This is a genomic window from Kerstersia gyiorum (assembly GCF_004216755.1).
Lineage (GTDB): Bacteria > Pseudomonadota > Gammaproteobacteria > Burkholderiales > Burkholderiaceae_B > Kerstersia > Kerstersia gyiorum.
The window spans coordinates 56,811-171,044 of the sequence record NZ_SGWZ01000001.1 but is presented as its reverse complement, the minus strand read 5'-3'; the positions used below and the strand labels follow the sequence as shown (position 1 = coordinate 171,044).

General features: G+C 64.0%; 100 protein-coding genes, 1 tRNA gene and 1 pseudogene (2 of these 102 running past the window's edge). 58 read left to right on the top strand and 44 right to left on the bottom strand.

Features of this window, described 5'->3' with window-relative positions:
- Positions 1–732 carry the 3' portion of a cystathionine beta-lyase gene (gene metC, locus EV679_RS00770; RefSeq protein WP_068373783.1) on the top strand. The gene continues 429 nt to the left of window position 1, outside the view, so the window shows 732 of its 1,161 coding nt (coding positions 430–1,161); the start codon falls outside the window, past its left edge; it ends in the stop codon at positions 730–732.
- Between the two features lie 86 nt (positions 733–818).
- Here the strand turns inward: metC and EV679_RS00765 are convergent, their stop codons facing one another.
- The 3 genes from EV679_RS00765 to argS all read right to left on the bottom strand — a co-directional run bounded on the left by EV679_RS00765 (position 819) and on the right by argS (position 4,132).
- Positions 819–1,451 carry a thiol:disulfide interchange protein DsbA/DsbL gene (locus EV679_RS00765; protein ID WP_130486310.1) on the bottom strand — a complete coding sequence of 211 codons (633 nt, stop codon included), beginning with the start codon at positions 1,449–1,451 and terminating at the stop codon, positions 819–821.
- 302 nt (positions 1,452–1,753) lie between these two features.
- Entirely contained in the window at positions 1,754–2,437 is a 684-nt protein-coding gene (locus EV679_RS00760; RefSeq protein ID WP_130486309.1) for an SPOR domain-containing protein, read from the bottom strand.
- Between the two features lie 9 nt (positions 2,438–2,446).
- Entirely contained in the window at positions 2,447–4,132 is a 1,686-nt protein-coding gene (gene argS / locus EV679_RS00755; protein WP_130486308.1) for an arginine--tRNA ligase, read from the bottom strand.
- A gap of 266 nt (positions 4,133–4,398) precedes the next feature.
- Between argS and EV679_RS00750 the strand changes: the two genes are divergently transcribed.
- Entirely contained in the window at positions 4,399–5,631 is a 1,233-nt protein-coding gene (locus EV679_RS00750) for an acyl-CoA dehydrogenase family protein (protein ID WP_130486307.1), read from the top strand.
- A gap of 24 nt (positions 5,632–5,655) precedes the next feature.
- On the opposite strand, the gene EV679_RS00745 is transcribed toward EV679_RS00750, so the two are convergent.
- Positions 5,656–9,513, bottom strand: a complete 3,858-nt coding sequence (locus EV679_RS00745) for a phospholipase effector Tle1 domain-containing protein (RefSeq protein ID WP_165389922.1) — start codon at positions 9,511–9,513, stop codon at positions 5,656–5,658.
- A gap of 352 nt (positions 9,514–9,865) precedes the next feature.
- Here EV679_RS00745 and EV679_RS00740 point away from each other — a divergent pair, with 352 nt between their 5' ends.
- From EV679_RS00740 to EV679_RS00715, 6 genes are all read left to right on the top strand, one after another.
- Entirely contained in the window at positions 9,866–10,204 is a 339-nt protein-coding gene (locus EV679_RS00740; protein WP_130486305.1) for a DUF1840 domain-containing protein, read from the top strand.
- Positions 10,205–10,928: 724 nt separating this feature from the next.
- Positions 10,929–12,122 (top strand): mandelate racemase/muconate lactonizing enzyme family protein, encoded by a 1,194-nt coding sequence (locus tag EV679_RS00735; protein ID WP_068372955.1) that lies wholly within the window; start codon positions 10,929–10,931, stop codon positions 12,120–12,122.
- 90 nt (positions 12,123–12,212) lie between these two features.
- On the top strand, positions 12,213–13,217 hold the full coding sequence (locus tag EV679_RS00730) for a Bug family tripartite tricarboxylate transporter substrate binding protein (RefSeq protein ID WP_068372952.1): 1,005 nt from the start codon (positions 12,213–12,215) through the stop codon (positions 13,215–13,217).
- A 42-nt stretch (positions 13,218–13,259) separates the two neighbouring features.
- On the top strand, positions 13,260–13,793 hold the full coding sequence (locus EV679_RS00725) for a tripartite tricarboxylate transporter TctB family protein (protein WP_130486304.1): 534 nt from the start codon (positions 13,260–13,262) through the stop codon (positions 13,791–13,793).
- A 9-nt stretch (positions 13,794–13,802) separates the two neighbouring features.
- Complete coding sequence (locus EV679_RS00720; RefSeq protein WP_068372949.1) at positions 13,803–15,296, top strand: tripartite tricarboxylate transporter permease; 1,494 nt, start codon at positions 13,803–13,805, stop codon at positions 15,294–15,296.
- Between the two features lie 142 nt (positions 15,297–15,438).
- On the top strand, positions 15,439–16,113 hold the full coding sequence (locus tag EV679_RS00715; protein ID WP_068372946.1) for a hypothetical protein: 675 nt from the start codon (positions 15,439–15,441) through the stop codon (positions 16,111–16,113).
- 295 nt (positions 16,114–16,408) lie between these two features.
- Here the strand turns inward: EV679_RS00715 and leuA (EV679_RS00710) are convergent, their stop codons facing one another.
- Entirely contained in the window at positions 16,409–18,112 is a 1,704-nt protein-coding gene (leuA, locus tag EV679_RS00710; RefSeq protein WP_127775500.1) for a 2-isopropylmalate synthase, read from the bottom strand.
- A 1,195-nt stretch (positions 18,113–19,307) separates the two neighbouring features.
- Here leuA (EV679_RS00710) and EV679_RS00705 point away from each other — a divergent pair.
- Complete coding sequence (locus tag EV679_RS00705) at positions 19,308–19,883, top strand: TetR/AcrR family transcriptional regulator (RefSeq protein WP_165389921.1); 576 nt, start codon at positions 19,308–19,310, stop codon at positions 19,881–19,883.
- Positions 19,884–19,930: 47 nt separating this feature from the next.
- Here EV679_RS00705 and EV679_RS00700 read toward each other — a convergent pair whose 3' ends face one another.
- Positions 19,931–20,536: a hypothetical protein gene (locus EV679_RS00700; RefSeq protein ID WP_068372940.1), complete on the bottom strand. Its 606-nt coding sequence runs from the start codon at positions 20,534–20,536 to the stop codon at positions 19,931–19,933.
- A gap of 31 nt (positions 20,537–20,567) precedes the next feature.
- Between EV679_RS00700 and rpoN the strand changes: the two genes are divergently transcribed.
- From rpoN to bfr, 4 genes are all read left to right on the top strand, one after another.
- Positions 20,568–21,953, top strand: a complete 1,386-nt coding sequence (gene rpoN / locus EV679_RS00695) for an RNA polymerase factor sigma-54 (RefSeq protein ID WP_068373029.1) — start codon at positions 20,568–20,570, stop codon at positions 21,951–21,953.
- A 23-nt stretch (positions 21,954–21,976) separates the two neighbouring features.
- Complete coding sequence (locus EV679_RS00690; RefSeq protein WP_130486303.1) at positions 21,977–23,173, top strand: MFS transporter; 1,197 nt, start codon at positions 21,977–21,979, stop codon at positions 23,171–23,173.
- A gap of 87 nt (positions 23,174–23,260) precedes the next feature.
- Positions 23,261–23,503: a (2Fe-2S)-binding protein gene (locus EV679_RS00685; RefSeq protein ID WP_068373026.1), complete on the top strand. Its 243-nt coding sequence runs from the start codon at positions 23,261–23,263 to the stop codon at positions 23,501–23,503.
- A gap of 420 nt (positions 23,504–23,923) precedes the next feature.
- Positions 23,924–24,400 (top strand): bacterioferritin, encoded by a 477-nt coding sequence (gene bfr / locus EV679_RS00680; protein WP_068372934.1) that lies wholly within the window; start codon positions 23,924–23,926, stop codon positions 24,398–24,400.
- Between the two features lie 111 nt (positions 24,401–24,511).
- Here bfr and EV679_RS00675 read toward each other — a convergent pair whose 3' ends face one another.
- The 6 genes from EV679_RS00675 to thpR form a co-directional block, all read right to left on the bottom strand.
- Complete coding sequence (locus EV679_RS00675; protein ID WP_068372931.1) at positions 24,512–25,153, bottom strand: hypothetical protein; 642 nt, start codon at positions 25,151–25,153, stop codon at positions 24,512–24,514.
- Between the two features lie 39 nt (positions 25,154–25,192).
- Positions 25,193–26,800, bottom strand: coding sequence for a peptide chain release factor 3 (locus EV679_RS00670; RefSeq protein ID WP_068372928.1), 1,608 nt, complete (start codon positions 26,798–26,800; stop codon positions 25,193–25,195).
- A gap of 72 nt (positions 26,801–26,872) precedes the next feature.
- Entirely contained in the window at positions 26,873–27,502 is a 630-nt protein-coding gene (locus EV679_RS00665) for a LysE family transporter (RefSeq protein WP_130486302.1), read from the bottom strand.
- Positions 27,503–27,557: 55 nt separating this feature from the next.
- Positions 27,558–28,931 carry a DEAD/DEAH box helicase gene (locus EV679_RS00660; protein ID WP_165389920.1) on the bottom strand — a complete coding sequence of 458 codons (1,374 nt, stop codon included), beginning with the start codon at positions 28,929–28,931 and terminating at the stop codon, positions 27,558–27,560.
- Between the two features lie 308 nt (positions 28,932–29,239).
- A complete protein-coding gene (gene hdeA, locus EV679_RS00655) occupies positions 29,240–29,548 on the bottom strand; it encodes an acid-activated periplasmic chaperone HdeA (protein ID WP_068373023.1) in 309 nt (102 codons plus the stop codon).
- 217 nt (positions 29,549–29,765) lie between these two features.
- Complete coding sequence (gene thpR, locus EV679_RS00650; RefSeq protein WP_130486301.1) at positions 29,766–30,401, bottom strand: RNA 2',3'-cyclic phosphodiesterase; 636 nt, start codon at positions 30,399–30,401, stop codon at positions 29,766–29,768.
- An 83-nt stretch (positions 30,402–30,484) separates the two neighbouring features.
- On the opposite strand from thpR, the gene EV679_RS00645 reads away from it, so the two are divergent.
- The 5 genes from EV679_RS00645 (at position 30,485) to EV679_RS00625 (ending at position 33,140) form a co-directional block, all read left to right on the top strand.
- Positions 30,485–30,560: transfer RNA gene (locus EV679_RS00645), tRNA-Phe, on the top strand.
- 61 nt (positions 30,561–30,621) lie between these two features.
- Positions 30,622–30,987: a YggL 50S ribosome-binding family protein gene (locus EV679_RS00640; protein WP_068372917.1), complete on the top strand. Its 366-nt coding sequence runs from the start codon at positions 30,622–30,624 to the stop codon at positions 30,985–30,987.
- Positions 30,988–31,112: 125 nt separating this feature from the next.
- Positions 31,113–31,709, top strand: a complete 597-nt coding sequence (locus EV679_RS00635; RefSeq protein WP_127772911.1) for a TetR/AcrR family transcriptional regulator — start codon at positions 31,113–31,115, stop codon at positions 31,707–31,709.
- Positions 31,703–32,713: a DMT family transporter gene (locus EV679_RS00630; protein WP_130486300.1), complete on the top strand. Its 1,011-nt coding sequence runs from the start codon at positions 31,703–31,705 to the stop codon at positions 32,711–32,713. Before EV679_RS00635 ends, EV679_RS00630 begins: the two co-directional genes overlap by 7 nt.
- A gap of 88 nt (positions 32,714–32,801) precedes the next feature.
- Complete coding sequence (locus tag EV679_RS00625) at positions 32,802–33,140, top strand: tRNA-binding protein (protein ID WP_130486299.1); 339 nt, start codon at positions 32,802–32,804, stop codon at positions 33,138–33,140.
- A 75-nt stretch (positions 33,141–33,215) separates the two neighbouring features.
- On the opposite strand, the gene EV679_RS00620 is transcribed toward EV679_RS00625, so the two are convergent.
- Genes EV679_RS00620 through EV679_RS00600 form a run of 5 tightly spaced genes read right to left on the bottom strand, consistent with a single transcriptional unit; the run spans position 33,216 to position 38,100 of the window.
- On the bottom strand, positions 33,216–34,355 hold the full coding sequence (locus tag EV679_RS00620; RefSeq protein WP_130486298.1) for a diaminopropionate ammonia-lyase: 1,140 nt from the start codon (positions 34,353–34,355) through the stop codon (positions 33,216–33,218).
- Positions 34,352–35,119 (bottom strand): LamB/YcsF family protein, encoded by a 768-nt coding sequence (locus EV679_RS00615; protein WP_068372904.1) that lies wholly within the window; start codon positions 35,117–35,119, stop codon positions 34,352–34,354. Before EV679_RS00615 ends, EV679_RS00620 begins: the two co-directional genes overlap by 4 nt.
- A 27-nt stretch (positions 35,120–35,146) precedes the next feature.
- Positions 35,147–36,625, bottom strand: coding sequence for a tripartite tricarboxylate transporter permease (locus EV679_RS00610; protein WP_130486297.1), 1,479 nt, complete (start codon positions 36,623–36,625; stop codon positions 35,147–35,149).
- A 15-nt stretch (positions 36,626–36,640) separates the two neighbouring features.
- Entirely contained in the window at positions 36,641–37,159 is a 519-nt protein-coding gene (locus EV679_RS00605; protein ID WP_127772916.1) for a hypothetical protein, read from the bottom strand.
- 2 nt (positions 37,160–37,161) lie between these two features.
- On the bottom strand, positions 37,162–38,100 hold the full coding sequence (locus EV679_RS00600; RefSeq protein WP_130486296.1) for a tripartite tricarboxylate transporter substrate binding protein: 939 nt from the start codon (positions 38,098–38,100) through the stop codon (positions 37,162–37,164).
- A 134-nt stretch (positions 38,101–38,234) separates the two neighbouring features.
- Here EV679_RS00600 and EV679_RS00595 point away from each other — a divergent pair, with 134 nt between their 5' ends.
- Complete coding sequence (locus EV679_RS00595; RefSeq protein WP_165389919.1) at positions 38,235–39,164, top strand: LysR family transcriptional regulator; 930 nt, start codon at positions 38,235–38,237, stop codon at positions 39,162–39,164.
- A 23-nt stretch (positions 39,165–39,187) separates the two neighbouring features.
- Here EV679_RS00595 and leuA (EV679_RS00590) read toward each other — a convergent pair whose 3' ends face one another.
- Entirely contained in the window at positions 39,188–40,867 is a 1,680-nt protein-coding gene (leuA, locus tag EV679_RS00590; RefSeq protein ID WP_130486294.1) for a 2-isopropylmalate synthase, read from the bottom strand.
- A gap of 285 nt (positions 40,868–41,152) precedes the next feature.
- On the opposite strand from leuA (EV679_RS00590), the gene EV679_RS00585 reads away from it, so the two are divergent.
- Positions 41,153–42,040: an AraC family transcriptional regulator gene (locus EV679_RS00585; protein WP_130486293.1), complete on the top strand. Its 888-nt coding sequence runs from the start codon at positions 41,153–41,155 to the stop codon at positions 42,038–42,040.
- 198 nt (positions 42,041–42,238) lie between these two features.
- Here EV679_RS00585 and tynA read toward each other — a convergent pair whose 3' ends face one another.
- The 3 genes from tynA to feaR form a co-directional block, all read right to left on the bottom strand.
- Positions 42,239–44,563 (bottom strand): primary-amine oxidase, encoded by a 2,325-nt coding sequence (tynA, locus tag EV679_RS00580; protein ID WP_068372890.1) that lies wholly within the window; start codon positions 44,561–44,563, stop codon positions 42,239–42,241.
- 196 nt (positions 44,564–44,759) lie between these two features.
- Positions 44,760–46,244, bottom strand: a complete 1,485-nt coding sequence (locus EV679_RS00575; RefSeq protein ID WP_068372882.1) for an aldehyde dehydrogenase family protein — start codon at positions 46,242–46,244, stop codon at positions 44,760–44,762.
- Positions 46,245–46,399: 155 nt separating this feature from the next.
- Positions 46,400–47,344: a transcriptional regulator FeaR gene (gene feaR, locus EV679_RS00570; protein ID WP_130486292.1), complete on the bottom strand. Its 945-nt coding sequence runs from the start codon at positions 47,342–47,344 to the stop codon at positions 46,400–46,402.
- Positions 47,345–47,671: 327 nt separating this feature from the next.
- On the opposite strand from feaR, the gene EV679_RS00565 reads away from it, so the two are divergent.
- The 10 genes from EV679_RS00565 (at position 47,672) to EV679_RS00520 (ending at position 56,757) form a co-directional block, all read left to right on the top strand.
- On the top strand, positions 47,672–48,571 hold the full coding sequence (locus EV679_RS00565) for a transporter (RefSeq protein WP_165389918.1): 900 nt from the start codon (positions 47,672–47,674) through the stop codon (positions 48,569–48,571).
- Positions 48,572–48,787: 216 nt separating this feature from the next.
- The gene (locus EV679_RS00560) at positions 48,788–49,687 is read left to right on the top strand and encodes an amino acid ABC transporter substrate-binding protein (protein WP_130486290.1); all 900 of its coding nucleotides are present in this window, start codon (positions 48,788–48,790) and stop codon (positions 49,685–49,687) included.
- A 151-nt stretch (positions 49,688–49,838) separates the two neighbouring features.
- Positions 49,839–50,597, top strand: coding sequence for an amino acid ABC transporter permease (locus EV679_RS00555; RefSeq protein ID WP_068372870.1), 759 nt, complete (start codon positions 49,839–49,841; stop codon positions 50,595–50,597).
- Between the two features lie 2 nt (positions 50,598–50,599).
- Positions 50,600–51,265, top strand: coding sequence for an amino acid ABC transporter permease (locus EV679_RS00550; protein ID WP_068372867.1), 666 nt, complete (start codon positions 50,600–50,602; stop codon positions 51,263–51,265).
- Between the two features lie 18 nt (positions 51,266–51,283).
- A complete protein-coding gene (locus tag EV679_RS00545) occupies positions 51,284–52,021 on the top strand; it encodes an amino acid ABC transporter ATP-binding protein (protein ID WP_127772925.1) in 738 nt (245 codons plus the stop codon).
- 418 nt (positions 52,022–52,439) lie between these two features.
- Positions 52,440–53,717, top strand: coding sequence for a glutamyl-tRNA reductase (gene hemA / locus EV679_RS00540; RefSeq protein ID WP_130486289.1), 1,278 nt, complete (start codon positions 52,440–52,442; stop codon positions 53,715–53,717).
- A 74-nt stretch (positions 53,718–53,791) separates the two neighbouring features.
- Complete coding sequence (gene prfA, locus EV679_RS00535) at positions 53,792–54,874, top strand: peptide chain release factor 1 (RefSeq protein WP_068372861.1); 1,083 nt, start codon at positions 53,792–53,794, stop codon at positions 54,872–54,874.
- Entirely contained in the window at positions 54,874–55,728 is an 855-nt protein-coding gene (prmC, locus tag EV679_RS00530; protein ID WP_205704129.1) for a peptide chain release factor N(5)-glutamine methyltransferase, read from the top strand. The genes prfA and prmC overlap by 1 nt, the downstream gene beginning before the upstream one ends.
- Positions 55,729–55,849: 121 nt before the next feature.
- The gene (gene grxD / locus EV679_RS00525; protein ID WP_068372854.1) at positions 55,850–56,176 is read left to right on the top strand and encodes a Grx4 family monothiol glutaredoxin; all 327 of its coding nucleotides are present in this window, start codon (positions 55,850–55,852) and stop codon (positions 56,174–56,176) included.
- A complete protein-coding gene (locus EV679_RS00520) occupies positions 56,173–56,757 on the top strand; it encodes a UbiX family flavin prenyltransferase (protein ID WP_257740267.1) in 585 nt (194 codons plus the stop codon). The genes grxD and EV679_RS00520 overlap by 4 nt, the downstream gene beginning before the upstream one ends.
- Positions 56,758–56,776: 19 nt before the next feature.
- Here the strand turns inward: EV679_RS00520 and glpK are convergent, their stop codons facing one another.
- Entirely contained in the window at positions 56,777–58,282 is a 1,506-nt protein-coding gene (gene glpK, locus EV679_RS00515) for a glycerol kinase GlpK (protein ID WP_130486288.1), read from the bottom strand.
- A gap of 57 nt (positions 58,283–58,339) precedes the next feature.
- Positions 58,340–59,779, bottom strand: coding sequence for a DHA2 family efflux MFS transporter permease subunit (locus EV679_RS00510; protein ID WP_068373005.1), 1,440 nt, complete (start codon positions 59,777–59,779; stop codon positions 58,340–58,342).
- Between the two features lie 212 nt (positions 59,780–59,991).
- Between EV679_RS00510 and EV679_RS00505 the strand changes: the two genes are divergently transcribed.
- The 8 genes and pseudogenes from EV679_RS00505 (at position 59,992) to cyoE (ending at position 67,108) form a co-directional block, all read left to right on the top strand.
- Positions 59,992–60,186 carry a DUF3460 family protein gene (locus EV679_RS00505; protein ID WP_068372844.1) on the top strand — a complete coding sequence of 65 codons (195 nt, stop codon included), beginning with the start codon at positions 59,992–59,994 and terminating at the stop codon, positions 60,184–60,186.
- A gap of 13 nt (positions 60,187–60,199) precedes the next feature.
- Positions 60,200–61,090 carry a segregation and condensation protein A gene (locus EV679_RS00500; RefSeq protein ID WP_308219088.1) on the top strand — a complete coding sequence of 297 codons (891 nt, stop codon included), beginning with the start codon at positions 60,200–60,202 and terminating at the stop codon, positions 61,088–61,090.
- Between the two features lie 180 nt (positions 61,091–61,270).
- Positions 61,271–61,462 (top strand): annotated as a pseudogene (locus tag EV679_RS17985) (response regulator transcription factor); the annotation flags it as partial.
- Between the two features lie 701 nt (positions 61,463–62,163).
- On the top strand, positions 62,164–63,198 hold the full coding sequence (gene cyoA / locus EV679_RS00490; RefSeq protein WP_068372838.1) for a ubiquinol oxidase subunit II: 1,035 nt from the start codon (positions 62,164–62,166) through the stop codon (positions 63,196–63,198).
- A 63-nt stretch (positions 63,199–63,261) separates the two neighbouring features.
- Positions 63,262–65,238, top strand: coding sequence for a cytochrome o ubiquinol oxidase subunit I (cyoB, locus tag EV679_RS00485; RefSeq protein ID WP_068372999.1), 1,977 nt, complete (start codon positions 63,262–63,264; stop codon positions 65,236–65,238).
- A gap of 3 nt (positions 65,239–65,241) precedes the next feature.
- Positions 65,242–65,877 (top strand): cytochrome o ubiquinol oxidase subunit III, encoded by a 636-nt coding sequence (cyoC, locus tag EV679_RS00480; protein ID WP_068372835.1) that lies wholly within the window; start codon positions 65,242–65,244, stop codon positions 65,875–65,877.
- A complete protein-coding gene (cyoD, locus tag EV679_RS00475) occupies positions 65,877–66,227 on the top strand; it encodes a cytochrome o ubiquinol oxidase subunit IV (RefSeq protein ID WP_068372834.1) in 351 nt (116 codons plus the stop codon). The genes cyoC and cyoD overlap by 1 nt, the downstream gene beginning before the upstream one ends.
- Positions 66,228–66,250: 23 nt before the next feature.
- Entirely contained in the window at positions 66,251–67,108 is an 858-nt protein-coding gene (gene cyoE / locus EV679_RS00470) for a heme o synthase (protein ID WP_068372831.1), read from the top strand.
- Between the two features lie 211 nt (positions 67,109–67,319).
- Here the strand turns inward: cyoE and EV679_RS00465 are convergent, their stop codons facing one another.
- Both EV679_RS00465 and EV679_RS00460 read right to left on the bottom strand, forming a co-directional pair.
- Positions 67,320–68,690, bottom strand: coding sequence for an MFS transporter (locus EV679_RS00465; RefSeq protein ID WP_130486286.1), 1,371 nt, complete (start codon positions 68,688–68,690; stop codon positions 67,320–67,322).
- Positions 68,691–68,878: 188 nt separating this feature from the next.
- Positions 68,879–69,670, bottom strand: coding sequence for a copper resistance protein NlpE N-terminal domain-containing protein (locus EV679_RS00460; RefSeq protein WP_127772932.1), 792 nt, complete (start codon positions 69,668–69,670; stop codon positions 68,879–68,881).
- Positions 69,671–69,798: 128 nt separating this feature from the next.
- Between EV679_RS00460 and EV679_RS00455 the strand changes: the two genes are divergently transcribed.
- The 3 genes from EV679_RS00455 (at position 69,799) to zapD (ending at position 72,198) form a co-directional block, all read left to right on the top strand.
- The gene (locus tag EV679_RS00455) at positions 69,799–70,593 is read left to right on the top strand and encodes a prepilin peptidase (protein ID WP_130486285.1); all 795 of its coding nucleotides are present in this window, start codon (positions 69,799–69,801) and stop codon (positions 70,591–70,593) included.
- 83 nt (positions 70,594–70,676) lie between these two features.
- Positions 70,677–71,300 (top strand): dephospho-CoA kinase, encoded by a 624-nt coding sequence (gene coaE, locus EV679_RS00450; protein ID WP_130486734.1) that lies wholly within the window; start codon positions 70,677–70,679, stop codon positions 71,298–71,300.
- 142 nt (positions 71,301–71,442) lie between these two features.
- Positions 71,443–72,198, top strand: coding sequence for a cell division protein ZapD (zapD, locus tag EV679_RS00445; protein WP_165389917.1), 756 nt, complete (start codon positions 71,443–71,445; stop codon positions 72,196–72,198).
- A 16-nt stretch (positions 72,199–72,214) separates the two neighbouring features.
- On the opposite strand, the gene EV679_RS00440 is transcribed toward zapD, so the two are convergent.
- The 7 genes from EV679_RS00440 to argJ form a co-directional block, all read right to left on the bottom strand.
- Positions 72,215–73,768: an efflux transporter outer membrane subunit gene (locus EV679_RS00440; RefSeq protein ID WP_068372808.1), complete on the bottom strand. Its 1,554-nt coding sequence runs from the start codon at positions 73,766–73,768 to the stop codon at positions 72,215–72,217.
- A gap of 44 nt (positions 73,769–73,812) precedes the next feature.
- Positions 73,813–76,911, bottom strand: a complete 3,099-nt coding sequence (locus EV679_RS00435; RefSeq protein WP_165389916.1) for an efflux RND transporter permease subunit — start codon at positions 76,909–76,911, stop codon at positions 73,813–73,815.
- On the bottom strand, positions 76,908–80,024 hold the full coding sequence (locus tag EV679_RS00430; protein WP_130486284.1) for a multidrug efflux RND transporter permease subunit: 3,117 nt from the start codon (positions 80,022–80,024) through the stop codon (positions 76,908–76,910). Before EV679_RS00430 ends, EV679_RS00435 begins: the two co-directional genes overlap by 4 nt.
- A gap of 5 nt (positions 80,025–80,029) precedes the next feature.
- A complete protein-coding gene (locus tag EV679_RS00425) occupies positions 80,030–81,247 on the bottom strand; it encodes an MdtA/MuxA family multidrug efflux RND transporter periplasmic adaptor subunit (RefSeq protein WP_130486283.1) in 1,218 nt (405 codons plus the stop codon).
- Between the two features lie 27 nt (positions 81,248–81,274).
- Positions 81,275–82,246 carry a Nudix family hydrolase gene (locus EV679_RS00420; RefSeq protein ID WP_130486282.1) on the bottom strand — a complete coding sequence of 324 codons (972 nt, stop codon included), beginning with the start codon at positions 82,244–82,246 and terminating at the stop codon, positions 81,275–81,277.
- 76 nt (positions 82,247–82,322) lie between these two features.
- Positions 82,323–83,201 carry an ATP-binding protein gene (locus EV679_RS00415; protein ID WP_068372801.1) on the bottom strand — a complete coding sequence of 293 codons (879 nt, stop codon included), beginning with the start codon at positions 83,199–83,201 and terminating at the stop codon, positions 82,323–82,325.
- A gap of 6 nt (positions 83,202–83,207) precedes the next feature.
- Positions 83,208–84,440, bottom strand: a complete 1,233-nt coding sequence (gene argJ, locus EV679_RS00410) for a bifunctional glutamate N-acetyltransferase/amino-acid acetyltransferase ArgJ (RefSeq protein WP_130486281.1) — start codon at positions 84,438–84,440, stop codon at positions 83,208–83,210.
- 305 nt (positions 84,441–84,745) lie between these two features.
- Here argJ and EV679_RS00405 point away from each other — a divergent pair, with 305 nt between their 5' ends.
- The 5 genes from EV679_RS00405 (at position 84,746) to EV679_RS00385 (ending at position 89,542) form a co-directional block, all read left to right on the top strand.
- Positions 84,746–86,191, top strand: coding sequence for a COG3014 family protein (locus EV679_RS00405; protein WP_130486280.1), 1,446 nt, complete (start codon positions 84,746–84,748; stop codon positions 86,189–86,191).
- 38 nt (positions 86,192–86,229) lie between these two features.
- The gene (locus tag EV679_RS00400; RefSeq protein ID WP_130486279.1) at positions 86,230–86,682 is read left to right on the top strand and encodes a YcfL family putative periplasmic lipoprotein; all 453 of its coding nucleotides are present in this window, start codon (positions 86,230–86,232) and stop codon (positions 86,680–86,682) included.
- Between the two features lie 104 nt (positions 86,683–86,786).
- On the top strand, positions 86,787–87,398 hold the full coding sequence (gene lpoB / locus EV679_RS00395; RefSeq protein WP_130486278.1) for a penicillin-binding protein activator LpoB: 612 nt from the start codon (positions 86,787–86,789) through the stop codon (positions 87,396–87,398).
- A 33-nt stretch (positions 87,399–87,431) separates the two neighbouring features.
- Entirely contained in the window at positions 87,432–88,223 is a 792-nt protein-coding gene (locus tag EV679_RS00390) for a hypothetical protein (protein ID WP_068372791.1), read from the top strand.
- Positions 88,224–88,423: 200 nt separating this feature from the next.
- Entirely contained in the window at positions 88,424–89,542 is a 1,119-nt protein-coding gene (locus tag EV679_RS00385; protein ID WP_068372786.1) for a helix-turn-helix transcriptional regulator, read from the top strand.
- A 67-nt stretch (positions 89,543–89,609) separates the two neighbouring features.
- Here EV679_RS00385 and hemL read toward each other — a convergent pair whose 3' ends face one another.
- From hemL to thiD, 3 genes are read right to left on the bottom strand one after another with little or no spacing between them, the layout of a single operon-like run.
- Positions 89,610–90,902 (bottom strand): glutamate-1-semialdehyde 2,1-aminomutase, encoded by a 1,293-nt coding sequence (gene hemL, locus EV679_RS00380; RefSeq protein WP_068372784.1) that lies wholly within the window; start codon positions 90,900–90,902, stop codon positions 89,610–89,612.
- 29 nt (positions 90,903–90,931) lie between these two features.
- On the bottom strand, positions 90,932–91,597 hold the full coding sequence (thiE, locus tag EV679_RS00375) for a thiamine phosphate synthase (RefSeq protein WP_068372782.1): 666 nt from the start codon (positions 91,595–91,597) through the stop codon (positions 90,932–90,934).
- The gene (thiD, locus tag EV679_RS00370; protein WP_238591410.1) at positions 91,594–92,391 is read right to left on the bottom strand and encodes a bifunctional hydroxymethylpyrimidine kinase/phosphomethylpyrimidine kinase; all 798 of its coding nucleotides are present in this window, start codon (positions 92,389–92,391) and stop codon (positions 91,594–91,596) included. The genes thiE and thiD overlap by 4 nt, the downstream gene beginning before the upstream one ends.
- A 278-nt stretch (positions 92,392–92,669) precedes the next feature.
- Here thiD and EV679_RS00365 point away from each other — a divergent pair, with 278 nt between their 5' ends.
- The 7 genes from EV679_RS00365 to EV679_RS00335 all read left to right on the top strand — a co-directional run bounded on the left by EV679_RS00365 (position 92,670) and on the right by EV679_RS00335 (position 97,598).
- The gene (locus tag EV679_RS00365; protein ID WP_068372778.1) at positions 92,670–92,834 is read left to right on the top strand and encodes a rubredoxin; all 165 of its coding nucleotides are present in this window, start codon (positions 92,670–92,672) and stop codon (positions 92,832–92,834) included.
- Positions 92,835–92,903: 69 nt separating this feature from the next.
- Positions 92,904–93,488 (top strand): YqgE/AlgH family protein, encoded by a 585-nt coding sequence (locus tag EV679_RS00360; protein ID WP_068372775.1) that lies wholly within the window; start codon positions 92,904–92,906, stop codon positions 93,486–93,488.
- A gap of 91 nt (positions 93,489–93,579) precedes the next feature.
- Positions 93,580–94,035, top strand: a complete 456-nt coding sequence (gene ruvX, locus EV679_RS00355; RefSeq protein ID WP_068372984.1) for a Holliday junction resolvase RuvX — start codon at positions 93,580–93,582, stop codon at positions 94,033–94,035.
- Positions 94,036–94,053: 18 nt separating this feature from the next.
- Positions 94,054–94,608, top strand: coding sequence for a bifunctional pyr operon transcriptional regulator/uracil phosphoribosyltransferase PyrR (pyrR, locus tag EV679_RS00350; protein ID WP_068372773.1), 555 nt, complete (start codon positions 94,054–94,056; stop codon positions 94,606–94,608).
- Entirely contained in the window at positions 94,601–95,554 is a 954-nt protein-coding gene (locus tag EV679_RS00345; RefSeq protein ID WP_068372769.1) for an aspartate carbamoyltransferase catalytic subunit, read from the top strand. The genes pyrR and EV679_RS00345 overlap by 8 nt, the downstream gene beginning before the upstream one ends.
- Positions 95,551–96,849, top strand: a complete 1,299-nt coding sequence (locus EV679_RS00340; protein WP_068372759.1) for a dihydroorotase — start codon at positions 95,551–95,553, stop codon at positions 96,847–96,849. The genes EV679_RS00345 and EV679_RS00340 overlap by 4 nt, the downstream gene beginning before the upstream one ends.
- Positions 96,846–97,598 carry a lysophospholipid acyltransferase family protein gene (locus EV679_RS00335; RefSeq protein WP_130486277.1) on the top strand — a complete coding sequence of 251 codons (753 nt, stop codon included), beginning with the start codon at positions 96,846–96,848 and terminating at the stop codon, positions 97,596–97,598. The genes EV679_RS00340 and EV679_RS00335 overlap by 4 nt, the downstream gene beginning before the upstream one ends.
- Positions 97,599–97,710: 112 nt before the next feature.
- Here the strand turns inward: EV679_RS00335 and EV679_RS00330 are convergent, their stop codons facing one another.
- The 6 genes from EV679_RS00330 to mpl form a co-directional block, all read right to left on the bottom strand.
- Positions 97,711–98,547, bottom strand: coding sequence for a symmetrical bis(5'-nucleosyl)-tetraphosphatase (locus EV679_RS00330; protein WP_068372753.1), 837 nt, complete (start codon positions 98,545–98,547; stop codon positions 97,711–97,713).
- Complete coding sequence (gene lptG / locus EV679_RS00325; RefSeq protein ID WP_068372748.1) at positions 98,544–99,722, bottom strand: LPS export ABC transporter permease LptG; 1,179 nt, start codon at positions 99,720–99,722, stop codon at positions 98,544–98,546. Before lptG ends, EV679_RS00330 begins: the two co-directional genes overlap by 4 nt.
- A gap of 107 nt (positions 99,723–99,829) precedes the next feature.
- Positions 99,830–100,561 (bottom strand): monofunctional biosynthetic peptidoglycan transglycosylase, encoded by a 732-nt coding sequence (gene mtgA / locus EV679_RS00320; protein ID WP_068372747.1) that lies wholly within the window; start codon positions 100,559–100,561, stop codon positions 99,830–99,832.
- A gap of 13 nt (positions 100,562–100,574) precedes the next feature.
- Positions 100,575–101,435, bottom strand: coding sequence for a shikimate dehydrogenase (gene aroE / locus EV679_RS00315; protein ID WP_068372745.1), 861 nt, complete (start codon positions 101,433–101,435; stop codon positions 100,575–100,577).
- Positions 101,436–101,555: 120 nt separating this feature from the next.
- Complete coding sequence (locus EV679_RS00310; RefSeq protein WP_130486276.1) at positions 101,556–103,448, bottom strand: ribonuclease catalytic domain-containing protein; 1,893 nt, start codon at positions 103,446–103,448, stop codon at positions 101,556–101,558.
- A 146-nt stretch (positions 103,449–103,594) separates the two neighbouring features.
- The gene (gene mpl, locus EV679_RS00305; RefSeq protein ID WP_068372738.1) at positions 103,595–104,977 is read right to left on the bottom strand and encodes a UDP-N-acetylmuramate:L-alanyl-gamma-D-glutamyl-meso-diaminopimelate ligase; all 1,383 of its coding nucleotides are present in this window, start codon (positions 104,975–104,977) and stop codon (positions 103,595–103,597) included.
- Between the two features lie 460 nt (positions 104,978–105,437).
- Here mpl and accB point away from each other — a divergent pair, with 460 nt between their 5' ends.
- The 5 genes from accB to EV679_RS00280 all read left to right on the top strand — a co-directional run bounded on the left by accB (position 105,438) and on the right by EV679_RS00280 (position 110,108).
- Positions 105,438–105,896, top strand: coding sequence for an acetyl-CoA carboxylase biotin carboxyl carrier protein (gene accB / locus EV679_RS00300; protein WP_068372736.1), 459 nt, complete (start codon positions 105,438–105,440; stop codon positions 105,894–105,896).
- A 6-nt stretch (positions 105,897–105,902) separates the two neighbouring features.
- Positions 105,903–107,249: an acetyl-CoA carboxylase biotin carboxylase subunit gene (accC, locus tag EV679_RS00295; RefSeq protein ID WP_068372735.1), complete on the top strand. Its 1,347-nt coding sequence runs from the start codon at positions 105,903–105,905 to the stop codon at positions 107,247–107,249.
- Positions 107,250–107,375: 126 nt separating this feature from the next.
- A complete protein-coding gene (prmA, locus tag EV679_RS00290; RefSeq protein WP_068372734.1) occupies positions 107,376–108,293 on the top strand; it encodes a 50S ribosomal protein L11 methyltransferase in 918 nt (305 codons plus the stop codon).
- 86 nt (positions 108,294–108,379) lie between these two features.
- Positions 108,380–109,324, top strand: coding sequence for a carbohydrate kinase family protein (locus EV679_RS00285; RefSeq protein ID WP_068372731.1), 945 nt, complete (start codon positions 108,380–108,382; stop codon positions 109,322–109,324).
- 280 nt (positions 109,325–109,604) lie between these two features.
- Positions 109,605–110,108, top strand: a complete 504-nt coding sequence (locus EV679_RS00280) for an outer membrane lipoprotein (RefSeq protein ID WP_068372729.1) — start codon at positions 109,605–109,607, stop codon at positions 110,106–110,108.
- A gap of 214 nt (positions 110,109–110,322) precedes the next feature.
- Here the strand turns inward: EV679_RS00280 and EV679_RS00275 are convergent, their stop codons facing one another.
- From EV679_RS00275 to gltX, 3 genes are all read right to left on the bottom strand, one after another.
- Entirely contained in the window at positions 110,323–110,886 is a 564-nt protein-coding gene (locus tag EV679_RS00275; RefSeq protein ID WP_127772947.1) for a YggT family protein, read from the bottom strand.
- Between the two features lie 326 nt (positions 110,887–111,212).
- Entirely contained in the window at positions 111,213–112,814 is a 1,602-nt protein-coding gene (locus EV679_RS18020; RefSeq protein WP_420883592.1) for a hypothetical protein, read from the bottom strand.
- A 697-nt stretch (positions 112,815–113,511) separates the two neighbouring features.
- Positions 113,512–114,234, bottom strand: partial view of a glutamate--tRNA ligase gene (gene gltX, locus EV679_RS00265; RefSeq protein ID WP_130486275.1) — the 3' portion only. It continues 672 nt past the right edge of the window; 723 of the gene's 1,395 nt are visible here — the last part of the coding sequence; its start codon lies beyond the right edge, outside the window — the gene reads right to left on this strand; the stop codon is at positions 113,512–113,514.

Genomic DNA, 114,234 nt, shown 5'->3' with positions numbered 1-114,234 from the left:
CTCTACCTGGAGTCGCCGGGGTCTTTGCTGCTGCAAATGCAGGATTTGCCGGCACTGGCGGCCATCGGCCATCGTCATGGCCTGCTGGTCGCTGCAGACAACACCTGGGGCTCCGGGCACGCTTATCATCCGTTGGCCCTGGGCGCAGATATTTCCATGATCGCTGGTACCAAGTACGTGAGCGGCCATTCTGACCTGATGCTGGGTGCGGTGGTGACGCGCGATGCCGCGCTGGGCGACCGTATCAGCCGGATGCAGTATGCCCTGGGTTATGCCCTGAGTGCCGATGACGCCTGGCTGGCCCTGCGCGGGTTGCGTACCCTGCCCCTGCGCATGGATGAACAGGCCCGCAGCGCCCTGCGTGTGTGTGAATTCCTGGCCAGCCGTCCGGAAACACGGGCTATCTACCATCCCGCCTGGCCAGGCGATGCGGGCCATGCACTGTGGCAGCGTGATGCCCAGGGCTCCAATGGTTTGCTGAGCGTGGCGCTGGATCTGTCCCATGATGCGGGCCGTCGCTTCGTCGATGCACTGACGCTGTTTGGCATCGGCTTTTCCTGGGGCGGCTTCGAGAGCCTGGTGCAATGGGTGGAACCCGCGCTGGCCGGCCTGCAGCGTTATGGCGCGGAACTGCCGGGGGAAACCTTGATCCGCCTGCAGATTGGCCTGGAAGACGCCGACGAGCTGATAGCGGACCTGCGCCAGGCCCTGGATGCTGCCGTTCAGGCCTGAAAAAAGCAGAACAGCCAGCGGGGCGGGTCCCGCTGGCTGTTCTGGATACGAGCCGGCGTGCAGGGGCTGGCGCACGCCGTGCCGGTTTACTTGGACAGCTTCGCGCGTTCCTGTTGCACCAGGCGGCCGGTTTCCTCGACACTTTCGCGGTAGCCGCCGGCGTGTGCCGGCGAGGTCACGTAGCGGCCATTGACGATGATGGTAGGCGTGCTGTTGACGTTGTAGTTCTTCGCCAGTTCGTCTGCACGGGCAACCTGGCTGCTGACACCCATTGAATCGAAGGCGGCATTGAAGGCTGCGCGGTCGACACCCTGTTCCACGGCCCAGTCGGCCATGTCCTTGCGGGTGAAGAGGCGTTTGCGTTCGTCATGCAGCGCGGTGAAGTACTTTTCGTGCAGGTCCATGCGGTTCAGCGCATTCAGCGTGTAGTACATCTGCTGCAGCGGACGGCTGCGGCTGTCGCCGCCCAGCGGCACGTGCATGAAATTCACGTCCTGGGGCTGTTCCTTGGCCCAGGCGTTGATCATCGGGTCCAGCAGCTTGCAGTGGATGCAGGTGTAGGCAAAGAACTCCAGCACTTCAACCTGTCCCGGGCTGTCGGTACGCTGGGGCGACTGTAGCTCCACCGAGCGGGAGGTCTGGGCCTGGCTCAACGGAGCGACGGCAGCGCCGAGCATGAGCGTAGCGGCGGCAAGCAGGCGGGAGAACGAAAAAGTCATGTTGGACAGTTCCTGGCTGGGCTGAGTGAATGGGAAATGATACGACAGGAATATGGCAGTGCAAGCATGGCAAGGCGCTGTTGATGGCCAGTGCCCTGTTGGCTGGGCCAGCCAGCGGTCATCTGCCGGACTTGGCGCCGGATGGCCGTTGGGGCGGTGTCCGTGAGGCTTGGCCTGGCTGAGCCAGCGGATTCATGCGCAAGGCAAACCCTGGCGGAGACGTTTTGACCATCTGTGCCGCCGGGGGTTCCCGGCGGAGATTCGTGGCGAACTGACGCCGCCGCCCGCCAGGGCAGCCAGGACTACTGCCGGACGACCGTCGAGCTGATATTTTCGGCAGTCAGCTGGGCGCGCACGCGATTCATTTCGTCCAGCCGCGTGTAGGGGCCGACGCGGACACGATTGACTTGCAGGCCGTTGACCTCGGCGCGTTGAATCTGCACCGGCAGGCCCAGCAGGATCATGCGGGCACGCAAGGCTTCCGCATCTTCCAGCACCTGGAAGGAGCCGGTCTGCAGGAAATAGGCGCTGGCTGCCGCACCATTGGCAGGCTTGGGCAGCGGGGCCGGTGGCTGGTTCGGCAGCGATGCAATCAGCGCGCCGAGGTCGTCGCCGGACGGTGCAGCCGGCGTTGCCGGTACTGGTGCAGGTGTCTGTGTGGCCGGTTGCGCGCCGCTACCAGCAACCCCGCCGATGCTGTCAGGCGAAGGCAGGCTGGGCGGCTGGATGCGTGTATCCGGTACGGTCAGGTTGCCGTTCTGCAGGCCGCGATTGGGGTCGGGCAGGCTGGCGCCAGGGGTTGCTGCTTGAATCTGCGAAACCGCAGGCGCCGGGGCACGTCCCGCACGATCGACGAAGGGCACGGGCGCCTTGGTGACGTAGAACGCCACGACGGCAGCCACGACCAGGCCCAGCAGGAGCCCGGCCAGCAGTCCGTAGATCGTGCTGCCGCCTTGGCCGGAGGAACGGGAAGAGCGTTTTGCCATAGGGACTCGTTACATGCGTTGGGGTGCAGCGACACCCAGCAAGGCCAGGCCGTTGGCCAGGACCTGGCGCGTGGCGTCCGCCAGGCGCAGGCGCGCATCGCGCAGTGCTGCATCATCGACACGGACGCGTTCGGCGTTGTACCAGGCATGGAAGTCAGCGGCACAGTCGCGCAGCCAGAACGCTACCAGGTGGGGTGAGAGTTCCTGGGCAGCCAACGCCACCAGCGCGGGGAACTCGGAGAGACGTTGCAGCAGGGCGATTTCCGTTGGTGCCACCAGCGGCGTGGCATCGGCCTGTTGCAGGGCGGCCGCATCGGCCTGGGCCTGCTCCAGCACGGAACAGATGCGCGCATGCGCGTACTGGATGTAGTACACCGGGTTTTCTTCGCTTTGCGAGCGGGCCAGGTCGATATCGAACGTGAATTCGGTATCGGCGCGGCGCTGGATCAGGAAGAAGCGCACCGCGTCGCGGCCCACCCAGTCGATCAGGTCGCGCAGCGTCACGTAGCTGCCGGCACGCTTGGATATCTTCACTTCCTGGCCGCCGCGCACCACCTTCACCATCTTGTGCAGGATATACGCGGGGAAGTCCTTGGGAATGCCGATATCCAGCCCTTGCAGGCCGGCGCGCACGCGAGCCACGGTACCGTGGTGGTCGCTGCCCTGGATATTGATGGCCTTGTGGAAGCCGCGCTCCCATTTGGCTTCATGGTAGGCGACATCGGGCACAAAATAGGTGTAGCCGCCTTCGGCCTTGCGCATCACGCGGTCTTTGTCGTCGCCGGTGCCCAGTTCGGTCGTGCGCAGCCACAGCGCGCCGTCCATTTCATAGGTGTGGCCCTTGTCGACCAGGCGCTGCACCGTGTTTTCCACCCGGCCGCTGGTATACAGCGAGCTTTCCAGGTAGTAGTTGTCGAACTTCAGGCCGAAGGCCTGGAGGTCGAGATCCTGTTCATTGCGCAGGTAGGTGACGGCGAAGCGGCGGATGGCGTCCAGGTCATTGAGGTCGCCCTTGCCGGTGACGGGGACGCCGTCTGAGGCCTGGACTGTCTTGCCAGCCAGGTAATCATTGGCGATGTCGACGATGTAGTCGCCACGGTAGCCGTCGGCCGGGTAGCTGGCATCATCCGGGGAGATGCCGCGGCCGCGGGCCTGTACGCTGATGGCGAGATTGTCGATCTGGTTGCCGGCGTCGTTGTAGTAGAACTCGCGGGTAACGTCGTAGCCATGGGCGTCGAACAGGCGGCACAGGGCGTCGCCCAGCGCAGCCTGGCGTGCATGGCCCACGTGCAGGGGGCCGGTGGGGTTGGCGGAGACGAATTCCACCAGGACTTTCTCGTCGCGGCGCGGCGCGCGGCCGTATTGCTCACGCTGCCCGGCAATGGCACCCAGCACAGCCTGATGCGCGGCGGGCGACAGGCGGAAATTGATGAAACCGGGGCCGGCGACTTCGGCGCCTGCCAGCAGGTTCGCGGCTTGCGGGTCAGCCAGCAGGTGGTCGACGATGGCTTGCGCCAGTTCGCGCGGATTGCGGCGCGCCGGCTTGGCAAGCTGCATGGCAACGTTGCAGGCGGCATCGCCGTGTGCGGCGACTTTCGGACGCTCCAGCTGGATGCTGGGCTGAGCTTCAGGCAGCAGCGCGTTGACGGCTGCCTGGATGCGGGAGATCAGTAGATTCTGTTGCTCGGGGAGCATGGGAGCGGATTCGAAAAAAGAGGAGTGCAATCCGGGAATGATAGCCTGATTCACGCAGCGGGCGTGCAACAGGGAACGACAGAGTGCCAAGGAGCGTAAGGAGCCTGGCCCGGGTGCCGCTATCCATGCGGGCCATGTGAATTATCAAATACAAAAAGCATCGTTTGAAATGCAGTGTTGTGTTTCTACCATGGAAGGTCACCCGCCCTTGGCATCGCGCCGGGCACGAAGTTTCGTGCCCGGCGTCCGACATTTCCGGATATTCCATGTCTTCTTCCCTGGCTTTTAAACCCCTAGGCAACCCCGACGGCAGCACTACCGTGGCCGCGGATCTGGCCACGTTGCGTCAGCGTGCGGACGCCTTGCTGCCGGTGCTGCGCACGGGCGCGGAGAGCCGGGAGCGCGAGCGGCTCCTGCCGCATGATCAGATCCGCAGCATTGCGGCCGCAGGCCTGTATACCTTCCGCATTCCCCAGGCCGCTGGTGGCAGCGGTGCGGCCGTACAGGACGTGATCCGGTTCGTGATGGATGTTGCGGCCGTGGATTCGAATATTGCCCAGGCGCTGCGGCCGGGCTTTCTGTTCATCGAAAACCTGCTGTCCGGGGATGACGAGGCGGGCCGCCAGCGCTGGTTTCCGCGCTATCTGCGGGGCGATGTTGTTGCCAACGCGGGCTGGGAGCGTGGCGGTGCCAGTGGTGCCATCAGCTCGGTGCTGGTGCGGGAGGGCGATCATTACCGCGTGAGCGGCACCAAGTACTACAGCACGGGTTCGCTGTATGCGGACTGGATTCAGGTGACGGCCCTGACAGAGGCCGGGCAGGAGGTCCGCTTCATTTTGCCCAGCGACCGCGAGGGCGTGGAGTTGCTGGACGATTTCGATGCCATGGGGCAGCGCCTCACGGCCAGCGGCACGACACACCTGAGGAATGTCAGGGTGGAAGAGGATGACCTTATCCGTTCCTCCCATTTCCGTGACGGGCGCGCGCAACGTACGATCGTGACGCCGTTCGCGCAATTGTTCCTGGGGGCTGTCGAGGCCGGTATTGCCCGCAATGTGCTGGCGGATGCCGTCGATTTCGCCCGTCATCATGCGCGGCCGATCAAGCATAGCAGCGCCAGCCGGTCGGTGGACGACCCGTACGTGGCACACGCGGTAGGAGAGATCTCGGCTCAGGCGTTTGCCGCCGAGGCGGCGGTGCTGAGGGCGGCGGCGTCCATAGACGCCGCCTGGCAGGCAGGCCTGGCGCACGAGGCGGTATTGCAGGCATCCATCGACGTGGCCCAGGCCCAGTACATCGCTGCCAATGCCGCGCTCAAGGCAGCCGAACTGGTGTTCGATGTCGGCGGCGCTTCCGCCACGGCCCGCAGCCACAACCTGGACCGGCACTGGCGCAATGCGCGCACGGTGGCCAACCATAATCCGCGCGACTGGAAGGCCGCAGTGGTCGGCTCCTACCAGCTGACGGGGGCGGAGCCGCCCTTGTCAGGGCTGTTCTGAGCGCGTGCCGGTATTGCCGCGGTTTTAACGCTGCATTTGCCGGGCCAGCCATTGCTCATAGGCGGCCATGTCGACGCTGCCCACGACTGAGCCGGGCGTGTGCATCCAGTCCGGCAGGCGTTCGATGAATGCCTCCACTTCGTTCCTGCCTGTTGCGCCCAGTCCGGGATGTTCGGCCTGGCTATGCAACCAAGGGCTGCCATCGGCATGGCGCACCGGCCTGTCCTGGCCGGTCTTGCGATAGAACACGTTGCGTTCATCGTGCAGCAGCGGCTGGCTGACAGTGGCTTGTGCCTCGGGCAAGGGCGCAAGCGGCACGCCGGCCGCGCGGGCCTGCCAGTGCATCCAGGCCAGGGCGACGTCGGACAAGTCGCCGCGCGTTGCATCGGGGGTGTCGCGGGATAGGTAGCCTCCGCCGATATCGGCATGGGCGCCGATGAATGGCATTTCCACCAGATTCCCCTGGCCCTGGGCCAGGCTGTTGAGCGGGAACAGGTAACGGTGCTCGTTGAGCGCCACGGCATGGGCAATCCATTGCCAGGCGGGGCTGGCGCCCAGCAGGTAGTCGGCATTGTCGCGTCCGTTCACGCCGAACTGAGCCACGGTGTCGAACAGGCCCATGAAACGCAGGTCGACGCAGGCCGAGACCGTGCCCATGAGCGGGTCATAGGCCCAGAAACGTTGATTGCGGACGTGCGCGGCGATCTGGTTGGCGAAGTGCTGGGCCAGGGCCGCGCCGCGTGAATAGCCCAGCAGGTCGATGGCTGCGGGTTCTTGCTGCCATTGCCGCCCTGCGGCGGCAAGGTCGGCCAGCAGGCGTTCCCATTGCGCGCCGATGATATGCGTGGCGCGGCTGGCGGTGGCGGCATCCCAGGCGTTCTGGCCGGGGCCGGGCTGATAGCTGCCGCCGCCAGGGTAAAGCTGGTGCAGCAACCAGACATTGGTCAGTGACGCCGGTGTATTGCGTGTGCCGTCGAAGGCATACAGCAGCATGCCGGCGGGGTCGGCGTATTGGCGCGGGCGCTGGGCCGCGTAGCCGTAGGCATCGTGGCCGGGCTGCGGCCCGAGCGGGTCGGGTTCCAGGTAACTGCCGGTGCCGGGGTCATAGGTGCGCATGCCGTTGTCGTGCCAGGGCAGGGCCGGGTCCGCGTGCTGGCCTGGGTAGCGCGGAGAGGGCCGGGGGCCGCCGTGTTCACGCAGCAACCTGCCGAAGGCATCGAATTCGGCGCGCCAGGCCAGATGGCCACGGCTGTCGCTGAGCGCGCGCGGCAGGCCTTGGGCATCGCTATGCAGAAAATAGAGGTTGGCGTCCCCGTGCGAGTCGTACCGCAGCCAGGCCACGGGGACTTGTCCCGCGTACAGGTAGCGCTCCGTGATCCGTGCAGCCTGGCCGGGCTGGGCCGGGAGGGCCAGTGCGACCCGCAGGCCTTGGCTGTCATGGAGGTAATGGGTGATGTCCTGTCCGCTGGCGCGGCGGATGCGCTGGCCATGGGCGTTGTTGCGGTAGTCGATACGCAGGCCGGTGGCCGGCTGGCTGGCACGTTGCAGGCGGCGTTGCGCATCGTAGGTCAGGCGCCAGCCCTCGTGCGCCACCGGCAGGCCGCTGGCATCCACGACTGTCGGCTCCGGTTCCGGGCCGAGCCTGGCAACGTGGTGAGCCTGCGGCCTGGTGGAGGGGGCTGGCGGGTGGGGGGGCGCAGTGTCATTGCGCGCCAGCAGGCGGCCGTCTGCATGCCAGGCCAGATAGCTGATCCTGGGGCTGGCATCGACATCAACATGCCCCTTGGCATTGGTATCTGAGTGGGTATGGGCAGCCGTATTCTCTGCCAGCGCCAGGCGACCGCTTGCCGCGTAGCCATAGCGCAGGTGCTGGCGCCAATCGCCGGTCTGGAATCGTTCTTCGATGATTCGGCCCTGGGCGTCCAGCCGGATGGCCTGGGCCAGGATGGGCGTTGCAGTGCCTGGCTGGCTGCTCAGCAGGTAGCGTAGCCCATGCTCGTCGCGCAGCCCCACGGTACGCACGCCATTGCCGTAGACATAACCGCCGGACCCAGGCAAGTGATGCAGGATGGCATGGCGCGTGCCGTGGCGGTCATGCCAGTCGAGCCGGCTCAGGCGGCCTTGCTGCCATTCGTAGCTCAATACACCGCCTTCGGGCAGATAATGACGTGCCAGCCGACCATCGGGGTGATAGGCATAGCGGTCCGTCACTGCAATTTCGGGTGTGCTGTCCGCGCCGGGCCGGTGGAGGCTGCGTGACAGCAGCCGGCCATTGCTGTCGTGGCTACGCCGCTCGGTTTCATGGGGGTGTTCCAGCATGGCCAGCTTGCCGTCGCGCCATGTGATGCGGGTATCCACGACATGCGCGCCGGCCGGTGCAGGCACGGATCTAACGGCTGTTGCATGCGCCGATTCGCCTGCTTCCGCACGGAATGTGTCGGCGGCATCGGCGAGGCCGGTGCTGGTGGCGGCGGTGCTGGTGGCGGATATGCGCCAGGGGCGGCCGGCGTGGTCCAGCCAGGCGCGCCAGCGGTCGCCGTTGGCGTAGCGGATGCTTATCTGGCGGGTGGCCGTTGCCGGCGGCTCAGGCGGCGTGCGGCCCTCCGTGTGCCGGGCGGCAAGGAAACGGCGCAGCAGGCGGGTGGTTCCTGTGCGTTCGCTATGCCACGACACCATCCGGCCCTGGCTGTCATAGTCAAGCTTCAGGCCGGTCCAGCCGCTGCCGGGCAGCACCAGCTGGCGGGGCGAGCCATCCGGGCGCCGCAGCAGGAGCAGGTCATTGAGCCTGGTCAGGCGTCCTGCGGCGTCATAGCTGGCAGACAGGCCCGGTGCCGGGCAGCCGGGGCAGGCAACGCCGGCAACCCGGGCGAGCCGATGGCGTCCGCCTGCCAGTACGTAGTGGATGTCGGTGGTGCCGCGTGCGCCATGTACCCGTGTCAGGCCGGCATGGATGCCATGCGCCGGTTCGAGGTATTCCAGCCGCCAGGCGGCACCGGGCTGGCCATCCGCGGTCAGGTGCTCCACGCGGGAGACGCGGCCGTCGCTGTCGTAATGCCAGCGTCGCTGCCATTGCACCGGCTGGCCGGCGGCAGACAGCCCGCTTGCCGTAATGGCTTGCGGGTGGCCGTGCTGCAGCGCCGGGTCATGGCCGTAATGGCGTTGCATGCCATCGGGGCGTTCGACCCCGGAGAGAAACCAGCCATCCGCCAGTGCGGCATGATGGTAGCGGAAGCGCCCAGCGGGGGTATCCACGCCAGTCAGGCGCGGCGGCAGCTTGTCCTGCTGCAGGTAATGAAAGGCCAGTTGCCGCCCGGGCGTTGCGCTGTGCACGGCCAACAGGCGTCCATCTTGCGCACGTTCTAGGCGTGCCAGGAGCAGGCCGTCGCTGCGCCGGATCGCGGCCAGCCAGCCATCTTCGCGGAAATCCAGCCGTGCACCGTCCGGCCAGCGCCATTGCCAGCCTTGCCCGTCGGCTTGTACCAGCCCTTGCCGGTCGTGCGTGCAGCTGGTGTGGCCGGGCAGGCAACTGAATCGTAGGCGGCTGCCATCTGCCTGGATGAGCTGCAGGGTGTTTGCCTGCCGGTATAGCCGCAGGTCGTAGGAAAACTGCCAGCCACGGCCGGGATTGCCCGGCAGGCGAGGGTCCGCGCTGTTGTAATGACGTACCAGTTCCAGGCCGGGCGCCAGCGGATGGGCGGGAAGATCTGTGTCGCGCAGGTATTTGCGCCCGCTGGCAAGGTGCACCGGGTTGTCCAGCCCCAGGTTGAGTTCGGGTTCCGCCGCGCCGGCGCTGGCCAGGCCGGCGCCGCTGCAGGGCTGGCCCAGCTGCGTTGCAGGGCAGGACAGCGGCGCGGCGGTCTGGGCGGCGACAGGTGCCGGCACGATATGCATCAAGGCGCAGAGCAGGGCAGGCAGGATATGATGACTGCATGGCGCGCGCTGGCCGGGCGGTACGGGATGCCGGTTGGCGCGTGGCGAGCCTGGCTGTCGCGAGTGACAGCAGGCGGGCAGGGCGGGCGTGTTGGCGTGCATGGTGCAGGAGTGATGGAAGTGTTGCGTGACCGCCAGTGATGGCACAACCGCTGCATGTGCCTGATGGCGGTGGCTGCGCGGTTGTCGTTTCAGTGCATTGGCATGACTGCATCTGTGTGACGCAGCTCGTCTCGTCATCATGCTGCCGTAGCGTTTGCCATGGCTTACGAATGAACGGATTCATCCACGGAGGAAAATACCCATGCTGGTCACATTTCAATCAAAGGCGGCATCCGATGTCCTGATGCTGGATAAGCATGCCGTGCTGGTGCTGCAGGCTGCCGGCCGTCCGGTGACCGATGCTGATCTCAAGCGCGGCATCTTCACGGTGGAACAGCTGCCGGCCGCCATTGGCGCGCTGGAAGCGGCGATTGATGCAGAGAGCCCCGAAACGGAATCCGACGATCCGGACAAAGACCCCGTGCACCCGCTGGCCCAGACCGTCAGCCTGAAGCAGCGTGCGTTTCCCTTGCTGGACATGATGCGCAAATCCCTGGCGACGGATGTTCCCGTGATGTGGGAGGCCGGTTCGGCCTGGTAAGGCAGGCCAGCTGGCCTGATGCCGTATCCCCCACCACAGCCCGGCCCGACGCCGGGCTGTTGCTTTTGGGGCATGCCTCCTGGCAACTGACCCGAATATCATTATTTTTATTGGTGAATCTAATATCGCTTATAAGCTTCATGCTATTGAGCAATGAGTGTCCGCTGCATAGACTGAACCGTCCTGTATCGAATCGTTCCTCTGGTTTGGCAGGACAGGCCGGTTGTTGTGGCCTTGCATAAAGAACATGAGCTTCCCGGTGGCGATTGGCCACCGAGAGAGGCCAGGGAGACAAGCATGCATGACACCGATCCACACTTGCATCAGCGCCGATATCTCCTATCGGGCCTGTTGTCCTGTTCCGAACCGGCTTCGCGCCGATGGCCGGGCCGTCCGCCGTTGGGTGCGGCTGCCTGAAGCCAGGACCGAATGTCAGCTATTGGCCCCGGGCCGAATCTCATGCGCGCCTGCAAGCTGCCGCCTGACCCGTGCCCGCCGCCGTATTACCGCTTTGCCTTTGTCGTGACCACTAGCCTAAGCGCAAGCCCCGAACTTTATTCCGGGGTCTAGCGAGGCAGTATTTATAAGGTGCCGCAGGCACCCCATAGGGTGGGGGAGAAGCTTCGGCCTTCCGGCCGAAGTTCTTCACAGAGGCACAGGGCCGCCAGCGCCGGTTACGCAGGGTGCGGCGTATCGAGATCAATCGTTTGAGGAGAAAGACAGCATGAAAACGGCAGTGGAAGGAAGCACAGCGAGCAGCAGGGACAGCATTGCACGGGTGCAGGCTACCCCGGTCTACGTGGATTGCAGCCTGGATATCGGCCCCATTTCCAAGCCTGCCCGGCTATCGGGCCTGGTTCTGGAAATCGAAACGGCCGATGGCTTGCTGGGGCATGGGTTTACAGCGATCACCGATGAGGAAATCGTGGCGGCTGCACTCAACGAGGTCGTGGCGCCCCATCTGCTGGGCAAGGACGCGATGGCCCGCGAGCATATTTCCGAGGCCCTGTACTGGCTGCTGTCGCCACGCGGCCAGACTGGCTATGCCAGTCATGCGATTTCCGCCGTGGATATTGCGCTCTGGGATATCGCCGGCAAGCGCCTGGGGCAGCCGGTATGGCGTCTGCTGGGCGGTGCTCGTCCGGTGGTGACGACCTACACGACCTTCGGCTTCGGTGCGCTGGATCGTGATGAACTGGCGGCAGCGGCGCGCCATCTGGCCAGCAAGGGGCATCGGCGTCTGAAAATGGTGGTCGGGCAGCATGCGTTGGCGCGTCGCGACGAGCCGCGTCCCCTGGATGCCGTGATTGCCGAGGACGAGCGCCGTATCCGCGCCGTGCGCGAGGCCATCGGGGCGGAGGTGGAGCTGTATATCGACGCCAATTGCAGCCTGGATGCGTTCCATGCCTTGCGGCTGGCGCAGCGCGTGGCGGATTGCGATATTGGCTTTTTCGAGGAACCGTTGCGCGGCAATGATACGCAGCGGCTGGCCGATTTCCGGCGCCAGGCGCCCATGCCGGTCGCTGCGGGCCAGAACGAAGGGCAGTTGTTCCGCTACCGCGACCTGCTGGCTGCCGGTGCCCTGGATATCCTGCAGCCCAATGTCTGCATCGGCGGCGGCTACAGCGCAGGCGTGAAGGCGGCGGCACTGGCCCAGGCGCATGGCATCACCATCGACAACGGCGGTGCATTTCCCTTCCATAACATGCATTTGCATGCCGGCCTGGCCAATGGCGGGTTGGTGGAGTGGCATCTGGTATCGGTGTCCATGTGCCAGCAACTGTTCAAGCAGCTGCCGCAACGCGAAGTCGATGCCTTGCCGCTGCCGACGCAGCCCGGCCTGGGCTATGAACTGGACCTGGACGCAGTGCGCGAAATCGGCAGGCGCCCGGCGTCGCGGGGCAAGGGCAAAGGCTGATCCCAGCCGGCAACAGGGCACGACAGATGCCCCGTGTCCGGGCCAGGTGGCCCGGCGCAATACAAATTCAGTACAACGAGGAGACAGACAATGAAGACCAGAAACATGGGATGGCTGGCGGTGGCGGCTTTGCTGGCAACGCAGGGCGCAGCCTACGCGGCCGATACGGCCTGGCAGCCCTCCAAACCGATCGAGTTCGTCGTATCGGCTGGGCCGGGCGGCGGCACGGACCAGTTCGCACGCGTGGTGCAGTCCATCGCCGAGAAGCACAAGCTGCTGAATGTGCCGGTGATCGTTAGCAACAAGGGCGGCGGCGCAGGCGCCGAGACCTTCATGGCCGGACGTGCATCCCGGGGCGATGCGCACAAGCTGCTGTTCGGCAATAACAATGCCTGGCTGCTGCCGATGAAGGCCAAGGTGGCCTATTCGATGAACGACCTGACGCCGCTGGCGGTCATGGCTGGCGACGATTTCATCCTGTGGGTGCCTGCTGCCTCGCCGTACCAGACGGTTGAGTCGCTGCTGGCCGCCACGCGGGAAAAACCGCGCCAGCTCAAGCTGGGCGGCACGCAATCCAAGGATGGCGACCACATCCTGACCGAACTGATCAACGAGGCCAGTGGTGGTCAGTTCACCTATGTGCCGTTCAAGAGCGGCAGCGAGGCGGGCGTGCAGCTGGCGGGCAGCCACCTGGACGCGAATACCAACAATCCCAGCGAAAACCTGGGCCAATGGAAGGCTGGCGGCGTGCGCCCGCTGTGCGTGTTCTCGGCCAGTCCGTTGGACGACCAGCGCAAGATTGCGGGCGAGATGTCGCTGTCGGACATCCCGACTTGCGCATCCCAGGGCCTGCCGATCGAGGATTACGTGCTGCCCCGCACGATCTTCGCGCCGGGCGACGTCAAGCCGGAAGTCGTGGCCTTCTATACCGATCTGCTGGCCAAGGTGAAGGACACCGATGAATGGCGCCAGTATCTGGCCAACACCGCGCAGTCGGATCTGTTTGCAACAGGCGCCGACCTTGATGCATTGATTGAGGCCGACGCCGCCATGGCGCACCGCGTCTTCGAAAAAGAGGGCTGGCTCGTCAAGTAAGCAGCTCGTCTGCTGACGCCGTACCTATTCTGGACAGAAATTATGCAAACAGAACACACACCGGCGGCCGGTGACGGGGAGGCGGGAGACCGCCCCTGGGTCACCCGCCGCCAGGCGGAATGCGTGACCGGGCTGGCTGCGGCAATCTTCGGGTTGCTTGTCATGTTCGGCGCGCTGGAAAACGAAATCGGCTGGTCGGATTTCGGCCCGGCTGCCGGTGCCTTTCCTTTTTACGTGGGCGTCGTCATTTTGCTGGCGGCGCTCTGGATGACCTGGCAGGGGTGGCGCCGGCCGGGTGGCGCGGATGAAGTCTGGCTGATGCGCTCGCAATGCCGCCGGATGCTTTCCTTTTTCCTGCCCATCGTCGTGTACGTCGTATTGTCCCTGTGGCTGGGCCTGTATGTGGGGTCGGCGCTCTATCTCGGCACGGTCATGTGGCGCCAGGGCGGATACGGGCCGTTGCGCTCCTATGCCGTGGGCGTGGGCGTGGCCCTGGCGTTTTTCGTTGTTTTCGAGATCGGTTTCCAGATGGCGCTGCTCAAGGGGCCGCTGGAGAACTGGCTGGGCGTCTATTGAGGAATCCCGATGAGTAATTTTGACTACCTGCTGCATGGGTTCGGCATTGCCTTGAGCGGCTACCATGTCCTGTTGATGCTGGCGGGCGTGCTCCTGGGCATTCTGGTCGGTGTGCTGCCCGGACTGGGGGCGCCCAATGGCGTGACGCTGCTGTTGCCGCTGACGTTCACGATGGAACCCATTTCGGCCATCATCCTGCTGACCAGCATGTATTGGGGGGCCTTGTTCGGCGGTTCCACGACATCCATTCTGTTCAACATCCCGGGTGAGCCGTCGTCGGTAGCGACGACATTCGACGGCTATCCCATGGCCAAGCAGGGCAAGGCCGCGCAGGCGCTGACTTTCGCCTTCTGCTCGGCAGGCATAGGTGCGCTGGCCGGCGTCATCCTGATCACGCTGGTATCCGGCTGGGTGGCCAGCTTTGCCATGCAGTTCTCGCCCGTCGAGTATTTCGCGGTGTATCTGCTGGCGTTCGCCAGTTTCGTCGGTCTCAGCGGGGCGGCGCCAGCCAAGACCTTGCTGTCCATCGGCATCGGCCTGGCGTGCGCCACCGTCGGCATGGATACGATTTCCGGCGCGATGCGGTTGACCTACGGCACCGATGAACTGGTGCGCGGCATCAGTTTCCTGGTGGCGGTGATCGGTATTTTTGGTATCGGCGAGTTGCTGCTGACGATGGAAGAGGGCTTGCGCTTCAACGGCGTGGCATCGCGTCTCAGCGTGCGCGCGATCCTGTCCACCGTGCTGCAGTTGCCGCGCTATGCGCTGGTCTATGTGCGTTCCATCGTGATTGGCTGCTGGATGGGCGTGACGCCCGGCGGCCCGACCGCGGCATCATTCATGAGCTATGGCATCGCCAAGCGCATGTCGCGCCGCGGGAGCAACTTCGGCAAGGGCGAACCGGAAGGCGTGATCGCGCCCGAAACCGCCGACCATGCGGCCGGCAGCAGCGCCATGCTGCCCATGCTGGCGCTGGGCATTCCGGGTTCTGCGACGGCAGCCGTGATGATGGGCGGCCTGCTGATCTGGGGCCTGACGCCAGGGCCGACGCTGTTTGCCGAACAGCCGGATTTCGTCTGGGGGCTGATCGCGTCCATGTACCTGGGCAATGTCGTCGCCGTGTTCACCGCCTTGCTGACCGTGCCTATCTTCGCTGCCATTCTGCGCATTCCGTTTGCGGTGATCGGCCCGGTGATCGTGATCGTCTGCGTGACGGGCGCCTATACCGTGGCTTCCGCGCCTTTTGACCTCTGGCTGCTGCTGATCTTCAGCGTGGTGGGCTATGTGTTCAAGAAGCTGGATTTCCCCTTGGCGCCGCTGGTGCTGGCAATGATCCTGGGCGACAAATCCGAGGATGCCTTCCGCCAGTCCATGCTGTTGTCAGATGGCTCGCTGGGCGTGTTCTGGTCCAACCCCCTGGCGGGCGGCATCATGACGCTTGCCGTCATCATGCTGTTGCTGCCCGTGATCGGGCCGCTTTGGCGGCGCTTGCGCAGCCGCTGAGCCCGGAGCGCCATCCAGGTGTTTCATCCAGGTGCGGGCGATCCGTCCGCACCTGTCAGGGCTACGCCATTGGCATATGATTTCCGGGAACTAAAACACGGCAGGCCGTTCCTGGCCGCCGGATAATCCACGGAGACAAAAAATGAATCAGCGTACCCAGGGCGTGCTCGCCATTTGGAGCGATCTCGATGCCCGGACGGAAACCGATTACCGCCATTGGCTGATGCGCGAGCACTTGGCCGAGCGCGTCGGCGTCGACGGCTTCATTGCGGGGCGCCTGTTCCGCAGTCTGGAGCCTGGCTTGCGGCGCTACTGTGTGTTGTATGAATTGCAGACACCGGCCGTGCTGGCCGGGCCGTCCTATATGGCGCGCCAGAATGCGCCAACTACCTGGTCGCAGCGCGTGATGCCTACCCTGCGCAATTTCCGGCGCGGCGGCGGCCATGTCCTGGTGCGTGGCGGGCAGGGGCGTGGCGGGGTGATCAGTCCGATGCGTTTCTCGCTGGCGGCGCTTGAGGCGGACATCCATGTGTTGGTCAACGAATTGGTGCTGATGGACAGCATAGGCGCGGCCTGGGTCATGCAGGTGGATCACGATGTGACGAATGTCCCCACACAGGAAAAAGCGATGCGTGGTGGCAACGACGGTGCTTTCGAGGCCTTGCTGGTTATCGAGGCGGCAGCACCGGATGCGCTGGCGGTGGCGACCCGTCATGCCGTGGCGCGGCTGGGCGCGGCCTGGCAGGGCGGCGAGCCAGAGCAATTCATGCTGTGCCACGCGTTGGACAGGCGTACTGCCGGTTTGCCGCAGGATTGAGGTTCGGGGGAGTTTGACTGGCGGTGCCGCCTTGCGGGGCAGCATGCTGGCCCGGGCGGGCGAGGGAGAGGGAGGGGGCGAAGCGTGGGCGGCTGGCAGATTGAGGCAGGTGTCTCCGTGCCGGGAACTGGCTTGTGGCCGGTGCCGGTCGGCTTGCCAGGATGGCCAGCAAGCCGTCGCGCGCCAGGCTGCCGCCTGGTATGCGCACAGGGAGCGGATCTGGCGCGTCTGGCGCCAGTGCTCCGGCGGGCGGCGGTAGCCGCCCTTCAGTCTTCCATGGAAATCAGGGCCTGGCTCAGGCCACGTTGGCGATGGCAGCCAGTTCGGGGTTTTCGGCCAGATGGCGGTTGACAGCGCCGAGCACGGCCAGGAACGAAGCCGTCACGATGTCGCGGTGGATGCCGACACCGAAGCGGGTTTGTGATTCTCCCAGGCGCACTTCCACATAGCAGGCGGCGCGGGTATCCGTGCCGGTGCCGATGGCGTGCTCGTGGTAGTCCATGATGCGCACCGGCATGCCCAGTGCGGCAACGAATGCGGTGATCGCGCCTTCGCCTTCGCCGGACACGGTACGTGTTTCGCCGTCATGTTCGAGCACGGCTTCCACGCGGAAGTGGCGCTTTTCTTCCTGGGTCGGATCGCCGTCGATACGGTGGCGCACCAGCTTCCAGGGCTTGGTGCGGTCCAGGTATTCCTGGCTGAATACTTCATACACATCCTCGGCCGTCACTTCCTTGCCGGTGGTGTCGGTCACCTGCTGGATGGCGCGGCTGAACTCAATCTGCAGGCGGCGCGGGAGGACCAGGCCGTGGTCGTTTTCCAGCAGGTAGGACACACCGCCCTTGCCCGACTGGCTGTTGACGCGAATGATCGCATCGTAGCTGCGGCCGACATCGGCCGGGTCGATTGGCAGGTAGGGCACCTCCCACAGCGCGTCGGGCTGCTGCACGGCAAAGCCCTTCTTGATGGCGTCCTGGTGGGAACCGGAGAAGGCAGTAAAGACGAGGTCGCCGGCATACGGGTGGCGCGGGTGTACCGGCAATTGGTTGCAGTATTCGGCACAGCGGCGCACTTCGTCGATGTCGGAGAAATCCAGGCCCGGATGCACACCTTGGGAATAGAGGTTCAGCGCCAGCGTCACGAGGTCGACGTTGCCGGTGCGTTCGCCGCTGCCGAACAGGCAGCCTTCGATACGGTCGGCGCCGGCCATGACGGCGAATTCGGCGGCGGCCACGGCCGTGCCGCGGTCGTTGTGCGGGTGCACGCTAATGATGATGCTGTCGCGGCGTTCCAGGTTGCGGTGCATCCATTCGATCTGGTCAGCGTACAGATTGGGCGTGGTGGCCTCGACGGTGGCCGGCAGGTTGAGGATCAACTTCTTCTCGGGCGTGGCATCCCAGGTGCGGGCCACGGCGTCAGCCACCATCAGCGCCACTTCGGGTTCGGTGGTGCTGAAGACTTCGGGCGAGTATTCGTAGCCCCATTGCGTCTGCGGGTATTTGGCCTGGGCTTGCATGACCCACTGGGTACCGCGCACGGCCAGGTCGCGCACTTCCTCGGGCGACATCTTGAAGACGATCTTGCGGAAGGCGGGGGCGCAGGCGTTGTAGAGGTGAATGATGGCTTGCTTGGCGCCAGCGGCGGCTTCGGCGGTGCGTTCGATCAGGTCCTGGCGCGATTGGGTCAGCACGATGATGCGGACATCATCGGGAATGCGTTTTTCGTCGATCAGCTTGCGCACGAAGTCGAAGTCGGTTTGCGACGCCGACGGGAAGCCCACTTCGATTTCCTTGAAACCAATCTTGATCAGCTGGTCGAAGAAGCGCAGTTTGCGTTCGACGCTCATGGGCTCGATCAGGGCCTGGTTGCCGTCACGCAGGTCGGTGCTCATCCAGATCGGGGCTTTCTCGATGCGGCGGCTGGGCCAGGTGCGCTCGGAGAAGTCACGAGTGAACGGGACGAATGGGCGGTACTTGGTAGAAGGATTGGCAAGCATGATGCACCTTTGGATCAAGGAGACAGCCGCAGGGGGTATTTGGATCACGGCCTGGCTCCCGCCCATGGTCAGGACCATGGGTGCCGGTTTTGCCGGCGAAATTGAACGGGGAACGGGTATAGGCGTGGCGACAGGCTGCCGAACTGCCACTGAGCGCTAGGCTCGGCAACCGATCGGTAGTAGTAGCGATTGAATGTGCAGCGAGGCAATGGAGGCGCCAATGGACAGGCGCAGGCCGGCGCGCAGAGCAGAAATGCTTGCGTTGGAGTCGAGAGAGGAGATCGACGTATAGGCCATAGTGTGCATAGTCCAACATGTTTGGCCGGGAAAGTCAAGAAAGACCCTGGTTAACCGTGATACCGTGGGCCGCCCTGATGTCCGGTGTCGGGCTGGCGCAACTGCAATGCGCTAAGGGCGTTGCAGTTGGCGGCACGAACGGCGTCTATTGCAGGCCATTTGTGCGATGGCCTGCACCCGTGCGGCAGGGTAAATGGTGTCCAAGTGTTTTTGTCCGGTCACATGATTGCCCTGTGGAGCAAGGAAAGTTGTATTCCCGGACTGGGATACTGCCGGATTGCCTGTTATTTCAGATATTAGAAAATAAAAGGCTGTGTATTAAAAAAAACTGTAATGAGATCCATGGTCCCGGACAGGAAACTGCAGGCATCTGCCCGGTGATTAGACAGCACCGATGCTGGAATGTCCGGCGCTATTGGGCGCGATAAGCTGCCAATTGTGATAGTCCTTGGCGATGCATGCCATTGGTGAATACCTGAGTCTTGGGATTGACATTGGTGCTATGACGAAAATACTGATTTTTCAGCTTCAAATAATTTCTGCTTTTTTGGGGTAAATCCGTATATTGTCGGACGAGTGGGTTAATTGTGAGGAATTGTGCGCAATTGTCCGGCAGTTGTCAGTGTATGTTCGTGATTTTGCGGAAATAGGTCAGGGAATCAGTCCGGGTCTTCGCCTTTCGTAGGGGTTGGAATTTCTTTTGCAATGCGGCATGATGCATGCCTAATGCATTAGAGTAAAAACCAGGCGAATATTTATTTTGATAGCATTGGCCCTGCGGATGGATAGGACGTCGTGCTGGTAAGGCTGCACGATTGCCGGTCGTGTTCGCATAGGAAATTTTTGCCTGGCCGGAGAGATGACCGTTGTCATTTTCTGCGTTGGTCGTAGGGGATCTGATATGGATATGCGCGCACACATTATTGAGGTCGCGGGCACTTTGTTTTATGCCGAAGGCATCAGGGCAGTGGGCGTAGATCGCATCATCGCCGAAGCGGGGATTGCCAAGGCGACGCTGTACCGGCATTTCGCCACCAAGGAAGCACTGGTGGTTGCGTATTTGAGGGACAGATACGAAAGGATTACGCAACATCTGCGCGAACAGGTGCTGGAAAACGACCAGCCGGATCCGGCAGAGAAGGCATTGTTACCTTATCGTATTCTGCAGGAGATGGGTGCACGCAGCGAATATCGCGGTTGTGCCTTTCTGCTGGCGGTGGCGGAAAACGAAGGATGTGCGCCGGTGTTGGCAGTGGCGCGCGAGTATCGGCGCTGGATCCTGCAAATGTTTACCGAATTGGCCGGTAATCTGACGGATGAGGCCGATGAATTGTCTGAGGAATTGACGCTTTGCTTTGAAGGTGCGATGGCGGCAATGGCCATTCATCGTGAACCGTTCGCAGCAGAGGTCGCCCGTCGCTGCGCATTCGCGCTCATTCGTGCACGCCAGCCGTTGTCCGTGGCGAGCGTAGCGTGAACGCGGCATTCTCCGGCTAATCTGCCGGGGAATGCCTGCGTTTCATTTCAATCAGTCTCCAGGCGCGGTTCCTGGCGTTGTTGCTTGAATAATGCCGCGGGCTGGCCTGTTGTGGCCGTTTGAGCATTCGCCGGTTTCATCGCAGCCGCCAATGCGGCGCGTTGTTCGCTGGCAATATGGAATTTCTCCACGCGCCCGCTGGCCAATTCGGTGGCAGTGCGTTTCAGGTCTCCCAGCGCCAGGGGCGTCTCCCTGTCCTGCCATACCCAATCCAGTACGGCGCGGCCATCATCGGAAAGGTCGCGGCATAGCGGCGCCAGTTCGCCCGGCGGCACGATTTTTTCCCAATGATGGTTGATTCTTTCCCGCGCCCACGCGCGCAGCAGGGACAGTACCCCCAGGCTCAACAGCACGGCCAGCGCCCACCAGACATAGGGGCCGCTGCGCAAGGCCATGTCCTGTGCGTTGGTACTGAACTTGGCCAGGAATTCATAGCGTTGGGCCAGGCCATATGACAGGCCTTGCCAGCATAGCCAGAGCCATGCCAGGGCGGCGAGCAGGATCAGGCCTCCATCGCGCAGCAGCGCAGGCTGCGCCTGGGCGCGCAGATAATTATTCAACACTTGCAGATCATATCGGCTGGGTGAAGTCATGTCGGGTCTTATGGTGCAAAATATGGTTCCCATGATACGACCCGCGCTGGAAATTCGCCAAAGTCAGCAGTTGGTGCTGACGCCACAGTTGCAACAGGCCTTGCGTCTCTTGCAACTGTCGTCGCTGGACCTGCAACAGGAAATCTCGCAGGCGCTGACGGAAAACCCGGTTCTGGAGCTGGAATCCCCCGAACCCGCCGCTGAGTCGGTGGCGGCCGAGGATCTGTTTTCCGGAGGCGGCGGCCCGCGCCAGGACGGCGACGACGATTTTTTCCCCGAGGCTGCCGCCACGCCGTCGTTGCGCGAGCACCTGCTGGGGCAGATCTCCTGTACCCGTGCCAGCCGTCGTGATCTCGCGCTGATGACCGTGCTGATCGACGAACTGGACGATAACGGCTATCTTGCGGCCAGTTTCGAGGAAATCCTGGCCTATTTGCCGGAATCGCTCGAGGTTGAACAGGGCGAACTGGAAGCGGCACTGGCTTTGCTGCAGAATATGGAGCCGGCCGGTATTGCCGCCCGCACGATGTCCGAATGCCTGCTGCTGCAATTGCGGCAGCCGGATGCCAAGGTCTGGCCCGAGGCCCGCGACGCTGCCATTGTGGCGCTGGCGCGGCGCCTGTGCGAGAGGCATCTGGACGCCCTGGCGGCGGGCCGGCTTGCTTTCCTGTGCGAGGAATTGAAGTGTTCGCCGGCCGAGGTGCGTACCGCGCACGCCCTGATCCGGCGGTTGGACCCTTACCCGGGCCGGGCCTGGACGGTGCCGGTGGCGGATTTTGCGGTTCCGGACGTGATCGCTTACCGTAGCGGCAATGGCTGGCGTGTTCGCCTGAATGGCGACCTGGTGCCGCGTCTGAGCGTGAATGATGCCTATGTGCAGGCTCTGGGGCAGGAGCCGCGCGGCAGTTACGAAGGCCTGCAGTCCCATGTGCAGCAGGCGCGCTGGCTGATCCGACAGGTAGCGCAGCGCTTCGATACGCTGCTGCGCGTTTCTACCGAGATCGTGGCGCGGCAGCAGGCTTTCTTCGAATCCGGCATGGTGGCGCTGCGGCCGATGGTGCTGCGCGAGATTGCCGAGGCCTTGGGCATGCACGAGTCCACGATATCGCGGGCGACCTCCAGCAAGTACATGGCGACGCCGCACGGCACGCTGGAGCTCAAGCGGTTTTTCAGTACCGGCGTGCCGGCAGCCGATGGCGAGTCGGCTTCTGCGGCGTCGATTCAGGCGATGATGCGTGAAATGCTGGATCAGGAAGATCCGCGCAAGCCGCTGTCCGATAGCCAGCTGATGGCCAAGCTGGCCGAGCGCGGTGTCGAGCTGGCGCGCCGCACGGTTGCCAAGTACCGGGAAGGCATGAGAGTGCCTACGGCTTCGCAGCGCAAGGCCATGGCCTTGATGCGTATGGATGATTGTTGAAGCCCGCGGGCGATTTCAGGACTATGGACGATTCTTCTTTCAGCTTGCGCAAGATTGCGTTGGCAGCCTACGGACCTTCCGTGCTGTTCGGCGTCGGTATCGGCGCCATGACGCCAGTCATTGCCCTGAGCGTACGCGGCCTGGGAGCGTCATATGCCGTGGCCGGGCTGGTTGCCGCGCTGGTGGGCCTGGGTTCGCTGGTCAGCAATATCCCGGCGGCGCTGCTGGTCAATCGCTATGGCGAACGGCGCGCGATGATAGGCGCATCGCTGCTGAGCGCGGCGGCCATGCTGATCGCGATGGCAGCCCATATGGTGTGGATGATGGCGGTGGCGACCCTGTTGGTCGGCGCGGCCGCATCAGTGTTCCAGCTGGCGCGGCAAAGCTATCTGGTGCAGGCCGTGCCGCTGGCCATGCGGGCGCGGGCGCTGTCCGTCCTGGGCGGCACGGCGCGCATAGGCGCGTTCGTCGGGCCGTTCGCGGGAGCCGGTTTGATTGCGTTGATGGATTTGCCGGGCGCCTACCTGTTGGCGATGATCGCGATGCTTGGGGCCGGGGTGCTGGCCTACAAGGTACCTGATCTGGAGGTACCGGCCGCCCTGGCGACGGTGGGCGGGGGCAAGGCGTCGCTGCTGTCGATTGCGCGTTCCCATGCCGGGGTATTCCTGAGCCTGGGCATAGGCGTCCTGATGATCAGCGTGCTGCGTGCCACTAGGCAGGTGGTGCTGCCGCTCTGGGCGGAACAGCTGGGGCTGGATTCGGTTGCGATTTCGGTGATCTATGGCCTGGTGGCGGCGTTGGACATGGCCGTGTTCTACCATGCCGGCAAAATTATGGACCGCCATGGGCGGGTCTGGGTGGCGGTGCCGTCGGTGTTGCTGATGGGCGCCAGCCTGATGCTGATGCCGTTTGCCTCGGGCGTTATATCGTTCATGGCGACGGCCTTGATGCTGGGCTTCGGCAACGGCATCAGTTCCGGCATCGTGATGACGCTGGCGGCCGATGCCGCTCCGGCACAGGGCCGGCACCACTTCCTCGGCCTATGGCGGCTGGTGTCGGACGTGGGGTCCAGTGCTGGTCCCCTGCTGTTGTCGGCCCTCACGGGAGCCATTTCGCTGGCGGTGGGAACCTTTGTTGTTGGAACGTTCGGGCTGGCGGCAGCGGCGGTATTCTGGCGTTGCCTGCCGCATGGCCCGGGGCCCTACCGGCGCAAGGCCTGAGGAGCGGAGCCTGGCCGGGAAAACCCCGGGGCCGGGGAGGCAGGAAGACGCTTGCATATGACATGGACTTTCAAGATAATTAGTCTCATGTACATTTGTATTTGTAACGCTGTCACTGAGCGCCAGGTTCGCGCATGCGTCGATTCCGGCGCCGCGACGCTCGATGATCTCCAGTATGAGCTCGGCGTGGCCAGTTGCTGTGGCCGCTGTGCCGAGAGCGCCTGTTCCTACTTGCCTGGCGGCGCTTGCCACACCGTGGCGACTGTCGCCTTGCCGGCCGGCGCGGCGTCGGAGATCCTCCCGGCCAGCGCCGCTCAGCAAGCCGCCTGATTCGCTCAGTATCCGGGTTGGCGTGCCGCCAGGCACGCCATGGCCTGTGGTGTTTCTGTATGATTTAAACAACAGCAGACACCGGCCATTCTCATTTGGTCCAACACCTCTGTTGCGGCAATTTACTCCTGATCTTCGGTTTTTTTCATGAAAATCAAACGGTTTTCATGAATTTTGCGTCTGCCAGCCCGCATCAGGCCTGATCCGGCCATGCGGCATTTTGCAGTTGCAGACGCATTCTCATTCGCCAGAGCTTTCCTGTCATGGGTTGCACGGCGGTTTACCACATGCATAGTCGGCATGGGCTTTTGCCCGCGTGGATGCTAGCCTGACTGGGTTTCAGCGGCGGCCAGGGCCTTGCCTGGGTGTGTTGTTTCCCCATGCCGCTGCCTTATCAAACCCATACAGCCGGAGCCGACGATGAAGGGTGACAGACAGGTTATCAAGTTTTTGAATGCGCAACTGACCAATGAGCTGACGGCCATTAACCAGTATTTCCTGCATGCGCGCATGCTGCGCCACTGGGGGCTGAACCGCCTGGGCAAGTATGAGTACGATGAATCCATCAGCGAAATGAAGCACGCCGACAAACTGATGGAACGGATCTTCATGCTGGACGGCCTGCCCAACCTGCAGGACCTGCACAAGCTGCGCATCGGCGAAGATGTGCCGGAGATCCTGTCCTGTGACCTGAATCTGGAACGCGATGCCCACGCGACCCTGGTTGAAGCGATTGCCTACTGTGAATCGGTGCAGGATTATGTGACGCGTGATCTGTTCCGCAGGATCCTGGACGACACCGAAGAGCATATCGACTGGCTGGAAACCCAGATCGGGCTGGTCGAGCAGGTGGGCCTGCAGAACTATCTGCAGCACCAGATGCACGAAGACGACTGAGTGTCGGGCGGGTTGGCGACGGCCTGCCGCTCACGTGAAAACGCCGCTGCTGTTCTCTGGAACAGCAGCGGCGTTTTTGTTTGCCGGGGGGAATGCGGAGGCGGGGAGGCGTCAGCGCCGCTCCGGGCATTCGCGAATCGTGCCCCAGGCGTTGTTGGGTTCGCAGTATTTGCGGCGGGCTGCCCAGGCGCAGCTGGGGCGCTCGAAGAAGCCCATCGTGTCGGCGCAGACCTGCAGTTCACGGCGCAGTGCCGCCTGCCAGTTGCCGGCGCCGGACGTGGGATGCGCCGGGTTGGGCGAGGCCACGGGCGGATAGCCGGGGTCGCCTGCAAGCGCGGCCTGGATGTCGCGGATATCCGCAGGCGGCGGCGTGTCAGTCTCCTGGCGCGTGTCCGAGGGCAGCGGAGATGCGCCGTGGGTCAGCAGACGCAGGCTTTCCGGTGTTGCTTTCTCGCGAGAGATCATGACATTGGGATCGTTGACGGTATCGAACAGCGACACCATGGGCACATCCCATTCTGCTGCCAACGTATCGGGAACCCCTAGCGTGCCGTCCAGCCGGGGCTGTGGCGGTTGTGCGACATAGGGGCGTCCGTCTGCGTCCAGGACATTTTCGGCATCGGCGCCTGTGGCATGTGGCGGCGGCGCCGTCGTGGGGGCGCGCGACACCAGCCAGTCACCCAGCTGCATGCCGGAAAAGCCAGCGGCGGCAAGCGCTAGGACGATAATGATCAGGATGGATCGCCAGGACATGAACGTTGCTCGTTTTTGTTGATTTCCATACGTGCGCCGTCAGGGCGTTTTACTGAAGACGTGGCCGCCATGTTCACGCATGGCGTGGAACTGGACGTCGGGATAAAGATCCTGGACGACCCGCAGGGCCGCGCCGGAAGTGGCCAGGAATGCCGGGGCATCGACCACATCATAGGCGATATGGGCAGCGTTGGCATCCATGAATTTCTGCAGCGCACGCGGGTTTTCAGAGGTAATCCAGCGTGCCATGGTGTAGCGCGAGGGCATCATGCGCGCCTCTGCGCCGTACTCTGTCTTGAGGCGGTGCATGACCACTTCGAACTGCAACTGGCCGACGGCACCCAACAGCATGGCGCCGCCCGCTGCAATCGGGCGAAACACCTGAATGGCGCCTTCTTCGCCCAGCTGTACCAGTCCGGTGCGCAACTGCTTCACGCGCAGCGGGTCCTTGACTTCCACTTGCTGGAACAGTTCCGGCGCGAAGAAGGGCAGGCCGGTGAAGTGCAGGGTTTCGCCTTCGGTCAGGACGTCGCCCAGTTGCAGCACGCCGTGGTTGGGGATGCCGATCACGTCGCCGGCGTAGGCCTCTTCGACCAGGTCGCGGCGTTGCGACAGGAAGGACACCACGTTATTGGGCCGGATTTCCTTGTTGGTACGGCTCACCTTCAGGCGCATGCCGCGCGTGAATTTGCCCGAACTGACGCGGATGAAGGCGATGCGGTCGCGGTGGGCCGGGTCCATATTGGCCTGGACCTTGAAGACCATGCCGCTGAATTTGGGTTCATCCGGGCGCACTTCGCGTTCGACGGCGTGGCGCGGTCCTGGTGATGGCGCCAGGTCCACCAGCGTATCCAGCACTTCCTGCACGCCGAAGTTGTTGATCGCCGAGCCAAACAGCACCGGGGTCTGGCGGCCCGACAGGAAGGCTTCGCGGTCGAAGGCGGGTGCGGCTTCGCGGATGAGTTCAATCTCGCCGTGGGCCTTGTCGTAGTTGTCGCCGAAACGGCTGGCGATGGCGGGGTTGTCCAGGCCTTCGATGATTTCATCATCGCTGGGCAGACGCTCCTGGCCCGGCTGGAACACGCGCATGCGGTCATTGCGGATGTCGAAGACCCCCTTGAATTGCTTGCCCATGCCGACCGGCCAGGAAAAGGGCACGGCATCCATGCCCAGGTGCTCTTCGATTTCGGAGAGCAGGTCCAGTGGTTCCTGGACTTCGCGGTCCAGCTTGTTGATGAAGGTGATGATGGGCGTATTGCGCGCGCGACAGACCTGCAGCAGACGGATGGTCTGCGGTTCGATACCGTTGGCGGCGTCGATCACCATCAGGGCGGCGTCGACGGCGGTCAGTACCCGGTAGGTATCTTCGGAGAAGTCCTGGTGACCCGGGGTGTCGAGCAGGTTGATGACATAGTCGCGGTATTCGGTCTGCATGACCGAGGAGGCGACGGAAATGCCGCGCTGCTTTTCGATTTCCATCCAGTCCGAGGACGCATGGCGCGATGCCTTGCGCGCCTTCACGCTGCCGGCGATCTGGATCGCACCCGTAAACAGCAGCAGCTTTTCCGTAATGGTGGTCTTGCCGGCGTCAGGGTGGGAAATGATGGCGAAAGTGCGGCGCCGGGAAACTTCGGAGGAAATCGACATGGCGGATGACTGGTTCTGCGCTGGTGGCCTCGCCGCCCGAAAGGGCGGGGAGGCCAGCGCGGTGGTAACAGGTTAATGGCGGCGGAAGCCGGCGAGCACGACGCCGGCGAGGATGAAAAGCCCGCCGAAGGTGCGATTCAGCCAGCGGATGTGCCCCGGGCTGCGCAGCAGGCTCAGGACACGGGTGGCCAGCAGGCTGTAGCAGGACATGGCGACGAGATCGGTCAGTGCCATCGTGCCGGCGATGGCGGCGTACTGCGAAAGCAGGGGCCGTCCGGCATCGAGGAACTGCGGCACGACCGCGAGCAGGAATACCGTGCCTTTAGGATTGCTGGCGTTGATGAAGAAGCCCCGCATCACCAGTTCGCGCACCGAGGCGCTGGAGCGCTGCTGGCCGCCTGACGCCTCCACCGGCGCGGCATCCGTGCGGATTTGCTTCCAGCCCAGGTAGATCAGGTAGGCCACCCCCAGCCACTTGACGATGGCGAAGCCCAGTTCAGAGGTGGCCAGCAGCGCGCCCAAACCGATGCCGACAATGGCGATTTGCAGCATGATGCCGAGAATCAGCCCCAACGTGCTCCACCAGGCGCGCGCGAAGCCATAGCGCAGTCCGGAGGACATGGCGCAAATGGCACCGGCACCGGGCGAAAAGGAAATCGCCCAGGACGCGGCAAAAAAGGCAAGCCAGGTGGAGAAAGTCATGGAGGTTCAGGCGCGCGGAAAGAAAGCGGAATTGTAAGCGGTCGGCCTGCCGGGGTTAAGCCTTGCCGCCCCGGTCGTTGCCTGAGCGCCGCACACCCGAACTGCTGCGATTGCCGCCGCCGGAACGGGCATTGCCGCCAGGGCCTGCGCTGCGCGGACGGCTGTCGCCCGAGCGCTGGCCGGGCTGGCTGCGGCGCGGAGCCGGGCCGCCACGGCCGCGCCCCAGGCTATTGCGCAGATCGCGTTCTTCACGCGGGTCAGCCGGTTCGGTCACGGCCGGAGGGGTCCAGTCGGGAATGGGGAATTGCTCGATAGGGCGGCGGATCAGCTTTTCAATGGCTTTGAGCAGCTTGATTTCTTCCCCGTCCACCAGCGAAATCGCCGAACCTGCGGCACCAGCGCGGCCGGTGCGGCCGATGCGGTGGACGTAGTCTTCGGGGACGTTGGGCAGCTCGAAGTTGATGACCTGCGGCAGCTGGTCGATATCCAGGCCGCGTGCGGCGATATCGGTGGCAACCAGGACGGCGACCTGGCCGTTCTTGAAACCGTCCAGGGCGCGGGTGCGCGCCGACTGGCTCTTATTGCCGTGGATGGCGGCAGCCGACAGGCCGTCCTTGACCAGCTTTTCGGCCAGGCGGTTGGCGCCGTGCTTGGTGCGGGTGAAGACCAGCACCTGATGCCAGCCGTTGTTGCGGATCAGGTGGCTGACGGCATCGCGCTTGTGCGCCTGGGCGACCAGGTGCACGCTTTGGTCCACGCGCTCGGCAGTGGTATTGCGCGCGGCCACCGAGATTTCCGCCGGGTTAGCCAGGACGCCGCGCGCCAGGGTGCGGATTTCGTCGGAGAAGGTCGCGGAAAACAGCAGGTTCTGGCGCTTGGCGGGCAAGAGGGCCAGCACTTTGCGGATATCGCGGATGAAACCCATGTCCAGCATGCGGTCGGCTTCGTCGAGCACGAGGATTTCCACGCCGGACAGGTCGACGGTGCGTTGCGAGGCGTGGTCCAGCAGGCGGCCGGGTGTAGCCACCAGGATATCCAGGGGCTTCTTCAGCGCAGTGATCTGCGGGTTGATATTGACGCCGCCGAACATAACCATGGATTTCAGTTGCGTGTATTTGCCATAGGTCTTGACTGATTCCTCGACCTGGGCAGTGAGTTCGCGGGTCGGGGTGAGGATCAGGACGCGGGGGCGGCCGGGACGGCGTCCGCCGGACAGCGGGCGGTCCAGCAGCAGGTGCAGGATGGGCAGGGTAAAGCCGGCGGTCTTGCCTGTACCAGTCTGGGCGGCAGCCATCAGGTCACCACCCTGCAGTACCTGCGGGATGGCTTGCGCCTGGATGGGGGTAGGCTGACTGTAACCAACATCGGCGATGGCGCGCAGCAAGGGCTCCGCGAGGCCGAGGTCGGTAAAGGAAATGGGCTGAGACAAAAGAGACTCCGGCGCCAGCCAGTTGTTCCTGAGATCAACTCCAATCGGGGCGGGCGCAATGAACGGGAGGGAGAAACATCCATGCAGATATGGCGGCCAGTCAGGCCGGGGGCACGGATGGACACGGCATGCGGATTGGAACTGCGTGCGCGCGAAAGGAATGATTGTAGCGGACGCAGCGGCTATGGTCAGACTTTAAGATGCCGGTCACTGCGCCAGTGCTGTCGTGTGACAGACGCTGGCTGGCACCAGGGCGCCGCTAGATGACGCACTGGTGCCGGGCTGGCGAGGCCAGCCTGGGAGGGAAATCAGTTTGCGGTCTTGCCTTGAGCCTGAACCAGCGCGTCGCGCAGGGCGATTTGCGGGTTTTCGTTGCAGACCTGTAGCAGCTGGGGCTGCAGCTTGGCGATGCCGGCGGTATCCAGCACGGCTTCTTCGACCTTGCCGTCGTGGTTGACGGCAGCGGCAAAGCCGACCGCGACCGGGCGATAGCTTTCGTCCAGCGAGACGTAGTCGCTACAGAGCCAGAGCGCGACGGGCTTTTCTGCGTTGGCCTGGCTGGCGAACGGCAGGACGGCGGCGCTAGCGAGAGCGATCATGCATGCGGTTTTCTTCATTTCAGACTCCGAAGTGGCTAGATTGAGATGTTCGTTTTGCTCCATCACTGCAACGCCGGCAAGCATGGAGCGCGGCTACCGGCGATAACGGTGGTGCTGGTCGCGGCGGATGTGTCGCGGCGACCGTATCTGCGTCCAGCTTATGAGTATTGTCTGAAAAATCGAGGATAAATATGCTCAAAAATTGTTTGTAAATGAAACCTTATTGGTGAAATGGTTATATCGGTTGCTGCGCCACGATCCGGTAATGCGGTGTTGCTCCGGTGTGGTCCTCTGCCTGCGCGCCTGAGGTCCTCGGGGTTCGTACGGTACCGGCATGCAGGCTGGTGTATAACGCCAGCGCAGTGAAGCGGGCGGCTGGCAGGGCGATGTTGATGGCTGAGTCATCTGTTTGGGCGACGGCTCGTCGGCGGTAGCGTCCCAGCGTGATGTGCGGCTGGAAGGGCCGGGCTTCGACGGGCAGGCCGAGCTTGCGCAACAGGGCATGCGTATCTGTCAGCAAGGCCTGCAGCACAGGCGGATATTCATAACGTGCCACTGCCACCCTGGGGGCCGCAGGCTGTGGCCAGCTGGCACGGCCCAGCCCGAGCAGGGGCGGCAGGCTGCGTGCCAGTCGTGGCAAGGCCTGTATCAGCGCCTGCCCCTGGGCCGGCGTGATTGCGCCCAGGAAAGCCAGGGTCAGGTGCAGGTCGGCGGGGGCGACGGGCTGGACGGCGTCAGGCAGGCGGAGCTGCACCAGCGCGGCACAGGTGGGGGCATCGGGCGCCAGCGCGAGGAAACAACGGCGCCAGACCAAGGCTGCATCATCTTCCGGCAGAGGGGCTGGCGCACTGGTGGCAGGGGGCAAAGGCATGGTGTCGGTTCCGGGCTTGGAAAAACTATTGGACAATCTAAAAAAAACAGTGCTAGAATGCAATTCTTGCTCAAGCAAGCGTTGGCCTGGTAGCTCAGTTGGTAGAGCAGCGGATTGAAAATCCGCGTGTCGGTGGTTCGATTCCGCCCCAGGCCACCAAAGAATTCAGGTTCTACCGCATCAAAATACTGAAAATCCCCGTATCATCGGGGATTTTTTTATGTCTGCTTCCTATTTCTCTTCCAACGCCCCGACGGGCAAGCGGCTGCGCCGCCTCAATGCCCGCCAGCGTAAAAAGCTGCACGTGGGCGAATTCCAGCAATTCATTTTCGAAGTCCGTGCTTCATTCTCCGCGAATGACGGCAGCGATGCGCTGCTGGATGCATTGATCGAAATGATCGAATCGCGCGATCTGTTCTTCGGCGGCAGTGTCGGACGAGGTGTACTGGATGGCGTGGTTTCCGCGCGTGCCGGTTCTCCCTCCGAGGACGACAGGCAAGCCGTGTTGCAGTGGCTGCAACAGCGCGGTGATGTCACGCAGGTAACGGTGGGTGAACTGGCCGATGCCTGGTACGGCTGGCATTGATGCCTTGAACCACGGGTAGGGCCAGGCTGTGGCTGCCCGGAACGCGGGACCGCAAGGATTCCGCGTTTTTTTAACGGCTAAAAGTAGGTATACTGGTCTAACTACTTTTTCATGCAGGTGATTCCATGGCTGCTACCCGCCGGGATGGCAAGGCGCGCATCAGCGCCCACGACAGGCTGCTGGGCGCTGCCGCAGTATTGTTCTACCGCGACGGTATCGCGGGTACGGGCATAGATGCCATCGTGAAGCAAGCCGGCGTCGCGAAGAAGAGCCTGTACAACAACTTCAGTTCCAAGGCCGAACTGGTGGCGGCATATCTGCAGGCCCGGCACGAGGAATGGCTGGCGCTGTATGCGGCGCGCTTGCAGCAGGCCAGGGGCCCGGCAGCGCGGACACTGGCCGTGTTCGATGCCTATGTCGACCATGCCGAGTTTGCCTATGAGCGCGGCTTCCGGGGCTGCGGCCAGTGGAATGCCGCTGCGGAGTTGCCGGTGGAAGATGCAAGCCGGCAAGCGATCCGGGCCTACAAGGAAGAAGTGGAAGCCCTGCTTGCCCGGCATCTCACCGAGCATCTGTCAGGCGACGCCGAACGCGCGGCGCCGCTGGCCAGGCACTTGGCCTTCTTGCTGGAAGGGGCTGTGGCACGGGCGGGCCTTGAAGGCAGCAGCCAGTGCCTGCACCAGGCCCGGCAGATGGCGGCCAGCTTGCTGGAGCAATGGTGAGCACGCGCCCGCACGCGCCCACGGCCTCCATTTCGCCTGCGGATCGGCCGGTCCCGCTGGCGGGCCGCGCGGCGCCGGGCAGGGAATACCTGCTGGGGGTGTCGGCCATCCTGTTTGCCTGCATCCTGTGGGCGACGACGGGCGTATCCGCCACTTTCGCGCCGGAAGTCGGCGCTGCGGCGATAGGGGCTGCGGCCATGGGCATAGGTGGCCTGTTGCAGGCGCTGATTGCCGTGCGATCCATCCTGCGTAACCTCGGCGCCTTGCGCCTGCAGTGGCCCTGGTTGCTGATGGGCGCCATTGCCGTGGCGGTTTATCCGCTGGCTTTCTACGCGTCCATGCGCCTGGCCGGCGTGACGATAGGCACGGTGGTTTCCCTGGGCTCGGCGCCCTTGCTCTCGGCGGTGATTGAAATGGTGCTGGATGGCACGCGCGTCAGCATGCGTTGGGCCTGCGGTGCCGTGCTGGGGCTTTTGGGCATGGTGCTGCTGAGCCTGGCCGAAGGCAGTGGCGTCAGTGCCGTACTGGCGCCTGACGTCACCACTGGCGTATGGCTGGGACTGCTGGCGGGTCTGAGCTATGCCCTGTATTCCTGGGCCGCCCGGCGCCTGATGCAGTGTGGCATTCCGGCACGGGCGGCGATGGGCGCGGTATTCGGCGGGGGCGGGCTGCTGCTGATGCCGGTGCTGTTCGCTACCGGCGCCCCATTCCTGGCGTCCTGGAACAACGCGGCCGTAGGCATCTACATGGCCCTGGTGCCCATGTTCCTGGGCTATGTGTGTTTTGGCTACGGCCTGGCGCGCGTGCAGGCCAGCACGGCTACTACGGTGACCTTGCTGGAGCCGGTGTTTGCCGCAGGCCTGGCCGCCGTGGTGATCGGGGAGCGCCTGCCCGCGCTGGGCTGGCTGGGGGTCGCGTTGATTCTTGCGTGCCTGGTCTGCATTACCTGGCCAGGGCGGGCCAGGGCGCGGGTGCCGGCGGCCATGTCGGTACCGGCTGGCTGAGCGCAACAGTTTTTGCTGCGGCAGGGTATGCCGGTAGTTGAGTGTTCAAAGGCTGTGTCGTTTTATCAATCTGGAGCAGAAATCAATCATGGCAACCATTTCGTGGGATGACTTCACCAAGGTCGAATTGCGCGTCGGGCGAATTGTCCAGGCCGAAGTGTTCGCGCAGGCGCGCAAGCCGGCCTTCAAGCTGCAGGTGGATTTTGGTCCGGAGATCGGCCTGCGCAAGTCCAGCGCGCAGATCACCGATCTGTATACGCCGGAATCCCTGGTGGGCAAGCTGGTGGTTGCCGTCGTCAATTTCCCGCCTAAGCAGATCGGTCCGCTGATGTCTGAATGCCTGGTGACGGGCTTCCATGATGAAAATGGTGCGGTGGCCCTGTGCGTGCCCGACCGGCCCGTGCCGTTGGGCGCGAGCCTCTGCTGAGGCCGGAGGGCAAGATGGACGGCAGCGTTGGCTGCCGTCCCGGCAAGCCGGTACGACGTCCAGGGGGCCTGGCTGTCAGCCCTCCTGCAGGATATCGCGATAGGCCTGCGGGTCGGTGTCGTTCTCTGTATTGATGAGTAGTACCCGGCTGTGCTGGTTCAGGGCCAGTGCCTGTTGCAGGATAGGCGTAGCCAGCACGGTTTGCAGCCCGGCCAGCCCGGCAGCGCCCGATGCGCCGGATACGATGGCAGGGTCGCCTTGCGACGGGCGGGCAAAGCGGCGCACCGCATGTTTGATGGCGGCATCGTCCAGTGCCAGCATCATGTCGCTGCCCTGGCAGATGATTTCCAGAACGGCCCTCGATGGCTCGCCGCAGGCCAGTCCGGCCGAGATGGTATCAAAAGGCCCGGGCGTGTTGCGGTATTCGCCGCCGGCACGGGCGCTGGCCATCAGGCAGGCCGCGCTGCGCGGTTCGACCAGGATGTAGCGCATGCCGGCGTCAGGCCAGCAGCGCTCCAGGCTCGCCATCAGTGCGGCCGCCATGCCGCCCACGCCGCCTTGCAGGAACACGTGGGTGGGTGCCTGAGGCAGTTGCGCCTGCAGTTCCTGGGCCAGCACGCTGTAGCCGGCCATCACCCATTTCGGAATGTCTTCATAGCCTTCCCAGGTCGTGTCGGAAATGATTTGCCAACCATTCTGCGCCGCAACCTGGGCGCAGGCACGGACGGCATCGTCATAGTCGCCGGGTACGCGGATGATGCGCGCGCCGTATTGGGCGATGGCTGCTTCACGCGCGGGACTGACACCTGCGTGCAGGAAGATCACGCAGTCGACGCCCGCGCGTTGCGCGCCCCAGGCCACTGAACGCCCATGGTTGCCTTCGGTGGCGCAGGTCACCGTCATCCGTCCGGGTTGCTGCGCCGTGGCCAATGCCACGGCGTAGGCGCCGCCCAGCGCCTTGAAGCTGCCCAGGCCGAAGCGCGGCCCTTCATCCTTGCAGAGGATGGCAGCGAGGCCGGCTGCCGCCGCCATGGCAGGCAGGCCCAGGAGCGGCGTGGCCCGGTACTGTTCCCACCGGGTGATGTGGGCTTGCGCTTGCGCGCAGAGACTGGCGGGTAGCGTGCGTTCGATGGCAGAGCGGAAAGCCGTGTTGTCGCGTGTCTGGCGCCAGATGGCGTCGATGTACAGGGTGTGCGGGAAGTCGGGACGGTTCATTGGATCAGCTCCGGCAGGGACACGACGCGAATGTCTGCGGCTTCCAGCGCCTGGCGGACGGCACGTGCCACCGGTACGGCAGTCGGTTCGTCGCCGTGGATGCAGAAGGTGTGGACTTCGCAGGGAATGCGCTTGCCCGAGGTCGAAAAAATGGCGCGCTCCTCCAGGATGCGCATGACATGCGCAACGGCTTCTTCCGGGTCTTTGATGACGGAATTATCCAGCTCGCGCGACAGCATCTTGCCGTTGTCGTCATAGCGCCGGTCCACATAGGATTCATGCGCGACCCGCAGGCCCAGGCGTGCAGCCGCCCGCGTCATCTGCGAGCCGGCATTGGCGACGTAGATCAGGTCCGGGTCGGCCGCCTTGATGCCCCGGCCGATGGCCATGGCATAGTCCTCGATGTCGTGCGCCATGTTGTTCAGCGCGCCATGCGGCTTCACGTGTGTGACCCTGACGTTCTGGGCCCGGGCCAGGGCTTGCAGCGCGCCGATCTGGTAGGTGATCAGATACTCGAGGTCTTGCGGGTTCATGCGTATCTGGCGGCGGCCAAAACCCCAGAGGTCATTGAAGCCTGGATGGGCGCCGACGGAGACACCGTTCTCTTGCGCCAGGCGGACCGTGCGCATCATGATGGACGGGTCGCCCGCGTGCATGCCGCAGGCGACATTGGCAGAGCCGATCAGGCGCATCAGTTCGGGGTCTGCGCCGATGGTGTATTTACCGTAGCTTTCGCCGATATCGGCGTTGAGGTTGATTTTCATGTGAGGCTCTCTTGTTGAAGGAGGGTTTCAGGAAGGCTTGCGCAGGAAGGACACCAGTGCGATCAGCGATACCACGACGATGCCCAGGGCCACCGGGTGCTGCAGCAGCGCCTGTGGGTCGCCATTGGTGATGATCAGGCTCTGGCGCAGCGACAGTTCAAACAGCGGTCCCACGACAAAGCCGATCAGGAAGGTGATGCGGGAGAAATCGAAGCGGTGCATCAGGTAGCCCAGGACGCCGCAGCCGAACATCAGCTGCACCGAGAACATGGAGCGTGTTTCCAGGTAGGAACCCAGCATGCACAGCATGATGACGATGGGAATGATGATGCGGACCGGCACACGTGTGAGCTGGGCGAAGCCGACCAGCCCCAGGCGGCCGACCAGCAGCATGAGCAGGCTGGCGACCAGCATCGAACCGTAAATGCCGTAGATGAGCTGGCCATGCTCTTCGAACATGCGCGGCCCGGGCACGACGCCGTGGATCATGAAAGCGGCGATCAACACTGCTGCCGACACGCTGCCGGGAATGCCCAGCGCAAAGAGCGGCACCAGGCTGGCGGGCGTCACCACGTTGTCGGCGGTTTCGGCAGCCGCCACGCCCTTGATTTCCCCTTTGCCGTAACAGTCGTCGGGCTTGGCCGTGCGCTTGGCCAGGCCATAGGCGAGGAAGGAAGCGACGGTCGGCCCCAGGCCGGGAATAATGCCCACGACAATGCCGACGCCACTGGATTGCATGATCGTGGGCAGGACGCGGCGGAACTCGGGCCAGCTGAGCCCGCGGTCGCGCTTGCTGGGCTGTTCGGTGAATTCGCTGCGCTCTTCGCCGTAGAGCAGCAGGCGTTCGGCCTGGATGAACATTTCCGTCATGGCCAGCATGCCTACCGTGACGGCCAGCAGGGGAACGCCGTCCATCAGTTCTACGTGATCGAAGGTCATGCGTGGCATGGCCGTTTCCGCATCCATGCCGACGCAGGCCAGCAGGATGCCGCAAAGTCCGGCGATCAGTCCGCGGATGGCCGAGGTGCCGGCCAGTGCGGCGATGAAAGTCAGCGCCAGGAACATGATGGCGGTCATTTCGACCGGGCCGACACGCAGCGCAAAGCGTGCCAGCGGCAGGGCGATGGCGATCAGCAGCAGGGTGCCGACCAGGTCGCCGATGACCGAGCCGTACAGGGCGACCTTCAGGGCTTTTTCACCCTTGCCGGCCTTGGTCAGTGGATATCCGTCCAGGCAGGTGGGGGCGGAGCTGGGTTCACCCGGCGTATTGAGCAGTATTGCCGTGGTCGCGCCGCCCGCGCCGCTGGCCTTGGCGATGCCAATGAGGAAGGCGACGGCCGCCAGCGGCGACATGTAATAGCTCAGCGGAACAGCTACCGCCAGGGCGGCGGGGCGGTTCAGCCCGGGCAGCACGCCGACGGCGTAGCCCAGCAGGATGCCGAGAAAAACAAACAGGATGACGGAGGGGGAAAGGGCGTCGGTCAGGCCGTTGAGTGCCATATCCATGATGGTCTCCTTGCCTCAGGCTGCGACAAAGTGGAACAGGGCCGCGATGAAGAGCGCAGGCAGCAGGCAATAGAGCCAGCGGCGTTCGCCCAGCAGGCGCATCAGGGTCGGGATCAGGAACAGCGCTCCGGCCGCCAGGCTGGCGTAGCTGACAATCAGCACGCCGACGACGCACAGCGCCATGACGCTGGTGACTGGCCGCCAGGGCAGGCGGGCCAGCAGCAGCGCCGGCGCATCGCGGCGCAGAGACAGCAGAAAGCCGGCAGCGCAGAGCACCGCCATGCCCAAGGCCGCCGCCTTGGGCAACAGCGCGGGCGATAGCCCCAGCGCATCGGCAGCCGGAATTTGCGCCGGAATGAAGCCGAAGGCCAGCCAGAGGGATATGGCGGCCAGGGCCGCCATATCCCAGGCGGGCGCCGCGCGGCGTGTTTCCAGGGGGGCGTCAGCCTCGGCGCCCGCCGCAGGCGTGGGCGGCGTGGCGTGCGTGGCGGCGTCAGGAAGGTCGTGTGGAAGGGGGTGTTGCGCGCTGGTCATGCTCAGTCTCCGCTGGTGGCATCTATCAGTTGCCGGTAACCGGCAATATGCGCGTCCACGGTTTGCTCCAGCGCCGCGCCGCTCAGCACGACCGGATCAACGCTGCGGCGTTTGAGCAGCGCCAGCACATTCGGGTCGCGGCCTGCCGCATCGAAGGCGGCGGTGAGTTTGGCCTGAATGTCAGCGGGCAGCCCCTTGGGCGCGACAAACATCACCAGATTGACGCTGGAAACGTCATAGCCCTGTTCCTTGAGCGTAGGGACGTCCGGCAGGCCGCTGATGCGTTCATCCGCCAGGGCGGCCAGGACGACGACATCGCCGTTTTCCGCCTGCGGGTAATAGGCGCCGGAGCTATAGCCCAGATCCAGGTGGCCGCCCATGACTTGCGTGACGACTTCCGCACCGCTGCGGGTCGGTACCGGCTTCAGGTTGACGCCGTCCTGTTTGGCGATATAGCGCGTCAGCATCTTGTCGAGTGCGGTATTGGACGCGACCGTCAATTGGCCTGCCGAGCGTGCGGCGTCAGTGGCATCCTTGATGGTTGTCCAGCCTTTGCCGGGCAGGGCGATGTACGCCTCGGGGAACTGGCCGATTGCGGCCACATAAGAGAAATCGTCGGCGCTATAGCCCAGTTTGGCAATCAGCGGATCCAGGGTGATGGTGGTGGAGGTAGTGGCGACCAGGTTGTAACCGTCGGGCTTCTGGCGCGACAGTGCCGTGGCGGCAACCGCGCCGCCGGCGCCAGGCTTGTTTTCGATGACCAGCGGCTGGCCAAGTTCGCGGCTGACGACTTCTGCCACCGCACGTGCCACGATGTCGGTCGTGCCGCCGGCGCCGAAGCCGACGGTGACAATGATGGGTTTTTCGGGCCAGTCGGCGCGCGCGGCGCCATGGGCAAGCAGGACAAGGGTGGCAAAAGATGCAAGCACGGCTTTTTTCATGTCTCTCTCCGGGTGGAAAACTGCTGTTATGTGTGCGGCATGCCTGGTCACTATAGGTAGGCGCCAACCCGGAGTCCAATGCAAATTCAACGTGTTAATTTATGCATTTCGTGCATAAGCAAGGGGCTGGCGCCATGTTGAATTTGCGTACCGTGCAGTTGTTCATCGCCGTGGCGGAACGCCTGAGCGTGTCGCGTGCGGCGACGGCCATGCATATCAGCCAGTCGGCCTTGTCACGCCAGATCCAGGGGTTGGAAGAAGACCTGGGTGTGCGGCTGTTCGAGCGCATCGGCAAGCGCCTGGCGCTGACGGCCGAAGGAGAGGACCTGCTACCGAAGATGAGCCAGCTGTTGCAGCAAGCCAATGGGCTGTCCGACCGCATTCACCGCCTGCACAATGGCGAGGCAGGTTATCTCAGCCTGGGGGCGACGCCGCAGACCATCGAGGCGCTGCTGGCGCCCGTGCTGCGCGCGCTGCGCCGTAATCACAGCGGTATAGAAATCCACCTGGTTGAAGGGCCCAATGAACGTCTGCTGGATTATGTGGAAAGTGGCACGGTGCATGCCGCCATCGCCTGGGCGCCGCACGAGCAGAAATTCGAGCGCCTGGACCTGTTCAAGGCCAGGTTGTACGCCGTCCTGCCGCCTGGGCACGCAGCAGAAGGAGCGCAAGAACTGGATCTGACGCAGCTGGGCGATGGCCCCATCCTGTCTTTGCGGCGCGGCTTCATGACGCGCAGTATGTTCGACCAGGCCTGCGAGGATGCCGGTCTGCGCCTGAACCGCATTACCGAGAGTGCAAGCACGCAGACGCTCTGGGCGCTGGCGCGTTCCGGCATGGGGGTGGCAGTGGTGTCGTCCAGCGCGGTCAGCCAGTGGCACCACAAGGATGTGGTGCCCTTGACGCTCAATGGACACTGGGTGGAAGAAGTCGTATCGGCGGTGCGCAATGTGGAGCGCTACCAGCCGCTGGCCTTGCAGGCCTTCCAGGCCGAATTGCGCAACTTCCTGCGCGATAGCCCGGAAGGCAGCCGGTTCCGGCAGTTTGCCACTACCCTGCTGTAGTGCAGAGCGGTGGGCAAGGCGCTTCAGATTGCGGCCGGCTGTTCCTGTGCCAGCCGGTTGTAGGCGCTGATGACGGCGAGAACGCAGGCCGTGGCAATGTTTTCATGGATGCCGACCCCGAAGCGGCTGCCAGTCACTGCGGGATGCGCCATTTCGATGATCGCGACCGATTGCGCCTGGGCACCTGAGCCCAGGCTGCGCTGTTCGTAGGCGTCGACGCGCAGTCCGGCGTTCAGCGCGTTGACGGCCGCAGCGATGGGGCCGTTGCCCTGGCCGATGATTTCATTGGCCTGGGTATCGTCGCCGGGCGGCACCAGGCGCAACCGGATCTGATGACCCTCGGCGACATCGACCAGGGAATGTGACTGGTAGCGGTGGCGGCCAGGCTGCCACGGCATGAGATAGGTCTGGCGGAACAGGTCCCAGATCGCTTCGCTGCTGATCTCCGTTTCGCTGCTATCGGCATGGCGTTGCACGATGGCGCTGAATTCCACCTGCATGCGGCGGGGCATGGAAATGCCATGGTCGCGTTCCAGCAGGTAGGCAATGCCGCCCTTGCCGGACTGGCTGTTGACGCGCACGATGCTGTCGTAGGTACGGCCCAGGTCCTTGGGGTCTATCGGCAGGTAGGGCACGCGCCAGATGCTGTCAGGCTGCTGGGCCGCAAAGCCTTTGGCGATGGCATCCTGGTGCGACCCCGAGAAGGCGGTGAACACGAGGTCGCCGGCATAGGGATGGCGTGGATGGATGGGCAGCGACGTGCATTCCTCCGCGACGCGGGCGACGGCGGCGATATCGGAGAAATCCAGGCCGGGGTGGACGCCCTGTGTGTAGAGGTTGAGCGCCAGCGTGACGATATCCACGTTGCCGCTGCGTTCGCCATTGCCGAACAGGCAGCCTTCCACGCGCTGGGCGCCCGCCAGCAGCGCCTGTTCTGCGCAGGCCACGCCGGTGCCGCGGTCATTGTGCGGGTGCACCGACAGCACGATGTGTTCGCGCCGGTGCAGGCGTCGGTCCATCCATTCGATCTGGTCGGCAAAGACATTGGGTGTGGAGACTTCCACGGTGGTGGGCAGGTTGATGATCATGGGCCGGTCGCGGCCCGCGTCCCAGGCAGCAATGGCGGCGTTGCAGACGGCCAGCGATACGTCCAGCTCAGCCATGCAGAAAGTTTCCGGAGAGTACTGCAACACCCATTCGGTTTCCGGATGCTGAGCAGTCAGGCTCTTCAAGAGCGCGATGTGCTTTTCCACCATGGCGATGATTTCGGGCACGCTCAAGCCGAACACCAGCTCGCGCCATGCCGGGGCGATGGCGTTGTAGAAATGCACGATCACGCGCGGCGCGCCGCGTACGCTTTCCACGGTGCGGCGGATCAGGTCTTCGCGCAGTTGCGTCATGACCATGGGGGTGACATCGGCGGGAATCTGCTGCTCGTCGATGAGGCTGCGCACGATGTCGTAGTCGGTTTGCGAGGCAGCCGGGAAGCCGACTTCGATTTCCTTGAAGCCCAGGCGCACCAGCTCCTGGAACAGGCGCAGCTTGCGCTGCCGGTTCATGGGTTCGAACAGCGCCTGGTTGCCGTCGCGCAGATCCGTGGAGAGCCAGACGGGCGCTTGCGTGATGACACGCGATGGCCACTGCCGGTTGGGCAGGTTGATCGGGGGGAAAGCCTGGTACTTGGTATGAGGGTGCTGCAGCATGAGGAGTCTCCGGAAATTCTGGCTGGACTGATTCCCCTTGCTTGGCTGGGCCAAGTTGCGGCGCGGTCGGGGTCAGGGGGAATCAGTGCAGGTCTGGGCGCACGCAGGCGTGCTCAGACCCCGACGCAGGGTCAGGGCTAGCAGCGGCAGGGGTAGCGACATAAAGCCAGACATGGTTTTTCCGTTGATGGCGATGCTGCCGGTGCGCCAGGGCATAGCAGCTCATTGCAGGACAGTGTATGCTCGGTCAGGCTGTCTTTCTTTATCCAAAAAGACAATTCATATATGAAAAAGGACAATGCATCACTGCCTGCTGAACCCCTTTCCAGGCTGACAGGCGCGCTGCGGGCAAGCGCTGCCGGCCTGACTTTCAGCGAGCCTCAGCCGGACCCCTGCCTGGAGGCGGGGCGGGCGCAGCTCGGGCCCGGTGCGGTCTTGATGACTGGCGTGGCGATGGATTACCCGGCTGGGTATGCCACCTCCTGGCACGCACACGAGTGTTGCCAGTTGTTGTATGCGGTGCAGGGCGTGATGGTGGTGCAGGCGGTCACGGGCCGCTGGATCGTGCCGCCGACAACGGCGGTATGGTTGCGGCCAGGTATTCGTCATCGGCTGTCCATGCAGGGCCAGGCCAAGGTGCGCAGCGTCTTCGTGCCGGCAGAGGCGGCGCATGGCCTGCCGGAGCAGGATGGCGTGCTGCATGTGTCGCCGTTGTTGCGTGAGTTGATCGCGCAGGCGGCCTTGCTGGGACGGGATCTCTGTGCACAGCGGCGGGGCCGCCTGCTGGCGGAGTTGCTGTTGGAAGAATTGCGCGGCCAGCGGGAGTTGCCATTCCACCTGCCATGGCCGGAAGACGCGCGCATGGCGGCGGTCTGCGAAGCCGTGCTGGCGGACCCCTCCGATGGCCGTGATGCCGGGGATTGGGCGCAGGTGCTGGCCATGAGCAGCAAGACTTTTCAGCGCCATTTTCTCAAGAGCGCCGGCCTGGGCTTTGGGCGCTGGCGTCAGCAGGCGCGCATGCTGGCGGCACTGGACGCCCTGTTGCAGGAGATGCCCATCCTGCAGGTGGCGCTCCAGGTGGGCTATGAAAGCCAGAGCGCCTTTACCCTGGCGTTCAGGCAGACCTTCGGCGTGGCACCGGCACGTTTCCGCGAGATGCTGCGTGCCGCGTGAGCGTGCCATATCGTGGTGGCGTTGTTCTGGGACTCAGTTCAGCGGGGGCGTTTTTTCTTGGGGCGGCCCGGCGGCAAAAAAATGCCCCCTGGGCCGGAGAATCCAGCTGCGGGGGCCAAGTTCACGGAGATATCCCTGGAGGGGGATGAGGGAGCCCGTTACGTGTCACGCACGCGACGGGCGATAGGGCGGTGTGCCTCAATGGCGGTGTGGCTTGTCTTCCTTTGCGGGGGCCGGTGCCAGCAGGTCCAGCGTCGGGGTTTCATCGAAGAAGTTCCAAGGCTTGAGCAGCACGTTGACCCACTCGGTCGGCATGATGGGCCATTCCTCGGCGCGTGCGACGTGCGTGGTGCCGGTTGTCAGCCATACGACGTTGTCGGTATTGACGATGTTCTCGTCATCTGCGGTGAACTGGCCCAGGCCGGTGTCCTTGTCGGAGCGGTTGGGGTACTTGCCTTCGGGGAAGAATTCCTCGGGCTTGTACTTGGTGACCCACAGTTGCTTGTCCATGAAGTGCAGGCGGTTGTAGATCCATTCGTCGGCGCCGAAGTTCGCGCCCTTGGCCACCGGGTGGGTGCCGCCGGCATAGGGGATGAGCTGGTAGGAAACCGGATTGCCCATGCGGTTGAGCTTGTTGGTGTTGCTCAGCAGGCGGATCGTGCCGGGGTCGAACTTCTGCGCAGCCTGCTGCTCGCTGGTGACGGTGCGGGTTTCGGTCTGCATCGTGCTGGTGCGCGGGCCGCCACGGGTATTGGGGGCGACGACCGGGTCGATTTCGGTCAGCGTATTGTTTTCGCCGTCCACATCCATGTCGAGGCGGAAGTTGTAGATGTGCTGGTGCGTGGTGCCGACGATGTTGTGGTCGATCAGCGTGCCATAGCGGGTATCTTCCTTGGCGGTCGGGTCCTGCATGGTGCGTGCCTGCACGCCCTTGACGGCCTCGATGCCGGTGGCGCCGGCGTTGATGCCGATGGTGCCGTTCTGCGAGAACACCCAGTCGAAGATGTAGTCGTAGTTGCCGACGGTGCTGATCCAGCGCACTACCAGTTCGCGGCGCTCGGTGCTGACGTTGGGCTGGCCCATTTCCTGGTGCTTGTATTCCGGGCCCGCATAGCGTTCGAACACGGCAATGGCGTTGGGGACGACGGTTGGTTCGCCGGTGTAGTCGGCCAGCGTGGCGTCGAGGAGCACGGCGTTCTGTGGCACGTCCTTGCCGCGTTCGATGGGCGAGGTCAGCGTGCCCATGCCGTACTCGCCGGAATCCAGGTAGGCCTTGAAGTACCAGCCCACGTCCGGGTCGCCGTAGGGCACGATCATGCCGCCCAGAGAACCTTCATACATCACTTTGCGCTTGGTGCCCTTATCGTTGTAGGTCACGGTGGAGAGCATCAGGCCGACGCGCGAATCCAGGCGGAAGTGGAATTCCCAGTTCTGCCAGCGCAGCGTATTGCCCGCGATGGAGTAGTTCTTGCCTTCGGGTTCCAGGATTTCCAGCGGTTTGACGGGCGGGCGGTTGGTACGGTCGCGGCCGTCATAGGAACGGGCCGTCATGGGGATGGGAATGACGCCTTCGTCTTCCAGCTTGATCACGGCCTTCTTTTCCAGGTCGACCACGGCTACCAGGTTCTCGATGGGGTGGGCCCAGTAGTTGCCGTCGCCGACGTCCAGGTAGCTGACGACCTTCAGCAGGCGGTCTTCCTGCTTGAGCTGGTCCTTGCCATCGAAGTAACCCACCGTCAGCGGCGTGGCAATGGCCTTGGAAACGTCGTTGATGCCGCGCTTGGCCAGCGCTGCCGCGTATTCGGGGCTGTTCTCGATGGCCTTCTGCACGGTTGCAAAATCGTCCAGCAGCACCATGCCGTGCGCACCTTCGACTTCCTTCCAGCCGTGCACTTCCTTCAGCACGTAATCCACCGTGCCTTCATACAGTGTCTTGCCATCGAGGATGGTGAAGGCCGCATGGCGGTTGTAGCTGACGGGCTTGCCTTCCAGTACGAAATCCCAGACCTGATCCTTGGGTGGCGTTTTCAGCGTGATCTCGGTAAAGCGCATGCCGGGCTTGAGGTGGCCGCTGGCCTTGAGCACTTCCACGGCCGTGTTGATTTCATCGGCGGTCAGCGGATTGAGCGGGCTGGGCGTTTCCTCGATGATGAACGTTTTGTCCAGGCCGGACTGGAAAACGTCATTGATGAATTCTTCGGAGACCATGGCCTGGCCATTCTTGATCGTCACGGGGACGCTCAGTTCCAGCGGCGTGCCGTTGACGAGGATGGTGTGTGAACCGGGCTTGGCGCGCACCATGGTGCTGTTGCGCTGGATGTCGTAGACACCGGCATAGTTGTCCCAGCGCACGGTGGCGCCGAAATCCTTGAGCGTTTGCTCCAGCGGCACCATCTTGGCCGGTGCGCCGTGGGCCAGCGCCTGGCCGGCGGGCGCCAGCAGCGCGGCGGAACTCAGTGCCAGCGCCAGCACGCTGCGCCGAAAAGTGGAGGCCTGCCGCGGCGGCTTGTTCGTTGTAGTCATGGTCGTTCCTCTCGTTTTCTCTTTTTATGAATCAACAGCGTACCGGCCCCGGGCGGGGCCAGCGGGCAAGGCTGCGGCGAACACCGGCTCTGCGGCGGGCATTTCGCCGTCCTGGCGCCCGGGAACCCCGGACGCCGCCAGGACGGTGCTGCTGCATCCCGGTCATGGCGGGAGACGGCAGCACTGTGAGACGGCTTCAGTGCGCGATGCAGACGGACTTGATTTCGGTGCAGCCTTCAACGGCATGGCGTCCGAATTCGCGGCCGATGCCGGATTGCTTGTAGCCGCCGAAGGGCATGCTCGGATCCAGCAGCACGTGGGTATTGACCCAGACCGTACCGGCCTCGATGCGCGGGATCAGGTTCATGGCGCGGCTGATGTCGCTGGTCCAGAGGCTGGCGCCCAGGCCGTAGTGGCTGTCGTTGGCCAGTTGCACGGCTTCTTCATCGGTGTCGAAGGTCAGGACGGACAGCACCGGGCCGAAGATTTCCTCGCGGGCGACCTTCATGTCCTGCGACACGCCGGACAGGATGGTGGGCTGCACGAAGAAGCCAGGCGCTTCCACCGGTTTGCCGCCAGCGGCCAGCTTGGCGCCTTCCTGACGGGCGGATTCGATATAGCCTTCGATGGCTTGCTGCTGGCGGCGCGATACCACCGGGTTGACTTGCGCGCCGGGGTCCAGGCCGGGCCCCAGGGTGAGGGTGGACACGGCGGCCGACAGTGCGTTGACGAATTCATCATGGCGCGATTTGTGCACATAGATGCGCGAGGCGGCAGCGCAGACCTGGCCCTGGTTCAGCAGGCCACCCAGCATGACGCCTTGCACGGCCTTGCCGATGTCGGCATCGCCGAACACCATCATGGGGTTCTTGCCGCCCAGTTCCAGCGTGAAGCGTGCCATGTGTTCCACGGCAGCATGGCCGACCAGCTTGCCGGTCTGGGTAGAGCCGGTGAAGGAAACCTTGGCGATGAGCGGATGCGACACCAGCGCCTGGCCGGTCGCGCCCGCGCCGGTCACGACGTTGAAGACGCCCGGCGGTACGCCCGCTTCCAGCGCCAGTTCCGCCAGGCGCAGCGCCGACAGCGGGGTTTCCGGGGACGGCTTGATGACGACGCTGCAACCTGCGGCCAGCGCGGGCATGACTTTCCAGGCGGCAATCATCAGGGGGAAGTTCCAGGGCACGATGCCGGCCACGACACCGACCGGTTCGCGGCGGGTGTAGCCGGTATAGCGTGTGCCCGGCGGCATGGCGATGGACAGGTCCAGAGATTCGCCATGCAGTTTGGTGGCCCAACCGGCCATGTAGCGCATGAATTCCGTCGTGGCGCCGGTATCCAGCGCACGCGACAGGTTGATGGATTTGCCCTGGTTGATGGTTTCGATCTGCGCCAGTTCTTCAGCATGGGCTTCGACCAGCGCGGTGAAGGCCAGCAGGATGCGTTCGCGGTCTGCCGGACGCAGGCCGCTCCAGCGGCCATCGCGCAAGGCGGTATGGGCGCTGCGCACGGCCTGGTCCACGGTGTCTGCATCGCTGTCGCCGGCTGTGGCGATGGTTTCGCCGTTTGCGGGGTTGTAGACCGGCAGGGTACGGCTGGCCGCGATGGCCTTGCCTTCGATAAAGCTGCCGTGCGGGCGGGCCAGGAATGCCTGTACGGCAGCCAGCAGTTCGACTTGCGCCATGATCTTTGTCTCCATGAAATTTATTCTGCACACGGGCTCGGGCCGGTGCTATGGGACTGATATTAGGAACAATGGCGCGTGCGGGATTTGCTGTGCCTGCCTAGTTTATGTGTCAGGCTGCCAGCGTGGGGCGGCGGGTCGGGGGGGGATGGCGATCAGTCGGCGAGGACGTTGCCGGTATGCTGGCGCCGGTATTCGCCCGGCGAGATGCCAAAGCGTGCCTTGAAGGCAGTGGAAAAATGGCTGGAATCGGAGAAACCCCAGGTATAGCCAACCGCGGCGAGCTTTTGCGGGCAGTTCATGCTGCGCAGGGTTTCAGCGCATAGGTCCAGGCGTCGGTTGCGTATGTACTGCGCCACGACCAGCCCCTGCGTGGCGAACAGGCGGTACAGGCCGCGCACGGAAATGCCTATGCATTGCGCGATGCTTTCCGGTGTGAGTTCCTCGGCGTCAATATGGTCGTCGATGAAGTCCAGGGCGCGTTGCAGCCGGTCGTTGCCACCCTGGCGCGGGCTTTCGGTATTGCCGATGGCAGGCCGCAGCAGGTGCACGACGGCATCAAGCGCCGCCTCCCCTTCGGTGCGGCTCAGACCCGAACTGGTCTGGCGCAGCGTGGCCAGAATCAGGTGGCGTGCCAGGCCTGCCGCTGAAGTCGATGCAGGGACGCGCTGGGCGCAATGCACGCGGATGGCACGCAGATTGCGCTCGATGGCCAGGCGCGGCAGGATCAGCGACACCTGGCGCGAGGCGGCGATGTACTTCACGCTGAAGGGATGCGCGGCATCGACCAGCGTAATGTCGCCCGGGGACAGCACGGTTTCCGTATCGCTTTGCGCAATGCCGCAGCGGCCGCGCAATTGCAGTACGGCGAAAAACTTGCTGCTGTCGTCTTCCTGGACTTCTTCGGGGGTGCGGTATAGATGCGTGCCATCGCTGGCTTCCACCATGCTGGCGCGCACGGCGCTGCTTTCATAGGCTTTCAGGCCGCCGGAAAAATCGCCGGATTGAACGTCCGCACGGAAGCGTCCGCACGTCTGGTTGATGGCGGAAATCCAGGCGTCGAATGCCCGGTCGGGAGCGGAGTGTCTGACAGAAGGCATGCCTGTCCAAACCTTTTCTTGCGGTGGCGGAGCGTCTGAAAGCGTGGGAAGCGTTGACGGGGCCGCGGCCCACCGCGTAGGCGAGGCGGCGTAAGGGATGCTGCAATCAAAGCACGAAGCGTCTGGCGATTCATTTAGGGTTTACCCAATAAAGGCGTCCGGGTTAACCCTGGCGTCGGCTGGCACCAGCGCTGGCTTGTCACGCCGGAACATGAATCTGGCACGTTCGTTCTATACCGAAAAAAGAAAATTAGAGGTTAATGAATAGGTGCGCGCCGCCGATTATCTGGCGCTCTTCACAACAACGAAAACATGGAGCACCGCATCATGACTGAACGCAACACTTCGCCTGTCCATCATTGCCTGTCCCGCGCCTTCAGCCAGCGTCTGGCGGGTGCCTTGCTGGCCGTGCCGGCAGTCTGCCTGCTGGCAGGCGCAGCCCAGGCTGCCGGCACGCCCGACCCCGGCGATTACGTGCCGGCACCAGCCGGTGCAACGGTATTCGCCGTCTATGCCCAGCATCTGAAGTCGGACAAGGTCTATGAAAATGGCCACAAGGTCGAAGACGGCCTGGGCCTGCGGCTGGACATCGGCGTGGCGCGCCTGATGCATTATGTGGATGTGGGCGGGAAGACCATGGATTTCGAGATCATCCTGCCCTATGCGCGCCAGCGCATCCGCTCCATGGACTATCGCGAGAGCGGGCTGGGCAACCTGCAGCTGGGCACGACCTACTGGATGCTGGAAGACAATGAGGCCGGCCGCTACGCAGCCTGGGCGGCATATCTGACCTTGCCGACGGGTTCGCACCGCAAGGACGGTTTCGCCATCAGCGAGGATCGCTACGCGCTGGACCTCGAAGCTGCCTACCTGACGCCACTGGGCGGCCGCTGGTCGCTGGACCTCATCGGCCAGGTCGAGGCCTATACCCACGATGATGCCACCGATGTGCATCGCCGCCCCATGGCACGCGCTTTCGCCCACCTGAGCTACCACTGGTCGGAACAGACCCGGCTGGCCTTCAGCGTGCGCCAGAGCTGGGGTTCGCGTGAAACGCTTTACGGTGAAAAGGTGCTGGGTTCCAAGAACGATACCAACCTGATGCTGACCTGGGCGCATCAATTTACTGACAACTTCCAGCTGCAGCTGCAGTATGCTGATGACGTGCATGTGCGCAATGGCAGCCCGGTGAGGGCGTTGCAGGCACGTACGGTGTTTGTGTTCTGAAGCCTGCGCCTGCGGGCGCCAGGAGCGGCGGTTTGCCGGTGCCTGGCGCTGGGGCAGGCACGGCGATTGATAAGAATTGTGAGAAAAGCGGCGTCTTAGTAGTTTCCTGGGTGGGCAATATTGCCGGTTTGCCTTAACAATGTTGCTAGAATGGGTATGGCTGTAAACATATGTCTATATCCGTCAGTTGATGCAGTTTTGTTTCAAGGAGATGGTATGAAGAAGCATATTCTGGCCGCAGCGATCCTCGCGCTGGCAGCAGGCAGTGCCATGGCTCAGGCGAACGACACGCTCGCCAAGATCCGCGACAGCGGCGCCGTGACACTGGGCGTGCGCGAGTCTTCCGGCCTGGGCTATACCCTGGGCAATGGCAAGTACGTCGGCTTCCACACGGAAATGGCCGAGAACATCATCGAGGATCTGCGCAAGGATCTCGGCCTCGAGAAGATCGAGATCAAGTACCAGCCCATTACCTCCCAGAACCGCATTCCGCTGATCCAGAACGGCAGCGTCGATTTCGAGTGCGGCTCCACCACCAATAACCGCGCCCGCCAGAAGGACGTGGATTTCGCCCACACCACCTACGTGGAAGAAGTCCGCATGGCGACCAAGGCCGACTCCGGCATCAACTCGGTGGCTGATCTCAACGGCAAGAACGTCGCCGTGACCACCGGTACCACGTCGGTGCAGACACTGCGCCGCAACAAGCGCGCCGAAGGCATCAACTTCAAGGAAGTGATGGGCAAGGACCACGCCGACAGTTTCCTGCTGCTGGAAACCGGCCGTGCCGACGTGTTCGTGATGGACGGCTCCATCCTGGCGGCCAACATCTCCAAGTCGCGCAACCCGGCGGATTACAAGATCGTCGGCGAAGTGCTGTCGGTCGAGCCGATCGCCTGCATGCTGCGCAAGGACGACGACAACTTCAAGGCGGCGATCAACAAGAGCATCGAGCGCCAGATCAGCGACGGTACGCTGGCCGGACTGTGGGACAAATGGTTCCTGCAGCCCACGCCGCCTGCGGGCGCTGTGGTTGGCCTGCCGCTGTCCGACGCGACCAAGAAGGCTTGGGAGAACCCGAACGACAAGCCCATGGAAGACTACGTGATCGAGTAAGCCCCGCAGTTGCGTAGTAGTGCATGTTGATCTTTTTGAAATACAGGCGCCCCTGCAGCAGGACTGAGGGGCGCCTTTTTGCTGTAATTTCCCACGCTCGTGCCTGGCAATTGCCACGGTGTCGGGCGACCAAGGTTGCAAAGGGGACGGTATGAGTTGGGATTGGCAGGTTTTCTGCCAGGACAACCTGGACCAGCGGGTGGTCGAGGGTTGTTTTGGCTCGGGGGGTGATGTCACCTACCTGGATTGGATGCTTTCTGCCTGGGGCTGGACGATTTCGGTGTCGCTGTCGGCGCTGGTATTGGCGCTGGTGCTGGGCTTTCTGGTGGGAACGATACGTACGCTGCCCAACAGCCGCGTCTGGGCCCGGCTGGGCAACGCCTGGGTCGAACTGTTCCGCAATATCCCCTTGCTGGTGCAGATTTTCCTCTGGTACCACGTGGTGCCTACGTTGTTTCCCGTCATGCGCAATGTCTCCGGCTTCGTGCTGGTGGTCTGTGCGCTGGGCGTTTTCACCTCGGCGCGTATCGCCGAGCAGGTGCGCGCCGGCATCCAGTCGCTGCCGCGCGGGCAGCGCTATGCCGGCCTGGCGCTGGGTTTCACGACCTTCCAGTCCTACCGCTACGTGCTGTTGCCGATGGCGTTTCGCATCATCATTCCGCCGCTCACCAGCGAGTCCATGAACATCGTGAAGAACTCGTCGGTGGCATTCGCAGTGTCGATTGCCGAACTGACCATGTTCGCCATGCAGGCGCAGGAAGAAACCTCGCGCGGTGTCGAGATCTATCTGGGCGTGACCCTGCTCTACATCATCACGGCTTTTGCCATCAACCGCGTCATGACCTTCATCGAGACGCGCCTGGCCATCCCGGGCTTCATCGCCAGCGGCGGCAACACGGGAGGGCACTGAGCATGAGTCTCGACTTCGGTTTCTATAACTGGACGCTGATCAGTGATTACGTCCTCAAAGGCTTCTACTTCAGCGTCTGGCTGACGGTCGTGGCAACGCTGGGCGGTATCGCGCTGGGTACGGTGCTGGCCTTGATGCGGCTCTCGGGCAAGCGCTGGCTGGTGCTGCCGGCGGCCATCTACGTCAATGGCATGCGCAGCATTCCGCTGGTCATGGTCATCCTGTGGTTCTTCCTGCTGGTGCCGCTCATCGTCGGCTTCCCGGTGGGGGCGGGCACCTCGGCCGTAGTGACTTTCGTGGCATTCGAGGCGGCCTATTTCAGCGAGATCATGCGTGCTGGCATCCAGGCCATTTCCCGGGGGCAGGTCCATGCCGGCCAGGCGCTGGGCATGACCTACGGCCAGAACATCCGCATCGTGGTGCTGCCGCAGGCCCTGCGCAACATGTTGCCGGTGCTGCTGACGCAGACCATCATCCTGTTCCAGGACACTTCGCTGGTGTATGCCATCGGCGCCTATGACATGCTCAAGGGTTTCGAAACGGCCGGTAAGAACTTCGGCCGCCCCATAGAAGCCTACATTGCAGCGGCCGTGGCCTACTTCATTATCTGCTATGCGCTGTCTTGGATCGTCAAGCAACTGCATCGCAAGATCGCCATCATTCGTTAGTCAGAAGGGAAGCACAAGATGATTGAAATGAAGAATGTCTCGAAATGGTATGGCGAAGTCCAGGTGCTGACCGATTGCTCAACGAAGATAGAAAAAGGGGAAGTCGTGGTGGTGGCAGGGCCGTCGGGCTCGGGCAAATCCACCTTGATCAAGACCATCAACGCGCTGGAACCATTCCAGCAGGGCGAAATCTGGGTCGATGGCGTTCCGGTGCACGACCGCAAGACCAACTTGCCCAAGCTGCGCAGCCGGGTGGGCATGGTGTTCCAGCATTTCGAGCTGTTTCCCCATCTGTCGGTAACGGAAAACCTGACGGTGGCGCAGATGAAGGTGCTGGGCCGCAGCAAGGACGAAGCCCACAAGCATGGCCTGAAATACCTGGACCGGGTTGGCCTGCTGGCGCACAAGGACAAATACCCCGGCCAGCTTTCCGGTGGCCAGCAACAACGCGTGGCGATCGCCCGCGCCTTGAGCATGGACCCTATCGTCATGCTGTTCGACGAGCCGACCTCCGCGCTGGACCCGGAAATGGTGGGAGAGGTGCTGGATGTCATGGTCGGCCTGGCGCATGACGGCATGACCATGATGTGCGTCACCCACGAAATGGGATTCGCGCGCAAGGTCAGCAGCCGGGTGATCTTTATGGACGTGGGCGGCAAGATACTGGAAGACTGCCCCACCGACGAATTCTTCGGCAACCCTGATGCGCGTCAGCCGCGGACCAAGGATTTCCTGCACAAGATCCTGGCGCATTGAGGCAGGTCCGGCGCTTTGCAACAGGCCCGGCAGCAACGCTGCCGGGCCTGTTGCCGTCTACGCCGTTCACCGGTTCCGTCGTCTCTTGACTCTGAGATCTGTCGCTGTCCGGCACTGTATGGTGGCCTGGAGGGCGACCCGACTGTGCCGTGTGGGCCGCCGGGTGTTGTTTCTGCGCAGGTGCGCTGTATCCATACCGGAAACCGCGCCAGCCGTGCTTGAACGCCAGAGGCAGGCAGCAGGGCCTGAATCCCGGGGGAGCATGTGCGGTGCGGCAGCGGCATGATGCGCAACCGCTTGTGGATAAGTGCGCTATAATCGCAGGGAAAGGTTATATAACTCAATGGCTTGCGAATGATATTCACTCTCCTGGCAGCACCGGGAGGCTTATCAGCAGGTCTTGCGCACTGCACTGACCATGTCCGTCGAAGTCCTCGCACTCGGTTTGAATCACAGCACGGCACCGCTGGCGGTGCGCGAGCGTGTGTCGCTGTCGGAAGAAATCATCCGGCCGGCGATCGCCTGTCTGCGCAGCGCGTTCGGCAAGGGCGTGCGCGAGGCCGCCATTCTGTCTACCTGTAATCGTACCGAGATCTACTGTGCCGCCGAGCGTGGCGCCGCGGCCGAGCTGCCCGTCTGGCTGGCCAGCTACCAGCAGCTGGATCCGAACGAACTCTATCCTTATCTGTACCGCCACGATGGCGATGCCGCCGTGCGCCATGCTTTCCGGGTCGCCAGCGGCCTGGATTCCATGGTGCTGGGCGAACCGCAGATCCTGGGCCAGATCAAGAGCGCGGTGCGTGCTGCGGGCGAAGTCGGTGGCCTGGGCGTGACGCTTAACCAGTTGTTCCAGCGTACCTTCGCTGTGGCCAAGGAAGTGCGCACGCAGACGGAAATCGGTGCGCATTCCGTGTCCATGGCGGCGGCCGCCGTGCGCCTGGCGGAACGTGTCTTCGGCGATCTGTCCAAGACGCGCATGCTGTTTATCGGCGCCGGCGAAATGATCGAATTGTGCGCCACGCATTTCGCGGCGCGCCAACCGGCCGGCATGATGGTCGCCAATCGCACGCTGGAACGCGCCGAACACCTGGCCGGGCGCTTTGCCGCATCGACCATGAAACTCTCCGAGCTGTCCAACCGCCTGGCGGAATTCGATGTGGTGGTGTCCTGTACGGCCAGCTCCCTGCCCCTGCTGGGGCTGGGCATGGTCGAGCGCGCGGTGCGCATGCGCCGCCATCGCCCGATGGTGATGGTTGACCTGGCCGTGCCGCGCGATATCGAGCAGGAAGTGGGGCGCCTGGACGACGTCTATCTGTATTCCGTCGATGACCTGGGGCGTCTGGTGCAGCATGCCAGCGATGCCCGCCGTGCCGCAGTCATGCAGGCCGAGGCCATCATCGACGCGCGGGTGCACAACTTCATGCACTGGCTCTCTTCGCGCGCGGTGGTGCCGGCCATCCGCGACCTGCACGATGCTGCCGATGTCTTGCGCCAGCAGGAGCTGGAACGCGCCCGCCGGGCCCTGGCCCGGGGTGAAGCGCCGGAAGCCGTGCTTGAGCAGCTGGCCCATGGCCTGACCCAGAAGTATCTGCACGGCCCCATGGCCGCGCTCAATCAAAGTCCGCAGGACGAACGCGAGCAGCTCATGCACTGGCTGCCGCGCCTCTTCCCTTCCGCCCGCGACCGCCGCCGTTAGCGGCGCCCTCATCGCCATTGCCGATTGCCGGATACACTGCGTATCCGGCCCGATCCCGTTTTTTCCTGGTTTTTATGAAAGCATCCATGCGTGCACGGCTGGAACAATTGTCCCGCCGCCTGACCGAAATCGACGCCTTGCTGGCGCAGCCGGATATTGCCAGTGATCGTGACCAGTTCCGCAAGCTTTCGCAGGAGCGCGCCGAGCTGGAGCCGGTAACGACAGCCTTCAATGCATACGTCGAGGCTGAGCAGGGCCGCCTGTCGGCGCAGGAGCTTTTGTCCGACCCGGAAATGAAGGCCCTGGCCCAGCAGGAAATCCAGGAATGCCGCGAGCGCATGGAAACGCTGGAAGGTGAACTGCAAGTGCTTCTGCTGCCGCGCGACCCGGACGATGGCCGCAGTGTCTACCTGGAAATCCGCGCCGGGACCGGCGGTGACGAAAGCGCCCTGTTTTCAGCCGATCTGCTGCGCATGTACCTGCGCTATGCGGAGTCGCGCGGCTGGCGTACCTCGTTGGTATCCGCCAGCGAGTCCGAACTGGGCGGTTACAAGGAAGTTATCGCCAGGATCGAAGGCGAAGGCGTTTATGGGCGCCTGAAGTTCGAGTCGGGCGCGCATCGGGTGCAGCGCGTGCCGGTGACGGAAACCCAGGGCCGCGTCCATACCTCGGCCTGCACGGTGGCTGTCATGCCGGAAGCCGACGAGGCCGGCGAAATCGTGATCCAGCCGTCTGATCTGCGCATAGATACCTTCCGCGCCAGCGGCGCGGGCGGCCAGCACATCAATAAGACGGATTCCGCCGTGCGCATTACCCACCTGCCGACCGGCCTGGTGGTGGAATGCCAGGACGACCGTTCACAGCACCGCAACCGCGACAAGGCGATGCAGGTGCTGGCCGCGCGCCTGAAAGACAAGGAACAGCGCGAACGCCAGTCCAAGGAAGCCGCGCAGCGCAAAAGCCTGGTGGGCTCGGGGGATCGTTCCGAGCGCATTCGCACCTACAACTTCCCGCAGGGTCGCATGACGGATCACCGCATCAACCTGACCCTCTACAAGCTGTCAGCCATCATGGAAGGGGACCTGGACGAACTCACTGGCGCCTTGTTGGCCGAGCACCAGGCCGAACAGCTGGCGGCGCTGGGCGAGGACCTGTGATGGCAACCAGCCCAGGCGGGCAGGCCGTGCCTGCCGGCGCATGCAGCATTCGCGAGGCCATGGCGGCTTGCGGCCTGCCGCGGCTGGAGAGCCGCATGTTGCTGTCCGAGCTGCTGGGGCGTCCGCATGCCTGGCTGGTGGCGCATGATAGCGACCCGCTGCCCGCCGGGGTGGCCAGCCGTTTCGAGACGCTGGCACGCCGCCGGCGCGAGGGCGAGCCCATGGCCTATCTGCTCGGGATGCGTGAGTTCATGGGGCACGAATTCCACGTGACGCCGGCGGTGCTGATTCCACGGCCGGATACGGAAGTGCTGGTCGAGCAGGGCTTGCGCGAACTGGCACGCCTGGGGCCGGGCGCGCGCGTGCTGGACATGGGGACGGGCAGCGGCGCCATCGCCGTGTCGCTGGCGCTGGCTGCGCCGCAGGCGCATGTGACGGCCAGCGATGCCAGCGCGGAGGCGCTGGCGGTGGCGCGGGAAAATGCCCGACGCCTGGGCGCAACGGTGGAATTTGTGGCGGGCGATTGGTTTGCTGCGTTGCAGCAAGAAGCGCGGTACGATCTGATAGTATCCAACCCGCCTTATGTGGCGGCGGCAGATCCGCATCTGGACCAGGGCGATGTCCGTTACGAGCCGCGCATGGCGCTGACAGACGGGGCCGATGGCCTGGCGGATATCCGCAGCATTGCAGCAGGCGCGCCGGCATGGTTGAATCCGGGCGGAACGCTGTGGCTGGAACATGGTTGGGACCAGGCAGTTGCGGTACGGGAAATACTGTCCGAGGCAGGATTCCGGCAGGTGAATAGCCATGCTGATCTTGCGGGAATAGACCGTATTTCTGGTGGTTACCTATAATTTCCTGTTTTTTTCACGCCGTGCGGTACGAGGCAATGCCGCCCTGGCCTACCACTATGCTGCGTCAAGGCAGATGTACTGCCGGAAGCGTGGCACAGGGGCACTTTTTAGCGAGCCTGATATGAGCGACGTCCAATCTTTTATCCGCGAAACCGTCACGGGTCATCCCGTGGTGCTGTTCATGAAGGGAACCGCGCAATTTCCGCAATGCGGCTTTTCCGGCAAAGCCATCCAGATCCTGAAGGCCTGTGGCGTCAAGAAGCTGGTCACGGTCAATGTCCTGGAAGATGCCGAAGTGCGCCAGGGCATCAAGGAATACTCCAATTGGCCGACGATTCCGCAGCTGTACGTTGCGGGCGAGTTCATCGGCGGCTCCGACATCATGGGCGAAATGCATGCCAGTGGTGAGCTCAAGACGCTGCTCGACGAGGCAGGGGCCACGCAGTGAGCCGCCCGGGGCGCCGCCGCTTGGTCATAGGCATGACGGGCGCGACCGGCGCCCTGTACACCGTGCGCCTGCTGCAAATGCTGCGCGAGGTGCCTGATGTCGAAACCCATCTCGTCATTTCCGCCAGCGGTGTGCTGAACCTCAAGCATGAGTTGGATATCGGGCGCAGCGAGCTGCAGGCCATGGCCGACGTGTCCTACAACATCCGCGACGTCGGCGCGACGCTGGCCAGCGGCGCCTTCGATACGGCCGGCATGATTGTGGCGCCGTGCTCGATGCGGTCGCTGGCAGCGATCGCGCACGGTCTTTCAGATAATCTCATCACACGCGCGGCCGACGTCACGCTCAAGGAGCGCCGCCGGTTGCTGCTGATGGTGCGTGAAACGCCCTTCAATCTGGCGCATCTGCGCAACATGACCGCCGTGACGGAAATGGGCGGCATTGTCTTCCCGCCGTTGCCGGCCTTCTACCACCGCCCGGCTTCCATCGAGGAAATGGTGGATCACACCGTGGCGCGCATGCTGGAAATGTTCGGCATCGACGTCGGCGGCCCGCAATGGCAGGGTTCGCGGGAATCCTGAGCTGACAGGCCGGGCGGCGTCAGCCTGCGTCGGCCTGCCACTGGCGGCTGATGGCAATGGCCTGGCGCCAGCGCTGGAGCTTGGCGAGCCGTTGGTCTGCGCTCCAGCGCGGCTCGAAGCACTTTTCCGCGTGCCAGCGGGCTGCTACCTCTTGTTCATCCTGCCACAGCCCGCAAGCCAGCGCGGCCAGCGCAGCCGCGCCCAGCGCCGTGGATTCCAGTTCGCGCGGCCGCACGACCGGGATGCCCAGGAAATTCGCCTGCATCTGCATCAGCAGGTCGTTGCGCGCCGCGCCGCCATCGACGCGCAATTCCGTCAGCGCGACGCCGCTGTCCAGGTGCATGGCATCGAAGACATCGGCGCTTTGCAGGGCGATGGCTTCCAGTGCCGCCCGGGCAATGTGGGCGCGGGTCGTTGCGCGCGTCAGGCCGACCATGGTGCCGCGCGCGTAGGGGTCCCAGTACGGTGCGCCCAGGCCGGTGAAGGCCGGTACCAGATAGGTGTCGCCACAATCCGCGACGCTGGCGGCTAGCGCCTCGATGTCGCCGGCCTGGCTGAACAGGCCGAGGCCGTCGCGCAGCCACTGCACGGCGGCGCCGGCAACAAACACGCTGCCTTCCAGCATGTGGCTGGTACGGCCATCGGCGAGCGTCCAGCCGACGGTGGAAATCAGCCGTTGCGTCGATAGTCTGGGGGCGGTGCCGACGTTCATCAGCATGAAGCAGCCGGTGCCATAGGTATTCTTGGCCATGCCCGGCTGCAGGCAGGCCTGGCCGAAGGTGGCCGCCTGCTGGTCGCCGGCGATGCCGCCCAGCGGGATGGCGCCGCCAAAATGCTCGGCCCGTGCCTGGCCGGCCAGTGCGCTGCTGGGCAGGATTTCCGGCAACAGGCTGCGCGGAATGTCCAGGCAGGCCAGTAGTTCATCGCTCCAGTCCTGCGTTTGCAGGTCGAACATCATGGTGCGCGATGCATTGCTGGGGTCGGTGCGATGCAGCGCGCCACCGGTCAGTTGCCAGGTCAGCCAGCAGTCGATCGTGCCGAAGGCCAGTTCGCCCCGTTCGGCGGCGGCGCGTGCACCGGGGATATTTTCCAGCATCCATGCCAGCTTGACGCCTGAAAAATAGGCATCTAGCGGCAGGCCGGTGCGCTGGCGCAGGAATGTTTCGTGTCCGTCGGCGCGCAGGCGCTCACAGATGGCGGCCGCGCGGCGGTCCTGCCAGACGATGGCGCGGCTGACTGGGCGGCCGGTAGCGCGTTCCCACAGGACGGTGGTTTCGCGCTGGTTGGTAATGCCGATCGCGGCAATGTCGGCAGCGCTCAGGCTGGCGTTGCGCAAGGCAGTCCTGGCGGTCGCCAGCTGGCTGCGCCAGATTTCCATGGGGTCGTGCTCGACCCACCCCGAATGCGGGTAGAACTGCCGGATTTCCTGTTGCCCCAGGCCGCAGACCCTGCCATCGGCATCGAAGACGATGGCGCGGGAACTGGTCGTGCCCTGGTCCAGGGCGAGGATATGGGAGGCATGCATGGTCGTTCTCCTGGCAGGGCGTCGCGCGAACCCATGCGCTGGCGCGGTGGACGGTGCCTATCCTTTGCGCTTCTCGTTGCGTTTTTCCAGCTGGGCGCCGGCATCGGCGGGCAGGCGGCGGAAAGAGAGCGCGGAGGCGACGCACAACAGGCCGATGGCGATGAATCCGGCCATGATATCGGGCTGCGCCAGGTTCGTGTCGCCGCGCAGGCGCATGGACACGTTGATGGTGGCGGCGGCAACCCCCACGCCCAGGCTGATGCCCAGTTGCTGCGCCATGGCGGCGAAACTGCTGGCGCGGCTCATGTCGGCATGCCCGACTTCGGCATAGGTCAGCGAATTGACGCCGGTGAACTGCAGCGAGCGGAAAAAGCCGCCCAGCAGCAGGATGGCGATCATCACCCAGGACGGCGTGCTGGCGGTGAAGGCCGCGCAGGCCACGATGAACAGGCCGGTCAGCAGGGCATTGACCGACAGCACGCGGCGAAAGCCGTAACGCTTGATGAGTGGCGTGGCCACCAGCTTCATCAGCAGCGCGCCGGCGGCGCCGGCAAAAGTGACCATGCCGGCTTCCATGGCGGTGCGGCCGAAGCCGACCTGCAGCAGCAGGACCAGCAGGAACGGCGAGCCTCCCACCGCAAAGCGGCAGAGGTTGCCTCCGAGCGTCGCGATGCGGAAAGAGGGCAGGCGCATCAGGCGCAGGTCGATGATGGGGTGCGCCGCGTGCCGGGCGTGCAGCATGTAGAGCAGGCCGCAGGCCACGCCCACGCCGACCAGCAGCAGGAGCTGGAGCGGGCTCAGGCTGCCGTGGCCCAGCGCATCAAAGGCGCTGACCAGCGAAGCCAGGCAGATGGCGCTCAGCAGGAAACCGGGCAGGTCCAGTGGCGTGCGGTCCAGTGTGCCGGATTCGCGGATGAAATGATGCACCAGCACCAGGCCCAGAATGCCGATGGGAATGTTGATCAGGAAAATCCAGTGCCAGGACGCGTAGGTGACCAGCATGCCCCCCAGCAGCGGGCCGATGACCGGGCCGATGAGCGCTGGCATGGAAAGCAGCGACATTGCATTCACCAGGCGCGATTTGGGTACCGTACGCAGCAGGATGACCCGGCCCACGGGCACCATCATGGCGCCCGCCAGCCCCTGGAAGGCGCGCGCGGTAATCAGCCATGACATCGTCGGAGCGAGTGCACAGGCGGTGGAGCTGAGCGTGAACAGCAGGATGGCGCTCTGGAAGACGCGCTTGGCGCCGAAGCGGTCGGCCGCCCAGCCGCTGATGGGCACGAACACGGCCACGGTCAGCAGATAGGTGGTGATGAGGATGTTCATCCGCACCGCCGTGGTGTCGAAGGCCTTGGCCATGGCCGGCAAGGCGATCGCGACGACGGTGGCGTCCAGCATCTGCATGAAAAGCGCGCACCCCACGATATAGGGGATCATCCTGGCTTGCAGGCTGTCCGGGCTGCGAGAGAGGCGTTCTGGGTCTGATGGCGGCATGGACGACATTGTAAGGGGGCAGTATTGGGAAGTGTGGTGGCGATTGGTAGAATCAGGGGATAGGGAAATATTGCCGCTTCAGCGGGCAGGCAGCAGGGTTTCCCGCCGCGTCGATGGTCGCGCGGCGCCTGCCTGGATGCCTTGGGGTATTCTGGCAGGCTGCATGGCTATGTTTGCCGATTTTTCTTGAATTGCCCGAAGCTGGAACCTCTATGAGCAAGCCAACCTGTTACGAGTCTGAAATCACCCAGTTCCTCCACCAATACCGCGACAAGCATCCGGGCGTGGAAGAGCGTCAGCTGGAAGGCCGTGCCCGCCTGTGGGACAAGCCCCAGGACCTGGAGTTGCAGGAGCGCCTGCGTGCGGCCCGCGTTCCCCAGCGTCCGTACGTTTACCAGAACGACTGACCTGGCGATGTCGATGGCGGAGCCGCAAGAGCTCGATGCGCTGATGAATCCATCGCAGGATTCCACGCCCGAGGTCGTCGATCACGTGGCGCTGGCCCGGCTCTACGGTGAACCGCTGTTTGCCATTCCCCAGGACCTCTATATTCCGCCGGAAGCCCTGGAAGTGTTCCTGGAAGCTTTCGAAGGGCCGCTGGATCTGCTGCTGTACCTGATACGCAAGCAGAATTTCAACGTGCTGGACATTCCGATGGCGGAAGTCACGCGCCAGTATCTGTCTTATATCGAGCAGATACGGGCGCAGAATCTGGAACTGGCGGCCGAGTACCTGCTCATGGCCGCCATGCTGATCGAAATCAAGTCGCGCATGCTGCTGCCGGTGCGCAAGGCGGATACCGACGAAGAAGTCGAGGACCCCCGGGCCGAACTGGTGCGCAGGCTGCTGGAGTACGAGCGCATGAAGCTGGCCGCGCGCGAACTGACCGAACTGCCGGTGCTGGGGCGGGATTTCCAGCGCGCCCAGGCCTGGCCCGACATCAGCGTGACCCGGGCCTTGCCGGATGTCAGTGTCGAAGACCTGCGTGCCGCCTGGGCCGATATCCTCAAGCGCGCGCAGCTCAATGCCAGTCACCAGATCACGCGCGAGCAGCTGTCGGTGCGCGAGCACATGACGCATATCCTGCGGCGCCTGGGCGACGTCCGTTTCATGGAGTTCACGGCGCTATTTGTCGAACGTATCGAAATGGGCGAGCCGGCTGCCGTCATCGTCGTGCACTTTCTTGCCATGCTGGAGCTGGCGCGGGAATCGCTGCTGGAAATCACCCAGGCGGAACCCTACGCGCCCATTTACGTCAGGCTGACCTACGCGCCCGCCCAGGCGGATGCCGAACTGCAGGACGGCTACTGAACGCACGTCGAGCCTGTCGGCGCTGTCATTCCTGCCAGCTAGCGTTGCCTGGCGTCTCCCCATGATGCGCCCGGCGGCGGCATTTGCGCTGCCGCATGGGGGGAATCCGTCCTGTCAGAACTGACAGTTCCCGGGGGCAGTGGGGCGGTACAGAATGAAGCCTCTTTCAGGGAGGCAGGCATGGCGGCGTGGGACGGCAGGGAAATGGAAGGCAATGCACTGACGGCGCGCGAGCGTCAGGTGCTGGAGTACATTGCCATGGGACGTTCCAACAAAGTCGTGGCGATAGACCTGGGTATTTCCATGCGTACCGTGGAAAAGCACCGGGCCCGCATCTTCAGCAAGCTGGGTGTGCGCAATGCCGTGGAACTCGTGCACAGCTGGTATGGCGTGCAGCCGTTGTCTCGCCCGGGGGCAGGTGCAGGCACGGTCTTGATGCTGGCCGAGCCGGATGCCGCATCGTCATGCCTGCGGCTTTCGAACCCGATGGCCAGCTACGGCCAGGCCGGCGCATCGTGGCGCCCGTCATTTTATCCACAGGCTTATCCACAATTGGCGGCGCCGGATGACCGGGCGGCGCAAGCATGTTGCTGCCGCCTGTGCGGCAGCGTGCTGCCCGCCTATGGGCCCGCGGCCGCCGGGTTGCCGTCCTTGGCGCCCCGGTTTGCCGCGAAGGGGCAGACCGGTGTTTAACCCAGGGTGGCTGACAGTAAAGAAAAAACCACAATTTAAGTAGGGGATAACGTCGAAAACCATTGCAGAGGTACAGTTACCTTCGATTTGTTGCTATGATGCGGGCGCCGCGAAGGTGACGCGGTGCGTTTGCTATTGCCGATCGCAAGCGTTGTCGCCATCGCCGGTTTTGCTCCATCGCCACTTTTGAAGCGCCTGCCCTGAAAGCGTTTTCCGCCTTGGCTTGCGGCATCACGCTGTAAGCAGTCCAGGGGCCGGATAGGGTCTATGTTGGACTTCGTTTGTGGTGGCCACAGTTTCCATATAGGTCGAGTGATGCAACGAAAGGGGCCTGCCGTCAGGGTTGTGAAATGAAACAGAGACTATTAGGTATTTTCTCAGTGGCGTTAGCTGCTGTCGTGCTTGCTGCCTGCAGCGAAGCCGTGGTGCTGAACTCCAAGGGTGAAATCGGACAGCAGCAGGTCGCCCTGATTTACCAGGCTTTTGGCTTGATGCTGATTGCGGTCATCCCCGCCTTGGTGCTGACCGTACTGTTCGCCTGGAAGTATCGCGCTTCCAACAAGAACGCCAAGTACCGTCCCAAGTGGTCGCACTCGACCGCGATCGAAGTGGTGGTCTGGGGCATCCCCTGTCTGATCATCGCTTTCCTGGCCTACGTTACTTACATCACTTCCCACAAGCTCGACCCGTATCGTCCGATCGAGTCCGACAAGCCGACGCTGCCCATCCAGGTCGTGTCGCTGGACTGGAAGTGGATGTTCATCTACCCCGAGCAGAACATTGCCACGATCAACGAGATTGCCATCCCGGTTGATCGTCCCGTGCGCTTCGACATCACGTCGGCCACGGCAATGAACGCCTTCAACATTCCGCAGCTCGGCGGCATGGTCTATGCAATGGCTGGCATGCAGACGCAGCTGCACCTGATCGCCAACGAAGCCGGTACCTATTTCGGCCAGTCGACGAACTACAGTGGTGCGGGCTTCTCCGGCATGCGCTTCCAGACCTACGCCGTGTCCGACGCCGAGTTCGACCAGTGGGTCAACAAGGTGCGCCAGTCGCCCGCCGTGCTGAATGACGCCAGCTATGACAAGCTGATGGTCAAGAGCCGCAACAACGCTCCCGAGTATTTCGGTTCCGTCCAGCCCGGCCTGTTCCAGCAGATCCTCGACACCTACATGGGTGGCCGCATGGATCCTGACCTGGTCGAGAAGGCCAAGACGGAAGGAACCAGCCAGCGCCAGCATCATCACCAACCGCGTCAGGACGAGCCGGCTCCCGCTGCTGTGGAGCATGCCGCCGACGCCGGTGAACATGGCGCTGCGGAACAGCCCGCCGCTGGTCAGGGCGAGAATGCCGCCGTCGAAGGCGCGCAGCATGATGGCCAGGCGCATGGCGCCGCCGTCCAGCACTAGTAGGGTAGCGAGGACTCAGCAATGCTAGAAAATATCTCTCCGAATGCGATCCCCACCGATCCTATTTTCGGAAAACTTACGCTCAACGCCATTCCGCATGATCCCATCGCACTGTCGGCAGCCGCCGGCGCCGCGGCGGGTGTCGTTGCCCTGGTGCTTCTGGTGACCTTCCTGGGTCGCTGGAAGTGGCTGTGGAAGGAATGGTTCACCTCTGTCGATCACAAGAAGATCGGCATCATGTACATCCTGGTCGCACTGGTGATGTTGATTCGCGGTTTCGCGGACGCCATCATGATGCGCAGCCAGCTCGCTGTCGCCACCGGTGGCAACGAAGGCTACCTGCATCCCGAGCACTACGACCAGATCTTTACCGCGCACGGCGTGATCATGATCTTCTTCATGGCCATGCCTTTCATGACCGGCCTGATGAACATCATCGTGCCGCTGCAGATCGGTGCGCGCGACGTGGCCTTCCCGCTGTTGAACTCGCTCAGCTTCTGGCTGTTCGTGGTCGGCGTGGCGCTGGTCAACGTGTCCCTGGGTATCGGTGAATTCGCCACGACGGGCTGGCTGGCTTACCCGCCGCTGTCGGGGATCGAGATGAGTCCGGGGGTCGGGGTTGACTACTATATCTGGAGTCTACAGATATCAGGCCTGGGTACCTTGCTGACAGGGGTGAACTTCATCGTCACCATCCTGAAGATGCGCGCGCCCGGCATGGACATGATGAAGATGCCGGTGTTCACCTGGACCGTCCTGTGCTCCAGCATTCTGATCGTCGCTGCCTTCCCGGTTCTGACCGCCACCCTGGCCATGCTGTCCCTGGACCGCTACCTGGGCATGCACTTCTTCACGAATGACATGGGCGGCAACCCCATGATGTACGTGAACCTGATCTGGATCTGGGGTCACCCCGAGGTCTATATCCTGGTGCTGCCTGCCTTCGGTATCTTCTCCGAAGTGGTGTCCACGTTCTCCGGCAAGCGCCTGTTCGGCTACAAGTCGATGGTCTACGCCACGATGGCAATTGCCTTCCTGTCGTTCATCGTCTGGGTCCACCACTTCTTCACCATGGGTGCGGGGGCCAACGTCAACGCGTTCTTCGGCATCATGACGATGCTGATATCAATCCCGACAGGGGTGAAGATCTTCAACTGGGTCTTCACCATGTACGGCGGCCGTATCCGGTTCTCGGTGCCCATCATGTGGACGCTGGGCTTCCTGATCACCTTCGCCATCGGCGGTATGACCGGCGTGCTGATGTCCGTGCCCGCAGCCGACTTCGTGGTGCACAACAGTCTGTTCCTGATCGCCCACTTCCACAACACCATCATCGGTGGCGTGGTGTTCGGCTACATCGCAGGTTTCGCCTACTGGTTCCCGAAGGCAACCGGCTTCAAGCTCAACGAGTTCTGGGGCAAGGGCGCATTCTGGGGTTGGCTGATCGGCTTCTACGTGGCCTTCATGCCGCTGTACATCCTGGGCTTCATGGGCATGACGCGCCGCATGAACACGACCAACTACGAGCCGTGGGTGCCCTTCCTGTGGGTGGCATTCGCCGGTGCAGGTATCGTGCTGCTGGGTATCGCGTGCCAGTTCATCCAGGTCATCGTCAGTGTCTTCCAGCGCAAGAAGCTGGCCGACGTGAGCGGCGATCCTTGGGATGGCCGTACCCTGGAATGGGCGACTTCCTCGCCGCCGCCGTTCTACAACTTCGCCGTGCTGCCGTACGTCGATGATCTGGAACCCGTGGTCAAGGCCAAGGAAGAAGGTACCTTCCGTCAACGTCCTGCCAAGTACGAAGATATCCACATGCCGCGCAATACCGGCGTGGGCCTGATCATCAGCCTGTTCCTGCTGGCGATGGGTTTTGGCCTGGTGTGGCATATCTGGTGGATGGCCATCGTCGGCTTTGTCGGCGGCATCGTCACCTTCATCGTGCGTTCCTATGATGACGACATCGACTACTGGGTCCCTGCGGCCGAGGTCGAGCGCATCGAGAACGAGTACTATCAACGACTGAAACAGCAGGCGGCCTAAGTCATGTCTACTGATGTCCTGAAAAACAACGCGGCGCATGGCGGTCATGACGACCATGCGCACCACGACAGTGGCGAGAACACGGTACTCGGGTTCTGGATTTACCTGATGACCGACTTGATCATCTTCGGGTGCCTGTTCGCCGTTTACGCAGTGCTGGGCCGCAGCTTTGCTGATGGCCCCACCAGCAAGGAAATCTTCAGCGGCAACCTGAACCTGATCCTGCTGAATACGGCATTCCTGCTGGTCAGCAGCCTGAGCTCGGGCCTGGCCATGCTGGCCCGCCACAAAGGCGGCCCGAAGGCTGCAAACGCCGTGGTGTTCTGGCTGTTTGTCACCTTCCTGCTGGGCGCAGGCTTCGTGGCGATCGAACTCTATGAGTTCAATCACCTGATCTCGGAAGGCTACGGTCCGGACCGCAGCGCGTTCCTGTCGGCGTTCTTCACGCTGGTCGGCACGCACGGTCTGCACGTGAGCATCGGCCTGCTCTGGATCCTGGTTCTGATGCACCAGGTCAAGACCAAGGGTGTGACGGCGACGAACTACACCCGCCTGAGCTGCTTCAGCCTGTTCTGGCACTTCCTGGACATCGTCTGGGTCTGCGTCTTTACCTTTGTCTACCTGTTTGGAGTGCTCTGATGGCTCACGACAATCATGTCGATTCCTTCGGCGCCAGCCATGGCAATACCAAGTCGTATGTGCTCGGTTTCCTGCTGTCCGTCATCTTCACCGCCATTCCGTTCTGGCTGGTGATGGAGCGCGTGGCAGGCAATCACATCCTGGGTAACGGCGCACTGATCGCCGTTCTGGGCGTGTGCGCTATTCTGCAGGTGCTGGTTCAGGTGGTTTTCTTCCTGCACCTGAGCACTTCTTCCGGGCAGCTCTGGAACTCGATGGCCTTCATCTACACGGTCATCACGCTATTCATCGTCGTTGTTGGCTCCATCTGGATCATGATCCACGTGCATGACAACATGATGGTGTATTAAGCGGGCTGATTCGAAGTCGTGTAATGCTTAAGGACTACCTGCAGGTCACGAAGCCCGGGATCATCTACGGCAATCTGGTTTCTGTCGCTGGCGGTTTCCTGCTGGCCTCGCAGGGAAAGGTGGACTGGGCTTTGTTCCTGTCCACCTTGGTGGGCGTCGCACTGGTCATTGCATCAGGCTGCGTGTTCAACAATTACATAGACCAGGACATAGATGCCAGGATGACGCGCACGCGTAACCGGGCATTTGTGGTGGGGCGGATTTCCGGCCCCGCCGGCCTGGCTTATGGCACGGTTCTCGGCGTGGCCGGTCTGGCAGTGCTGTATTGCCTGACAAACATCCTGGCTTTCATCTTTGCCCTGGTGGGTTTCGTGGTGTACGTGGGCGTCTATAGCCTCTGTACCAAGCGGCGCTGGTCGTCGTCCACCATCTTCGGCAGTTTTTCCGGCGCTGCGCCGCCGGTCATTGGCTACCTGGCTGTCCGTGGCCAGCTGGATGCTGGCGCCTGGCTGCTGCTGCTCATCTTCTGCCTCTGGCAGGTACCGCACTCCTACGCCATCGGTATCTTCCGCCATGCGGATTACCGTATTGCCGGCGTGCCGGTGCTGCCCGTCAAGCTGGGCGTGGATGCCGCCAGACGGCACATTGTCGGTTTCGTCATCCTGTTCCTGCTGTCCGTGTTCACGCTGCCGCTGGCAGGCTACGTGGGCTGGATTTATACCGTGGCAGTGGGCGGCATGTCGTTCTACTGGCTATGGGTCAGCCTGCAGGGCTGGCGTACCAAGGACATCAATGCCTGGGCGCGCCGTGTGTTCTGGATATCCATCATCATTGTCGTCGTGCTGTGCGTGGCGCTGGCGGTGGATTACCAGCCGCTGTAGGCCAAGATAGCGCCTGCCGTGTGCTACCGGAGGGTGATGGCGTGCTCATCCCTTCGATTTCCCCATGGCAGAATTGCGCCGGGTACGTCCGTACCCGCAGCAGGATACAAAAAACGCTGCGAACCACAAGGTTCGCAGCGTTTTTTCATTCAACTCTTCAGGGAGCCGAGCGGACACCGGGAAATTCCTGGCGTCCAGCTGATTCGTCAGTTTATTCCCCGGCAAGTTCACCCAGGGCGGCGCTGGCCTCGGTACGCTGGAACTGGCCGCGCTCGGTCTTGAGATATGCCACGCTTTCACCGGGCGCCAGCATGACTTCGCGCACACCGGCGACGGCCTGCAGCCTGGCCTGCAAGGCCGGGATGTCTGTCTCAGCCAGCGGGCGGCTCAGGCGCAGCGTGGCGGCGGAAACGCGTGGCGGCTCCTTCATCCCCAGCATCAGCAGCCACCACAGCACACCCAGCCCCGCCGTCATGAGGAAGATGGCCTCCAGGCCATAACTTTGAGCCAGCCGGCCGCCCAGCATGGCGCCCAGCGAGGTGCCCAGGAACTGGCAGGTCGAATAGGCGCCCATGGCCGTGCCCTTGGTGCCTGCGGGTGCCAGCTTGCTCAGCAGCGAGGGCAGCATGGCCTCCAGCAGGTTGAAGCCGATGAAGAAGCTCCAGAGCAGCGCGATGACGCCGTAATGGCTGCGGAACTGCCCCATGGCGGCGGTGCTCAGCGTAGTCAGGGCGATGGCCAGCAAGAGGATGGCGCGCACCTTATTGCGCCGTTCGGCCAGCGTCATCAGCGGAATGAGCGCCAGGACGGACAGGGTGATGACCAGCAGGTAGATCCAGCCGTGACGGGCAGCGGGCGTGCCGCTTTGCTCCAGCAGGGTGGGTACGCCCATGAACACGGCCATCAGGGTGAAGTGCAGGACGAATACCGACAGGTTCAGGCGCAGCAGGTCGGGACGCGCCAGCGTGCTGCCCAGCATACCGAAATCCATGGAAACGTCGCGGTGGCGCACGGCCTGCGGCGCATCCGGGACGATGCGCCACAAGGCCAGCAGGCTCAGCAGGGCCAGCGCCGCCGTGAACCAGAATACGCCAGACAGGCCGTGGCTGGCGGCAATGATGGGGGATACCGTCATGGCCACGCCGAAGGAAAGTGCGACGGACAGGCCGACCAGGGCCATGGCGGGGGTACGTACGGATTCTCGGGTCAGGTCAGCCAGCAGCGCCAGGATCACCCCGGACACCGCGCCTGCGCCTTGTAGCGCGCGTCCAAGGATCAGGCCGGTCATGGTTTCCGCCTGCGCGGCGATCACACTGCCTGCCAGGAACAGGACCAGCCCGATGGCAATCATGAACTTGCGGCCGTAGCGGTCGGACAGCAGTCCGAAAGGAATTTGCAGTACCGCCTGGGTAATGCCGTAGACGCCCAGGGCGATGCCTATCAGTGCCGGCGTGGCGCCGGGCAGGTCGCCGGCGTAGAGGCTCAGGACGGGCAGGGCGAGGAAAAGCCCAAGCATGCGGATGGCGAACATACCTGAGAGGCCGGCAAGTGCGCGTTTTTCCGTGGCGAGCAAGGTGAACATGAAACCGTGTGGATAAGGCTGGGTGGGGACTGGCGCACATCGCCAGCGCGGCAGGCTGGCTGGTAACGGGCGACGTGCGTGGTCGGGGGAAACAGCGGGGAAAGGCGTGGCGCAAGCGGCTCAGGAGGACAGCCCGGGCGGGTAGGCCCGGGCAGTTGCAGTACCGAAGCAGCCGTTTTCCGTGTTGCTCAGGGTGCTACGTGGCAGTTCGGGGCGGCCTGGCCCAATTCACTGATCGGGTCGATTTCGGGCTGACGCGACAGACGATAGGTCAGGCGGCTGCCTTGTTCATGCAACTGCCGCAAAATCAGGGCATTGCCGTGGCTGAAACTGAAGCTGGCGATGGATTGGGTGCGGTCGGTGTTGTAGAGCGTGATGCGTTCACGGTTATCGCCGGAGACGCGCCAGCAGCCCTGGTCAGTGAAGCTGTCAGGCGGATTGGATGGCGGGTCGATGGTAATCGTGCGGCTGCGCCAGCGGCCATTGGGCGACAGGGTTAGCGTGACGCGCTGTGCGCGGCAGGATTCGTCGCCAGTAAAGCAAGGCACGGTACCGAGGTAGGTTTGCGTGTCGCGCAGCCAGGGCGAGCCTTCGTAGGCCGGTTCGGGCAGCACTGCCGGGCCGTCGCCGCTGGCGGCGCGTACATCGGGGGGGGCTTCGGTGTCAGGTACCTGCGCCTGGGCGACCACTTCCGCCTCGGCTGCATTGGTGTTCTTGCGCGCATTGTTGCGGTCTGGCAGCGAAATCTGCAGCTGGCTGGGCGCCCGCACGGCTTCGCGGCCCCGGAAATCCTGATACTGGTTGCGCGCATCGGTCGCGCTGTTTTCAGCCTGGGAGGAATAGGCGCCGTCGGGGCTGCTGGCGCATGCCGACAACAGCAAGGCAGCGCCAAGCAGGGTGGCAAGCGGCGTCAGGGCCCGGCGGGCGGGCCGAGGGGGCAGGGGCGAGGTTCGCATGGTAGGCAGTAGTGGAAAGCTCAAGGTCTGACTGCTGGCTCCTGCTTGCCGGAGGATAGCGCCTGGCGCGTGCCGCAAGGGCAAAACAGGAAGGTCTCAAGTGACAATTCTACGCATTCGGCAGCGGGGATGCACTGTTATCATCCCAAACCATGTGGGAAACCTGGAATCTACCTGTTTGGGCCGCATGGCTGCTGCCTTTGGCGGCGGGGCTGGCCATTGCGCCGCTGCTGATGCGGCTGGCCGTCTGGCTGCCATGGCGCATGCAGTGCGAATGGGCCTGGATGGCGCAGGACTGGCTGAGCGAGCAAGCCGCGCAGGACACCCGGGAAGAAAACATGCCCCAGGCCTGCCCAGGCGTGACGGACGATACGGAGGCGCGGCAGATGCCGCCGCTGGCTGCCGTGCCGCTGCCGTCACGCGCCGTCTGCAGGCTGCTGTGGCTTGCTGCCGTGGCGCTGGCGGGTCTTTGCGCCTGGCGTTTCGGCCTGACATGGGGCGGCTTGGCGGTACTGGCCTGCTGCTGGGTCCTGCTGCTGCTCGCCGTCATAGATGCCCGAGAGATGCTGCTGCCTGATAGCCTGACCCTGCCCTTGCTGTGGGCCGGGCTGCTGTTCAATCTGGCATCGGCTTGGGTGCCATTGCCGCAGGTGGTGCTGGGCGCCGTGGCAGGCTACCTGTGCCTGTGGCTGCTGTTTCACGGCTTTCGCCTGGCCACCGGCCGGGAAGGCATGGGCCATGGCGACTTCAAACTGCTGGCGGCCCTGGGCGCCTGGGTGGGGTTGGCGGCATTGCCGCAGCTCATCCTGATCGCTGCGGTATCCGGCCTGGCATATGGCCTGTGGCTGGTGGCCGTGCGGCGCGCCGGCATGCGTACGGCGCAGCCCTTCGGCATTCACCTGGCCTGGGCGGGCGTGGCAGTCATGTTGTGGATGGGAGCACCATGAATCGCGATGATCAATCCGCCGGACGGAACGGCAACCAGGCGGGGGCCGCACGAGTATGGGCGCCGTCGCAGGCCGGGTCGGGCATCCTGACGCTGGGGCTGACCGGCGGTATTGGCTCGGGCAAAAGCCGGGTGGCATCCTGGTTGGCCCAATGGGGCGCCGGGGTGGTGGATACCGATGCGGTCGCGCATGAATTGACGGCGGCTGGCGGGGCGGCCATGCCCTTGCTGCGCTCGGTCTTCGGCGCGGCGGTGGAACGCCCCGATGGGGCAATGGACCGCGACTGGATGCGAGCGCGGGTGTTCGCGGACCCCGGCGTGCGGCGCGAACTCGAGGCCATCCTGCACCCCTTGATCCGGGCGGAAACACAACGACAGTTGGCGCTGGCCCAGGGGCCTTACCGGGTGGCGGTGGTGCCGTTGCTGGTGGAGTCGGGCGATTGGCGCGAGCGCGTGGACCGCATCTGCGTCGTGGATTGCGACCCGGATACCCAGGTCGCGCGAGTGCAGTCGCGCAGCGGGCTGACGGCCGAAACCATCAGGCGTATCATGGATGCGCAGGCTTCGCGGGCAGAGCGCCTGGCGGCAGCGCACGACGTCATCGTGAACGATGGTGCAACCTCCGAGGCCGAACTGCTGCAACGCGTGCGCCTGGCGCACGCGCAATGGGCCGCCGGAACGCCATTGGGCGGCCCGTCAGCCGGATAGTCCGGCCAGGCACATCTTCTGGTAGAAAATCCCGCTTTTTGGGACGAGTTTCCGAAGATAGCGCGCGTTGGCTTATGCTTAGGGCTGCAAGGGTTGAACCATGCCGGCGCCGCCGGCACGAACAACAGGGGTGTCGAGGCGAGTGACTTTATACGAATACCCATTCAATGAACGCATCCGCGCGTTTTTGCGGCTGGAGTCCCTGTTCGACCGTCTGTTCTATTTTGCCCAGCCAGGTGATTCACGGATGCACCAGCAGGCCATGGGCGCGCTGTTCGAACTGATCGAAGCGACCGAGCGCACCGACCTGAAGGGCGGCCTGTTGCAGGATATCGAACGCCAGCGCCAGGCGCTGATGAACCTGCGCGAACATCCCGATGTGGAACCCGAGGTGCTGGATGACACCCTGGCCGCGCTGGAGCGCGTGGCAGGGCAGTTGTTCCGCCAGCCTCGCGCCAGCCAGCTGCTGCGTGAAAACGAATGGCTGGCCAGCCTGCGCGGCCGCATGGCCGTGCTGGGGGGCACGACTCATGTCGATATGCCGTCCTATCATGCCTGGCAATCCAAGGATGAAGCGGCGCGTTGCGACGACCTGCAGCAGTGGATTGCGCCGTTTTCTGTTATGCGCGAAGCCCTGGACCTGCTTCTCGACCTGCTGCGCCGGGGGGGGGAAATCCAGCGCGAAGTGGCGCATGCGGGTGCCTACCGCCAGATGCTGCACGGCAAGGCTGGCCATCTCCTGCGCATCTGGGTGGACAGCAGCGATGGCACGTTCCCGGATATCAGTGCCAATAAACACATGATCTGGGTGCGCTTTTCCACACAGGAAGGGCGCCTGCGGCCGCAGCAGTTGCAGCGCGACGTGGATTTCGAACTGGCGCTGTGCCAGGGGGTATGAGCCAGTTTGCGCCGGACTAGGCGCCTGTATCAGTCCGGGACGGCAGCGTGGCGGTTGACGCGGCCGGGGCATCGGCGCCTTGCTGGTCTGCAGGCGCGCTGTCTTTCGTCGCTGCCGGGGTATCCGCCAGTGCCGCATCCGACCAGCCTCCACCCAGTGCGGCGATCAATTGCACACTGGCAGCCAGTTGCTCGCCCTGCAGCGCAAACAGCGTGTTGCGTGCATTCAATTCCGTGGTTTGAGCGGTCGTGACTTCCAGGTAGGTGACGATGCCCGCCTGGTAGCGGTTCATGACCAGCCTGAGGTTTTCCTCGGCCAGCGCCACGACTTTCTCTTGCCTTTCGATTTCCTGCGCACGGGTGCGCAGGGCGGCAAGGGCGTCTTCGGTTTCTCGCAGGGCCTCAAGCACCGTCTGGCGGTAGCGCGCCACCTGTTCATCGTAGGCTGCTTCGGCGTGTTCCAGCGTGGCCTGGCGGGCGCCGCCGTCGAAGATCGTCAGGGCCAGCGCCGGGCCTAGCGACCAGACGCGGCTGGGGGCCGTCAGCCAGTGATTCAGGCTGTTGTGCTGGAAGCCGCCCGAGGTATTCAAGGTGAGGTCGGGGAACCAGGCGCTGGCCGCCACGCCGATACGGGCATTGGCGGCGGCCATGTTGCGTTCGGCCATGGCGATATCCGGGCGACGTTCCAGAAGGCTGGCTGGCAGCGCCTGCGGCAGTGGCGGCAGGGCCGGCAGGGTTTGCTGTTCCGCCAGTTGCAATGCCGAAGGCGCAGCACCGGCCAGCACGGCGATGGCATGTTCGTTCTGGGCGCGTTGCCAGGCAATGTTGTAGCGCTGCGCGCGTACCTGTTCCAGCTGGGTTTCCGCCAGTACGACGTCGGCGCGGGCACTGATGCCGGCTTCATATTGGTTGCGGGTCAGTTCGGCAGCGCGGATATAGGCCTGCTCGGTGGCTGCCAGCAACTCGGCCTGGCGGTCCAAGGTGATCAGGCGGAAATAGGCCTGGGCAAGATTCGATTGCAGGCCCAGGCGCACGGCGGCGACATCGGCCGCGCTGGCTTGCGCGGCCGCCTGGGCGGCTTCCGTGTCGCGCTGGACACGGCCCCAGATGTCGGGCAGCCAGGAAATGTTCAGACCGGTGCTGTAGTTGTTGGTGCCCCCGGTCGAGCGCGTGTAACCGGCGTTGGCGCCTGCCGTCGGCATACCGGCAGCCCGGGCGCGGCCGATCAGTGCTTCGGCCTGGCGCAACCTGGCCTCTGCCTGCAGCAGGTTCTGGTTGTGCCCATCTATGCGTGTCAGCAGTTCCGTCAGGACCGGGTCCTGGTAGCGTTGCCACCAGGCTGTGTCGGTCAGTGCCTGCCCAGGCGTGGCCGTGCGCCAGCCGTCCATCTGGCGGAAGCTGGCCGGCATGTCTTCGAGCGCGGCCGGGCGCTGGTAGTCGGGGCCGCTGGCACAACCGGCCAAGACCAGCAGTGCCGTCAGCATGGGCGCCCAGGCCTTGCTGCGGCGGGCAGCAGGCAGGGCGGCGTGGGGCAGGGCATGGAAACCGTGGGCGCAGGAGCGTTGAGGCATAGGATGGCTAGGAAAGCGGGTGCAGGATAGGCGCACACATCATATCAGCGCCGTGGCACGCCTGCCGTGGCGTGCTCGTTACGGCGGCTGCGGCGGCGCTTGCAGCGGTCCATCAGCAGGTAGATGGCAGGCGTGGTGTAGAGCGTGACCAGTTGGCTGATGGCCAGGCCGCCCACGATGGCAATGCCCAGCGGCTGACGCATTTCCGCGCCGTCGCCGGAACCCAGCGCCAGTGGCAGTGCGCCCAGCAGGCCGGCCATATTGGTCATCAGGATGGGGCGCAGGCGCTGGCAGGCCGCCGTGTAGATGGCTGGGGCGGCGGCAACGCCACGGCGTTGCGCAACCAGCGCGAAATCCACCATCAGGATGGCATTTTTCATGACCATGCCTATCAGCAGGAACAGCCCCAGCAGGGCGATCAGCGTGAATTCGGTATGGGTGGCGCGCAGCGCCAGGAAAGCGCCCAGCCCGGCCGAGGGCAGGGTTGAAAGAATGGTGAGCGGGTGCAGTGCGCTTTCATAGAGAATGCCCAGCACCAGGTACACGGCGACCAGCACGCCCAGCAGCAGCATGGGTTGCGTGTCCATACTGCTCTGGAAGATGCCGGCATTGCCGCCGATGCGGGCATGCACGCCGTTGGGCAGCATGATTTCGCCCAGGGTACGGTCTATGGCGGCCATGGCGGCATCCAGCGAGACGCCTTCGGCAACCGAGAAACTGATGTTCTCGGCGGCGAAGGGCCCGTCGTGGGCTACACGGTCGCGTTCCATGCTGTAGCCGTAGGAGGAAAAGGCGCTAAGCGGCACGCGCTGGCCGTCACGGGCCAGGACATGCAGTTGTTCCAGGGTTTCCGGCCTGCCGGTGTAGCGCGGGTCCAGTTCCATGACAATGCGGTACTGGTTGAGCGGGCTGTAGAGCGTCGCCACCTGACGCTGGCTGAAGGCGTTGCTGAGCGTGGAGGTGATGGTACTCATGTCCACGCCTAGCTGGCGCGCCGCTTCCCGGTCGATTTCCAGGTTGATCTGCTGGGTGCGGTCGCTGTTGCTGGGCGATATGTCCACCAGTTCCGGCGTATCCATGAGGGCGGTGCGTACCTTGGGCGCCCAGGCGCGCAGCAGTTCCAGGTCGCCCGACAGCAAGGTCAGTTCGTAGTCGCCGGAGCTGCCCATGGAGCGGGGCAGGTTGATGTCCTGGTCGACTGCCAGGAACAGCATGCCGGAGGGAATGACAGGTTGTTGCGTGCGCAGCCGGTTGACGATGTCATTGGCCGTTTCCGTCCGTTCGCCCAAGGGCTTGAGCCGCACCAGCAGATGGCCGTTGCTGACGCCGGTGCCGCCGCCGCTGACGCCGATGACATCTGAAATGGCCGGGTCGTTGACCAGCAATTGGCGGTATTGCTCGATCTTGGGCTGCATGACATTGAATGAAGCGCCGTCGTCGCCACGGATGAAACCCTGCAACTGGCCGGTGTCCTGTTGCGGCAGGAAGCCCTTGGGCGCCGCAGCGAACAGGAACACGGTCAGTGCCATGGCACCGGCCAAGGCCAGCAGGGCGAGCGGCTGGCGCCGCAGGCTCCAGCGCAGGCTGGCGCCATAGCCGCGCCGTACGACGGCGAACATGCGTTCGTGCCAGGCAGCCTGGCGCGGGCGATTGCCGGGTGCAGGCTGCCCGGGCAACAGCCGTGCGCAAAGGCTGGGCGTCAGGCTCAGGGACAGGAATAGCGACACCAGCACGGCGGCGGCCAGCGTGATGGAAAACTCGCGAAAGAAGCGTTCTATCATGCCTCCCATCGCCAGAATTGCGACGAAGACCATGATCAGGGCCAGGTTCATGGCCAGCAGCGTGAAGCCCATTTCCCCGGCGCCACGAATGGCCGCCGGCAAGGGCGCCATGCCGCGTTCGATATGGCGCTGAATGTTTTCCATGACGACGATGGCGTCATCCACGACCAGCCCGGCGGCGACGATCAGCGCCATGACGGACAGGTTGTTGAGAGAGAACCCATACAGATAAATGATGGCCAGCGCACCGACCAGCGATATCGGTATGGCGAGGCTGGGGATCAGCGCCGCGCGCCAGTTGCCCAGGAAGCCCAGGATGACGACTACCACCAGGGCGGATGCGATGAGCAGCGTCAGGCCAGCCTCGCGCAGCGTGGCATGGATGCCGGGCGAGCGGTCGGCCACGACCGTCAGGGTGGCGTCGGCGGGAATCAGCGCCTGCAAGGCCGGCAACTGTGCACGGATGTCTGCGATGGTGGCGACGATATTTGCGCCCGGCTGGCGGCTGACCATCAGGATCACGGCGGGATTGTGATTGTGAAAGCCGCTGGTGTAGCGGTCTTCCACTGAGTCCGTGACGGTGGCGATATCCGCCAGGCGGACGGCTGCGCCATCCTGGTAGCGTATGACCAGGTCCTGGTATTCGGCGGCCTTCTTTTGCTGGTCGGCACTTTGCACCTGCCAGCGCAGCTTGTCGTTTTCGATGATGCCGCGTGGCTGCAGCGGGTTGGCATCGGCCAGCGCCTGGCGTACTTCGTCGAGCGAAATGCCGCTGTGCGCCAGGGCCTGGGGGTTCAGCTGCACGCGGATGGCGGGCAGGGCGGCGCCATCGACGGAGACTTCGCTGACGCCCTGGATCTGGGCAATCTTCTGCGCCAGCACAGTGGCGGCAACGTCATAGAGCTGCCCGGGCGACAGGTTGGGTGAACTGAGCGCCAGCACCAGGATGGGCGCCTGGGACGGGTTGATCTTGAAGTAGCTGGGTAGTTGCGGCATGCCTGCCGGCAGCTCGCCTTGCGCGGTATTGATGGCCGCCTGCACGTCGCGGGCGGCATCGTTGATGTTGCGCGACAGGTCGAACTGCAGCAGGATGTTGGCGCCGCCCTGTTCGCTGCGGGATGTCATGCTGCTGACGCCGGAAATGCTGCCGAAGGCGCGTTCCAGCGGTGCGGCGACCGTGGCAGCCATGCTTTCCGGGTCTGCACCTGGCAGCGAGGCGCGCACCATGATGGCCGGGAAATCCACGGCGGGCAGGGGCGCGACGGGCATCAGGCGGCCTGCCAGCAGGCCCAGCAGCAGAATGGCCAGCGCGATCAGGATGCTGGCAATGGGCCGTTGGACGAAGGGACGCGCCAGGTTCACGCCTGCCGGCCTCCGTCCGGCGGATTGCCCGGGGTGTCATCGGGGGCGATGGCGGGTGGCCGTTGCCGGCTGGCGGTCAGGCGGTCGAAAAAGAGATAGATAACCGGTGTGGTGAAGATGGTGAGCAGTTGGCTGACCATCAGCCCGCCCACCATCACGACGCCCAGGGGCTGGCGCAGCTCCGCGCCGGCGCCGCTGGCGAACATCAGCGGTACGGCACCGAACAGGGCGGCCAGCGTGGTCATCAGGATGGGGCGGAAACGTTGCAGTGCGGCGCTGCGTATGGCCTGCAACGGCGTCAGTCCGCCGCTGCGTTCGGCATCGAGCGCGAAATCAATCATCATGATGCCGTTCTTTTTCACCAGGCCGATCAACAGGATGATGCCGATGATCGCGATCAGGTCCAGTTCGCCGCCGGTCAGCAGCAAGGCCAGCAGCGCGCCTACCGCTGCCGATGGCAGGGTGGACAGGATGGTGATGGGGTGGATCGCGCTTTCGTAGAGGATGCCGAGCACGATGTACATCGTGACTACGGCCGCCAGGATCAGCCAGAGCGTATTGGCGAGCGATTCGGAGAAGGCTTCTGCGGCACCGGCAAAGCGCGCGTCCACGGATGCCGGCAGGCCGATTTCCCGCTGCGCCAGTTCGATGCCCGCGACGGCCGCGCCCAGCGATGCGCCGGGCGCCAGGTTGAATGACACCGTGGTGGCGGGAAACTGGCCCACGTGGGAAATCAGCACGGGGGCGCGGCGCTCGCTGATACGGGCGATGCTGGCCAGGGGCACGGGCGTGCCGTTGGCGCTGGCGACATACAGCCGGCCCAGGTCGGCGGGCGTCCGGGCGAAATCGGGCAGCACGCCCAGCACGATGCGGTACTGGTTGTTCTGGGTGAACAGGGTGCTGACCTGGCGTTGCGCATAGGCATCGTAAAGCGCAGCATCAATGGCGCTGATGGTGATGCCCAGGCGAGCGGCAGCGTCGCGGTCTATGTCGATGTATGCCTGCAGGCCGTCGTTCTGCAGATCGGCCGAGACATCGGCCAGTTGCGGCATGTCGCGCAATCGGTCGATCAGGCGAGGCGCCCATTCTTCCAGCTCATCCAGGCTGGGGGAAGTCAGCGTCATCTGGTACTGGGTACGGCTGATGCGGTCATCTATGGTCAGTTCCTGCACGGGCTGGAACCATACCTGTATGCCTTCCACTTCGTCGGCATATCGCGCCAGGCGCGCCAGGGTGTCCTGCAGGCTGCCCTCACGCTCGCCGTAGGGCTTGAGGTTGATCTGGATGCGGCCGCTGTTGAGCGTGTTGTTGGTCCCGTCGACACCGATGAAGGAAGACAGGCTGTCGACGTCCGGGTCCTGCAGCAGCGATTTCGCCAGGTCTTGCTGGCGCTGCGCCATGCTGGCGAAGGAAACCGTTTGCGGTGCTTCGGTGATTGCCAGGACGGCGCCGCTATCCTGTACCGGGAAGAAGCCTTTGGGGGTCCAGAGGTAGAGGGCCACCGTGGCGACCATGGTGCCCAGGGTGAACAGCAGCGTTGCCGTCTGGTGGCGCAGTACCCAGTCCAGGGCGGCGCCGTAACGCCGGATCAGGCCGGACAGCCAGTCGTTGCCTTCATCCGCGTGGGAGCCGGTCGGTTCAGGCAGCATGCGAGCGCACATCATGGGCGTGAGCGTCAGCGACACCAGCAGGGAAATGAAGATTGCAATGGCCAGGGTAATGGCGAATTCATGGAACAGGCGGCCGACGACGCCCTGCATAAAGAGCAGCGGGATCAGCACGGCGATCAGCGAGACGGTCAGCGACACCAGCGTGAAGCCGATCTGGCTGGCGCCTTTTAGTGCCGCCTGCATCGGCGAGGCCCCCTGTTCGCGATGGCGAGCGATGTTTTCCAGCATGACGATGGCATCATCAACCACGAAGCCCGTGGCGATGGTCAGCGCCATGAGCGTCAGGGTATTGATGGAGAAACCGGCCAGGTAGATGACGCCGAAGGTTCCGATGAGCGAGAGCGGCACGGCCAGGCTGGGAATCAGCGTGGCAGCGGCATTGCGCAGGAACAGCAGCGTCACCAGCACCACCAGGACGATGGCCAGTAGCAGTTCCTGCAGGACATGGCGTACGGCGGCACGGATATTCTGGGTGCGGTCGGTCAGGACGGTGACATCCACGCTGGCCGGCAGGCTGGCGGTGAGCTGCGGCAGTAGCGCCTGGATACGGTCAACGACTTCAATGACATTGGCGCCCGGCTGGCGCTGGATATTGAGCAGTACCGCAGGCAGTTCGCCTGACCAGGCCGCCAGGCGGCTGTCTTCCGGGCCCGAAACGATTTCCGCCACGTCGCCCAGCCGCAAGGGTGCGCCGTCTTGCCAGGTCAGAATCAGTGCGCGGTAGTCCTCTGGGCTGCGCATCTGGTCGTTGGCGCTCATCATTACCGTGCGCATGGGGCCGTCGAAGCGGCCCTTGGGCTGGTTGGCGTTGGCTGCGGCGATGGCGCTGCGCACGGCCTCCATGTCCAGGCCATAAGAGGCCAGCGCGGCGGGGTTGACCTGTACCCGTATGGCTGGCCGCTGGCCGCCGGCCAGGCTGACCATGCCGACGCCATTGATCTGCGACAGTTGCTGCGCCATGCGGGTATCGACCAGATCGTAGAGATCCGGCAGGGGCATGGTGGACGATGTGACGGCCAATGTCAGGATGGGGGTATCCGCCGGATTGACCTTGCGGTAGACGGGCGGAGCAGGCAGGTCGCGCGGCAGCAGGTTGCCGGCCGCGCTCAGGGCGGCCTGGACTTCCTGTTCGGCCACGCTCATGTCCAGGTCCAGCGAGAACTTGAGGGTGATGACCGAGGCGCCGCTGCCGCTGGCCGATGACATCTGCTGCAGGCCGGGAATCTGTCCCAGGCGGCGTTCCAGCGGCGCAGTGATGGCGCTGGTGGTGATGTCGGGGCCGGCGCCGGGATAATAGGTGAAGACCTGGATGATAGGGTAGTCCACCTGCGGCAGGGCGGCTACGGGCAGCAGGCGCCAGGCCATCAGGCCCGAGAGCAGCATGGCGATCATCAACAGCGTGGTCGCGACGGGCCGCTGGATGAATGGCGATGACAGGTTCATGGGCCTTACCGGCGCGGGCCTGGTCGCTGGGTTCCTGCGGGCGGCGTGGCCGGTGTGCCGACCGTGCCGCCGGTGTCGTCCACCACGCGCACTTCACGGCCTTCGCGCAGGCGGTCCAGCCCTTCGAGCACGACCTGGTCGCCAGCCGCCAGCCCGTCCAGCACGGCGATGCGGCCTTCGTCGGCAATGCCCAGCTTCACCTGCCGGATGAAGGCCTTGTGCTCGGCATCGACCAGGTAGACATACGGGCCGCGTGCGCCATATTGCACAGCGTCTGCGGGGATGGTGAGCGCATCGGGCAGGGTGGCCAGGCGCAGGCGTACGTTGACGAACTGGTTGGGAAACAGGGTTTCGTCGGTGTTCGGGAAATCAGCGCGCAGCTTGAGGGTGCCCGTGGCGGTATCTATGCGGTTGTCCAGCGTGCCCAGTGTGCCTCGGGCCAGCAGGGTCTGGTCGTTGCGGTCCCAGGCTTCCACTGCCAGCGTCGTGCCGCCGCGCATGGCTTCCAGCAGCGCCGGCAGGCGGTTTTCCGGGATGGAGAAGAGTACGGAAATCGGCTTGACCTGGGTGATTACGGCCAGGCCGGTACTGTCGCCGGCGCGGATCATGTTCCCGGCATCCACCTGGCGCAGGCCGATACGGCCGGAAATGGGGGCCGTAATGGTGGTGTAGGACAGCTGCAGCCTGGCGTTGTCCACGCGCGCCTGGTCGATACGGATCGTGCCCTTGTATTGTTGCGCCAGGGCCTGCTGGCTATCGAGCTCCTGGCGGGCGATGGAGTCCTGCTTGAAGAGCGTCTGGTAGCGCTGCAGCTTCAACTCGGCGTTGCGCAGCTGCGCCGTGTTCTGTTGCAACTGGCCTTCGGCCTCGGAGAGGGCGATGCGGTAGGGTTCGGGGTCTATGCGTGCCAGCAGCTCGCCCTGTTCGACGTGCTGGCCTTCACGGAAGGCGACTTCTATCAGTTCACCATCGACGCGGCTGCGTACCGTGACGGTGTTGAGCGGCGTGACGGTGCCGATGGCGCGTATCCATTCGCTCAGGGCTTCCTGGCGTGTCGGGGCCAGCCGCACCGGCGCTGGCAGGTTCCAGGTGGAAAAAGCCGTGGACGGCGGGGCGGGCGGTGCAATGACGTAGCGCCAGAGCAAGGCGCCTGCCACGCCCAGGATGAGGATAAGCAGCAGGAACCGGAGCGGGCGGTTGCGGGTCGGGCGCGGCAGGCTCATGGCTGGGCTGCGTAATCGGTGTGAGGTTCAGGAAGGAATGATGGCGCTGATGCCGGCGATGCCATGGGCGCCGTGATGGTGCGCAGTTTCCAGGGTGTCGGGGGATTGGCCGCCTATGGCATAGACCGGCAGGCCGGCATCGGCCAGCTGGCGCGTGAAGCCTTCCCATTCGAGCACCGGGCTGTCGGGGTGGCTGGCGGTGGGCAGTACCGGGCCCAGCACGGCAAAGTCGGCCTGCAGGCGGCGCGCATGCGCCAGGCCCACGCTGTCGTGGGCGGAAACGCCCAGCAGGTTGTAGGGGCGCAAGGCCGGGCGGGTGACCGTGGCGCGAGCATCGGCGGCGCGCAGGTGCACGCCGTCGGCCTGTTGCCACCATTCCTGCGGATGCACGCTGTTGACCAGGACACGCGCCCCGGCAGCGTGGCAGCGTTCGCGTACGGCCTGCAGCGCGGCCAGCGCGCTGGTGTCGGCCGGGCCGCCGTTGGCCCAGCCGGGCTCACGGAATTGCACCAGTTGCAGGCCGCGCGCCAGCGCGCGCTCCAGGCGCTGCAGGTAGCCTGTCAGGTTGTCCGTGCCACCGATGGCGGTGACGCCGTAGGTATCGGGCAATTGCAGCCAGCGCAGCGGCGGGTAGGCGGCGGGCAGCAGCTGCGGCAGTTCGAGCGCATCGCGCGGCGTGAACCATCCCAGCGTCTGGCGCTCCTCGGGGCGCGGTTCGCCCTCCCAGTGCTCGACGCGGCAGAACGAGAGCCGCACCGTGGCATGGGGATACTCGTGTATGTAGGTGACCCACGGATAGGAGCGGGTTACCTTGATGCCCAGTTCTTCCTGGAGCTCCCGGGCCAGCGCCTGCAAGACGGTTTCACCGGCTTCTATTTTGCCGCCGGGCAATTCCCACCAGCCGGCCCAGCTTTTGTCTGCGGGGCGCTGGTCCAGGAGTACGCATCCGTCCTGGCGTACCAGGACACCGACTGCAACATCAAGAATTCTTCCAGGCATGGGTATTCGGGACTTTCTGTTTCGGGGGTTGCTAGGTTGAGTCGCGGGCGGCAAGCCGCCCGCGAGGCCAGGGCCATCAGGCTTGGCGTGCCGCCCAGTCACGGGCGAACTGCCGGGCTACACGGCCCGAACGCGAACCGCGCTCCAGGGCCCATTGCAGGGCCTCGGTGCGCCAGGGCTGGCTGCCGTCGTCCTCTGCACCGCCGAGTTCCTTGACCCAGTGGGCGACGATATCGAGGTAATCGTTCTGGCGGAACGGATGGAAGGACAGCCAGAGACCGAAGCGCTCTGACAAGGATACCTTTTCTTCGACGGCTTCGCCCGGATGGATCTCGCCGTCGTCGTGCGTCGTGGTCTGCAGATTTTCGCTATGGTACTCCGGCATCAGGTGACGACGGTTGGATGTTGCGTAAATCAGCAGCTTGTCGTCGGCGGCGGCAATGGAACCGTCCAGGACGGATTTGAGCGCCTTGTAGCCCGCTTCGCCGGATTCGAAAGACAGGTCGTCACTGAAAACGATGAAGCGTTCCGGCCGGGCCACGATCAGGTCGATGATCTCGGGCAGGTCGCCCAGGTCTTCCTTGTCGACTTCGATCAGGCGCAGGCCCTGGCTGGCGTAGGTCAGCAGCATGGCGCGCACCAGCGAGCTCTTGCCGGTGCCGCGCGCGCCGGTCATCAGGACGTTGTTGGCGGGCTTGCCGGAGACGAAGTGGCGGGTATTGCGGTCCAGGATGGCCTTCTGGCGTTCGACGTGACGCAGGTCATCCAGGGCGATGGCGCTGACGCGCGGGACGGCTTCCAGCCAGCCGCTCGCGCCGCGCTTGCGCCAGCGGTAGGCCTGGGCAGACCAGTCTGTCGGGGGCGGGGCGGGCGGCAGCCAGGCTTCCAGCCGCGCCAGCACCCGCGAGGCCTGGGCCATCAGCTGGGCCAGATCTTCGGGTTTGGTTGAATTCATGAAATCTCAGGAACGATAGTCTGCATTGATGGAAACGTAATCGTGCGAGAAGTCGCAGGTATAGACGGTGTCGCTGACCTGGCCGCGGGCCAGGGCGATGCGCACGACGATCTCAGCCTGTTGCATGACGCGCTGGCCGTCAGCTTCCTGGTATTCAGGATTGCGGCCGCCGTCGCGAGCAACGAGAACGTCGTCCAGCCACAGACGCAGCTTGCTGACGTCGAGATCTTCGACGCCGGCATAGCCGATGGCGGCCAGGATGCGGCCAAGGTTGGGGTCCGAGGCGTAGAACGCAGTCTTGACCAGCGGCGATTGGGCCACCGAATAGGCGATTTTCAGCGCTTCTTCGGTGCTGGCCGCTTCTTCCACCCGGATCGTCATGAACTTGGTGGCGCCTTCGGCATCGCGCACGATCTTCTGTGCCAGGTCGCGTGCAGCATCGGTCAGGGCTGCGCGCAGGGCCGGATAGGCAGGATGGCTGGCGTCGTCGATCTGCACGCCGCTCTTGCCGGTGGCGATGACGATGAAAGAGTCGTTGGTGGAGGTGTCACCATCGACGGTAATACGGTTGAATGACTGGTTGGCCAGTGCCAGCGCCAGCTCGCGCAGCAGGGCGGGGGCGATGCCGGCGTCGGTGGCAAGGTAGCCCAGCATGGTCGCCATATTGGGGCGGATCATGCCGGCGCCCTTGCTGATACCGGTGATGGTGACGGTTTTGTCGTCGAGCGTCAGCTGGCGTGAATGGATTTTCGGCTGCGTGTCGGTCGTCATGATGCTGTGCGCCGCTTCGAACCAGTGCGCCGGCGCAAGGTCGGCGATAGCGGCCGGCAGCGCGGCGACGAGGCGATCCACAGGCAGCGGCTCGAGGATCACGCCGGTGGAAAACGGCAGGACCTGTTCGCGGCGGATGCCCAGCAGGCCGGCCAGCGCGTCGCAGGTTTGTTCGGTATGCGCCAGGCCGCTGGCGCCGGTGCCTGCATTGGCGTTGCCCGTGTTGATCACCAGCGCTGCGATCTCCGTGTCGCTGGCCAGATGGCGCTCACAGACCTGTACCGGCGCCGCGCGGAAGCGGTTGCGCGTGAATACGCCAGCGACGCTGCTGCCCGGGGCCAGGCGGAAGACTGTCAGGTCGCGCTTGCCGCTGCCTGCCTGCTTGATGCCGGCGGAGGCGATGCCGATTTCAACGCCGGCGACGGGATGGATCTGGTCTGCGGGAGGAATCTGGAGATTGACAGCCATTTGACTTGCCTTGAAAGGGGAAACAGCGCCGGAAGCGGCGTATGGGAGAGTGCCATTATGGCAAATCCGGAGCGCCGTTGGCGGTCATGCGGGACAAAGTCGCGCCCCGGCCCCGCGCTGTGCGGTCAGCGCGACTAAATATCAGGATTTCCGTCGAAGCGTCATCCCACGGTTGGGGGATGTGGGGCTGCCGGCTTTCTTCTTATAAACCGTAAAAAAATGCAAGGGAATGTCAACGGGTCGGGCGGCTCCCCCCTTGGGGAAGTGCCTGGGTTGCGGGCTGAACGGTGAAGAAGGGGAAGATCATGATTCTGCAACGGGGAGCCTGCCTGATGGTGGCAGGACTGCTGGCGGGCTGTGCGGCGACGCACGATAGCAAAGTGGGCGAAAGCGCGAACGATCTGGCCGCCGGGTTGCTGGATTCCGCCATCCTGCGGGTTGAAACGCAGATGCAGGGGGAAGCGGCGGAAGACTTGTTGCTGAACCTGGAGAAAGGCGAGCTGCTGCGAGTGGCCGCTCGCTACGACGAAAGCCAGCAGGCACTGGAAACGGCGGATGCAACGGTGCGCGTCTGGGAAGACCAGGTGCGTGGCGCCCTGGCCGCCGTGGGAACGCAGATCGGCGCAACGCTGTTCGGCGACGGCATGCGGGACTATGAGGGCCAGGACTACGAGAAGGTCATGCTGACCACGCGCATGGCCATGAACCGCCTGAACATGGGCGACCTGGAAAATGCCCGGGTGGATATCCGCCGCACTCACGAGCGCGAGGCGTTGATCGCCGAAGCGCGCTCGCGCGCCAATGCCGAGGCCGAAGAAGAGGCTCAGGAGCAGGGGGTGGAAGTCGAGCAGAAGGACATCAGCGGCTACCCGGTGGAAATATTCGACGATCCTGCCGTCATCGGGCTGAAGAATGGCTACCAGAATGCGCTCAGCCATTATCTGGCGGGGTTTGTCTATGAAACGATGAATGAACCCAGCCTGGCGGCGGCCGGCTATCGCCAGGCCATCGAGCTGCGCCCCGACGAAACGGCGCTGCAGGCTGGGCTGGAAGGCCTGGCGGAACGGCAGCAACGCCTGGCTTCGGGCAAGGAAACCGATGTCCTGTTCGTGATTGAAACCGGGCTGGCGCCCGCCCGCCGGTCACAATCCATCGTGTTGCCGGTACCCACCCACAATGGCCTGCTGACGCTGGCGACGGCATTCCCCGTGATCCAGCCCAATCCTCATGCGCTGGACCTGCGGCAGATTTCGATTGCCGGCCAGACTGTGCCCGTGGCCCAGGCCACGGATCTCAATGCGATGGCGCGCCGAGCGTTGCGCGACGAACTGCCCGGCATGCTGACGCGCTCGTCGATCCGGCTGGTGACCAAAGCGGTGCTGCAAAACGAAATCAATCAGCAGGCCGGGCCGCTGGCCGGCTTGTTTGCTGCACTGGTATCGGCGGCCATCGAGCCGGAGGCGGATGATCGCATGTGGCGCATGTTGCCCGAGCGGGTCTACCTGGCACGCGCATTTGTGCCGCATGGCCAGCACGAATTGCAGTTGTCCGAAGACGGCCATGCCGTCAGGACGCTGGATGTGCGGGGGCGGCGCATGGTCGTGCCGGTACGGATGCTCAGTGCGGTCACGTATTTCGGCGAGCCGGCCTATCTGGATGGCGTGGCAGCCGCTGATACTGCGCCGGAGCGGAAGGCTGGCAGGGCGTCATCCCGGCGCGTGCCGGTTTCGGTGGCACAGGAAGCGCAATAGGCGTTTCCGGGTGAGTCATTTTTTTTCAGGAAAGCATCATGAATCACAAAGCCAATCTGCGCCTGGCCGTCACGGGCCTGGCGGCAATGCTGCTGGCCGCCTGCGCGCAACAAGGCCGCAGCGTATCGCGACCAGAACTCCCGGCGCCGGCTGCGCAGGCAGCGGCCCTGCTGCCGGAATACGCCGCATCGGCAGGAATTGCCAGCAAGCTGGTCGTGCCGCAGTCCATGTTGGATCTACGGGTGGTGGACCTGCGCGCGCAGCGGGTCAACGACATGCTGACCGTGCAGGCCGAGATTGCCAATGGCAGCAGCAGTCCCCGCCGGTTGTTCTACCGCTTTCTCTGGCTGAATGCCGACGGCCTGCAGAGCGGGCGCGACGAGCCCTGGAAGGAACTGCCGTTCCTGGGCCGACAGAACCATTTCGTGAAAGGCATGGCGGCGCGTCCGGATGCCGTGGATTTCCGGCTCGAACTGCGTGCCGATAAGTGAGAACGCCGCGCGCGCCCAGCCGGGAGATGCCGGCCGGAGGTGCGGCTCGTTGCGTGGCGCTGCGGTATGCCGTGCCACGATGGATTTTCCTGGGAGTTCCCATCATGTTGTCTCTTGATTACCTGCCGCGAGCAGCCCGCAGCCTGGCCTTGGCTGGCGCCTTGGGGCTGGCCGGCTGCCAGTCCTCCCTGCCGCTTGTGAGCGGTTCGGGCGATGTCGTTTATGGCGATCCGTCCGCGGTCGAAAACGTAACCAATGAATTCGGCTCCACCGATTTGCAGCGCCTGGCGGAAAGCATGACGGCTTCCCTGCTGCAAAGCCCGGCGCTGGCTGGCCGCCCCACGGTGTCGCTGGACCCGGTGTTGAACAAGACCAGCGAATATATCGACACCGGCACGATCATGCTGCGCATCCAGACGGCGCTGGTCAATAGCGGCAAGGTGCGCTTTGTTGCCAGCCATGCGGAAATGGATACGGCCGTGCGCGAGCTGCAGCGCCAGAACCAGAGCGGCCTCTACAAGGCCAAGGGCCGGGCGCGCACGGGGCAGATGGAAGGGGCGCAGTTCCGCATAGAAGGCGAAATCTCGTCCATCGTCAAGCGTTCCTCCAGCATAAAGGATGTGTACTACGTCATGACGCTCAAGCTTTTCGATGCGGAGTCGGGCGTGATCGAGTGGCAGGACCAGGCGGAGCTGCGCAAATCCTCGCGCCGTTAAGGCGGTTGTGAGGATTGGATCAAGGACGGAACCATGAAAGAACAGCCATTGCTGAACCGGGCGCGTTGCGCCGTGCTGGCCCTGCTGTGCCTGGCGGCACCGGCGGCGCAGGCCGCCGGGCCCAGGGTCGCCGTGACGGACCTGGGTTATGAGGTGCAGGTGTCGGAATACTTCCGCAACGTGTCGGCGTCGCAGCAGTTCAGCCAGCACGGCAGGCAGGCCAGCGGCAGCAGCAGCTTCACGCTGGAAGAGGGAACCAAAACCTATATCGTGCCGGGTGAGCTGCGCAATTTCACGGCCGACATCAAGGGGGCGCTGGTACGTGGCGGCAAAGTCAGGGTTGTGCAGGGCCGGCCCCATACGGGCAAGGCGAGCGAGAACGTCCACGACATCATTGCCCGTATCCGGGTAGGTGCCTTTCCGGGCGCGGATTACGTGCTGTTCGGCACGGTCAGTGACATTCAGTTCAGCGAAGGGGAAATGGGTTTCGATGCTGGATCGCGAGCTTATACCCTGCAACTGGATCTGGTCGCGGATTTCAGTCTGATCAACACGCGCAACTATGAAATCGTGGCGGCCTTCAGTGCAGCCGGCAGCGGGCTGGACAGCAAGATACTGAGCCGCGCCGGAGACCGGGCTAGCCTGAACCGCGCCAAAGTGGTGCGGGAAACCTCGCAGAGCCTGGCTGAAGAGGTCTATGAACAGTTGATCGGCCAGTTTACCCAGGCCGGTGCCGCGATCACCTTCGAGGCGCCGCTGCCGCCTGCGCGGCCTGTTGCGCCCGCGGCTCCCGAAGCGCCCCGCAGCGGGGTGACTGTCTATTGACGTTTGCGGTGCGCCGGCCCGCACGTCTGCGCAGGGAAGCGGAAGCCCAAGGGGGGCTGCCGCTGCAGAGCAACAAGTGCAATGATCTCAAGAATCACAGAATTTTCATTTTTTCAAACAATTGAAATAAAATGAAACTTATTTGGTGATAATGCGCAGCGGCGGGATGCCTGATATGGCGCTCAGGGAGGGGAACGTCCATGGCTCGTGATCCATTGCAGGTGGCGCTGGATATCGCGCCGCTGTTCTATGAGGGGGTGCTGGATTCGAACCATTGGTACATCGCCCTCGATTCACTCTGCCGGGAACTGGAGGCGATGAACTTCCACCAGGTGACGCTGGGTCCGGCGCATGAAGACCCGATCCTGGAATCCATGGCATCGGAAACCGTGCCAGGCGACAAGCTCGAGGAATACGAGCAGCAGTACATGGGGCGCGATGAACGCGTCGCTCTGCTGGATCGTATGGTGGAAGGCGAGGTGGTGTTCGACCACCATCATTTCGATCAGCGCCATATGTCGCGCTCGGCAGTCTATGACTTCCTGCGTGGTGTCGGGACGCGCTATTCGATGTGCATGGTGATGCGGCAGACCGCTGGCACGAACGCCTATCTGGCCATGCTGCGCCCAGTCGATCACCGGCCTTACGGCGAGCGTGAGGAAGCCGTCATGCGGCTGCTGGCGCCGGAAATCCTGCGCGCGACCCGCTTGCGCGACCATACCCGCGAACTGGCGCGCCGCGCCGCGCTGGGAACCGCCGCCATGGAGCACATGCCGTTCGGCATCGTCATCGTTGACGCCGGGCGGCGTATCCAGTACCTGAATGCCCGGGCGGCCAGCCATGTGCGGGAAGCGGCCTGGTGTTCTGGCTATAGTCGTTTCGCGCTCAGGCAGCAGGCACTGCAGCTGCAGCTGGAACATGCCGTGGCGCGTGCCTGTTCGGCTTCCAGGCGTGCGGCGGTTGTCCGTTGGGGTAGTGGGGCGGATACGGTTGTGTTGCGCATCCTGCCCTTGCCGGCGGTAGCGGTGGCATCCGGGGCTGGCCGCAGCCAGTCGCCGCTGGCGCTGATTGCCATGGCGATGCCTTATGCCGGGCTGTCGTTTTCGTGCGGGGAACTGGGAGAAGTATTGGGCATCACCACTGCCGAGGCAGAACTGGCCAGTGTGCTGGCTGGGGGGGATACCATCAAGGCATTCGCCATGGCCCGGGGATGCACTCTGAACACGGCCCGCAGCCACCTGAAAAGCCTGCTGGCGAAGACCGGCTGCAAGCGCCAGCTCGACCTGGTCAGGCTCATTCACGCGGTGGGGCAGGGCTGATGCTGCCGCAGCCGGTGGCAGGGGCGGGTACCGGCGCCTGCTGCGCGCTTAGGTGCCCCACCCGGTATCAGCGCTTCAGACTTGCAAATGCCAGGTCGGCTGCTGCCAGCGTGGCCTCGATGACTTCGTCCGTATGGGTGGCTGAAACGAAGCCGGCCTCGAAGGCGGAAGGCGCCAGATGTACGCCGTGGTCCAGCATGGCGTGGAAGAAGTGCTTGAAGTGTTCGATATTGCATTCCTGCACTTCGGCAAAGCTCGTGGGAGGCGTTGCGCGGAAATACAGGCCTATCATGCCGCCGACGCTGTCGCTGGAAAAGGCGATGCCGTGGCGTTGCGCGGCGGCCTCCAGGCCGGCGCACAGCCTGGCCGAGCGCGCAGCCAGGTCTTCATAGAAGCCCGGCGTGCCCAGCAGGCGCAGGGTTGCCAGGCCGGCAGCCACGGCCACCGGATTGCCTGACAGCGTGCCGGCCTGGTACACCGCGCCCAGCGGCGCGATATTGGCCATGATGTCGGCCCGGCCGCCGAATGCGCCGACCGGCATGCCGCCGCCGATGATCTTGGCCAGCGTGGTGATGTCCGGCGTGACGCCGGTCAGGCCTTGCGCGCCTTGCGGGCCAACCCGGAAGCCCGTCATGACTTCGTCGAACACCAGCAGGGCGCCGTGGCGGGTGCACAGCGTGCGCAGGGTTTCCAGGAAGCCGGGGGCGGGCCGCACCAGGTTCATGTTGCCGGCGAAGGGTTCGACAATGACGCAGGCGATGTCGTCGCCCATGCTGGCGAAGGCCGCTTCGGCAGCGGCGTTGTCGTTGTAGTCCAGCACCAGCGTGTGCTGCACGAACTCGGGCGGTACACCCGCGGAAGTCGGGTTATTGAAGGTCAGCATGCCCGAGCCAGCCTTCACCAGCAGGCTGTCGGCATGGCCGTGATAGCAGCCTTCGAACTTGATGATCTTGTTGCGGCCAGTGGCGCCGCGCGCCAGGCGGATGGCGCTCATGGTGGCTTCGGTGCCGGAACTGACCAGGCGCACCTGTTCCATGGAAGGCAGGCGTGCGATCAGCGCTTCGGCGATCTCGATTTCCGCTTCGGTGGGGGCGCCGAAGGACAGGCCGTTGAGGGCCGCCGCGCGCACCGCCTCGATGACTTCCGGATGGGCATGGCCCAGGATGGCAGGGCCCCAGGAGCCCACGTAGTCGATATATTGCTTGCCATCCGCATCCCAGATGTACGGGCCCTGGGCGCGTGCGATGAAACGGGGCGTGCCGCCTACCGAACGGAATGCGCGCACGGGCGAATTCACGCCGCCGGGAATGCTGCGGCAGGCGCGTTGGAACAGGGTGTCATTGCGGGAGGTGGCTGTCATGATGGCGGTACGGGTATCCGTAGGGTTGATCAGGCGAACGCCTGCGCGCAGGCGCTGGCGGCGGCTTCGATGTCATCTGCCTGGAAAATGCCCTGGATGATGGCCAGGGCGTCGGCGCCGGCCTGCACGACAGGCGCGGCATTGGCAGCATGGATGCCGCCGATGGCGACCATGGCCGGACGCGGAGCAGGCAGCTCGTCGAGCAGCTTGCGGGCCTGCATGAGCAGTTCCAGCGGCGCACGTGCCGCTTGCGGCTTGGTCGGGGAGGGATAGACGGCACCGAAGGCAATATAGTCGGCGCCCTGCGCCAGCAGCGCACGGGCGCGCGCCAGGTCTGCATAGCAGGACACGCCGATGATGCGCCCCTGGCCGAGCGCGGCCCGGGCGGCCTGCAGGTCGCCGTCGTCACGTCCGAGGTGCACGCCGTCGGCGTCCAGATCTTGCGCCATGCGCCAGTCGTCGTTGACGATGAAGACCAGGCCCAGCTCGCGGCATTGCCGCGCAATGGCTTGCCCCTGGGCCAGCAAGGCCTCAGGGCTGGCGCTTTGCTTGCGGCGCCATTGCAGGCTGCGCAGCCCGCCACGGGCGGCAGCAGCGATGGCTGCCAGCAGGCCGGCAGTGTCGTCGGTGTCGGGGGTGATGCCGTAGAGGCCGCGCGGAAAGCGCAGGCCGTCGTAATCAGGAACGGACGTCATGCCTGTTGTTCTCCAGGTAGGCGCCAGGCCAGGCGGCGGCCCATGCCGGGGCGGAAGCTCTGCTGCAGGCAGCTTTGCACATAGGTGATGGCCTGGCCCACGGCTTCGTCGGGCGCCAGTCCGCGCGCCAGCATGGCGGCCACGGCGGTGGCGACGAGATCGGCGGTGTCGGACAGACGTTCCTGGCTGGCATGCCAGTTCCATTGGCGCAGCAGGCCTTCCGGCCCGCTCAATTGGGTGCAGCGGGTATCGCTGCGCAGCGGCGTGCCCAGCGTCAGCGACCATTCCGCGCCGGCTTCTCGCAGTACGTCGCTGGTTTCCACCGGCTCGCTCAGCAGGCCGTCTGCCAGCCATTGCGTCACGCGCATGTGTTCGGACACGACGATATCGGTCTGCGGCAGCAGCAACTCGACGATGGCTGCCATGACATCTTCGGCCAGGTCCTGGGCATCGAGGTCGCCGGCATCGCCGGGCGTGTCCAGGTGCAGCACCAGCGGCAGGTGGTTGTAGTCGGCGGCGATCTGCGCGATGACGCTGACGGCCTCCGGCGTATGCAGGCTGCCGACCTTTATGGCGCTGATGGCCATGTCTTCGAGCAGGCAGCGCGCCTGCTCGTCGATGAATTCATGGGAGATGGCGACGACATCTTCCTGATGCGCCGAATCCTGGACGGTATTGGCGGTCAGTACGCCCAGGCCATGGCACTGCAGCGCAGCGCTGGTGATGGCATCGGCGGGCAGCGAAGTGGCGCCGCTGGGGTCGAAGGGGCCGAAGATCAGAAGGGGAGGGAGCACAGAGGCGGACACTGCGGGCGAGGGGAAATAGTGGAACCTGGCAGGCGCTGTGGTGAAGCGCTGGCGACAGGAATCCTGCCAGCCGAGGTTGTGTTTGGTTAATATGGCCCCATTGTAGGTGAAACAGGCGCGCGCGGGCAGTCATGCTGCGCGTGCTGTGCGGCAGGGCGTTTGCGCCCTGCCCGGCCCGGGAAACGGGGCGGTTTTTTAATGGGGCGCATGCCTCCCAGGCCGAGGGTTAGCGCTGCCCGCCTGGATTGACAGGAAACTCTGAAACGATGCGTACTTGGATGTGTTTGATTTGCGGCTGGGTCTATGATGAAGCGGCCGGTTTGCCCGAAGAGGGTATTGCGCCGGGGACCCGCTGGGAAGACGTTCCCCCGAACTGGGTCTGTCCCGAGTGCGGGGCCCGCAAGGACGATTTCGAATTGATGGAAATTTGAGATCGTGAATACGTTCTGAGCCCTGCCTGCCGGGATGACAGGCTGAGTAATGTGTGTGTGGAGTGTGCCATGACGAAAGCCGCGGAAAGCCAGGACCTGCCCCATGCCGATCTGTCCAATCAGTTCCTGCTGGCCATGCCCGGAGGGGTAGAAGGCAGCCTGGCGGGAACCGTCATCTATGTTTGCGAGCATACCCCGCGCGGCGCGCTGGGGCTGGTAATCAACCGTCCGACCGACCTCACGCTGGGTGCTCTGTTCGAGCGTATAGATTTGAAGCTGGAAATTGAACCCGAGAAAGACAATCCTGTCTTCTTTGGCGGTCCGGTGCAAACGGACCGGGGTTTCGTGCTGCATGCCCCCATCGGCGAGTACTCGTCGAGCATCAAGCTGGGAGAGATGGCGCTGACGACTTCCCGCGACGTGCTGCAGGCCGTGGCCAACGGCGAAGGTCCGCGCCGCCTGTTGGTGACGCTGGGCTACGCGGGATGGGGCGCCGGCCAGTTGGAGAGCGAAATGGCGTCCAATGCCTGGTTGTCGGTCTATGCCAGTCCGGACATCATTTTCGATGTCGAACCCGCGCAGCGTTATGACGCCGCCCTCAAGCAGCTGGGGATAGACCCGGTGATGCTTTCCGGAGAAGCCGGGCATGCCTGATGCAGAAAACGCCGGCCAGCCCGGCGCCCTGAGGGCACCGGGTGCGGCGGCTGGCGTCAGTGTCGCCGGCGCGGCCGGTGGCGCCTGGGCGGTGGCGGGCGAAGCCACCCTGCTTGCTTTTGATTTCGGCCTGCGCAAACTGGGCGTCGGGCTGGGCAATACCATCACCGGCAGCGCAACGCCGCTGGAAATCATCCGCTCGCAGACCCGCGACGAGCGCTTCCAGCGCATCGCCACGCTGATCGAGGAATGGCGTCCTGCCAGCCTGATCGTCGGCCTGTCGCTGGATGAAAACGGTGCCGAGCAGCATGCTTCGCTGCAGGGGCGCCGTTTTGCCAATCAGTTGCATGGCCGCTTCGGCTTGCCTGTGATACTGGTCGATGAACGCGGTTCCAGCATGGAAGCGCAACGTCGTTTGGGCACCAATGCCGACGACGATGCCGTTGCAGCGGCTATTATTCTGGAACGCTACCTGGATTTGCTTTCGCGCGCTGTGGCCACTTCCTGTAACACAGCGTCCGTGCCGGGCTCCCGCACGGCTTCCTAATATCCTAAAATCCGCATCATGGCTTCTGATACACCTGTTCATTCGCCCGGCGATCTGCCGGATGCCGAAACACTTTACGCGCGCCTGCTCGCAGGGGTGAAGCAAGAGTTTTCCAAGACCCCGCCGGACAAAACCTGGCTGGTCGGCATCCATTCAGGAGGCGCCTGGTTGGCAGAACGCCTGCAGCGCGACCTGGGCCTGGAAGGCAACGTCGCCACGCTGAACGTCAGTTTCTATCGCGACGATTTCCACCGCATCGGCCTGCATGGCAATAGTCAGGCACAGCCTTCTTCCATCAACTTCCCCGTGGCGGGTGCCCACGTCATCCTCGTCGATGACGTGCTGTATACCGGCCGCACCATCCGGGCTGCCATGAACGAACTGTTCGATTACGGCCGGCCCGACAGCATCCGACTGGCGGTGCTGCTGGATCGCGGCGGCCGTGAACTGCCGGTCGCGGCCTGCGTGGTGGCGGCGGATATTCCTCTGCCCCCGGAAAGCGCATTTGTTCTGTCCCGTCTCGATAACGGGAATTTTTCCCTGGCCCTGGAAAAGGATTCCGTACATGAATAACCCGCAGCTCAACCGCCATGGCGAGCTGACCCACTTGTTGACGACCGAAGGCCTGCCGCGCGACATCCTGACGCATATTCTGGATACCGCTGCGAACTTTGTGCCCCTGGCCAACCGCGAGGTCAAAAAAGTGCCGCTGCTGCGCGGCAAAAGCGTCTTCAACCTGTTCTTCGAAAACTCGACCCGTACCCGGACGACCTTCGATATCGCCGCCAAGCGGCTGTCGGCGGATGTGTTCACGCTGAACGTGCAGTCGTCGTCGACGGCCAAGGGCGAATCGCTGCTCGACACGATCGCCAACCTGTCCGCCATGCAGGCCGACCTGTTCGTTGTGCGCCACGAGGCCAGCGGCGCGCCGTTCCTGATTGCCCAGCATGTTGCACCGCACGTGCACGTGGTCAATGCCGGTGACGGCCGCCACGCGCACCCGACGCAGGCCCTGCTGGACATGTATACCATCCGGCATTTCAAGAAGGACTTCTCCAACCTGTGCGTGGCCATTGTTGGCGATGTGCTGCATTCGCGCGTGGCGCGTTCGGACATCCATGCGCTGACCACGCTGGGTGCTGCCGAGGTGCGCGTTGTCGGTCCGCTGACGCTGCTGCCTGGCGGTCTGGAACAGATGGGCGTGCGTGTCTTCACCGATATCAACGAAGGCCTCAAGGACGTCGATGTCGTGATCGTGCTGCGTTTGCAGAACGAGCGTATGCGCGGCGCGCTCCTGCCGTCCGCCCATGAGTATTTCAAGCAGTATGGCCTGACTCGCGAGAAACTGGCGCGTGCCAAGCCCGATGCCATCGTCATGCATCCCGGGCCCATGAACCGTGGCGTGGAAATCGACTCTGCCGTGGCCGATGGCGACCAGGCGGTCATTCTCAATCAGGTGACGTTCGGTATCGCGGTACGCATGGCCGCCATGAGCATCGTAGCGGGAGCACAGGCATGAATCTGCAGGTAAAGGGAGGCCGGCTGATCGACCCGGCCAGTGGACTGGACCGTGTGGCGGACCTGTTCGTCGCCAGTGGCCGGGTGGTGGGCGTGGGCGAAGCGCCCGCGGGCTTCGTGGCCGACCGTGTGGTCGATGCCCAGGGCCTGGCCGTGCTGCCGGGCCTGATCGACCTGTCGGTGCGCCTGCGCGAACCGGGGTTCGAGTACCGCGCAACGTTGGAATCGGAAATGCGGGCCGCCCTGGCTGGTGGCGTGACCAGCGTGGTGCAGCCGCCAGATACCGACCCGACGCTCGACGAGCCCGGCCTTGTGGAAATGCTCAAGCACAAGGCGCGTCAGCTCAACCATGTGCGCCTGTACCCGCTGGGCGCCATCACCGTGGGTCTCCAGGGTGAACGCCTGACGGAAATGGCGGAACTTACCGAAGCGGGCTGCGTGGCCTTTTCCCAGGCCAACGTGCCGCTGACGGATACCAGCGTGATGCTGCGCGCCATGCAATATGCGCGTACCTACGATTACGTGCTGTGGGTGCGCCCGCAGGATTACTGGTTGTCGCGCGGCGGCGTGGCCGCCAGCGGCGCCTATGCGTCGCGCCTGGGTCTGTCGGGCATTCCCGTTCAGGCGGAAACCATCGCGCTGCAGACGCTGTTCGACCTGCAGCGCGTGACCGGCGCCCGCCTGCACCTGTGCCGCCTGTCAAGTGCCGCCGGCCTGGAACTGGTGCGAGCAGCCAAGCAGGAAGGTCTGCCCCTGACTTGCGACGTGTCCGTCAATCACGTGCACCTGACCGACGTCGACATCGGTTTCTTCGATGCCAATTATCGCCTGGACCCGCCGCTGCGCGGCCAGCGCGACCGCGAGGCGATCCGGGCCGCCCTGCTGGACGGCACCATCGACGCCATTTGCTCCGACCACACGCCGGTGGATGACGACAACAAGCTGTTGCCCTTCGCCGACGCCGAACCGGGCGCTACCGGCCTTGAGCTGTTGCTCAGCCTGACGGTCAAGTGGGCAGATGAAACCGGGGTGCCGCTGGCCCAGGCGCTGGCCCAGGTGACCTCGCAACCCGCGCGTGTGCTGACGACCGGCGCGCCGGACCTGCCGCCGTGCGGCCGCCTTGAGCTGGGGGCGCTGGCCGATTTCGCGCTGGTGGACCTGGATGCACGTTGGGTGGTGAGCCGCGATACCCTGCTGAGCCAGAGCTGGCACACGCCTTTCACCGGGCTTGAACTGCCGGGCCGGGTACGTTCTACCTGGGTCGGTGGCCGGCAGGTCTGGGAAGCGGCTTCGTGAGATTGCTGCGTTTCACGTTGCGCGCCATGCTGTTGGTGCCCTGGTTGCTGGGCGGGTTGCTGACCTTGGCGTTGCTTTACTACCCCGTCTTCAAGGTGGGGCGGGGTGAAACCATCGTCCGGGGTTGGTCGCGCGTACTGCTGCGCTGGTGCTGCGGCGTGCGCTGCGAAGTCTCCGGGCAGCCCATCATGGAAGGTTCGGTGCTGTGGACGTCCAACCACGTATCGTGGGTGGACATCTTTGTGATCAACAGCGTGCGAGCGTCTATTTTCGTTGCCAAGAAGGAAGTGCGCGAGTGGCCCTTGATCGGCTGGCTGGCGGCAGGTGTTGGCACCTTGTTCCTGGATCGCGCCTATCGGCAGGCCGTGCGTGAAATCGGGCAGGCAGTCGAAATCCACTTCCGCCGTGGCCGTTCGGTCGGGCTGTTTCCGGAAGGTACCACGACGGACGGCATGCGCTTGCTGCCGTTCCGTTCCGGCCTGTTCGCGCCGGCAGTCGACGCTGGTGTGCCGGTGCAACCGGTGGCGCTGGTCTTCACGCAGGACGGCCGGCGCAGCAGCCGCGCCGCCTTTACCGGCGATCAGTCATTGATGGCCAATATCTGGTGCATCCTGAGCACGCCTGGTCTGCTGGTCAAACTGTATTTCCTGCCGGTGCTGGAAATGCCTGAAGGTGCGGATCAGACGGTGCGGCGTTCGCAGGTGGCCCGCATGGCGGAACAGGCAGTCCGCAACGTGGTGGAACTCTGACAGGCCGCAGGTTGCCTGGCGCGGCTGCGGTTTGCCGCAGCAAGCGCCGGCGCGGGGCCGGAGACGGCCACCGCAGCCCCTGTCACCGTTGTTCTTGCCATGGACCCGGCGCCTAGAACAGCTCCGGGTCCTGGTATTGCTGGCAGGTGATCTGCAGGATCTTGCGGTCGCGCAGGCGCATGGCGGTCAGATGCCCGCCCCAGACGCAGCCGGTATCCAGGCAGATGACATCGGGGCGTACCAGCAAGCCCAGCGTCGACCAATGGCCGAAAACCACGACGACATTGCGTGTGGCGCGCCCGGGGATGTCATACCAGGGCATCAGGGCCGGGGGATGCTGGCCAGGGACCGCCTTGGCGGCGAAATCCATCTGGCCCTTGGCGGTGCCCAGGCGCATGCGCGTCAGCGCGTTGATGATCACGCGCATGCGTTTGCCGCCGGTGAGGTCATCCTTCCACTCGGCAGGCTCGTTGCCATACATTTTCTGCAGGCCCTTGCGCCAGTTCGGGCCGCGCAGCACGGCCTCGACTTCGGCTGCCAGGGCCAGCGTCTTGGCGCAATCCCATTTCGGCAACACGCCAGCATGCACCATCAGGTGGCCGTTCTCGAAATGGGCCAGCGGCCGGTTGCGCAGCCAGTCCAGCAATTCCTCGGCATCCGGCGCCTGCAGGATTTCACTGATGGTGTCGTTCTTGCCGGGCTTGCGCACGTCGGCGGCCACGGCCAGCAGGTGCAGGTCGTGATTGCCGAGCACGCAGGTGGCGCGTTCGCCCATGTCGCGGATGCGGCGCAGGGTTTGCAGGGATTGGGGACCACGGTTGACGAGATCGCCGGCGAACCATAAACGGCTGTCCGGCGCGCCGGCGATCTCAGGCAAGGCAAGGAGTTGTTCCAGAGGAACGCAGCAGCCTTGCACGTCACCGATCATCCAGATATCGGGACGGTTCATAGCGGGTGTTTTCTCCAGGGGTTGCGGTGTGTCGCCATGCGGGCGAGGAAATGGCGGTTTTCCATGATGAGCAGGGCTCCCAGCGCGACCAGCAGCGCGGCGGCGTTGGGCAGGATGGCTGTGCTCCATGGCGGCAGGCGTCCCAGCATGCCGATATTCAGCGCCAGCTGGTTCAGCATGAAAAAGCCCACGCCCAGCAGGATGCCGATGAACACTTTGGCGCCGACGCCGCCGCGCCGGGTCTGCATGAAGCTGATGGGCGCGGCGATGGTCATCATGACCAGCAGGGTGAAGGGGTAGATCAGCTTGCGCCACAGCGCGACGATTTGCCGGTCTGCCTGCAGGTGATTGCTGTGCAGATAGGAAATGTAGTCCCAAAGCGTCAGCATGGACATGCGCTCGGGGGTCAGCACGCGCGCCAGCAGGCGTTCGGGCGTCAGCGTAGTCTGCATGGACAGTTGCGCTTCCTTGTCGATGGTGACCAGTGGCTGGCTGCCGGGACGGGTTTGCGAGAACGCGGTGGCTGCGTCCAGGTCGACGCGATGGTGGCTGATGTTGTTGAGGTGCAGTTCGTTGCTGTTGAAATTGCCGTTCTCGGCCATGGCCAGCCCGCTCAGGCGGTTGTCCGGCGCGAAGGTGTAGAGTGTGATGTCGCGGATGCCGCCGTTGGCTTCGAGCTTGCCGACATTGATGATGCGCATGCCGCCTTCGGGCGTGGGCTCCTTGAACCAATACCCGCTGTGCATGGCGCCGCCGCCCGGCTTGCCGCGCAGCAGGAGGTTGGCTTCGCTGCCGTGCAGTTCGGCCGCCGGGGTAATGACTTCGGACAGCAGCAGGGCGCCGGCCATCCAGGGCAGCGTCACGATCCAGAGCATGCCCAGCAGCCTGGCGCCGCTGACGCCGGACACTCGCAGGATTACCAGTTCATTGCGTTGCGCCAGGCCAGCAAGCGCCAGGATGGCGCCGATCAGCAGGCCGATGGGCAGAATATCGTAGAGCCGCGTGGGCAGTTGCAACGCCTGCAGGTAGAGCAGCCCGGGCAGGGTGTAGCTGCCGCCCAGGTTGTCCAGTTCCTCGATCAGGGAGAAAAACGTGAACAGCCCGAGCAGTGCGAGCAGCACTACCGCGCAGGAGCGGTAGATTTCGCGGGCCAGATAACGGCGTGCGGTGCGCATGCGGCGGAAACCTTGACTGGATGAGAGGAAAACCTGTTATTTTGGCGCGTTTCGATAGATTTTGCAGGATGCGGGCCCGAATGGCACATTCTGGTGGCGGCAGGATGTCAGGGAATGTGAACCTGTCTCATGCGGGCCAGCAGCGTCGCAGTCTGTTTATTGAGGAACGCGGTGTTGCGGTGCTTGTCGTAATAGCGCGGGTTGGGCAGCATGGCAGCCAGCCGCGCTGCTTGCGCGGCACTGAGTTGCTGCGCCGACACCCCATAATAATGCCGTGCCGCAGCCTCGGCCCCGAAAATCCCTACTCCCCACTCGGCCAGATTGAGATACAGCTCCAGGATGCGGCGCTTGTCCATGCTGTGTTCGATCATGTAGGCCAGCACCAGTTCCTGGGCCTTGCGCAGATAGCTGCGCGACCCTGACAGGAACAGGTTTTTTGCCAATTGCTGGGTAATGGTGGAACCGCCACGGATGCGGCTGGATTGCTGGTTGTGCTCCCAGGCGCTGCGGATTGCATCCCATTCTATGCCGTCGTGCTCAGTAAAGCGCGAGTCCTCGGCTGCGATGACGGCGCGTTTCAGGTTGTTGCTGATGTGGTCGTAAGGAACCCAGCGATAGTCGAGCCTGGCGTCGGGGTCGGTGTCCTGCAGGCGGGCCAGTTCATGGCGCATGATGGCGCTGCTGCCGGGGTCCTGGCGGGCGTACCAGGCGACCTGCGCCAGCAGCCACAGCTGTGAGAGCAACAGCAGGATGAGCAGCGCCATGACGATGGCACCCAGCCGCTTGGGCCAGGTCCAGCGGAATCCTGGTCGGATGCGGTCGGCGGTGCTGTCCTGCATGGCCCTGGGCGCCTCAGGCGGCGGTGGCAAGCTGCTGCCGCAGCGCGGAAAGCACGGGTGCGGTATCCGGCGCCAGGCCGTGCCAGATCTCGAAGCTGGCGGCCGCCTGGCCCACCAGCATGCCCAATCCGTCGCTGGCGCGGCTGGCGCCGTCATCCAGCGCCTGTTGCATGAACGGAGTGGGGCGGGCCGAATACACCATGTCGTAGGCCACAGCAGCCGGGGCGTAAAGCCCGGCGGGCAGGTCCAGGGCGGCATCTCCCAGGCTGCTGGAGGTGGCGTTGATGACCAGGTCCCAGCCGCCGGGGCGGCTGGCGCCATCCAGGCCGTCGGCTTCCAGGCGGCCGGCCTGGGGCAGGGTGCGCACCAGGGGATTGGCGATCATTTCCTGTGCGCGCAGCGCATTGCGGTTGACGATACGCAGGCTGGCGCAGTCGGCGGCCAGCAGAGCCTGTAGGACACCGCGCGCCGCACCACCAGCACCAATGATCAATACATGGGCGTCGCGCAGCGGCGCGCCCTGCTGCTGCAGGTCCTGCACCAGGCCGATGCCGTCGGTATTGCAGCCGTGCATGATGCCGTCCTGCTGCCAGAGCGTGTTGACGGCACCAGCCACGCGAGCGCGCGCGCTGAGCGCGTGGGACGCCAGGGCATAGGCGTCCAGCTTGAAGGGGGCCGTGACATTCATGCCCCTTGCGCCAGCGGCGAAGAAGGGCAGCACCACATCATTGAAGCCGCCGATGGGGGCCAGCAGCCGGGAGTACTCCAGCGGCAGGTCGAACTGGTGTGCGAAGGCCTGGTGAATGTCGGGAGACAGACTGTGGCTGATCGGGTTGCCGATGACGGCACAGATGATGGGTTTCGTGTCGCTCATGGTTGCAAAAAGAAGTCGCGGCTCGCCTCTCCGGACGGGCCGGAGAGGAATTCATGGCGCCCCGAAACGGGTTCGTGGCGTCGGTGGTTCAGGGCAAGTGTATCTCGCCGGACGCGCCGTTTACTCGTTTTCGGCGATGACGCCCAGGTAGCGGCAGTCCAGTGTCAGCGCGAGTTCGTCACAGCCCATCAATTCCAGCCTGACCGGCGTGCCGCGTTCCAGCTCCGGCATGCCGGCCACGCGGGTGACAAAGGGGGCGCAGGCGAAGCGCACGAGATCCTCGCGCAGGACGTGCGCCGTCACTTCCTTCAGGCCCTGCTGCTGGAACCAGCGCAGGCACCAGTAGCGCTCCATGGCATCCTGGTGGTCGTGCCAGGTTGCGTATTGCGCCTCGAAGGCGCCGATGATCGCGAACAGGTCGGCGTCGCGTGGCTTGAAGGGCGCCACCAGCGGCGCCGAGATGCCATGTTGGGCAGCGGCGATCAGTTGCCACTGGTTGACCAGATCGACATAACGCCGTAGCGGCGACGTGCACCAGGCGTATTGCGGCACGCCGATGGCCTCGTGCGGCAGGGCGTGAGTGCTCATGCGGGTACGGCCCGCCTGCTGCGAGCGATAGATGCCAGGCAGACCGGTGCGGGCCAGCAATTCGCCCCAGAGCGTATTGGCCAGGATCATGTATTCGGCCACCAGCCGGTCCAGCGGGGCATTGCGGCGGCGCGGCTCGATGCGAACGGTGGCGTCGGGGTCGTCCGGGTTGCCATCCAGATAGAAGCTGTATTCGACCCGGTTATTGTTTTCCGGCTTGCCGCGCACTTCATCGCGGCGGGCGGACAAGGACAGCGCCAATTGCCAGAGCGGCTGCATCCAGTCGAGATGCGGGTGGGCATCGGCGGGGCCGGCCAGGGCTTCCTCGCTGTAGATGGCATCCATCTGGTTGTGGCGCAGGTTTTCGCGCACCTGCACACGCTCCAGGCGAGTTTCAGTGTGGCGTATTTCGCCGGTGGCAGGATAGGCTTCCACATACAGCGACAGCGCGGGCACGGGTTTGCCGGCATCCAGCGAGAAGCGGCTGATCAGCGCCTCGGGCTGCATGGGAATTTTTTCCCCAGGCGTATAAACCGTGGACAGCCGGGTGCGCGCATGTTTGTCCAGTTCGCTGTCGCGGGTGACAGCCAGGCCCGGTACGGCCACGTGGACACCTACGCGCAGCCAGCCATCATCCAGACGCTGCACCGACAGCGCATCGTCGATTTCAGTGGTGGTGATGTCGTCGATGGAATAGGCTTGGGCGTCGGCCAGCGGCAGGTCCGCGCCCAGGTCAGGCACCGTGATGTCGCCAAAGCCGGTGCCGCGCGGAAAGTTCGCGGCCAGGAAGCGGGCCTTGTGCAGCGCCAGCGGGCTGGGCCAGGCGCCCAGGTCCAGCAGCAGGCGCTCGGGGCTTTTCTGCAGTTGCTGGCAGGCGGCGTCCATGGCCTTCCAGGCCATGCTGTTCTTGTCGGGGCGGATCAGCAGCATTTCGGCGGCTTCGGCAATGGGGGCAGGCAGGCGGCCTGCCGTCATTTCATCGACCCATTGCTGCTGCTGTTCGGCCTGCAGGCGCTTTTTCTCCTGGGCTGCCTTGGCGGCCGCAAGAATGTCTGCCGGCGCGGCGCGGTAGCGTCCTTTGCCACGGCGGTGGAAATAGATGGGGGCGCTGTGCAGGCGCAGGATCAGGGCAGCTTTTTCCAGCGCGGAAGGGGCATGGCCGTAGTAATCGGCCGCAAACTCGGCAGCCTCGAAATCTTCCTGGCTGCTGCATTCCCAAAGGAAATCGAGGTCGATGTCTTCGGCCTGGGCCTGGGCTTGCGTCAGGAAATTGGAAGCGTCCTTGGTATCAAAGGTAAAGAGCGCACTGGTGCGCTTGATTTTGCTGCGCTTGCCGCTTTCCGACTCCACTTGCAGGCTGGCGTCGGTTTCAGCAAGGATATGGCCGATCTTGAAACCGCCGTCTTCTTCGTAGAACAGATACATCTTGTCGCGTATTCCTGGGGGAGTTGGCCCGGGCCTGGCAGGCCCGGGGTATGGCTGTGTGGAAAAGAAAGGGAATGGCGGAGTGCGGCCGGCAGTGACCGGCAGGGCGCCTGCGAACGCTGGCTGCCGGCTTTTCTACCTCGGTTTTACCTGCTTTTGCGGGCGCTTTCCAGCGCATTCAGCAGGCGGCCGTGTATGCCACCGAAACCGCCATTGCTCATGATCAGGATATGGTCTCCAGGGCGAGCTTCTGCCGTCAGGGCCTGAACCAGCGCATCGAGGTCGCTCCAGCAGCGGGCGCGCTCGCCCAGGGGAGCAAGCACTACCGACGGGTCCCACTGCACGCTTTGCGTGCCCTGGCGTTCGCCAAAGCAGTGGACCCTGTCTGCATCAGCCAGTGAGCCGGGCAGGCGGTCGGCCATGGTGCCGAGCTTCATGGTGTTGGAGCGCGGTTCCAGCACGGCGATGATGCGCGCCGGGCCGACCTGGCGGCGCAGCCCGGCCAGCGTCGTGGCGATAGCCGTGGGGTGGTGGGCAAAGTCGTCATAAACCGTGATGCCGTCCACCTGGCCTCGGACTTCCATGCGGCGTTTCACGCCCTGGAATGTGTTCAGGGCGGCAATGGCTGTTGCCGGTGCGATGCCTGCATGGTGCGCGGCGGCAATGGCCGCCAGCGCATTGGCGCGGTTGTGAGCGCCTGACAAGTGCCAGGCGACGGTGCCTTGGTGCTCGCCATGCAGAGCGACATCGAAGCGGTTGTCGGCCAGATCCCGGGCCTGCCAATCGCCATCGGCGCCGAACGTCTGGCATTCCGACCAGCATCCGCGCGCCAGCACGCGATCCAGCGCTTCATTGTGGCTTTCGCGGATGATGCGGCCATGGCCGGGCACGGTACGGATCAGGTGATGGAACTGGGTTTCGATGGCCGCGAGATCGGGGAAGATGTCGGCGTGATCGAATTCCAGGTTGTTCAGCACTGCAGTGCGGGGACGGTAATGGACGAACTTGGAACGCTTGTCGAAGAAGGCGGTGTCATATTCATCGGCTTCAATGACGAAGTGGCGGCTGGCGGGCTGCCAGCGCGCGGAAACGCCGAAATCGGGCGCAACGCCGCCGATCAGGAAATTGGGCGCCAGGCCGGCCTGTTCCAGTATCCAGGCCAGCATGGCCGTGGTAGTGGTCTTGCCGTGCGTGCCGGCGATGGCCAGCACGTGTTGCCGGTGCGGCGTCAGGATGTGCTCGTTGAGCCATTGCGGGCCGGAGATATAGGGCAGCCCCTGGTCGAGGATGGCTTCCATCAGCGGGTTGCCGCGCTTGACGACATTGCCGATGATGTACAGGTCTGCGCCCAGGGAAGCCTGCGAGGCGTCAAAGCCTTCGAGCAGTTCGATACCCTGTTCTTCGAGCTGGGTGCTCATGGGGGGATAGACGTTCGCGTCGCACCCGGTGACGCGATGGCCGGCAGCGCGGGCGATCAGGGCCAGACCGCCCATGAACGTGCCGCAGATGCCCAGAATGTGCAGATGCATGGAAACCTCCGTACTGCATTGTAATGGGGGAAATGCGGTGCAAGAGGGGGGCTGGGCATGTCGGCGAACCATTGTTTTCAATGGACAACGGCGTTTTTTTGACGTAAAAAGCGGTCTATCGTTACTTTTGCCGACATAATGGCGCATTGCGAATGGGTTCCCCAGATGCTGGCATTGTTTACCGCCAGCCTGCGCGGGCCGTTTTTTTCTGGCTGGCCGGCGCTCGCGCACAGGCTGGCAGCCGGTACCAGATCTCGCCCGGAACGGCTAGGCCGTGGCCGTGCCTGGACTCGTCCGTGAGACATGCGGCGTCTTCGCCGTCCTATGTGTCCACTTGGTCTGCCCGTCCATGAGATCTCCCCGTTTCCAGCTTCCAGCACGTTCGTTCCACCCTGGCATCGCAGACCGGGCATAGCACCGTCTCGCATTGCTGAAAAATACACTTTGGGAAAAGGCAGTTATGGATCTCCGAAAACTGAAAACCTTGATTGACCTGGTTGCCGAGTCCGGCATCGCCGAACTCGAAATTACCGAAGGCGAAGGCAAGGTCCGCATCGTCAAGTTCGTGCCGCAGGCCGCTGTCGCGCCGGCGCCCGTCTATGTGGAAACCGCCGTGGCTGCCCAGGCCGCCGCACCGGCAGCGCCTGCGGCCTCTGCGGCCCCGGCTGCGCCCGCCGCGCCGCAAGGCCACGTCGTCAAGGCTCCCATGGTCGGCACGTTCTACCGCGCCTCCAGTCCTGGCGCCACGCCCTTCATCGAAGTTGGCCAGAGCGTCAAGGAAGGCGAAGTGCTGTGCATCATCGAAGCAATGAAGCTGCTCAATGAAATCGAGGCCGACAAGGCTGGCGTTGTCACCGAGATCCTGGTGGAAAACGGCGCACCCGTGGAATACGGCCAACCCCTGTTCGTCATCGGCTGATAGCACATGTTCGAGAAAATCCTTATCGCCAATCGCGGTGAGATTGCGCTGCGCATTCAGCGCGCTTGCCGCGAGATGGGTATCAAAACCGTGGTCGTGCACTCCGAGGCTGACCGCGATGCGAAATACGTCAGGTTGGCCGATGAGTCGGTCTGCATCGGGCCGGCACCGTCCCGCGACAGCTACCTGAACATGCCCGCCATCATTTCGGCTGCCGAAGTGGCTGATGCCGAAGCGATCCACCCGGGGTACGGTTTCCTTGCGGAAAATGCCGACTTTGCCGAGCGCGTGGAAAAGAGCGGTTTTGTGTTTATCGGTCCGCGGCCGGATTCCATCCGTATCATGGGTGATAAGGTCAGCGCCAAGCAGGCGATGATTGCTGCCGGCGTGCCTGTTGTTCCCGGCTCGCCTGGCGCCTTGCCGGATGATCCGCAGGAGATCCTCCGCCTGGGCCGCGAAGTCGGCTATCCGGTGATCATCAAGGCTGCTGGCGGCGGCGGTGGTCGAGGCATGCGTGTGGTCTATACCGAAGCTGCTTTGTTGAGCGCCGTGCAGATGACGCGCTCCGAAGCGGGCGCGGCCTTCAATAACCCGGAAGTCTATATGGAGAAGTTCCTCGAGAACCCGCGCCATATCGAAATTCAGGTGTTGGCCGATGGTGGCCGCAATGCCGTCTGGCTGGGCGAACGTGATTGCTCGATGCAGCGCCGTCACCAGAAGGTCATCGAAGAGGCGCCGGCGCCCGGCATTCCCCGCCGTCAGGTCGAGCGTATCGGTGAGCGCTGCGTCGAAGCCTGCCGCCGCATCAACTACCGTGGCGCGGGTACTTTCGAGTTCCTGTATGAAAACGGCGAGTTCTATTTCATCGAAATGAACACCCGTATCCAGGTGGAACACCCGGTGACGGAACTCATTACCGGCATCGACCTGATCCAGCAGCAGATCCTCGTGGCAGCGGGCGAGAAGTTCACGCTGCGCCAGCGCGACATCCAGATCAAGGGCCATGCCATCGAATGCCGCATCAACGCGGAAGATCCCTTCACGTTCGTGCCCAGCCCTGGCCGCATCACCAACTGGCACGTGGGTGGCGGCCCGGGTATCCGCATCGACTCGCACGTGTTCAACGGGTATTTCGTGCCCCCCAACTACGATTCGATGATTGCCAAGGTGATTGCCTATGGCGACACGCGTGAGCAGGCTCTGGCCCGCATGCGCATCGCTCTGTCGGAAATGGTGGTGGAAGGCATCTCTACCAACGTGCAGTTGCACCGCGAGCTGCTGCAGGACGCACGCTTCATCGAAGGCGGCACCAGCATTCACTATCTCGAACACAAACTGTCCCAGCGCCCCTGACCCCCGGGGCAGCGGGTGGCGCAGCCACCCGCCAGGGCACAGGGTGCATCCTGCTCAGGCAGGAATGGCCCGACAGGCATCGCCAGCAGTAACATGCTGGCGATGCCTATTTCAGGAACCAGAAACATGCGTGAGTTATTGTTGTCCTGCCCGGGAGACCTGGCTGAGCCTTGGTCGGATGCCTTGCTCGAGGCTGGTGCGCTGTCCGTTTCCGTCGAAGATGCGGATAGCGATACCGATGCCGAGCAACCGCTGTTCGGCGAACCCGGCACGGAACCGGAAACCGTTGGCTGGAACCGGAATGTCGTCGTGGCCCTGCTGCCCGATGGCGCTGATCCCGAGCAACTGTTGGAGGCCGCGCTGGCGTCCAGCGGGTTGGATGCGGCACTGGCGCAGGACTGGACGCTGAGGGAGGTTCCCGATGCAGACTGGGTGCGTCTGACCCAGGCGCAATTCGGGCCCATTGCAGTGGGCGACAAAGTACGTATCGTGCCCAGTTGGCACGTGGAACCGGGCGCCGCGCTGGACAAGCCGGCCGGGGGCATCGCGATCCAGCTGGACCCTGGGCTGGCATTCGGCACCGGCAGCCATCCGACCACGCATCTGTGCCTGGCCTGGCTGGCCGAATCCATGCCGACGGGTGCCAATGTGCTGGATTACGGCTGCGGTTCGGGCATCCTTGCGATCGCTGCCGCGATGCTGGGCGCCCGCAGCGTTCACGGCGTGGATATCGACGCGCAGGCTGTCCAGTCCACTCAGGACAATGCCAAGGTCAATGGCGTGGCCATCATGGCCAGCCTGCCGGATGGCCTGGCCGACGGGCAGTTCGATGTCGTGGTGGCCAACATTCTGTCCAATCCCCTGAAGGTGCTTGCACCCATGCTGGCAGGACGCGTGCAGCCGGGCGGTCACCTGGTGCTGTCGGGCGTGCTGGCGCGCCAGGCAGAGGAAGTCGCTGCCGCCTACGCACCGTGGCTGGAAATGACAGTTTGGCAGGAACGTGAGGGCTGGGTCTGTCTACATGGACAGCGTCCGGCTGCCTGAAGACGCGCCCGGCAGCGTCGGGCTGATGTGAGCGCTGCCGGCGCTGTCCGGCAGCCGCCTGTATTCACTGTATCGAGGAATCAACCATGGCTTTTCCCATTCTGGTTTGCGGCTCCATCGCTTTTGACAGCATTGCGGTTTTCGAAGGTCGTTTCAAGGACCACATCCTGCCGGATCGCATCCGTTCCCTGAGCGTGTCGTTCACCGTTCCGTCGTTGCGCAAGGTCTATGGCGGCTGCGCCGGCAATATCGCCTACAACCTGCGCCTGCTGGGCGGCCAGCCTCTGCCGGTGGCGACGGTGGGCGAGGATGCCGGTGATTACCTGCATTACCTGCGCCAGCTGGGCATCAGTACAGAATGGATCCGTGTTGCGCCGGGCAGCTATACCGCCCAGTGTTTCGTGACCACCGACCTGGATGACAACCAGATCGCCGCATTCCACCCGGGCGCGATGGCGCTGGCGGCGGAAAACGACATTTCTTCGGCGGAAGGCGCCTGGGCCATCGTTGCGCCCGATGCGAAGGAAGGTATGTTTGCCCATGCCCGTCGCCTGCATGCGCGTGGCATTCCTGCGGTCTTCGATCTGGGCCAGGCCATGCCGCTGTTCAGTGGCGAGGAGATCGAGGAAATGCTGAAGCTGGTGCAGGTCCTCACGCTCAATGATTACGAAGCCGGGGTGGTGGAACAGCGCACCGGGCGCAGCCTGGATGATATTGCCAGGAACCTGCAGGCGGTGGTCGTGACGCGTGGCGCCAACGGCGCGACGGTCTGGAGCGATGGCAAGACCGAGGAAATCGGTGCAGTGAAGGCCGATGCCGTGGTCGATCCCACGGGTTGCGGCGATGCTCATCGTGCCGGTCTGCTGTATGGCGTGTCGTTGGGCTGGTCCTGGGCCGACAGCTGCCGCCTGGGCAATGTCATGGGTTCGATCAAAGTGGCTTCGCGTGGGCCGCAGCAGCACCAGCCGTCGCGTGCCGACATTTCCGCGCGCCTGGAACAGGGCTACGGCCTGGTGTTGCCCTCGCTGTAAAGGGTAGTGTTGGCAGCTGCGCCAGGCCCTCGGCCTGTCCGCTGCCGCTGGCCGGCGGGGCCTTGCATTGACAAACGTTGTGACAGATTCACGGCCAGGCTCCTGTACCATGCGTATGCTTCCCGGGCATCGGGATGTATCATGTAGATAGAGATTCCATGCGGCAGTGGCCGGCCCTGAAAATGGTCGGCCGGACCGGTCCAGGCATTTGCCGGATACCGGGCTGCCGCGATGCCACCGGGCATGACGGCCGGCTGGCGGTGACATTAGGAGCGACATCATGGCTAAGGCACAAGTTCAAGTTTCTTCCCGTACCGGCGCCCGTCGTGGCGTGGCCGTGGTTGCTGTTGCAGCCGCCCTGGCCATCCTGGCAGGCTGCTCGACGCAGCGGGCATCCAGTTCCGTCTATTCCTATGGTCAGGCCCAGCGCGAACAGATCGTGCGCAATGGCACGGTGCAGAAGCTGCGTCCGATCACGCTGCAATCCGATGACCCTTCGGCTGTTGGCACGCTGGCTGGCGGTGCGCTGGGCGGTGTCGTAGGCAATACCATCGGCGGTGGCAGTGGCCGCACCATTGCGACGGTTGGCGGTGCCATCCTGGGCGCGCTCGCAGGCAATGCTGTCGAAAAGGGCGTCAACACCCGCAATGGCGTGGAAATCACCGTCCATATGGATAACGGCGAAACCCGCGTCATTGCACAGGAAGACGACGTGCCCCTGAGCGTTGGCCAGCGTGTGCAGGTCATCAGTGGCGCCGGCCCGACGCGTGTTGCGCCCATGTAATGAACATGGCTTCCGGGTGCCGGAGCATGGGCGGATTGCCGCAAGGGCAATGACGCTGTATGCCGGCCCCGGGCGGCTGCTCGGGTAAAAATCTTCCCGGGGTGGTTCATGAAAAATCCCCCTGCAGGGCCTTAACAGGCCTGCAGGGGGATTTTTTGTATGGCAGTAGGTTTGTGGTCGTCTTCCAGGCGTGGCTGGCGACAACCAGCGCTTGTCAGAAGGCGAGTAACTGGTAGCTGATGCGGGTCAGGATCATCACGCAGATCTGGGCGCCCAAGAGGACGGCCAGCGGCGAGAAGTCCATGCCTCCCGGCGTGGGCAGCACGCGGCGGATGGGTTCCAGCAATGGGTCCGTCATGGTGCGCAGGACGGGCATGACGGGCGCCAGCGGGTTGACCCAGGAAAGGATGGCCTGGATCAGCGTCAGCCATACCAGCAGATTGAAGCCCCATTTCACGACCGTCACGATGGCGGCGCCAAGAAGAGAGGGCAACATGCCGAGGGTGGGGAGGCCTTGCAGCGCCAGGCAGATCACTAGCAGCCAATAGATCAGTGCAACCAGCCAGGCAGCGGCGAGACTGGCCCAGTCGATGCGTCCGCGCAAGGGAAAGACAGCGCGCAGGGGTTGCACCATCCATTGGGTTACCTGGGAGACGGCCTGGTGGATGGGGTTGAAAGGATGCAGACGGACAAATAGCATCCAGGCGCGTGCCAGCAAGGCAGCGCCCAGCAGCATGGCTGCAATGTCGAGCAGGAAGTGAATGATTTCGCCGATCATGGATAAACCTGAAATTACGGTGGGGGGCGGGCGGCCGGACGCTGGGTATCCTGGGCCTGGCGCGCGGGCAAGGCGATTTTGTGCAGGAGGGCGCACAAAGGTGATGCCCTCCGGCGCCTATCGCGTATTGACTGCGATGGCAGTGTTGCCGGAGCGCTATTGTCGCACGATGTGATGGCTGCGCGCCAAGCTCCGGGGTGCCAGGCGCCAGTTTAAGTGAGAGTCATTGCGTTTTCGTGCAAAAAAAAGCGCACCCTGGTAAAGGGTGCGCTTGCCGGGGCCAGGCCCGTCACAAGGCGGGCTCAGGCTACCGTCTCGGGACTGGCTTAACGCTTGTCGGCGGGGCGGTCGTCAACCGGGAACGGCCAGGCGCTGGCCGGGTTGTTCCCGGTCTTGGCCGGCGTGGCTTCCGTCACCGCAGGCGCCGGAGCGGCCTTCTTGGCAGCTGCTTTCTTGGCAGCAGGCTTCTTGACGGCAGCAGGTTGCTTGGCGGTTTTGCCGTCGGCCGTGGCAGGCTTGGCAGCCGTGGCAGCCTTGGCCTTGGCGGCAGGCTTGTCGGCCGGCGCGACCGGAATCTTGCTGGCAGCGGCTTCGGCGGCAGGCGCGGCGTTGGCAGCGGTGTCGGTGCTCTTTGCGGCCGCAGCTTTCTTGGCAGGCGCCTTGGCGGCAGCAGCCTTCTTGGCGGGCGCGGCCTTCACGGGAGCCTTGGCAGCGGGCTTCGCGGCCGCTTTGGCCGGAGCCTTGGTGGCAGCAGCCGTGTCAGTGCTCTTGGCAGCGGCAGCCTTCTTGGCGGGGGCGGCCTTGGCAGGAGCCTTGGCAGCGGGCTTCGCGGCCGCTTTGGCCGGAGCCTTGGTGGCAGCAGCCGTGTCAGTGCTCTTGGCAGCGGTAGCTTTTTTGGCGGGCGCAGCCTTCACGGGCGCCTTGGCAGCGGGCTTCGCAGCCGCTTTGGCCGGGGCCTTGGTGGCAGCAGCGGTGTCGGCGCTCTTGGCGGCCGCAGCCTTCTTGGCGGGTGCAGCCTTCACAGGAGCCTTGGCAGCGGGCTTCGCAGCCGCTTTGGCCGGGGCCTTGGTGGCAGCCGCCGTGTCGGCGCTCTTGGCAGCGGCAGCCTTCTTGGCGGGCGTAGCCTTCACGGGAGCCTTGGCAGCGGGCTTCGCGGCCGCTTTGGCCGGGGCCTTGGTGGCAGCAGCCGTGTCGGCGCTCTTGGCGGCAGCAGCCTTCTTGGCGGGGGCGGCCTTGGCAGGAGCCTTGGCAGCGGGCTTCGCGGCCGCTTTGGCCGGGGCCTTGGCGGCAGCCGCCGTGTCGGCGCTCTTGGCCGCGGCAGCCTTCTTGGCGGGGGCGGCCTTGGCAGGCGCCTTGGCAGCGGGCTTCGCAGCCGCTTTGGCCGGGGCCTTGGCGGCAGCCGCCGTGTCAGTGCTCTTGGCAGCGGCAGCCTTTTTGGCGGGGGCGGCCTTGGCAGGCGCCTTGGCAGCGGGCTTCGCAGCCGCTTTGGCCGGGGCCTTGGCGGCAACAGCCGTGTCGGCGCTCTTGGCCGCGGCAGCCTTCTTGGCGGGCGCAGCCTTGGCGGGAGCCTTGGCAGCGGGCTTCGCGGCCGCTTTGGCCGGGGCCTTGGTGGCAGCAGCGGTGTCGGCGCTCTTGGCAGCGGCAGCCTTCTTGGCGGGTGCGGCCTTGGCAGGCGCCTTGGCAGCGGGCTTCGCAGCCGCTTTGGCCGGGGCCTTGGCGGTAGCAGCGTCAGCACCCTTGGCAGCAACCTTCTTGGCGGGCGCCTTGGTTGCCGCAGCCTTCTTGGCCGGTGTTTTCACAGCAGGGGTGGCAGCAGCCGGCTGGGTAGTGGCCTGTGCAGTCGCGGGGACGGCGGCAGCCTGGGCGGCAGTTTTCTTGGTAGTGGTTTTCTTGACTGCCTTTGCCGCAGTCTTGGTGGCTGTTGCCATGGTATTGCTCCTTAGGTTCTCTCAGGGTTCCCAGAACTTCAACGCGCGCAGTAACTGCCGGTCAGGGTGGCATTTATCTGCCCGGAAAATTCATTGGCGAATTCTGCGCGCATGGGTAGGCTGCGAGCCGGGGAAATGCCAATGAACATCGTGCGACCCTTTGATATGGCCCGCACGGTTTGCGCGAGACATTTCAAATGGCGCTGGCAGGTGATGGATTGCCTGCCACGATGGAAATCTGTCGGGGATGGGGAAATGGGCATCGCGCCTGTCACGAAGGTATGAGCGATGCGGTGCACCTGCCCTTGAATGGAGGCAGGCAGGGAAACGGCTGTCGGGAAGATCGTGCCAGACACGGGCGTGGTGATAGACAAGTTCGTAGCCGATCGGTGCGGGGCCGGAAATACCTCAATCATAGGGGAATTTGCGGGAATTGGGATGTTTGCAGCCAATTTCCACCCGTGCTTTTCTGACAGTGTGGTTTCACACGCAACGTCAGCCCCCGATTGGCGTGAATGCTGCCTTTCGTGCTGCCTGTCTGGCCGCCGTTGGCGCGATGAAAATCTGTGGTGCCAACGGCGGCTGGCCAGGCATGTGCCGAGGCCGGTTGCATGCCGGGACAGCACCCGTATTTCCGGGTGCTGTGTGAGGAGGAAGGCATGCATGCAGCGGGGGCAAAGGCCAGGTTCGTTGCAGGTCAGAGTTGCGCCAGGCGGCCCAGCACCGTGTCGCGGCCCAGCAGTTCCAGCACGGCGTCGATGGAGGGCGTCTGGGTGCGTCCAACGACCGCGACACGCAGGGGAATGGCCAGTTGCGGCATCTTCAGGCCACGTTCCTTGATGAACGCCTTGACCTGTGCATTCAGGGCTTCGCGTTGCCAGGGCGTGTCGGCCAGCAGGGCGGCAAAGTCACGCAGCAGGGCGCGGTTGTCGTCGCCCAGGTGTTCCTGCGCCAGCTCGGCCGGTGCGGGTTCATGCGGGCCGCAGAACAGCATGGCACCATCGGCCAGCTGTTCCAGCGTTTCGGCGCGGTCTTTCAGTAGCGCAATGACGGCCTCGAGATTGTCGGCGTCGGCCTTGCCGCCTCGGGCTGCGATGCGTGGCGCAACCAGCTTCGACAGTTCTGCATCGGGTGTCTGCTTGATGTAATGGGCGTTGACCCAGTTCAGCTTCTTCGGATCCCATTGCGCCGCGGAGCGCGACAGGTGGCTGGGGTCGAACCACTCGACGAATTGTTCGCGGGTGAAAAGCTCGTCGTCGCCATGGCTCCAGCCCAGGCGGGCCAGGTAGTTGATCATGGCTTCCGGCAGGTAGCCGTCACGGTCGTATTCCATGACGCTGACCGCGCCATGGCGCTTGGAAAGCTTCTCGCCATCCGGGCCCAGGATCATGGGCAGGTGACCATATTCCGGCACGGTGCC

What these genes read in the sequence shown, in the direction of transcription:
- EV679_RS00420 (WP_130486282.1), bottom strand. Translation starts at nt 82,246, where the DNA reads ATGCCTGGAAGAATTCTTGATGTTGCAGTCGGTGTCCTGGTACGCCAG.
- EV679_RS00670 (WP_068372928.1), bottom strand. Translation starts at nt 26,800, where the DNA reads ATGTCGATTTCCTCCGAAGTTTCCCGGCGCCGCACTTTCGCCATCATT.
- EV679_RS00345 (WP_068372769.1), top strand. Translation starts at nt 94,601, where the DNA reads ATGAATAACCCGCAGCTCAACCGCCATGGCGAGCTGACCCACTTGTTG.
- grxD (WP_068372854.1), top strand. Translation starts at nt 55,850, where the DNA reads ATGAGCGACGTCCAATCTTTTATCCGCGAAACCGTCACGGGTCATCCC.
- EV679_RS00690 (WP_130486303.1), top strand. Translation starts at nt 21,977, where the DNA reads ATGGACGATTCTTCTTTCAGCTTGCGCAAGATTGCGTTGGCAGCCTAC.
- EV679_RS00740 (WP_130486305.1), top strand. Translation starts at nt 9,866, where the DNA reads ATGCTGGTCACATTTCAATCAAAGGCGGCATCCGATGTCCTGATGCTG.
- EV679_RS00365 (WP_068372778.1), top strand. Translation starts at nt 92,670, where the DNA reads ATGCGTACTTGGATGTGTTTGATTTGCGGCTGGGTCTATGATGAAGCG.
- EV679_RS00440 (WP_068372808.1), bottom strand. Translation starts at nt 73,768, where the DNA reads ATGCCTCAACGCTCCTGCGCCCACGGTTTCCATGCCCTGCCCCACGCC.
- EV679_RS00760 (WP_130486309.1), bottom strand. Translation starts at nt 2,437, where the DNA reads ATGGCAAAACGCTCTTCCCGTTCCTCCGGCCAAGGCGGCAGCACGATC.
- EV679_RS00750 (WP_130486307.1), top strand. Translation starts at nt 4,399, where the DNA reads ATGTCTTCTTCCCTGGCTTTTAAACCCCTAGGCAACCCCGACGGCAGC.
- EV679_RS00715 (WP_068372946.1), top strand. Translation starts at nt 15,439, where the DNA reads ATGAATCAGCGTACCCAGGGCGTGCTCGCCATTTGGAGCGATCTCGAT.
- argS (WP_130486308.1), bottom strand. Translation starts at nt 4,132, where the DNA reads ATGCTCCCCGAGCAACAGAATCTACTGATCTCCCGCATCCAGGCAGCC.
- EV679_RS00585 (WP_130486293.1), top strand. Translation starts at nt 41,153, where the DNA reads ATGAAAAAGGACAATGCATCACTGCCTGCTGAACCCCTTTCCAGGCTG.
- lpoB (WP_130486278.1), top strand. Translation starts at nt 86,787, where the DNA reads ATGTTGTCTCTTGATTACCTGCCGCGAGCAGCCCGCAGCCTGGCCTTG.
- EV679_RS00310 (WP_130486276.1), bottom strand. Translation starts at nt 103,448, where the DNA reads ATGTATCTGTTCTACGAAGAAGACGGCGGTTTCAAGATCGGCCATATC.
- hemA (WP_130486289.1), top strand. Translation starts at nt 52,440, where the DNA reads ATGTCCGTCGAAGTCCTCGCACTCGGTTTGAATCACAGCACGGCACCG.
- hdeA (WP_068373023.1), bottom strand. Translation starts at nt 29,548, where the DNA reads ATGAAGAAAACCGCATGCATGATCGCTCTCGCTAGCGCCGCCGTCCTG.
- EV679_RS00665 (WP_130486302.1), bottom strand. Translation starts at nt 27,502, where the DNA reads ATGACTTTCTCCACCTGGCTTGCCTTTTTTGCCGCGTCCTGGGCGATT.
- leuA (WP_130486294.1), bottom strand. Translation starts at nt 40,867, where the DNA reads ATGCTGCAGCACCCTCATACCAAGTACCAGGCTTTCCCCCCGATCAAC.
- accB (WP_068372736.1), top strand. Translation starts at nt 105,438, where the DNA reads ATGGATCTCCGAAAACTGAAAACCTTGATTGACCTGGTTGCCGAGTCC.
- EV679_RS00705 (WP_165389921.1), top strand. Translation starts at nt 19,308, where the DNA reads ATGGATATGCGCGCACACATTATTGAGGTCGCGGGCACTTTGTTTTAT.
- thpR (WP_130486301.1), bottom strand. Translation starts at nt 30,401, where the DNA reads ATGCCTTTGCCCCCTGCCACCAGTGCGCCAGCCCCTCTGCCGGAAGAT.
- EV679_RS00550 (WP_068372867.1), top strand. Translation starts at nt 50,600, where the DNA reads ATGAGTCTCGACTTCGGTTTCTATAACTGGACGCTGATCAGTGATTAC.
- feaR (WP_130486292.1), bottom strand. Translation starts at nt 47,344, where the DNA reads ATGCCTTCTGTCAGACACTCCGCTCCCGACCGGGCATTCGACGCCTGG.
- EV679_RS00560 (WP_130486290.1), top strand. Translation starts at nt 48,788, where the DNA reads ATGAAGAAGCATATTCTGGCCGCAGCGATCCTCGCGCTGGCAGCAGGC.
- EV679_RS00400 (WP_130486279.1), top strand. Translation starts at nt 86,230, where the DNA reads ATGAATCACAAAGCCAATCTGCGCCTGGCCGTCACGGGCCTGGCGGCA.
- EV679_RS00615 (WP_068372904.1), bottom strand. Translation starts at nt 35,119, where the DNA reads ATGAAAATCAACCTCAACGCCGATATCGGCGAAAGCTACGGTAAATAC.
- EV679_RS00620 (WP_130486298.1), bottom strand. Translation starts at nt 34,355, where the DNA reads ATGAACCGTCCCGACTTCCCGCACACCCTGTACATCGACGCCATCTGG.
- EV679_RS00635 (WP_127772911.1), top strand. Translation starts at nt 31,113, where the DNA reads ATGGCTGCTACCCGCCGGGATGGCAAGGCGCGCATCAGCGCCCACGAC.
- glpK (WP_130486288.1), bottom strand. Translation starts at nt 58,282, where the DNA reads ATGCATGCCTCCCATATCCTCGCCCTGGACCAGGGCACGACCAGTTCC.
- tynA (WP_068372890.1), bottom strand. Translation starts at nt 44,563, where the DNA reads ATGACTACAACGAACAAGCCGCCGCGGCAGGCCTCCACTTTTCGGCGC.
- EV679_RS00385 (WP_068372786.1), top strand. Translation starts at nt 88,424, where the DNA reads ATGGCTCGTGATCCATTGCAGGTGGCGCTGGATATCGCGCCGCTGTTC.
- EV679_RS00280 (WP_068372729.1), top strand. Translation starts at nt 109,605, where the DNA reads ATGGCTAAGGCACAAGTTCAAGTTTCTTCCCGTACCGGCGCCCGTCGT.
- lptG (WP_068372748.1), bottom strand. Translation starts at nt 99,722, where the DNA reads ATGCGCACCGCACGCCGTTATCTGGCCCGCGAAATCTACCGCTCCTGC.
- EV679_RS00425 (WP_130486283.1), bottom strand. Translation starts at nt 81,247, where the DNA reads ATGAGCCTGCCGCGCCCGACCCGCAACCGCCCGCTCCGGTTCCTGCTG.
- EV679_RS00640 (WP_068372917.1), top strand. Translation starts at nt 30,622, where the DNA reads ATGTCTGCTTCCTATTTCTCTTCCAACGCCCCGACGGGCAAGCGGCTG.
- rpoN (WP_068373029.1), top strand. Translation starts at nt 20,568, where the DNA reads ATGATACGACCCGCGCTGGAAATTCGCCAAAGTCAGCAGTTGGTGCTG.
- mpl (WP_068372738.1), bottom strand. Translation starts at nt 104,977, where the DNA reads ATGCATCTGCACATTCTGGGCATCTGCGGCACGTTCATGGGCGGTCTG.
- accC (WP_068372735.1), top strand. Translation starts at nt 105,903, where the DNA reads ATGTTCGAGAAAATCCTTATCGCCAATCGCGGTGAGATTGCGCTGCGC.
- mtgA (WP_068372747.1), bottom strand. Translation starts at nt 100,561, where the DNA reads ATGCAGGACAGCACCGCCGACCGCATCCGACCAGGATTCCGCTGGACC.
- EV679_RS00720 (WP_068372949.1), top strand. Translation starts at nt 13,803, where the DNA reads ATGAGTAATTTTGACTACCTGCTGCATGGGTTCGGCATTGCCTTGAGC.
- EV679_RS00605 (WP_127772916.1), bottom strand. Translation starts at nt 37,159, where the DNA reads ATGACCAGCGCGCAACACCCCCTTCCACACGACCTTCCTGACGCCGCC.
- EV679_RS00700 (WP_068372940.1), bottom strand. Translation starts at nt 20,536, where the DNA reads ATGACTTCACCCAGCCGATATGATCTGCAAGTGTTGAATAATTATCTG.
- EV679_RS00430 (WP_130486284.1), bottom strand. Translation starts at nt 80,024, where the DNA reads ATGAACCTGTCATCGCCATTCATCCAGCGGCCCGTCGCGACCACGCTG.
- EV679_RS00625 (WP_130486299.1), top strand. Translation starts at nt 32,802, where the DNA reads ATGGCAACCATTTCGTGGGATGACTTCACCAAGGTCGAATTGCGCGTC.
- cyoD (WP_068372834.1), top strand. Translation starts at nt 65,877, where the DNA reads ATGGCTCACGACAATCATGTCGATTCCTTCGGCGCCAGCCATGGCAAT.
- EV679_RS00630 (WP_130486300.1), top strand. Translation starts at nt 31,703, where the DNA reads ATGGTGAGCACGCGCCCGCACGCGCCCACGGCCTCCATTTCGCCTGCG.
- EV679_RS00730 (WP_068372952.1), top strand. Translation starts at nt 12,213, where the DNA reads ATGAAGACCAGAAACATGGGATGGCTGGCGGTGGCGGCTTTGCTGGCA.
- EV679_RS00505 (WP_068372844.1), top strand. Translation starts at nt 59,992, where the DNA reads ATGAGCAAGCCAACCTGTTACGAGTCTGAAATCACCCAGTTCCTCCAC.
- EV679_RS00600 (WP_130486296.1), bottom strand. Translation starts at nt 38,100, where the DNA reads ATGAAAAAAGCCGTGCTTGCATCTTTTGCCACCCTTGTCCTGCTTGCC.
- pyrR (WP_068372773.1), top strand. Translation starts at nt 94,054, where the DNA reads ATGGCTTCTGATACACCTGTTCATTCGCCCGGCGATCTGCCGGATGCC.
- EV679_RS00765 (WP_130486310.1), bottom strand. Translation starts at nt 1,451, where the DNA reads ATGACTTTTTCGTTCTCCCGCCTGCTTGCCGCCGCTACGCTCATGCTC.
- EV679_RS00595 (WP_165389919.1), top strand. Translation starts at nt 38,235, where the DNA reads ATGTTGAATTTGCGTACCGTGCAGTTGTTCATCGCCGTGGCGGAACGC.
- EV679_RS00555 (WP_068372870.1), top strand. Translation starts at nt 49,839, where the DNA reads ATGAGTTGGGATTGGCAGGTTTTCTGCCAGGACAACCTGGACCAGCGG.
- EV679_RS00390 (WP_068372791.1), top strand. Translation starts at nt 87,432, where the DNA reads ATGAAAGAACAGCCATTGCTGAACCGGGCGCGTTGCGCCGTGCTGGCC.
- EV679_RS00465 (WP_130486286.1), bottom strand. Translation starts at nt 68,690, where the DNA reads ATGTTCACCTTGCTCGCCACGGAAAAACGCGCACTTGCCGGCCTCTCA.
- aroE (WP_068372745.1), bottom strand. Translation starts at nt 101,435, where the DNA reads ATGAGCGACACGAAACCCATCATCTGTGCCGTCATCGGCAACCCGATC.
- EV679_RS00545 (WP_127772925.1), top strand. Translation starts at nt 51,284, where the DNA reads ATGATTGAAATGAAGAATGTCTCGAAATGGTATGGCGAAGTCCAGGTG.
- EV679_RS00675 (WP_068372931.1), bottom strand. Translation starts at nt 25,153, where the DNA reads ATGTCCTGGCGATCCATCCTGATCATTATCGTCCTAGCGCTTGCCGCC.
- prfA (WP_068372861.1), top strand. Translation starts at nt 53,792, where the DNA reads ATGAAAGCATCCATGCGTGCACGGCTGGAACAATTGTCCCGCCGCCTG.
- EV679_RS00340 (WP_068372759.1), top strand. Translation starts at nt 95,551, where the DNA reads ATGAATCTGCAGGTAAAGGGAGGCCGGCTGATCGACCCGGCCAGTGGA.
- cyoC (WP_068372835.1), top strand. Translation starts at nt 65,242, where the DNA reads ATGTCTACTGATGTCCTGAAAAACAACGCGGCGCATGGCGGTCATGAC.
- EV679_RS18020 (WP_420883592.1), bottom strand. Translation starts at nt 112,814, where the DNA reads ATGGCAACAGCCACCAAGACTGCGGCAAAGGCAGTCAAGAAAACCACT.
- argJ (WP_130486281.1), bottom strand. Translation starts at nt 84,440, where the DNA reads ATGGCTGTCAATCTCCAGATTCCTCCCGCAGACCAGATCCATCCCGTC.
- EV679_RS00735 (WP_068372955.1), top strand. Translation starts at nt 10,929, where the DNA reads ATGAAAACGGCAGTGGAAGGAAGCACAGCGAGCAGCAGGGACAGCATT.
- EV679_RS00725 (WP_130486304.1), top strand. Translation starts at nt 13,260, where the DNA reads ATGCAAACAGAACACACACCGGCGGCCGGTGACGGGGAGGCGGGAGAC.
- prmA (WP_068372734.1), top strand. Translation starts at nt 107,376, where the DNA reads ATGCGTGAGTTATTGTTGTCCTGCCCGGGAGACCTGGCTGAGCCTTGG.
- EV679_RS00285 (WP_068372731.1), top strand. Translation starts at nt 108,380, where the DNA reads ATGGCTTTTCCCATTCTGGTTTGCGGCTCCATCGCTTTTGACAGCATT.
- EV679_RS00575 (WP_068372882.1), bottom strand. Translation starts at nt 46,244, where the DNA reads ATGGCGCAAGTCGAACTGCTGGCTGCCGTACAGGCATTCCTGGCCCGC.
- EV679_RS00275 (WP_127772947.1), bottom strand. Translation starts at nt 110,886, where the DNA reads ATGATCGGCGAAATCATTCACTTCCTGCTCGACATTGCAGCCATGCTG.
- EV679_RS00330 (WP_068372753.1), bottom strand. Translation starts at nt 98,547, where the DNA reads ATGAACCGTCCCGATATCTGGATGATCGGTGACGTGCAAGGCTGCTGC.
- EV679_RS00510 (WP_068373005.1), bottom strand. Translation starts at nt 59,779, where the DNA reads ATGCCGCCATCAGACCCAGAACGCCTCTCTCGCAGCCCGGACAGCCTG.
- hemL (WP_068372784.1), bottom strand. Translation starts at nt 90,902, where the DNA reads ATGACAGCCACCTCCCGCAATGACACCCTGTTCCAACGCGCCTGCCGC.
- EV679_RS00500 (WP_308219088.1), top strand. Translation starts at nt 60,200, where the DNA reads ATGGCGGAGCCGCAAGAGCTCGATGCGCTGATGAATCCATCGCAGGAT.
- thiE (WP_068372782.1), bottom strand. Translation starts at nt 91,597, where the DNA reads ATGACGTCCGTTCCTGATTACGACGGCCTGCGCTTTCCGCGCGGCCTC.
- EV679_RS00415 (WP_068372801.1), bottom strand. Translation starts at nt 83,201, where the DNA reads ATGAATTCAACCAAACCCGAAGATCTGGCCCAGCTGATGGCCCAGGCC.
- bfr (WP_068372934.1), top strand. Translation starts at nt 23,924, where the DNA reads ATGAAGGGTGACAGACAGGTTATCAAGTTTTTGAATGCGCAACTGACC.
- EV679_RS00405 (WP_130486280.1), top strand. Translation starts at nt 84,746, where the DNA reads ATGATTCTGCAACGGGGAGCCTGCCTGATGGTGGCAGGACTGCTGGCG.
- cyoE (WP_068372831.1), top strand. Translation starts at nt 66,251, where the DNA reads ATGCTTAAGGACTACCTGCAGGTCACGAAGCCCGGGATCATCTACGGC.
- EV679_RS00565 (WP_165389918.1), top strand. Translation starts at nt 47,672, where the DNA reads ATGACTGAACGCAACACTTCGCCTGTCCATCATTGCCTGTCCCGCGCC.
- EV679_RS00610 (WP_130486297.1), bottom strand. Translation starts at nt 36,625, where the DNA reads ATGGATATGGCACTCAACGGCCTGACCGACGCCCTTTCCCCCTCCGTC.
- EV679_RS00360 (WP_068372775.1), top strand. Translation starts at nt 92,904, where the DNA reads ATGACGAAAGCCGCGGAAAGCCAGGACCTGCCCCATGCCGATCTGTCC.
- EV679_RS00455 (WP_130486285.1), top strand. Translation starts at nt 69,799, where the DNA reads ATGTGGGAAACCTGGAATCTACCTGTTTGGGCCGCATGGCTGCTGCCT.
- prmC (WP_205704129.1), top strand. Translation starts at nt 54,874, where the DNA reads ATGGCAACCAGCCCAGGCGGGCAGGCCGTGCCTGCCGGCGCATGCAGC.
- EV679_RS00685 (WP_068373026.1), top strand. Translation starts at nt 23,261, where the DNA reads ATGTACATTTGTATTTGTAACGCTGTCACTGAGCGCCAGGTTCGCGCA.